Source organism: Streptomyces sp. NPDC038200 (assembly GCF_055600785.1).
Window position 1 is genome coordinate 840113 of sequence record NZ_JBVJYH010000001.1, and the last position, 112298, is coordinate 952410.

The 112298-nt window shown below is 72.1% G+C and carries 98 protein-coding genes, 1 tRNA gene and 4 pseudogenes (2 of these 103 running past the window's edge); 49 read left to right on the forward strand and 54 right to left on the reverse strand.

Features of this window, described 5'->3' with window-relative positions; genetic code table 11:
- A protein-coding gene (locus ACZ7KF_RS03505) for a TetR/AcrR family transcriptional regulator (RefSeq protein ID WP_471069569.1) crosses the window boundary here: on the reverse strand, nt 1-538 show its 5' portion. 122 nt of this gene lie to the left of the window's left edge; the window shows 538 of its 660 coding nt (coding positions 1-538); the start codon lies at nt 536-538; the stop codon falls past the left edge of the window.
- Nucleotides 539-1140: 602 nt separating this feature from the next.
- Nucleotides 1141-2139 (reverse strand): sigma-70 family RNA polymerase sigma factor, encoded by a 999-nt coding sequence (locus ACZ7KF_RS03510; protein WP_471069018.1) that lies wholly within the window; start codon nt 2137-2139, stop codon nt 1141-1143.
- 190 nt (nt 2140-2329) lie between these two features.
- Between ACZ7KF_RS03510 and ACZ7KF_RS03515 the strand changes: the two genes are divergently transcribed.
- Nucleotides 2330-2848 (forward strand): GNAT family N-acetyltransferase, encoded by a 519-nt coding sequence (locus ACZ7KF_RS03515; RefSeq protein WP_471069020.1) that lies wholly within the window; start codon nt 2330-2332, stop codon nt 2846-2848.
- A 1-nt stretch (nt 2849) separates the two neighbouring features.
- On the opposite strand, the gene ACZ7KF_RS03520 is transcribed toward ACZ7KF_RS03515, so the two are convergent.
- Nucleotides 2850-3641 (reverse strand): dioxygenase family protein, encoded by a 792-nt coding sequence (locus ACZ7KF_RS03520; protein WP_471069022.1) that lies wholly within the window; start codon nt 3639-3641, stop codon nt 2850-2852.
- 147 nt (nt 3642-3788) lie between these two features.
- On the opposite strand from ACZ7KF_RS03520, the gene ACZ7KF_RS03525 reads away from it, so the two are divergent.
- Nucleotides 3789-4298 carry a MarR family winged helix-turn-helix transcriptional regulator gene (locus ACZ7KF_RS03525; RefSeq protein ID WP_471069024.1) on the forward strand — a complete coding sequence of 170 codons (510 nt, stop codon included), beginning with the start codon at nt 3789-3791 and terminating at the stop codon, nt 4296-4298.
- Nucleotides 4299-4305: 7 nt separating this feature from the next.
- On the opposite strand, the gene ACZ7KF_RS03530 is transcribed toward ACZ7KF_RS03525, so the two are convergent.
- The gene (locus tag ACZ7KF_RS03530) at nt 4306-5844 is read right to left on the reverse strand and encodes an MFS transporter (protein WP_471069025.1); all 1539 of its coding nucleotides are present in this window, start codon (nt 5842-5844) and stop codon (nt 4306-4308) included.
- A 363-nt stretch (nt 5845-6207) separates the two neighbouring features.
- On the reverse strand, nt 6208-6855 hold the full coding sequence (locus ACZ7KF_RS03535; RefSeq protein ID WP_471069027.1) for a TetR/AcrR family transcriptional regulator: 648 nt from the start codon (nt 6853-6855) through the stop codon (nt 6208-6210).
- Between the two features lie 295 nt (nt 6856-7150).
- Here ACZ7KF_RS03535 and ACZ7KF_RS03540 point away from each other — a divergent pair, with 295 nt between their 5' ends.
- The 4 genes from ACZ7KF_RS03540 to ACZ7KF_RS03555 all read left to right on the forward strand — a co-directional run bounded on the left by ACZ7KF_RS03540 (nt 7151) and on the right by ACZ7KF_RS03555 (nt 12247).
- Complete coding sequence (locus ACZ7KF_RS03540; RefSeq protein ID WP_471069029.1) at nt 7151-8431, forward strand: M6 family metalloprotease domain-containing protein; 1281 nt, start codon at nt 7151-7153, stop codon at nt 8429-8431.
- 424 nt (nt 8432-8855) lie between these two features.
- Nucleotides 8856-10712 (forward strand): IclR family transcriptional regulator domain-containing protein, encoded by a 1857-nt coding sequence (locus tag ACZ7KF_RS03545; protein ID WP_471069030.1) that lies wholly within the window; start codon nt 8856-8858, stop codon nt 10710-10712.
- Nucleotides 10713-10776: 64 nt separating this feature from the next.
- Nucleotides 10777-10849 (forward strand) — tRNA-Arg (locus ACZ7KF_RS03550).
- A gap of 291 nt (nt 10850-11140) precedes the next feature.
- Nucleotides 11141-12247, forward strand: a complete 1107-nt coding sequence (locus ACZ7KF_RS03555) for an IS110 family RNA-guided transposase (RefSeq protein WP_471069032.1) — start codon at nt 11141-11143, stop codon at nt 12245-12247.
- Nucleotides 12248-12718: 471 nt separating this feature from the next.
- Here the strand turns inward: ACZ7KF_RS03555 and ACZ7KF_RS03560 are convergent, their stop codons facing one another.
- Entirely contained in the window at nt 12719-13141 is a 423-nt protein-coding gene (locus tag ACZ7KF_RS03560) for a hypothetical protein (protein WP_471069034.1), read from the reverse strand.
- 225 nt (nt 13142-13366) lie between these two features.
- Entirely contained in the window at nt 13367-14530 is a 1164-nt protein-coding gene (locus ACZ7KF_RS03565; protein WP_471069036.1) for an NAD-dependent formate dehydrogenase, read from the reverse strand.
- Between the two features lie 126 nt (nt 14531-14656).
- Here ACZ7KF_RS03565 and ACZ7KF_RS03570 point away from each other — a divergent pair, with 126 nt between their 5' ends.
- From ACZ7KF_RS03570 to fmdA, 5 genes are all read left to right on the forward strand, one after another.
- Nucleotides 14657-15133, forward strand: a complete 477-nt coding sequence (locus ACZ7KF_RS03570) for a fluoride efflux transporter FluC (protein WP_471069038.1) — start codon at nt 14657-14659, stop codon at nt 15131-15133.
- Nucleotides 15130-15498 (forward strand): fluoride efflux transporter CrcB, encoded by a 369-nt coding sequence (gene crcB, locus ACZ7KF_RS03575; RefSeq protein WP_471069040.1) that lies wholly within the window; start codon nt 15130-15132, stop codon nt 15496-15498. Before ACZ7KF_RS03570 ends, crcB begins: the two co-directional genes overlap by 4 nt.
- 160 nt (nt 15499-15658) lie before the next feature.
- Nucleotides 15659-15931 (forward strand): FmdB family zinc ribbon protein, encoded by a 273-nt coding sequence (locus tag ACZ7KF_RS03580; protein WP_471069042.1) that lies wholly within the window; start codon nt 15659-15661, stop codon nt 15929-15931.
- Between the two features lie 189 nt (nt 15932-16120).
- Entirely contained in the window at nt 16121-16759 is a 639-nt protein-coding gene (locus ACZ7KF_RS03585; protein WP_471069044.1) for an AmiS/UreI family transporter, read from the forward strand.
- 24 nt (nt 16760-16783) lie between these two features.
- Entirely contained in the window at nt 16784-18034 is a 1251-nt protein-coding gene (gene fmdA / locus ACZ7KF_RS03590) for a formamidase (protein ID WP_471069046.1), read from the forward strand.
- A 142-nt stretch (nt 18035-18176) separates the two neighbouring features.
- Here fmdA and ACZ7KF_RS03595 read toward each other — a convergent pair.
- A pseudogene (locus ACZ7KF_RS03595) lies at nt 18177-18406 on the reverse strand (hypothetical protein); the annotation flags it as partial.
- Between the two features lie 991 nt (nt 18407-19397).
- Here ACZ7KF_RS03595 and ACZ7KF_RS03600 point away from each other — a divergent pair.
- Nucleotides 19398-19826: a hypothetical protein gene (locus ACZ7KF_RS03600; protein ID WP_471069048.1), complete on the forward strand. Its 429-nt coding sequence runs from the start codon at nt 19398-19400 to the stop codon at nt 19824-19826.
- Between the two features lie 68 nt (nt 19827-19894).
- On the opposite strand, the gene ACZ7KF_RS03605 is transcribed toward ACZ7KF_RS03600, so the two are convergent.
- Complete coding sequence (locus ACZ7KF_RS03605) at nt 19895-20353, reverse strand: hypothetical protein (RefSeq protein WP_471069050.1); 459 nt, start codon at nt 20351-20353, stop codon at nt 19895-19897.
- A gap of 909 nt (nt 20354-21262) precedes the next feature.
- Between ACZ7KF_RS03605 and ACZ7KF_RS03610 the strand changes: the two genes are divergently transcribed.
- Nucleotides 21263-21940, forward strand: coding sequence for an HNH endonuclease family protein (locus tag ACZ7KF_RS03610; protein WP_471069052.1), 678 nt, complete (start codon nt 21263-21265; stop codon nt 21938-21940).
- Nucleotides 21941-22034: 94 nt separating this feature from the next.
- On the opposite strand, the gene ACZ7KF_RS03615 is transcribed toward ACZ7KF_RS03610, so the two are convergent.
- Nucleotides 22035-22898, reverse strand: coding sequence for an LLM class flavin-dependent oxidoreductase (locus ACZ7KF_RS03615; protein WP_471069054.1), 864 nt, complete (start codon nt 22896-22898; stop codon nt 22035-22037).
- Between the two features lie 533 nt (nt 22899-23431).
- Between ACZ7KF_RS03615 and ACZ7KF_RS03620 the strand changes: the two genes are divergently transcribed.
- A complete protein-coding gene (locus ACZ7KF_RS03620; RefSeq protein ID WP_471069056.1) occupies nt 23432-23968 on the forward strand; it encodes a calcium-binding protein in 537 nt (178 codons plus the stop codon).
- 134 nt (nt 23969-24102) lie between these two features.
- Here ACZ7KF_RS03620 and ACZ7KF_RS03625 read toward each other — a convergent pair whose 3' ends face one another.
- The 5 genes from ACZ7KF_RS03625 to ACZ7KF_RS03645 form a co-directional block, all read right to left on the reverse strand.
- Entirely contained in the window at nt 24103-24573 is a 471-nt protein-coding gene (locus ACZ7KF_RS03625; protein ID WP_471069058.1) for a hypothetical protein, read from the reverse strand.
- Nucleotides 24574-24726: 153 nt separating this feature from the next.
- Nucleotides 24727-25572 carry a hypothetical protein gene (locus tag ACZ7KF_RS03630; RefSeq protein ID WP_471069059.1) on the reverse strand — a complete coding sequence of 282 codons (846 nt, stop codon included), beginning with the start codon at nt 25570-25572 and terminating at the stop codon, nt 24727-24729.
- Nucleotides 25569-27221 carry a polyprenyl synthetase family protein gene (locus tag ACZ7KF_RS03635; RefSeq protein WP_471069061.1) on the reverse strand — a complete coding sequence of 551 codons (1653 nt, stop codon included), beginning with the start codon at nt 27219-27221 and terminating at the stop codon, nt 25569-25571. Before ACZ7KF_RS03635 ends, ACZ7KF_RS03630 begins: the two co-directional genes overlap by 4 nt.
- Nucleotides 27214-28299, reverse strand: coding sequence for a hypothetical protein (locus tag ACZ7KF_RS03640; RefSeq protein WP_471069063.1), 1086 nt, complete (start codon nt 28297-28299; stop codon nt 27214-27216). The genes ACZ7KF_RS03635 and ACZ7KF_RS03640 overlap by 8 nt, the downstream gene beginning before the upstream one ends.
- A 217-nt stretch (nt 28300-28516) precedes the next feature.
- A complete protein-coding gene (locus tag ACZ7KF_RS03645; protein WP_471069065.1) occupies nt 28517-30436 on the reverse strand; it encodes an NHL domain-containing protein in 1920 nt (639 codons plus the stop codon).
- Nucleotides 30437-31194: 758 nt separating this feature from the next.
- Between ACZ7KF_RS03645 and ACZ7KF_RS03650 the strand changes: the two genes are divergently transcribed.
- Entirely contained in the window at nt 31195-31809 is a 615-nt protein-coding gene (locus tag ACZ7KF_RS03650; protein WP_471069067.1) for a hypothetical protein, read from the forward strand.
- 20 nt (nt 31810-31829) lie between these two features.
- The gene (locus ACZ7KF_RS03655) at nt 31830-32693 is read left to right on the forward strand and encodes a choice-of-anchor K domain-containing protein (RefSeq protein WP_471069069.1); all 864 of its coding nucleotides are present in this window, start codon (nt 31830-31832) and stop codon (nt 32691-32693) included.
- Nucleotides 32694-32738: 45 nt separating this feature from the next.
- On the opposite strand, the gene ACZ7KF_RS03660 is transcribed toward ACZ7KF_RS03655, so the two are convergent.
- Nucleotides 32739-34952: a SpoIIE family protein phosphatase gene (locus ACZ7KF_RS03660; protein ID WP_471069071.1), complete on the reverse strand. Its 2214-nt coding sequence runs from the start codon at nt 34950-34952 to the stop codon at nt 32739-32741.
- Nucleotides 34953-35283: 331 nt separating this feature from the next.
- Between ACZ7KF_RS03660 and ACZ7KF_RS03665 the strand changes: the two genes are divergently transcribed.
- Complete coding sequence (locus tag ACZ7KF_RS03665) at nt 35284-36255, forward strand: slipin family protein (RefSeq protein WP_471069073.1); 972 nt, start codon at nt 35284-35286, stop codon at nt 36253-36255.
- Here the strand turns inward: ACZ7KF_RS03665 and ACZ7KF_RS03670 are convergent.
- Nucleotides 36200-37390, reverse strand: a complete 1191-nt coding sequence (locus ACZ7KF_RS03670) for an MFS transporter (RefSeq protein WP_471069075.1) — start codon at nt 37388-37390, stop codon at nt 36200-36202. The genes ACZ7KF_RS03665 and ACZ7KF_RS03670 overlap by 56 nt on opposite strands.
- Nucleotides 37391-37467: 77 nt before the next feature.
- On the opposite strand from ACZ7KF_RS03670, the gene ACZ7KF_RS03675 reads away from it, so the two are divergent.
- The 3 genes from ACZ7KF_RS03675 to ACZ7KF_RS03685 all read left to right on the forward strand — a co-directional run bounded on the left by ACZ7KF_RS03675 (nt 37468) and on the right by ACZ7KF_RS03685 (nt 39959).
- Nucleotides 37468-38481 carry an ArsR/SmtB family transcription factor gene (locus ACZ7KF_RS03675; protein ID WP_471069077.1) on the forward strand — a complete coding sequence of 338 codons (1014 nt, stop codon included), beginning with the start codon at nt 37468-37470 and terminating at the stop codon, nt 38479-38481.
- Nucleotides 38482-38490: 9 nt separating this feature from the next.
- Entirely contained in the window at nt 38491-38997 is a 507-nt protein-coding gene (locus tag ACZ7KF_RS03680; RefSeq protein WP_471069079.1) for a glutathione peroxidase, read from the forward strand.
- 113 nt (nt 38998-39110) lie between these two features.
- The gene (locus ACZ7KF_RS03685; RefSeq protein ID WP_471069570.1) at nt 39111-39959 is read left to right on the forward strand and encodes a MerR family transcriptional regulator; all 849 of its coding nucleotides are present in this window, start codon (nt 39111-39113) and stop codon (nt 39957-39959) included.
- 108 nt (nt 39960-40067) lie between these two features.
- Here ACZ7KF_RS03685 and ACZ7KF_RS03690 read toward each other — a convergent pair whose 3' ends face one another.
- The 3 genes from ACZ7KF_RS03690 to ACZ7KF_RS03700 form a co-directional block, all read right to left on the reverse strand.
- A complete protein-coding gene (locus ACZ7KF_RS03690; RefSeq protein ID WP_225822419.1) occupies nt 40068-40259 on the reverse strand; it encodes a DUF397 domain-containing protein in 192 nt (63 codons plus the stop codon).
- Between the two features lie 189 nt (nt 40260-40448).
- Nucleotides 40449-41306 (reverse strand): helix-turn-helix domain-containing protein, encoded by an 858-nt coding sequence (locus ACZ7KF_RS03695; RefSeq protein ID WP_471069081.1) that lies wholly within the window; start codon nt 41304-41306, stop codon nt 40449-40451.
- Nucleotides 41307-41525: 219 nt separating this feature from the next.
- Nucleotides 41526-42278 (reverse strand): GOLPH3/VPS74 family protein, encoded by a 753-nt coding sequence (locus tag ACZ7KF_RS03700; protein WP_471069083.1) that lies wholly within the window; start codon nt 42276-42278, stop codon nt 41526-41528.
- Nucleotides 42279-42458: 180 nt separating this feature from the next.
- On the opposite strand from ACZ7KF_RS03700, the gene ACZ7KF_RS03705 reads away from it, so the two are divergent.
- The gene (locus tag ACZ7KF_RS03705) at nt 42459-45500 is read left to right on the forward strand and encodes a D-alanyl-D-alanine carboxypeptidase (protein ID WP_471069085.1); all 3042 of its coding nucleotides are present in this window, start codon (nt 42459-42461) and stop codon (nt 45498-45500) included.
- A gap of 198 nt (nt 45501-45698) precedes the next feature.
- Nucleotides 45699-47633, forward strand: a complete 1935-nt coding sequence (locus ACZ7KF_RS03710; RefSeq protein ID WP_471069087.1) for an MFS transporter — start codon at nt 45699-45701, stop codon at nt 47631-47633.
- 23 nt (nt 47634-47656) lie between these two features.
- Here ACZ7KF_RS03710 and ACZ7KF_RS03715 read toward each other — a convergent pair whose 3' ends face one another.
- On the reverse strand, nt 47657-48499 hold the full coding sequence (locus tag ACZ7KF_RS03715) for a hypothetical protein (RefSeq protein ID WP_471069089.1): 843 nt from the start codon (nt 48497-48499) through the stop codon (nt 47657-47659).
- Nucleotides 48500-48589: 90 nt separating this feature from the next.
- Between ACZ7KF_RS03715 and ACZ7KF_RS03720 the strand changes: the two genes are divergently transcribed.
- Nucleotides 48590-49378 (forward strand): SDR family oxidoreductase, encoded by a 789-nt coding sequence (locus ACZ7KF_RS03720; protein WP_471069091.1) that lies wholly within the window; start codon nt 48590-48592, stop codon nt 49376-49378.
- A gap of 159 nt (nt 49379-49537) precedes the next feature.
- Nucleotides 49538-51109, forward strand: coding sequence for a sodium:solute symporter family protein (locus ACZ7KF_RS03725; RefSeq protein WP_471069093.1), 1572 nt, complete (start codon nt 49538-49540; stop codon nt 51107-51109).
- 90 nt (nt 51110-51199) lie between these two features.
- Here the strand turns inward: ACZ7KF_RS03725 and ACZ7KF_RS03730 are convergent, their stop codons facing one another.
- A complete protein-coding gene (locus ACZ7KF_RS03730) occupies nt 51200-52315 on the reverse strand; it encodes an ADP-ribosylglycohydrolase family protein (protein ID WP_471069095.1) in 1116 nt (371 codons plus the stop codon).
- Nucleotides 52316-52465: 150 nt separating this feature from the next.
- Complete coding sequence (locus ACZ7KF_RS03735; RefSeq protein ID WP_471069097.1) at nt 52466-53206, reverse strand: TetR/AcrR family transcriptional regulator; 741 nt, start codon at nt 53204-53206, stop codon at nt 52466-52468.
- A 105-nt stretch (nt 53207-53311) separates the two neighbouring features.
- Here ACZ7KF_RS03735 and ACZ7KF_RS03740 point away from each other — a divergent pair, with 105 nt between their 5' ends.
- Entirely contained in the window at nt 53312-54337 is a 1026-nt protein-coding gene (locus ACZ7KF_RS03740; protein WP_471069099.1) for an alpha/beta fold hydrolase, read from the forward strand.
- A 20-nt stretch (nt 54338-54357) separates the two neighbouring features.
- Here ACZ7KF_RS03740 and ACZ7KF_RS03745 read toward each other — a convergent pair whose 3' ends face one another.
- The 3 genes from ACZ7KF_RS03745 to ACZ7KF_RS03755 form a co-directional block, all read right to left on the reverse strand.
- A complete protein-coding gene (locus ACZ7KF_RS03745; RefSeq protein WP_471069101.1) occupies nt 54358-54618 on the reverse strand; it encodes a hypothetical protein in 261 nt (86 codons plus the stop codon).
- Nucleotides 54615-54962, reverse strand: a complete 348-nt coding sequence (locus ACZ7KF_RS03750; protein ID WP_471069103.1) for a DUF6247 family protein — start codon at nt 54960-54962, stop codon at nt 54615-54617. Before ACZ7KF_RS03750 ends, ACZ7KF_RS03745 begins: the two co-directional genes overlap by 4 nt.
- Before the next feature lie 98 nt (nt 54963-55060).
- Entirely contained in the window at nt 55061-55906 is an 846-nt protein-coding gene (locus tag ACZ7KF_RS03755; RefSeq protein ID WP_471069105.1) for a helix-turn-helix domain-containing protein, read from the reverse strand.
- Between the two features lie 402 nt (nt 55907-56308).
- Between ACZ7KF_RS03755 and ACZ7KF_RS03760 the strand changes: the two are divergent.
- The 4 genes and pseudogenes from ACZ7KF_RS03760 to ACZ7KF_RS03775 all read left to right on the forward strand — a co-directional run bounded on the left by ACZ7KF_RS03760 (nt 56309) and on the right by ACZ7KF_RS03775 (nt 58920).
- Nucleotides 56309-57038, forward strand: a pseudogene (locus ACZ7KF_RS03760) (helix-turn-helix domain-containing protein).
- An 11-nt stretch (nt 57039-57049) separates the two neighbouring features.
- A pseudogene (locus tag ACZ7KF_RS03765) lies at nt 57050-57280 on the forward strand (DUF397 domain-containing protein); the annotation flags it as partial.
- 54 nt (nt 57281-57334) lie between these two features.
- A complete protein-coding gene (locus ACZ7KF_RS03770; RefSeq protein WP_471069107.1) occupies nt 57335-57904 on the forward strand; it encodes a DUF2165 domain-containing protein in 570 nt (189 codons plus the stop codon).
- Nucleotides 57901-58920: a pentapeptide repeat-containing protein gene (locus ACZ7KF_RS03775; RefSeq protein ID WP_471069109.1), complete on the forward strand. Its 1020-nt coding sequence runs from the start codon at nt 57901-57903 to the stop codon at nt 58918-58920. The genes ACZ7KF_RS03770 and ACZ7KF_RS03775 overlap by 4 nt, the downstream gene beginning before the upstream one ends.
- Here the strand turns inward: ACZ7KF_RS03775 and ACZ7KF_RS03780 are convergent.
- The 3 genes from ACZ7KF_RS03780 to ACZ7KF_RS03790 form a co-directional block, all read right to left on the reverse strand.
- On the reverse strand, nt 58913-59482 hold the full coding sequence (locus tag ACZ7KF_RS03780) for a hypothetical protein (protein WP_471069111.1): 570 nt from the start codon (nt 59480-59482) through the stop codon (nt 58913-58915). The two genes, ACZ7KF_RS03775 and ACZ7KF_RS03780, sit on opposite strands and share 8 nt — an antisense overlap.
- A 58-nt stretch (nt 59483-59540) precedes the next feature.
- A complete protein-coding gene (locus ACZ7KF_RS03785) occupies nt 59541-62141 on the reverse strand; it encodes a bifunctional FO biosynthesis protein CofGH (RefSeq protein ID WP_471069113.1) in 2601 nt (866 codons plus the stop codon).
- Between the two features lie 77 nt (nt 62142-62218).
- Complete coding sequence (locus tag ACZ7KF_RS03790; RefSeq protein ID WP_471069115.1) at nt 62219-63079, reverse strand: LLM class F420-dependent oxidoreductase; 861 nt, start codon at nt 63077-63079, stop codon at nt 62219-62221.
- Nucleotides 63080-63187: 108 nt separating this feature from the next.
- Here ACZ7KF_RS03790 and ACZ7KF_RS03795 point away from each other — a divergent pair, with 108 nt between their 5' ends.
- Together ACZ7KF_RS03795 and ACZ7KF_RS03800 are read left to right on the forward strand one after the other, a co-directional pair.
- Nucleotides 63188-64606 (forward strand): CehA/McbA family metallohydrolase, encoded by a 1419-nt coding sequence (locus tag ACZ7KF_RS03795; RefSeq protein WP_471069117.1) that lies wholly within the window; start codon nt 63188-63190, stop codon nt 64604-64606.
- A gap of 97 nt (nt 64607-64703) precedes the next feature.
- The gene (locus tag ACZ7KF_RS03800; protein ID WP_471069119.1) at nt 64704-65099 is read left to right on the forward strand and encodes a nitroreductase/quinone reductase family protein; all 396 of its coding nucleotides are present in this window, start codon (nt 64704-64706) and stop codon (nt 65097-65099) included.
- A gap of 32 nt (nt 65100-65131) precedes the next feature.
- Here the strand turns inward: ACZ7KF_RS03800 and ACZ7KF_RS03805 are convergent, their stop codons facing one another.
- From ACZ7KF_RS03805 to ACZ7KF_RS03830, 6 genes and pseudogenes are all read right to left on the reverse strand, one after another.
- A complete protein-coding gene (locus ACZ7KF_RS03805) occupies nt 65132-66583 on the reverse strand; it encodes an aldehyde dehydrogenase family protein (protein ID WP_471069121.1) in 1452 nt (483 codons plus the stop codon).
- A pseudogene (locus ACZ7KF_RS03810) lies at nt 66580-68322 on the reverse strand (N-acyl-D-amino-acid deacylase family protein); the annotation flags it as partial. The pseudogene ACZ7KF_RS03810 and the gene ACZ7KF_RS03805, both read right to left, overlap by 4 nt.
- 81 nt (nt 68323-68403) lie before the next feature.
- Nucleotides 68404-69522: an LLM class flavin-dependent oxidoreductase gene (locus ACZ7KF_RS03815; RefSeq protein ID WP_471069123.1), complete on the reverse strand. Its 1119-nt coding sequence runs from the start codon at nt 69520-69522 to the stop codon at nt 68404-68406.
- A 99-nt stretch (nt 69523-69621) separates the two neighbouring features.
- Nucleotides 69622-70392 carry an SDR family NAD(P)-dependent oxidoreductase gene (locus ACZ7KF_RS03820; protein WP_471069125.1) on the reverse strand — a complete coding sequence of 257 codons (771 nt, stop codon included), beginning with the start codon at nt 70390-70392 and terminating at the stop codon, nt 69622-69624.
- A 9-nt stretch (nt 70393-70401) separates the two neighbouring features.
- Nucleotides 70402-71319 (reverse strand): TIGR03619 family F420-dependent LLM class oxidoreductase, encoded by a 918-nt coding sequence (locus tag ACZ7KF_RS03825; RefSeq protein WP_471069571.1) that lies wholly within the window; start codon nt 71317-71319, stop codon nt 70402-70404.
- Between the two features lie 5 nt (nt 71320-71324).
- Nucleotides 71325-72548 carry an amidohydrolase family protein gene (locus tag ACZ7KF_RS03830; RefSeq protein ID WP_471069127.1) on the reverse strand — a complete coding sequence of 408 codons (1224 nt, stop codon included), beginning with the start codon at nt 72546-72548 and terminating at the stop codon, nt 71325-71327.
- 189 nt (nt 72549-72737) lie between these two features.
- On the opposite strand from ACZ7KF_RS03830, the gene afsR reads away from it, so the two are divergent.
- Together afsR and ACZ7KF_RS03840 are read left to right on the forward strand one after the other, a co-directional pair.
- Nucleotides 72738-75701: an SARP-family global regulator AfsR gene (afsR, locus tag ACZ7KF_RS03835; RefSeq protein ID WP_471069129.1), complete on the forward strand. Its 2964-nt coding sequence runs from the start codon at nt 72738-72740 to the stop codon at nt 75699-75701.
- A 202-nt stretch (nt 75702-75903) separates the two neighbouring features.
- Nucleotides 75904-76089: a sigma-like protein gene (locus ACZ7KF_RS03840; protein WP_471069131.1), complete on the forward strand. Its 186-nt coding sequence runs from the start codon at nt 75904-75906 to the stop codon at nt 76087-76089.
- Between the two features lie 371 nt (nt 76090-76460).
- On the opposite strand, the gene ACZ7KF_RS03845 is transcribed toward ACZ7KF_RS03840, so the two are convergent.
- A complete protein-coding gene (locus tag ACZ7KF_RS03845) occupies nt 76461-78056 on the reverse strand; it encodes a FadD3 family acyl-CoA ligase (RefSeq protein WP_471069133.1) in 1596 nt (531 codons plus the stop codon).
- Between the two features lie 88 nt (nt 78057-78144).
- Between ACZ7KF_RS03845 and ACZ7KF_RS03850 the strand changes: the two genes are divergently transcribed.
- From ACZ7KF_RS03850 to ACZ7KF_RS03860, 3 genes are read left to right on the forward strand one after another with little or no spacing between them, the layout of a single operon-like run.
- On the forward strand, nt 78145-79299 hold the full coding sequence (locus ACZ7KF_RS03850; protein WP_471069135.1) for a lipid-transfer protein: 1155 nt from the start codon (nt 78145-78147) through the stop codon (nt 79297-79299).
- 4 nt (nt 79300-79303) lie between these two features.
- A complete protein-coding gene (locus ACZ7KF_RS03855; protein WP_471069137.1) occupies nt 79304-79711 on the forward strand; it encodes a Zn-ribbon domain-containing OB-fold protein in 408 nt (135 codons plus the stop codon).
- On the forward strand, nt 79708-80481 hold the full coding sequence (locus ACZ7KF_RS03860; protein WP_471069139.1) for an enoyl-CoA hydratase/isomerase family protein: 774 nt from the start codon (nt 79708-79710) through the stop codon (nt 80479-80481). Before ACZ7KF_RS03855 ends, ACZ7KF_RS03860 begins: the two co-directional genes overlap by 4 nt.
- A gap of 77 nt (nt 80482-80558) precedes the next feature.
- Here the strand turns inward: ACZ7KF_RS03860 and ACZ7KF_RS03865 are convergent, their stop codons facing one another.
- From ACZ7KF_RS03865 to kbpA, 3 genes are all read right to left on the reverse strand, one after another.
- Complete coding sequence (locus tag ACZ7KF_RS03865) at nt 80559-81128, reverse strand: hypothetical protein (RefSeq protein ID WP_471069141.1); 570 nt, start codon at nt 81126-81128, stop codon at nt 80559-80561.
- 120 nt (nt 81129-81248) lie between these two features.
- Complete coding sequence (afsK, locus tag ACZ7KF_RS03870; protein ID WP_471069143.1) at nt 81249-83621, reverse strand: protein serine/threonine kinase AfsK; 2373 nt, start codon at nt 83619-83621, stop codon at nt 81249-81251.
- Nucleotides 83622-83790: 169 nt separating this feature from the next.
- Nucleotides 83791-84525, reverse strand: coding sequence for an AfsK-binding protein KbpA (kbpA, locus tag ACZ7KF_RS03875; protein WP_471069145.1), 735 nt, complete (start codon nt 84523-84525; stop codon nt 83791-83793).
- Nucleotides 84526-84659: 134 nt separating this feature from the next.
- Between kbpA and ACZ7KF_RS03880 the strand changes: the two genes are divergently transcribed.
- Nucleotides 84660-85295, forward strand: a complete 636-nt coding sequence (locus tag ACZ7KF_RS03880) for a TetR family transcriptional regulator (RefSeq protein WP_471069572.1) — start codon at nt 84660-84662, stop codon at nt 85293-85295.
- 101 nt (nt 85296-85396) lie between these two features.
- On the opposite strand, the gene ACZ7KF_RS03885 is transcribed toward ACZ7KF_RS03880, so the two are convergent.
- The gene (locus ACZ7KF_RS03885) at nt 85397-85849 is read right to left on the reverse strand and encodes an Lrp/AsnC family transcriptional regulator (RefSeq protein WP_471069147.1); all 453 of its coding nucleotides are present in this window, start codon (nt 85847-85849) and stop codon (nt 85397-85399) included.
- An 82-nt stretch (nt 85850-85931) separates the two neighbouring features.
- Between ACZ7KF_RS03885 and ACZ7KF_RS03890 the strand changes: the two genes are divergently transcribed.
- Entirely contained in the window at nt 85932-86549 is a 618-nt protein-coding gene (locus ACZ7KF_RS03890; RefSeq protein ID WP_471069149.1) for a LysE family translocator, read from the forward strand.
- Nucleotides 86550-86563: 14 nt separating this feature from the next.
- Here the strand turns inward: ACZ7KF_RS03890 and ACZ7KF_RS03895 are convergent, their stop codons facing one another.
- Together ACZ7KF_RS03895 and ACZ7KF_RS03900 are read right to left on the reverse strand one after the other, a co-directional pair.
- Nucleotides 86564-87046: a nitroreductase/quinone reductase family protein gene (locus ACZ7KF_RS03895; protein WP_471069151.1), complete on the reverse strand. Its 483-nt coding sequence runs from the start codon at nt 87044-87046 to the stop codon at nt 86564-86566.
- Complete coding sequence (locus ACZ7KF_RS03900) at nt 87046-88284, reverse strand: acyl-CoA dehydrogenase family protein (RefSeq protein WP_471069153.1); 1239 nt, start codon at nt 88282-88284, stop codon at nt 87046-87048. Before ACZ7KF_RS03900 ends, ACZ7KF_RS03895 begins: the two co-directional genes overlap by 1 nt.
- Nucleotides 88285-88360: 76 nt before the next feature.
- On the opposite strand from ACZ7KF_RS03900, the gene ACZ7KF_RS03905 reads away from it, so the two are divergent.
- Nucleotides 88361-89533, forward strand: coding sequence for a thiolase C-terminal domain-containing protein (locus ACZ7KF_RS03905; RefSeq protein ID WP_471069155.1), 1173 nt, complete (start codon nt 88361-88363; stop codon nt 89531-89533).
- A gap of 31 nt (nt 89534-89564) precedes the next feature.
- Here ACZ7KF_RS03905 and ACZ7KF_RS03910 read toward each other — a convergent pair whose 3' ends face one another.
- Nucleotides 89565-90854, reverse strand: a complete 1290-nt coding sequence (locus tag ACZ7KF_RS03910; RefSeq protein WP_471069157.1) for an MFS transporter — start codon at nt 90852-90854, stop codon at nt 89565-89567.
- 26 nt (nt 90855-90880) lie between these two features.
- Between ACZ7KF_RS03910 and ACZ7KF_RS03915 the strand changes: the two genes are divergently transcribed.
- From ACZ7KF_RS03915 to ACZ7KF_RS03925, 3 genes are all read left to right on the forward strand, one after another.
- A complete protein-coding gene (locus tag ACZ7KF_RS03915) occupies nt 90881-91414 on the forward strand; it encodes a CGNR zinc finger domain-containing protein (protein WP_471069159.1) in 534 nt (177 codons plus the stop codon).
- A 77-nt stretch (nt 91415-91491) separates the two neighbouring features.
- Entirely contained in the window at nt 91492-92160 is a 669-nt protein-coding gene (locus tag ACZ7KF_RS03920) for a pyridoxine/pyridoxamine 5'-phosphate oxidase (RefSeq protein WP_471069161.1), read from the forward strand.
- A 179-nt stretch (nt 92161-92339) separates the two neighbouring features.
- Nucleotides 92340-92846, forward strand: coding sequence for a carboxymuconolactone decarboxylase family protein (locus ACZ7KF_RS03925; RefSeq protein ID WP_471069163.1), 507 nt, complete (start codon nt 92340-92342; stop codon nt 92844-92846).
- A 38-nt stretch (nt 92847-92884) separates the two neighbouring features.
- On the opposite strand, the gene ACZ7KF_RS03930 is transcribed toward ACZ7KF_RS03925, so the two are convergent.
- Together ACZ7KF_RS03930 and ACZ7KF_RS03935 are read right to left on the reverse strand one after the other, a co-directional pair.
- Entirely contained in the window at nt 92885-93304 is a 420-nt protein-coding gene (locus tag ACZ7KF_RS03930) for a Zn-ribbon domain-containing OB-fold protein (protein WP_471069165.1), read from the reverse strand.
- Nucleotides 93286-93735 (reverse strand): DoxX family membrane protein, encoded by a 450-nt coding sequence (locus ACZ7KF_RS03935; protein WP_471069167.1) that lies wholly within the window; start codon nt 93733-93735, stop codon nt 93286-93288. The genes ACZ7KF_RS03930 and ACZ7KF_RS03935 overlap by 19 nt, the downstream gene beginning before the upstream one ends.
- Before the next feature lie 311 nt (nt 93736-94046).
- Between ACZ7KF_RS03935 and ACZ7KF_RS03940 the strand changes: the two genes are divergently transcribed.
- The 4 genes from ACZ7KF_RS03940 (at nt 94047) to ACZ7KF_RS03955 (ending at nt 98984) form a co-directional block, all read left to right on the forward strand.
- The gene (locus ACZ7KF_RS03940; RefSeq protein ID WP_471069169.1) at nt 94047-95234 is read left to right on the forward strand and encodes a flavin-containing monooxygenase; all 1188 of its coding nucleotides are present in this window, start codon (nt 94047-94049) and stop codon (nt 95232-95234) included.
- A 96-nt stretch (nt 95235-95330) separates the two neighbouring features.
- A complete protein-coding gene (locus tag ACZ7KF_RS03945) occupies nt 95331-97550 on the forward strand; it encodes an acetate--CoA ligase family protein (RefSeq protein WP_471069171.1) in 2220 nt (739 codons plus the stop codon).
- Entirely contained in the window at nt 97547-98335 is a 789-nt protein-coding gene (locus ACZ7KF_RS03950; protein ID WP_471069173.1) for an enoyl-CoA hydratase/isomerase family protein, read from the forward strand. The genes ACZ7KF_RS03945 and ACZ7KF_RS03950 overlap by 4 nt, the downstream gene beginning before the upstream one ends.
- 52 nt (nt 98336-98387) lie before the next feature.
- Nucleotides 98388-98984 carry a flavin reductase family protein gene (locus tag ACZ7KF_RS03955; RefSeq protein WP_471069573.1) on the forward strand — a complete coding sequence of 199 codons (597 nt, stop codon included), beginning with the start codon at nt 98388-98390 and terminating at the stop codon, nt 98982-98984.
- 25 nt (nt 98985-99009) lie between these two features.
- On the opposite strand, the gene ACZ7KF_RS03960 is transcribed toward ACZ7KF_RS03955, so the two are convergent.
- The gene (locus tag ACZ7KF_RS03960) at nt 99010-100317 is read right to left on the reverse strand and encodes an MFS transporter (RefSeq protein ID WP_471069174.1); all 1308 of its coding nucleotides are present in this window, start codon (nt 100315-100317) and stop codon (nt 99010-99012) included.
- A 71-nt stretch (nt 100318-100388) separates the two neighbouring features.
- Here ACZ7KF_RS03960 and ACZ7KF_RS03965 point away from each other — a divergent pair, with 71 nt between their 5' ends.
- Nucleotides 100389-101498 carry a GlxA family transcriptional regulator gene (locus ACZ7KF_RS03965; protein WP_471069176.1) on the forward strand — a complete coding sequence of 370 codons (1110 nt, stop codon included), beginning with the start codon at nt 100389-100391 and terminating at the stop codon, nt 101496-101498.
- Here the strand turns inward: ACZ7KF_RS03965 and ACZ7KF_RS03970 are convergent.
- From ACZ7KF_RS03970 to ACZ7KF_RS03980, 3 genes are all read right to left on the reverse strand, one after another.
- Nucleotides 101420-102469, reverse strand: a complete 1050-nt coding sequence (locus ACZ7KF_RS03970) for a Zn-dependent alcohol dehydrogenase (RefSeq protein ID WP_471069178.1) — start codon at nt 102467-102469, stop codon at nt 101420-101422. The two genes, ACZ7KF_RS03965 and ACZ7KF_RS03970, sit on opposite strands and share 79 nt — an antisense overlap.
- Nucleotides 102469-103617 carry an acyl-CoA dehydrogenase family protein gene (locus tag ACZ7KF_RS03975; protein WP_471069180.1) on the reverse strand — a complete coding sequence of 383 codons (1149 nt, stop codon included), beginning with the start codon at nt 103615-103617 and terminating at the stop codon, nt 102469-102471. Before ACZ7KF_RS03975 ends, ACZ7KF_RS03970 begins: the two co-directional genes overlap by 1 nt.
- Before the next feature lie 143 nt (nt 103618-103760).
- Entirely contained in the window at nt 103761-104672 is a 912-nt protein-coding gene (locus ACZ7KF_RS03980) for an SDR family NAD(P)-dependent oxidoreductase (protein WP_471069182.1), read from the reverse strand.
- An 86-nt stretch (nt 104673-104758) separates the two neighbouring features.
- Between ACZ7KF_RS03980 and ACZ7KF_RS03985 the strand changes: the two genes are divergently transcribed.
- The gene (locus ACZ7KF_RS03985) at nt 104759-105685 is read left to right on the forward strand and encodes a cyclase family protein (protein WP_471069184.1); all 927 of its coding nucleotides are present in this window, start codon (nt 104759-104761) and stop codon (nt 105683-105685) included.
- A gap of 250 nt (nt 105686-105935) precedes the next feature.
- Here ACZ7KF_RS03985 and ACZ7KF_RS03990 read toward each other — a convergent pair whose 3' ends face one another.
- From ACZ7KF_RS03990 to ACZ7KF_RS04005, 4 genes are all read right to left on the reverse strand, one after another.
- Nucleotides 105936-106409 (reverse strand): ATP-binding protein, encoded by a 474-nt coding sequence (locus tag ACZ7KF_RS03990; RefSeq protein WP_471069574.1) that lies wholly within the window; start codon nt 106407-106409, stop codon nt 105936-105938.
- Between the two features lie 552 nt (nt 106410-106961).
- The gene (locus ACZ7KF_RS03995; protein ID WP_471069186.1) at nt 106962-107828 is read right to left on the reverse strand and encodes an acyl-CoA dehydrogenase family protein; all 867 of its coding nucleotides are present in this window, start codon (nt 107826-107828) and stop codon (nt 106962-106964) included.
- A gap of 2 nt (nt 107829-107830) precedes the next feature.
- Nucleotides 107831-108964, reverse strand: a complete 1134-nt coding sequence (locus ACZ7KF_RS04000; RefSeq protein WP_471069575.1) for an acyl-CoA dehydrogenase — start codon at nt 108962-108964, stop codon at nt 107831-107833.
- On the reverse strand, nt 108964-110160 hold the full coding sequence (locus ACZ7KF_RS04005) for an amidohydrolase family protein (RefSeq protein ID WP_471069188.1): 1197 nt from the start codon (nt 110158-110160) through the stop codon (nt 108964-108966). Before ACZ7KF_RS04005 ends, ACZ7KF_RS04000 begins: the two co-directional genes overlap by 1 nt.
- 101 nt (nt 110161-110261) lie before the next feature.
- On the opposite strand from ACZ7KF_RS04005, the gene ACZ7KF_RS04010 reads away from it, so the two are divergent.
- Nucleotides 110262-111758 (forward strand): class I adenylate-forming enzyme family protein, encoded by a 1497-nt coding sequence (locus tag ACZ7KF_RS04010; protein WP_471069190.1) that lies wholly within the window; start codon nt 110262-110264, stop codon nt 111756-111758.
- On the opposite strand, the gene ACZ7KF_RS04015 is transcribed toward ACZ7KF_RS04010, so the two are convergent.
- Nucleotides 111751-112298, reverse strand: the end of a protein-coding gene (locus ACZ7KF_RS04015; RefSeq protein WP_471069192.1) for a caspase family protein. 1060 nt of this gene lie beyond the right edge of the window; only the last 548 of its 1608 coding nucleotides appear in the window; its start codon lies beyond the right edge, outside the window; it ends in the stop codon at nt 111751-111753. The genes ACZ7KF_RS04010 and ACZ7KF_RS04015 overlap by 8 nt on opposite strands.

The window sequence follows — 112298 nt, forward strand, 5'->3', positions numbered from 1 at the left end:
GGACGGCGGCGCCGGCCACGGCCGCGGCGAACCGGAGCTGCGGGGAGAGCCGTACCGCCTCGGCGGCGTCGGACACGGCGGGTGGCACGGCATCACCGCCGCCCGTCTCCCCGTCCCGCGGCCGTGCCGCCGTCCGTGGCGCCATCCGTGCCGCCAGGATCTCCGCCAGCGCCCCCTCGGACGCCTGGCACACCTCTGCCCACACCTTGCGCAGCGCCGGGCTGGTGTCGGCCAGTCGGATCAGGGTGCGCAGCCATTCCCAGGACGCGGCCGAGACGCCGATGCCGGGGGTCAGGGTGTGCTGGACGGCGTGTTCCAGGACCTGCGGGAGGGCGAGGGGGGCCGGGGCGGTGCGGACCGCCTCGATCCAGCGCTGGGCGCCGGCCGCGTAGAGGGGGGCCACCGCCTCTTCCTTGGTGGCGAAGTAGCGGTAGAACGTGCGCGGCGCGATGCCCGCGGCCTGGGCGATGTCCTCGGCCCGGGTCGCCCGCAGGCCCTGCTGGACGAAGAGGGCCGCCGCCGCCCGGGCGATCTCCATCCGGGTCTCGGCTTTCCGGCGCTCGGTGAGGGACATCGGCGCGGAGGCGGAAAACGGCTGGTGGGCGGCGCTGGGGGTGGTGCTCACCTGGGCAGGCTATGCCCGTGTGGCAGAATCTGCCATCCGGCGGTCCACCCCGGGGTTCAGGTACGGGGTGGGCCGCCGCTCCAGCATGCGGGGCCCCCGCGGGAAGAGGCCGGACTCCGGCGCCCGGGGGGGATAGGCGCCGAAGCCCGGCTCGGGAAGTCCCGGCGCCGGGGGGGATTGCGTCGGGACGTGGCTCGCGTGGGCCGGCCCGGGGCCGGCCGTCGGCAAGGGTGCGGTGCGGTGGGGAGTGCGGTTCCTGCGGCCCGCTGCCGGGCCCGGAAGGGTTGTTCCCTCCGGCCCGGCCGTTGAAGCGACGGGACCACGCCATGTTTGCGCCGTCTTTCGCCACCCGGCGTGCGCGCCCGCGCACTGCGCCGTACGGCCTTCACGGCACTCTCGGACGGCCTCCACGGCACTGCCGCACGGCCGCCACGGCATTCTCGTACGGCCTCTACGGCGTTCCCGGGTGCTCCCCGTGTCCGCTCGACACTTCCGGGTGCTCCCCGCGTCCTCCTCTACGCCGCCGCGTCGAAACCGGTCTGGCGGGCCAGCTTCTTCAGTTCGAGCAGGGCGTGCTTCTCGATCTGGCGGATCCGTTCCCGGGTCAGGCCGTGCTCCTTGCCGACCTCGGTCAGGGTGCGCTCGCGGCCGTCCTCGATGCCGTACCGCATCTTGATGATGGAGGCCGTGCGCTGGTCCAGGCGGCCGATCAGGTCGTCCAGTTCCTCGCTGCGCAGGAGGGTGAGGACGGACTGCTCGGGCGAGACCGCCGAGGTGTCCTCCAGCAGGTCGCCGAACTGGGTCTCGCCCTCGTCGTCCACCGACATGTTCAGCGAGACGGGGTCGCGGGCCCAGTCGAGGACGTCGATCACGCGCTCCGGCGTGGAACCCAGTTCCGTGGCGATCTCCGCGGGCTCCGGGTCGCGGCCGTTCTCGCGGTTGAACTCGCGCTGGACGCGGCGGATGCGGCCCAGCTCCTCCACCAGGTGGACGGGGAGCCGGATCGTGCGCGACTGGTCGGCGATGGAGCGGGTGATGGCCTGCCGGATCCACCAGGTGGCGTACGTGGAGAACTTGAAGCCCTTGCGGTAGTCGAACTTCTCGACGGCGCGCACCAGGCCGGCGTTGCCCTCCTGGATCAGGTCCAGAAGCGGCAGGCCGCTGCGCGGGTAGCGCCGGGCGACCGCGACGACCAGGCGGAGGTTGGAGCGGATGAAGACGTCCTTGGCCCGCTCACCGGCGGCGAAGAGCGCCTCCAGCTCCTCGCGGCTGGCGTCCGACGTGCTCTCCTCGAACCCGTCGAGAACCTGCCGCGCGAACACACCCGCCTCGATGGTCTGAGACAGCTCGACCTCCTTGGCGGCGTCGAGCAGCGGCGTGCGCGCGATCTCGTCCAAGTACATGCCGACCAGGTCGCGGTCTGCGATCTCGCCGCCATGAGCGCGAACACTGCTTGCCGAGTCGGCCGTCTCGCCGGTGGCGGACTGACGACGGGCGACGGCACGGGTTGCCATGCGTGCTCCCTTGCGTTGGTGGGCTGGCGGGTGGTCCGGGGCGAACGCTCGACACTGAAGGGGTCTCCGGGACTCTCTCCGGGTGCCCTGCATCCGTGGGAAACAACGACTGGAATCCGGACAGAATTCCCAACCCGCCCCCCAATTTTTCTGATCATGCAGTACCCTGTCGGCCGCGCAGGGAGGCGAGATGCCGTCGGAACGTGCCGAGGTGCAGGTCAGGCCGGGAGTCGAGGGGGATCTCCGCGCCCTCACGGCTCTCTACAACCACTACGTTCGTGAGACGGCCATCACATTCGATACCGCGGCCTTCACTCCGGAAGAGCGCCGCCCTTGGCTGCTCTCCCACCCGGAAGACGGCCCGCACCGGCTGATGGTTGCCACGGCCGGGGACTCACAGCGGATTCTGGGGTACGCCACATCCGGCCCTTACCGGCCGAAGGCGGCGTACCTGACGTCCGTGGAGACCTCGGTGTACGTCGCCCCGGACGCGGGTCGGCGCGGGATCGGCACGCTGCTCTACGGCGCCCTGTTCGCAGCCCTGGCCGCGGAGGACGTGCACCGCGCCTACGCGGGCATCGCCCAGCCCAACGAGGCGTCCACCCGGCTCCACGAGCGCTTCGGCTTCCGCCACGCCGGGACCTTCCGGGAAGTGGGCCGCAAGTTCGGCCGCTACTGGGACGTGGCCTGGTACGAGAAGCGGCTGTAGCTCAGCCGAACTGCACGGACCGCTTCGCCATTCCCAGCCAGAACCCGTCGATCACCGACTCCGGCGCGTCCGGCCCGCCGCCGGCCTCCGCCGCGCCCATGGTGACGAAGAGCGGGGCGAAGTGCTCGGTGCGCGGATGGGCGTAGCGGCCGGCCGGGGCCTTGTTCAGGAAGTCGAGCAGGGCGTCCCAGTCGCGGGCCTCCAGGGCCCGCCGGCCCCAGTCGTCGAACTCGGACGACCAGCTCGGCACGCCCGGGCCGGTGTGGCGCAGGGCGGCGAGGTTGTGGGTGAAGAAGCCGGAGCCGACGATCAGCACGCCCTCGTCGCGCAGGGGGGCGAGCTTGCGGCCGATGTCCATGAGGCGGACCGGGTCGAGGGTGGGCAGGGAGATCTGGAGGACGGGGATGTCGGCGGCCGGGTACATCTCGACGAGGGGGACGTAGGCGCCGTGGTCGAGGCCGCGGTCGGGGATGTCCTGGACGGGGATGCCGGGGGCGCGCAGCAGCTTGCGGACGGAGTCGGCGAGCGCGGGGGCGCCGGGGGCGGCGTAGGTGACCCGGTAGTAGTGCTCGGGGAAGCCCCAGAAGTCGTAGACGAGGGGGACGGTCTCGACCGCGCCGAGGGCGAGCGGGGCCTCCTCCCAGTGGGCGGAGACCATGAGGATCGCCTTGGGGCGGGGCAGCGCGGCGGACCAGGCGGCGAGCTGGCCGGGCCAGACCGGATCGTCGGCGAGCGGCGGGGCGCCGTGGCTGAGGTACAGGGCGGGCATGCGCTCCTGGGCGGTGGCGGTCATCGCGGCGGCTCCGGTGGTTTTCGCATCGATGCGGGCACTGGACCTCAGGGCACGCACCGGCTAGATGCTTTAACTCTCAAGCTCTCGTTCGGGACTCTACCCCTCACTTGTTCAAGTTTCAAGGAGATGCCTCGTACAGTGGGACACATGAACACGGCCCCGGACTCCGCCGCACGGCACCGCTGGCTCACCGACGAGGAACAGCGCGTCTGGCGTGCCTATCTGCACGCCACCACCCTGCTGGAGGACCACCTCGACCGGCAGCTGCAGCGCGACGCGGGCATGCCGCACATCTACTACGGCCTTCTCGTCGGCCTCGCCGAGGCGCCGCGCCGCCGGCTGCGGATGACCGAGCTGGCGATGCAGGCGAAGATCACCCGCTCCCGGCTCTCGCACGCGATCGCCCGGCTGGAGAAGAGCGGCTGGGTGCGCCGCGAGGACTGCCCCTCCGACAAGCGCGGCCAGTTCGCCGTGCTCACCGACGAGGGCTTCGAGGTGCTGCGGCGCACCGCGCCCGGCCATGTGAGCGCCGTACGGCAGGCGCTGTTCGAGCGGCTGAGCCCGGAACAGCAGAAGGCCCTCGGCGAGATCATGGAGATCGTCGCCGAGGGCCTCCAGCCCAACGAAGCGGGTGCGGACCTGCCCTGGCTCCGCTAACGCACGGTCAGTGGGCCACCACCGGCACCGGCACCTCGTCCTCGACACCCTCGCCGGAGGCCACCGTGGTGGAGCCCGGACGGCCGGCGTTGACGAAGGTGAAGGCGATCAGGGCGGCCAGGCCCAGGATGCCGACGGCGAACCAGATCGCCGCGGTGTAGCCGTGCACCAGGCCCTGGAGCTGGACCAGCTTCTGCTGCGGCTTGGCGGTGGCGCCGGCGATGTGGTCCTTGACGTACGAGGTGGTCGCCGAGGAGGCGATGGTGTTCAGCAGGGCGGTGCCGATCGCGCCGCCCACCTGCTGCGAGGTGTTGACCATCGCGGAGGCGACACCGGCGTCCCGGGGCTCGACGCCCTGGGTGGCCAGGGACATCGCCGGCATGAACGCCGTACCCATGCCGAGGCCGAGCAGCAGCATCGCGGGCAGCAGCAGGGCGGCGTACGACGAGTCGATCTCCAGCTGGGTCAGCAGCAGCATGCCGAGACCGGCGACCAGGAAGCCGGGGCCCATCAGCAGCCGGGCCGGGACGCGGGTCATCAGCCGGGTGCCGATCTGGGTGGAGCCGGTGATCATGCCGCCGACCATCGGCAGGAACGCGAAACCGGTCTTGACCGGCGAGTAGCCCTTGACGACCTGGAGGTAGTAGGTCAGGAAGAGGAACAGGCCGAACATGCCGATGATGGCGAGGCCGAGGGAGAGGTAGATGCCACCGCGGTTGCGGTCGGTCACCACGCGCAGCGGCAGCAGCGGGGCCTTGACCCGGGACTCGACCAGCGCGAAGGCGATCAGCAGCACCGCGGACGCGATGAACATCGAGACGGTGACGGTGTCGCCCCAGCCGTCGGACTCGGCGCGGGTGAAGCCGTACACGAGGGCGACCAGACCGAAGGTGGACAGGATCACGCCCGGGATGTCGAGCGCGGAGCGGTTGCGGCCGCCCTCCGGCTCACGGATGACGAAGTAGGCGCCGGCCGCGGCGACCACGGCGAACGGGACGTTCACGAAGAAGGTCCAGCGCCAGTCCAGGTACTCGGTGAGGAAGCCGCCGAGGATCAGGCCGACGGCACCGCCGCCGCCCGCGATGGCGCCGTAGATGCCGAACGCCTTGGCGCGCTCCTTGGCGTCGGTGAACATCACGGCGAGCAGGGACAGCGCGGCCGGGGCGAGCAGCGCGCCGAAGACGCCCTGGAGGGCGCGGGCGCCGAACATCATGGAGCCGGTGGTGGCGGCCCCGCCGAGCGCGGAGGCCGCGGCGAAGCCGGCCAGGCCCAGGACGAAGGCACGCTTGCGGCCCCACAGGTCGGCGATCCGGCCGCCGAAGAGGAGCAGACCGCCGAAGGCGAGGGCGTAGGCCGTGACGACCCACTGCCGGTTTCCGTCGGATATGCCGAGGTCGGTCTGGGCGGAGGGCAGGGCGATGTTCACGATGGTGGCGTCCAGGACGACCATCAGCTGGGCGAGCGCGATGAAGACGAGCGCTTTCCAGCGGTTGGCGTCACCGCTCGGGACGGCGACGCCGGGAGCCTTGAGGGCTGTTTCGGACATGGAGATACCCACTTCGGGACTACGAGGCTTCGTGGCTACGGGCTACGGGCTACGGGCTACGGGCTACGGGCTACGGACCAACGGCACTACGGAACAACGGCACTACGGAACAACGGCACCAAGGGACTTCGAGGCTTCGGGACCTCGAAGCCTCGGGCTTCGTGACGTCGAGGCGTCGACACTTCGGGCTTCGTGACTTCTGGACTTCTGGACTTCGTGACGCGTGACTCGTGACTCGTGACGGAAGACGGTGTCGAAAAATGGCGAGAAAACGGAGTAAGGCGGAAAGGTGAAGCGACGAGGAGCGGCGTTACCGGCTGCCGCACCGTGAGGTGGACTGGACGCGAGGGCTGAACTGATCGGTCAGGAGTCGCGCAGCTCCTTGATACCGACGGCCCGGCCCGGCAGGGCGGAACGGGCGGGGGCCCGCAGACCGTCCAGGAACAGCTGCAGATGGCGATGGATGAAGCGGTCGCCGCGGAGGCAGTCCGTGCCGGCCGGGGGCCGGCTCAGCTGTGCCACGACGATCATCAGGTCGCCGACGCCGACGTCCGGCCGGAGCTGCCCGGCCGCCTTGGCCCGGCCCATGATCTCCTCGATGAGCTGTTCGACGCGCTCGCGGGAGGCCTCCAGGTCGGGGTGGTGCTGGTCGAACGTGCTCGACACCATGGGGCACAGCGCGCTGATCCGCTCGTCGGCGGCGGCGTGCACGAAGTGCTCCAGGGCGGCGAAGGCGTCCCCGGTCTCCGCGAGGGCCAGTTCGGCCGCTTCGGCCGTACGGTCCATGACGGAACAGACGACCTCGCGGACGAGGGCGTCGCGGTCGGGGAAGTTGCGGTACACCGTGGCGTTGCCGACGCCGGCCCGGCGGGCGATCTCGTCGAGCGGCACGTCCGGGCCGTGCTCGACGAACATCTCGCGGGCGGCGGTGACGATCCGCTCCCGGTTGCGCAGGGCGTCGGCGCGCGGCCGGGACACCTTGCGCACGGCGGTGGCGGTCGTGGCGGACACGGCGTGCTCCTTCGGTCGAGCCTGGGTGTGAGGCGATGGGGGCGATCCGGGGAGTCGGTCCCCGTTTCGCTCGGACACAGGGCTAAACGGGGAAACCGTCCCCGGTTATTTCCCGTCGCCCGAAAGAATCCATGTGACCTGGGACACAATCACCGGACGCCGGGATTCACCCCACCGCGTACCGGCTTTCCCACCTTCGGTCTCCTCCAGCGCGCGCCCGCCGACCCCTCGACACAGGGTGAGCGCAAGGGTGCAGCCGGAGACCGGCGGCTGCCCTGGCGCGAAAGGTTCCCGCATGCAGCCGCAGCCGCCGCCCCGCAGTCGCATACGCCGGCGCCGTGTTGCCGCCCAGTCCGTGGTGACCGCACTGACCCTCGCGGTCAGCACCTCGGCCGGGACCGGACACCTGACGGCGCCCACCACCGCCGGGCCCATCAACCTGGCCCGCTCCTCCGCGCTCGTACCCTGCATGATCCATGGCGGCCTGGACGTACAGATGACCGAGGGACTGCCCACCCCGCCCGGCTACTCCCGCGCCACCGGCACGGTCCGCGCCCTCACCCTGATGGTCGACTTCTCCGACGCGCCCGGCCAGGGCAGCGCGATGGACCGCTTCCACGAGTTCTTCCCGCAGACCCAGGAATGGTTCCGCACCGCGTCGTACGGCCGGCTCGACTACCGTCCCGAGACACCCGTCACCGGCTGGCTGCGCATGCCGAAGTCGTTCCGGGCGTACGGCATAGAGCGCGGCGCCCCCTTCGACCCCGGCTACCGCGACCTGGTCCAGGACATCGTGGCCGCCGCCGACCCGAAGGTGGACTTCCGCAGCTACGACCTGCTGAACGTGCTCGTCACCCCGAACGCCGGCCCCTCCGCCCTGGACACCGTGCTGTCCGTGACCTTCGCCGGCAACGACGACGCCCCGGTCGCCGACGGCGTCCGCATAGCGAACGCCTCCTTCGTCTACTCCCGCCAGGACGACGGCTCCGGCTCCTTCTCCCGCACCGGCTACCGGGTGCTGCCCCACGAGAACGGCCACACCTTCGGCCTGCCCGATCTGTACACGCAGGAGGGCGGGGGTGCGGTCGGGCACTGGGACATCATGAGCGAGGACTGGGGCGCCAACAACGATCTGCTCGGCTGGCACAAGTGGAAGCTGGGCTGGCTGGACGGCGGTCAGGTCGGCTGCGCGGCGGCGAAGGGCAGCGTGGAGTACACCTTGTCCCCGCTGTACAAGCCGGACGGCGGAAAGCTGATCCTGATACCGGTCACCGCGCGCACCACCTACGCGATGGAGGTGCGCGCACAGGGCGGCAACGACGAGGCGGTGTGCCGCCCGGGCGTCCTCATATACAAGATCGACGCCACGGTCGACACCGGCCGCGGCCCGGTATCGGTCTTCGACAGCCACCGCGACAGCGGCGGCTGCACCCGCAGCCCCAACGTCCACGCGGAACTCTCCGACGCCCCGTTCACCCCCGGCGAGACCTTCAAGGACCCTCGCCACGGGATCAGGGTGCAGGTGATGAGCACGGACGAGGACGAGAACTACCGGGTGCGGGTGACGAGGGGGTGAGGGGTGGGGGTGACTCCGGGGTGACGGGATGGGGGTGACCCGGGGGTGACGGGGTGGGGGTGACGGGGTGGGGGTGACTCGGGGGTGAGGGGGTGAGGGTGACTCGGGGGTGAGGGGTGAGGTGACTCCGGGGTGACGGAGTGGGGGGTGACTCGGGGGCTGTGGAGGGGCGGGGCGTACGTCAGGGGGCGGGCGGCGGCCTACGTCGGGGGGCTGAGCTGAGCTGTGGGGCGGCTACGTCAGGGGCGGGGTGGAGCCGAGCTGTGGGGCGGCCTAGGTCAGGGCGTGGGGCGGAGCCGAGCTGTGGGGCGGCCTACGTCAGGGGGCGGGGCTGAGCTGAGCCGTGGGGGCGGGCGGCGGATCGGGCGGGCGGCGCTGGCCGGGGTTTACCGTAGGCGTGCCCCGACGCCGTACCGGAGAGACGATGCCCGCCAGGACCGCAGTGGATGCCGAGGCCCGTGCCGGGGCCGGGACGCCGGCGGAGGCGGTCGGACCCCTGCTGCGCGGAGTCGGTGTGCTGCGGCGGCTGGCGGAGGCGGGCGGCACGCTGAGCCCCAGCGCTCTGGAGCGGTCCACCGGGCTCGCCCGCTCGACGGTGGACCGGATCACCGCGACCCTGGCCCGCATGGACTACGTCCGCCTCGACGGCCGGGACGTCGTCCTCACCCCGCGGGTGATGGAGCTGGGCAACGCCTACCTGGCCGCCCTGCGCCTGCCCGCGCTGCTCGGCGCACGCGCCGACGCCCTCGCCGACGAGCTGGACGAGTCGGTGTCGCTCGCGGTCGCCGACCTCGACGGCATCCGCTTCATCCACCAGGCCACCCGCCGCCGCGCGCTGTCCGTCAGCTTCCGCATCGGCGACCTGCTCCCCGCCGAACGGACCGCGCCGGGCTCGCTGTTCGCCACGGAGTGGACGGAGGCCGACTGGACCCACTGGCGGGCGCGCCGGGCCGGAGACCCACAGGACACGGCATTCCCCGCCGTCCCCCCGCGCACCGAACCCACCACCGACTCACCCACCGCACGCACCGAACCCACCGCTGCCGCAGCCACCACCCCCTCCCCCACCACCCCCTCCCCCACCGATCGCTCCACCACCGGCCGCACCGCCGACGCCCCCTCCGCCGACTCCGCCACCCCTGACCTCGCCGCCGACCGCTTCGCCCCCTCCACCCCCACCTCCATCCCCGACCTCTCCACGCCCGACCTCTCCACCCCCGGCCTCGCCACGCCCGACCTCTCCGCCGACGCGGCCTTCGTGGAGCGGGTGGCGGAGGCTCGACGGGACGGCTGGGCGCTGGACGACCAGCTGATCGAGCCGGGCCTGGTCGCGGTGTCCGTACCGGTACGGCACCCGGACACCGGCCGCGTGGCCTGCGTGGCGAGCGTGGTCAGCCACACCAGCCGGCACTCGGCGGCGGAGCTGCGCACCAGCCTGCTGCCCCGCCTCCGTACGGCGGTGGCGGCGATGGAGGCCGACCTGCGCACCGCACCCGCGCCCGAGCGCGGACCCACGCCGGCCGGCCTCGCGACCTGGACGACGGCGTGCAAGCACGAACTGGGCCGGGACTTCGTGGAATCGCTGGCCCGCGGTCTGACGGTGCTGACGGCGTTCGGCGAGGGCCGCGCCGCGCTGTCCCTGACGGAGGTGGCACGGACGACCGGCCTGTCCCGGGCCACGGCGCGCCGGGCGCTGCTCACCCACGAGCACCTCGGCCTGGTGACCGCGCGGCCCGACCGCACCTTCACCCTCGCCCCCCGCGTCCTGGACCTCGGCTTCCCGCCCCTGTCCCGTACGACGCTGCCCCGCCTGGCCGAGCCGCACCTGCGGGCCCTCGCGGACCGGCTGCACGAGCCGACGGCGCTGGCGGTGCTGACGCGGGACGGCGAGGAGATCCAGTACACGGCGGGCGCGGGTACGAGCCGTGTCCTGACCGTGCACATCACCGTGGGCACCCGGCTCCCGGCGGGCACGACCTCACTGGGCCGTGTCCTCCTGGCGGACATCGCCGCCCCGGGCTCCCCCGCGCTCAGGGAGATCCGGACCCAGGGTTACGCGCTGGTCGACGAGGAACTGGAGTCGGGCCTGCGCTCCATCGCCGTACCGGTACGGGACCGGACGGGCCGGGCGGTCGCAGCGCTGAACGTGGCCACGCACGCGGCTCGCCGCACGCTGGAGGAGTGCGTCGAGGACCTGCTGCCCGCCCTCCACGCGACGGCCGACCGCATCCAGCAGGACTTCCACACCGCGTCCCGCTTCACCCACGTCCCCACGTCCTGAACCACAGCCCCGCACCCCACCCCACCCACGCCGTGATCCGGTACCCTGTGGACCGAGCGCCCACGCCTTCGTAGCTCAGGGGATAGAGCACCGCTCTCCTAAAGCGGGTGTCGCAGGTTCGAATCCTGCCGGGGGCACAAGGGAAAAGGCCCCGGACCGGTCATGGTCTGGGGCCTTTGACATCTACTTCTGACTGTGAGGATGTCGGTGGTGCCGCCCGAGGCGGTCTGACCCGCCAACTGACCGACGCGCAGGAGGTCTTGTTGATGAAATGTCGGCCGACTCGGGTGGTGCCGCCCTGCGCGCGGCCGGTCGGGCGTTTGTGACCTCATAGGAGCCCGGCCAAAGGTCCCATCACAATCTTGTCCTCCCGCCCGACCGGCGCGTGCCATCCCTCATGCGCGCACGGAAGGACAGCACTCATCAGCATGGCAGACGAGACAGCGGTGATCGGCGGCGTCGACACCCACACCGACTTCCACCAGGCCGCAGTGATCGACTCCATCGGCCGGCACCTGGCCACCGAGGCATTTCCCACCACCCCCGACGGCTACCGTCGGCTACTGGAGTGGCTTCGCTCGCACGGCGAGGTCATCGGCGTCGGCGTCGGCGTCGGCGTCGGCGTCGGCGTCGGCGTCGGCGTCGGCGTCGAGGGCACCGGAGCCTACGGCTCTGAACTCGCCCGGTTACTGCGGGCGAACCAGGTCACCGTGATCGAGGTGGACCGCCCTGACCGACGAGCCCGCAGGACCAACGGCAAGTCCGACCCCGTAGACGCCTTCGCCGCCGCGACAGCCGTACTCTCCGGCCGGGCCAGCGGGACCCCCAAGACCCACGACGGCATCGTGGAAGCCATCCGCGCCCTGCGAGTGGTCCGCCGCTCGGCCGTCAAGGCCCGCACGCAGATCATCAACCAGATCCGCACCCTCATCATCACCGCACCGGGCGAGGTCCGTGAGCGGCTGCGCACCCTGGCCCCCGCCGAGCTGATCAAGCAGCTGTCACGGTCCCGGCCCGGTACGGACACCCGCAACCCGGCCTGCGCGGTCAGGATCGCCTTGCGGCGTCTGGCCCGCCGCCACCAATACCTCACCGCGGAGATCACCGACGCTGATGCTGAGCTGAAGTCGCTGGTGGACGAAGCAGCACCCTCGCTGGTCGCACTGCCCGGAGCAGGCGTCGAGACCGCCGCTCAGCTGCTGATCACTGCCGGAGACAACCCCGAGCGGCTCGCCCCGGAAGCATCGTTCACGCACCTGTGCGCGGCAGCCCCCATCCAGGCCAGCTCGGGCCGCACCAACCGGCACCGCCTCAACCGCGGCGGCGACCGCCGGGCCAACCACGCACTCCACATGATCGCGCTGGTCCGCATGCGCTACGACCAGCGGAGCCAGAACTACGTCGCCCGCCGCACCGCCGAAGGCATGTCCAAGAAGGACATCCTCCGTTGCCTCAAACGGTTCATCGCCCGCGAGGTCTACAAGCACCTCCCCCATCCCCACCCCATACCGAAACCGCTCACACAGAGCGCTTGACGGTCTATGGGAGCTTCATCAACGCAGGCGGTCAGCCTCGACCGGGGCGCTTGGGTCTGGTGCACGACCGGGCGTCATCTGAGCCGGCTTGCCCTGTGGGGCGGGTGGGAAGGATGTCCGCCACCCGAGCCGCAACCCGCCCCGCAGCCACGGCGCGGCACCCGCTGGATCGCGCCGCGACGTGCCCAGCGGTGGGGTCCAGGTGAGCCGAGTCGGGCTCGTTGTCACCGCCGTGTCGGCCGCACTGCTCGGTACCGCTTGAAATCGCGCTCAGCGACGTGCGAGCGGGGCCTGCGGCGTGGCCGCCCCTGCCGACCGTCGTCTGCGGCGGTGACGGCATCGACCGGCGGATGGCGCCGGATGACGGCGTTGTGGTTGCGGTCAGTCCGGATCACCGCGAGTGGGGTGCCATGAACGTACGTGATCAGACGGTGTCTCGATCCGGCTCGGCCATGGGAGCGCCGGGGCTCGTCAGAGCTTCCCGCCGATCTCGCAGGCCCGGCACGGCGGTCGCCCGCAGGTGCACTGCATGATGGCGTCGAGGACCTGGCGGTCGTGGTAAAGGCACTCGTCCTTGCAGGTGTGGCGCGGGATGAATCCTGCCGGGATCTCGCCGGGCCACGGCTCGTGGCCGTCCCGGCAGCGGGCGAAGCGTTCGGGGTCGGCGGAGTGCAGCTCGTGCATGCTCGACCGGGCCTCGTCCTCCAGCTCACGCACTCGCTCCACCAGAGCCTTGAGCTCAGCGGCGATCCCCGAGTACCGGTCGGCGCCGGTCCTCACGTGCGCGGCCCGCAGTGCCATCACTGCGTTGCCCAGAAACCTGCCGGCGTCCTGAAGGTCGGTAACGTGGTGCATCTGAATGCCGGTCACGCCCCGGACCCACACTGCGTCCATGCTCACTGATCCACCTTCCCGGCGTTCACCTGGTTTTCTTAGGAGAGATTAGGCGCGGCGCCGGAATCTCTACACAACGAAAAACAATATATTTATGGACGCTAAGGGTTTCACCCGGGCTCGTCCAGTAAATTGTGGGTGAATCGGCTCACAGCCGGGTGGTGGATCTTCTATTCAATCTGCTGCTGATTTCTTGCCCGCCGGACGTCACCCCTCCCGTGTCGGTCATCCGGCGACCGTGTAGGAACTCGCTCCCGTCCCGGCGAGCGCACCCCCTTCGACGATCAAGTACTCCGGGCGGATGGGGCGACCGTCGAGCCAGCACTCCAGGATCTCCCGCGTACCGGCCGCGTAGCGCGCCTGCGCCGAGAGGGTCGACCCGGACACGTGCGGCGTCATCGCCTCGTGGGGCATGGTGCGCCAGGGATGGTCGGGCGGTGGCGGCTGCGGGTACCAGACGTCACCGGCGTAACCGGCCAGTTGGCCGCTGTCGAGAGCCCGCACCACGGCGTCCCGGTCGACGATGAGTGCCCGTGCGGTGTTGACGATGTACGAGCCGCGCCTCATGGCCTCGATCAGGTCGTCGTCGAAGAGGTTCTGCGTCAGCGGATGCAGCGGAGTGTGGATCGAGAGCACGTCGACCGAGGAGGCCAGCGAACGGGCGTCGGGATGCCAGGTCAGCTCCAGCTCCTCCTCGACCTCCCTGGCCAGCCGGCGCACGTCGTGGTAGTGCAGTCTGACGTCGAACGGCTTGAGGCGGCGCAGCACCGCCTGGCCGATGCGGCCGGAGCCGAGGACGCCGACGTCCATGCCTTCGAGGTCATAGGCGCGCGAGACGCTGTCGGCGATGTTCCAGCCCTTCTTGGCGGTCACCCACTCGTGGGCCGGCATGTAGTTGTGCACCAGGGTGAGAATCTGCATCACGGCGTGCTCCGACACGCTGATGCTGTTGCTGAACGTCACCTCGGCCACCGTCATGCCGTGGGCGATGGCGCTCGGCAGGTCGACGTGGTCCGACCCGATCCCCGCGGTGATCGCGAGTCTGAGCCGGGGGGACGCGGCGATGCGTTCGGCGGTCAGATAGGCGGGCCAGAACGGCTGCGAGACGACCACGTCGGTGTCGGGAAGCTCGCGGTCCAGGGTGGAGTCCGCCCCTTCCTTGTCGCTCGTGACGACAAGGGTGTGACCCCGGTCCTCCAGGAACCGGCGCAGCCCCAGTTCTCCTGAGACGCAGCCGAGGAGGTGCCCCGGGGTGAAATCGACGGCCTGCGGGGTCGGCGCGGTCTGACCGCCCGGATAGCCGCTGATGGTGGGAATCTCGTCGCGGGCGTAGTCGGGGGGATAACCGCCCACGGGGTCCGGATAGAGCACCGCAAGAATTTTTGCCATGACGTCCTCCATCGGTGGAACACCGATGATCTTGAATTTTAGTCGAGTGTGCGTCGACACTGCAATGCCCTGGGATAATGGGGAGGTGTTCCGGCGGACAGGGATGCGGCTATTTCGATGAGGTCTGTGACGGAAGTTCGGGAGCCGTTCCGCGCACGTCTGCGCAGGGGTGTCCTGGCGGCGGTCGCACTGGGCGGCCTGCTGGGCGGGACGGCCCGTTACGCACTGGTGCTGGCCTTCCCCGCCCCCAGGGCGGCGTTCCCGTGGACGACGTTCGCCGTCAATGTGTCCGGGTCGTTCCTGCTGGCACTGCTGCTCGTGTACGTGTCCGAGATCTGGCCGCCGAGCCGGTACGTGCGGCCGTTCGCCGCCGTCGGCTTCCTCGGCGCCTTCACCACCTTCTCGACCTGGATGGTCGACACCGATCGGCTGTTGGGCCACGACCACTACACGACCGCGGCGCTGAACATCTTCGGGAGCCTCTTCGCCGGCCTGGCCGCCAGCGTTCTGGGCCTGGCCGTCGGCAGGCTGACAGCGGCCCGGCGCAGCCGGCTCGACGCGCGGCGAGGGCGTGCCCGCCGGTACGGGCGGTGGGTACGGTGATCATCCTGCCGGCCGTCGGGGCGGCGGCCGCCGTCGGGGCGGTGGCGCGTTACGTACTCGACCAGTACGTGCAGTACCGGAACCCGGGCGCGTTCCCGCGCGGCACCTGGCTGATCAACGTGACCGGCTCGTTCGTGCTGGGGCTGCTGGTGGGCCTCGGAGCACAGCACGCACTGCCGGAACAGATCGTGGCCATCGGCGGCATCGGTTTCTGCGGCGGCTACACCACGTTCTCCACGTTCAGTTACGAGCTGGTCCACCTGTGCGACAAAGGGCTGGTCGGCAAATCCCTGCTGTACGCCGTTTCGAGTATTGCGGTGGGACTTGCGGCGGCAGCGTCGGCGTTCGCCATCGGGTCGCTGTGAGGTCGCCACGAGAAGGTCCACGCCGGGTCGTCCGGTACTTGACACCGGGATTTGCGAGACGTCTCCTTGAAGGTAGGAAATGTGCTGTGGTGTTCGCCGGTCGGGTGTGCCGAACGGGCACTCGGGTTTCCCGGCGTCCACCGGAATCCGGGGGCTGCTAATGGCAACCTACGAATATCTGTGCAGCCGGTGTGGGCCTTTCGACGTGAGGTTGGCGATCGGGACGGCACCCAGGACATACGGTTGTCCTGACTGTGCGGGCGCCGCGAGACGTGTGTACTCCTCGCCCGGCATCACACAGACCTCGAAAGCGGTCGCCGCCCTCCATGTCCGGGAGGAGCAGGCGCGTGAGGCCCCGGCAGTGGTCTCCCAACTGCCGCCAGGCAGAAAGGTGCAACCGCACCCCGCCCTCTCGCGGCTGCCGCGTCCCTGAAGGCGGTGGTCGGCGAGGCAGAACGTCTCATGCGGGTTCGGCACCGGCACACGACGTCGTTCCCGTAGCGGTGTGCGGATTGCGGAATCACGCGGCGCGAGCCGAGAGGGTCCGTGTCCTCGGCGGCTCAACAGCGGCTCCGGCGCCGCGCGATTCCACTCCCCACGTGGACTGAGGAGGTGTGTCCCCGTGGGAAACGTGGGACTGCTCTTTGTCGGTGCGGTGCTCTTCATGAACGGACTGCTACTGCTCGGGAAGGTCGATACCCGAGCCGGTGCGGTGTTCAACCTTTTCATAGGCGCGCTGCAGGTACTGACGCCGACTTACCTTATCTTCACCGCCAACAACGACCCCTTGAAGATCCTGGCGGCATCCGGCATCTACCTCTTCGGGTTCACCTACCTCTATGTAGGTGTCAGCCTGCTCGCCGATCTCGACAGCACCGGAGTCGGCTACTACTCGCTGTTTGTGGCAATTGCCGCCCTGGGGTATTCGTTCGTCAATTTCCGACTCCTGAAGGATTACCCCTTCGGGGTCATCTGGCTCTACTGGGCCTACCTGTGGTTCCTGTTCTTCCTGCTGCTCGGTCTCAAGAAGGACGGCCTCAAGGTCTATACCGGCTGGGTCACGGCGATCGAAGGCTGGGTCACCGGTGCGATTCCCGCCGGGCTGCTGCTTTCCGGCTACTGGAAGCACCCCACCGAGATCGCCATCGCACTGGCGGCCTTCGGCGTCGTGGTGTTCGCGGGGCTGTGGCCGCGCACCCACAGAACGCCCCGGCCGACCTCATCGGCTCCGCGGGTCGGAGGTGCGGGCGCACCAACGTGACCGGATCAGAATCTAGGAGTTCTCATGCCTGAAATCATCTTCAGCGTGGACCACAGCAAGTCGATGCGTGACCAGGCCGTGCCCGGCCACAACAGGTGGCACCCGGACATCCCCACCGTCGCCATGGTGAAGCCGGGAGCGGAGTTCCGCATGGAGTGCCGCGACTGGACCGACTGCCAGGTCGGCAACAACGACACCGCCAACGACGTACGCGACATCGACCTGACCATCCCCCACATGCTCAGCGGCCCGATAGGCGTGGAGGGCGCCGAACCCGGCGACCTGCTCGTCGTCGACATCCTCGACCTCGGCCCCGTGCCACAGCAGACCGGGGACGCGGCGGGACAGGGCTGGGGCTACACCGGCATCTTCGCCAAGGCCAACGGCGGAGGCTTCCTGACCGACTACTTCCCGGACGCCTACAAAGCGATATGGGACTTCCACGGACAGCAGGCCGTCTCCCGCCACCTTCCCGGGATCCGCTTCACCGGAATCACCCATCCCGGGCTGTTCGGAACCGCCCCGTCCACCGAGATGCTCGCCCGCTGGAACGCTCGCGAGCAGGCGCTGATCGACACCGACCCCAACCGGGTACCGCCCCTGGCCGTACCTCCCGACGCCACCAACGCGCTCGCCGGTACGGCCACCGGTGACCTCGCCAAGCGCATCGCCGCGGAAGGCGCCCGCACGGTGCCGGCCCGCGAGAACGGAGGCAACCACGACATCAAGAACTTCACGCGCGGTTCGCGGGTCTTCTACCCCGTGCACGTCAAGGACGCCAAACTCTCCGGAGGCGACCTGCACTTCAGTCAGGGCGACGGAGAGATCACCTTCTGCGGCGCCATCGAGATGGGCGGATTCATCGACTTCCACGTCGACTTGATCAAGGGCGGCATGGAGACCTATGGCATTTCCACCAACCCCGTGTTCATTCCGGGCAACGTCGAGCCGAGGTACACGGAGTTCCTCACCTTCATCGGAATCTCCGTCGACCACGACACGGACACGAACTACTACCTGGACGCGACGCTGGCCTACCGCCGGGCCTGCCTCAACGCCGTCGAGTACTTCAAGAAGTTCGGCTACAGCGGAGAGCAGGCCTACCTGCTGCTCGGCTCCTCTCCCATAGAGGGACGTATCAGCGGCATCGTCGACATCCCCAACGCCTGCTGCTCGCTGTACGTGCCTACCGCCATGTTCGACTTCGAGGTCCGTCCCAGCGCCGCCGGGCCGACGAAGGCCGACCGAGGCCAGTGCGCGGTGGCCACCGCCTGACCTGATCCCGGCTGCAGCCCCGCGGTCCCGGCCGCGGCTCGGCCCGCATCAGAGCCGTTCGCCGGATCCGAGACGACGGGCAGAGGCGTGGGCGCACGGGTCGGGCTGTCCGCTTGCCGGGCAGCCCGACCCGTGCGCTGCGTATGAAGTGCGCGAGCGCCTGGAGGTCGACGGGCACGACAGCGCCGCGGTGCGGGCTGTCGTAGGAGAGGTACAGGCGGGTTGGGCAATCCATCCGTCGCATCTCCATCCTGGCCAGGGCATAGCGGGTGACCAGGCCGCCCATGCTGAGACCGCCCAGGTCAGCGGTGCGTCGCCCAGTTGCTCGGCGGATGTCCACAGGATGGCGGCCATCGCCGCTTCGGCGTTGTCCGTCGCACATGATCACCGGCCGGACGAGCTCGGCGCTCACGGGGGGGTGGCGAGTGTGAACTCCCCGACGCTCCGCTCGGCCTGCTCTTGCTCGGACAAGGTCGTCTCCTTCCGCGCGCATGGCAAGCAGCCCGCTCCGGAGGCGTACTGAAGGACTCTGAGCGGCGCGAAGACAGACTCGTCGTCAGTGGTGCTGTCGCCGTCCAGCCACGGCAAGCCGGGCTTGCGGCACGGTGCAGGCGTGGAGTGCGGTCCTGGTCCTCCCCTGGGGCGCCGCGCCAGGGGTGAACCGCCCGGCGGCGAGCCGCCGATGGAAACGGCCGGCCGCGCGACCAAGGCCCCATCGACCTCGTCGGCCGCTGCCCCGCGCGCCGTACGGTCGTCTCCGGAACGGATTCAGCACACATGAGGCCGGGAAACCCCGTGAACATGCGAGAACTACGGAGGGGTGTTTTCCCAGGTCAGACGCCACGTAGTCGACGTTTCCGCAGGTCACGGTCCCGCCCAGCAAAAACTCCTAAAGCGGGTGTCGCAGGTTCGAATCCTGCCGGGGGCACAAGGGAAAAGGCCCCGGACCGATATTGGTCCGGGGCCTTTTCCATCTACTTCTGACATCAACGCGGGCGGTCGCGGGCGATCACCGGCGACGGAGGCCCCCCCCCCAGATGGACCAGCTTGTGTGGATCATGTCCTCACACTGCCTGCCGGGGCACCGTGCCCCCTCACAGGAGAGACATAGGAGTGTGCTGTGAAACGTCGACGGCTTCTGGGGCCCTCAGGGGAGACCATGACCGGGGATCTCTGTGACGCAGCTCAGTTGATCAAACGAGGCCAGCGGGTATCGGATCCCGCGCGCCGGAACCAGGCCCTGCGAAAAGAGGAGGACCGTGAACGGCATGTCGGCCCGGTATCGGCTCATCGGCGACTCCGAGGACGGAATCCGCGTCATCGCCTTCTTCCCGGCAGGAAAGAGCTACACACCGTGATCACTGTGCAGTTCACCGTACGGCCCGGCCAGGGTGACGTCAGCGGGCTCGATCTGGGCGACATGGCCGTCAGCGGGGACCTTGGCACAGCCGACTCGGCCGACCACGTCCCCGATCAGGGCATGATGATCCATCTCTCGGTCGTCCAATTGCTGGACGGTCTGGGTGACTTCCTCCGGGGCAACTCCCGCGTGCTCGGCTTCACCGGCGCCGACACCTCCTTCAGTCTTGTCGTGCGACGGACGAAAGACGGCCTGTCGGTCGCATGCAAGGACGGCGTCATCGCTCGGACGACAGTGCCGGAGCTCGCCTCCGCCGTCCTGCGCGCGGCGGAAGACCTGGGTCCCGCCCTCCCTCCGGGAGACCAGGTCGCATCAGACTGGGAAGCTGCCCTCGCCGCATTCCGTCCCCTCGTGCCGAGCAGCAAGGAGTGAGTGCCGGCAGCCGGGGCGACGAACTTGCCGGGGCGCCAGGCAAATGGCCCCGGACTTGCTTTCATCGATCACTTGGACATGCGTACCGTGAAGTTCTCTTTCTTGCCGGAGTTCCACTTGATGTAGTCCTGAACCGACAAGTAGTTCGATTCTCGGGTCAGGAGCAGCTGCTCGTTCGCGTTGTTCCATGCGTACTGGGCGTACTGAGCGCCCGCTACGTACTTGCTGGGATACAGCTTCTTCGCCCGGCCCTTGTCCCAGGGACAGTCCTTCTTCGCATTGTAGTCGCACGTGGAATAGGCCCTGACATAAAGGCCGCAGCTTTCCGAGACATAGACGTCGACGCGGCTCAGCCTGTCATTGCTTGAATGCCACGTACCCGGAAGTTTGCTTGCGCTCAGGCAGGCGGCTGCCTGTTTCGCCGAGGCGAGCATGAACGTGACCGAGAGGGAAAGCGTCAAGGCCGCCGTGAGGAGCAGGACCACGATCCGGGGTAGTGGGATGCGGGCCGAAGCGACGTGTGTCATTGCGAACCTCCGATGGCGGTTGCCAGCATGAGCGTCCCGTGGTCATACGACTCGTCCAGCTGATCTTGCCGCTTGGCGGCAGGCACGACCGGCGCAGCGGCGGGAGAGTTGATGACGACGCGCCGAAGAGCGGGCGGCGATAATCACATCCGACTCTCGCTGGTCATCAAGGTGATTCCAGTCAACTCCGATCACCCATATGCCGCAACTGGAGGGTAACGCAGGGAGATTTCCGCCGGCCTGCTGTTCTGCGCGACGACACGACGGCGTCCGTCGGGTTGGCGCACAGCCGATCTCCATGGGAGCCGATCTCGATGGGGGCCTCGGCGAGAGCCGTCGGTACGCCGGGTGAGCCTCCGGTGATTCCCAGGCTCAGGTCTTGTCGGCCCGCTCAGGGCGACGGCGGTGTGAAGCCGGCGGAAAGATCCAGGTGGAACGGGGAGCCGGGAGCCGTCGGGAGCCAGCCCTCACGAAGAGCGAGCCGGATGGTCCGGGCAACGTGGGAGGGCAGTACGGGCTTGGCCGCGCCTCCGAGCCAGTTGCCCGGGTGCGGCTGGCCGTTCAGCCGAGAGCAGGGCGGGCAGCCGCTCCCCTGACAAGCCGTGCATGAAGGCAGGTGAACGCCCCGGCACGCGGCCCGACATCCCACGGGCACAGGTGATCGGCGTGCACCTGTCCACGCGGTACGGCCATGAGTACGCAGCCGGCGCCGACGCGTCGCGCCTCGGCCGCACGCCCGGTCCCGGCCGTCCTGTACGTACACCTGACTGAGGGTGCGTTGGATATGCCTTCGGAGTTGAGTGGTCCTCCAGGGCCGGCACACCCGTACGGTGAACTCACGCAGCCATATGGCTCATTCATTCGAGTCGAGCCCCTCGAACGAGGTATCCAGCGTCAACTCTGCTTGACGTGATCAGGAACCTCAGGCGGGCCGCCCTCGCGGCCGCACTCCTCGCCGTGCCCTTCATGGCACCCACTCCGGCCCAGGCGCAAAACCGTTCCGCCCCGGCGTACACCCTTCCTGTCGTGGCAGCGGTACAAGCCCTGCCCATTGCGGCGGAGGTACGGGACGGGTACCAGCGCACGAGCTTCAAGCACTGGAACGCGGGCCAGGACCCGACCGACGGCTGCAACACCCGAGCCGAGGTGCTGCTCTCGGAGGCGGTCGAGCCTCCGGAAGTGCTGCCGGGCTGCAAGCTGTCCGGAGGGCGCTGGTGGTCGTACTACGACTCCAAGTGGATCACCACGGCAGCCGCCCTGGACATCGACCACATGGTGCCGCTGGCCGAGGCCTGGGACTCCGGGGCATCGCAGTGGACGGCGGAGCGGCGGGAAGCCTATGCGAACGACCAGGGCGTCCCGACCTCGCTCGTCGCCGTGTCGGCAGCCTCGAACCGCAGCAAGGCCGACCAGGACCCGGCCCAGTGGCTGCCGCCGACAGCCGAAGTCACGTGCCGGTACATCTCGGACTGGGTCGGCACCAAACTCCGCTGGGGACTCACCGCGGACGCCGTGGAACTCGATGCACTGGACCAGCTCGCGGAGGCGTGTCCCGGTACGACCGTGACGTACGAGCCCGCCGTCTAGGGCCGCGGCTCCGCCGCATCGACACGCGATGCCGCCGGACGTTCCGCCCGCCCCGGGAGGCCCCGAGGGGATCCGGGGCCTCCCGGGGGGCTGGTCAGATCACCGGCGGGCCCGCTTCGACACGGCGCAGCACCGGAGGGAGGCGGTCCAGGTCGGGGCCGCTCTGGAGCTGTCGCTCGTCCCACCAGGTGGCGCCGGCGTCGTGCAGGGGACCGATGACGTCCCTGGCCTTCGCCGCGTCCGGGGGCGTGGCACCGCCGAGCACCAACTCGAAGGGGCGCTCGGCCCCGGCCGTGCGGTGTTCGCGCACATAGCCGACCAGCTCGCGTACCTCCGCCACGTCCGGCACGTGACCGTGCCGGGCCGTCTCGAAGAGCGGCACCGCGCCGTCCCACCGCGCTGCCCGCCGCATGGGTGCACGACGCGGCCAGAACCCGCCGATCCACACCGGTGGACCGGGCCGTTGCACGGTGGTGGGCAGCAGCGTCACATCACGGACCTCGTAGTGCCGACCGCGGTGGTTCACCGGCTCGCCGGACCAGAAGCGGCCCAGCAGCTCCAGCCCCTCGTCCAGCCGCTCGGCGAGGAGTCGCGGCTCGGCGGCGTCCCCGAAGCTGCGGTATTCGTCCTCGACCGGGCCGCCCAGACCGGCGGCGAAGACCACCCGGCCCCCGCTGAGCCGGTCCAGGGTGGCCACCTGACGGGCCAGTTGCTGCGGACGGTATCGGGGGACCGGCGTCAGCAGTGTGCCCAGTCGGATCCGTGAAGTGGCCAGCGCGGCCGCGGTCAGCAGCATCCAGGGGTCTCCGAAGGGACGTCCCTGATGCTGTCGGTGCAGTATGTGGTCCCAGACGAAGAGTCCGTCCCAGCCGGCCTGCTCGGCGGCAGCCGCAACGGTCGCGACGTTGCGTGGGTCGGCGAAGTCACCGAAGTTCGGGATGTTGACGGAGAAGCGCATCCCAGCAGGATGCGTAGAGGGTCACGCGGCAGCAACCGCATTCACGCACAGGTGAGTTCGCGGCCGTCAGGCCTTTCGGCGCGTACGGGATCCGGGGCCTGCTGGGTGACGAGCCGGCTGCACTCCGGTGGGAGGTCCGCCTCCCGATCCCGCCGACGCCACCGGGGCCCCAGGCAATGCGTCGGCCTGTGTGTGCACGAGGCTGCATGAGGTGGAAACGGAGACGGACACAGGAGAGCGCCGTCGTCCACAGTCGCCCAGGGCGTCACTGGTTGCGGAAACAATTTCTGCGGGCCGGTCGTCATTATCGCGACGATCCTCCGGATGCAACGCGGTCGCGGCAGTGGGATACTTCTACCACCAGCGGAAGTTGGCATATCGGCATGTCTTTGCCACTACCTTGCAGACCCGATCGACCGGTCTGCCTGCATACGCATTGATCACCAGCCTTTCCAGTGGTGGGTCTCATGCACAGGTTCTTCTCGTGCGCGCAAGTATGTGCGATCGCCGCAGTGACAGCAATCATGCCGAGCGTGGCTGCGCAAGCCCAGGAAGTCACGGGTCTGCCACGTGAAACAAGCGCGCGGTACGAGCTCTTCGGGAACTATCTCGTCATCCGCGCGGCGCCGGGCGTGAACAATGAAATTGTGCTGCACGGAGGCGAGCCGTACGGAGTGGTCAAGGTGTTCGACTTTGCGGACAGCGTCTCGGAGCCCGACACCTTCTCCACCGTAGGCGCAAACGGCGTGAAGCGGATTTCAGTGTACGCCGGAGACGGCAACGACAAGGTCTCCAACCTCACTTACCTCCCCTCCACTCTTCACGGCGGAGCGGGAAGGGACATTCTGAACGGCTCCGGCAGCCACGACTATCTCAATGGCGGGGCCGGTAACGACGCCCTCAATGGCGGCAGTGGAAGTGACGAGCTCATCGGCGGTTCCGGTAACGACAGGCTCCACGGCGATTACGGCGATGACAGCCTCAATGGCGGTATCGGATTCGACTCCGCGCGCGGCGGGGCCGGGACCGACACCTGCAGAGCTTCTGAAATCGTGTCGGAGTGCGAATAACAGGGACAGGCCATCACCACCAGTGGTTTCCCCGAGACGGACGGGGCGCCGGGACGGCGTGCCCGGCGCGGCCGGGGAGGTGGCTCCGGGTTCAGCTCCGGAGCCACCGTTGGAACCGGATCGCGGGGTGAGGGTCAGTCCTCGTCGGGGTCGAGGACGCGGCCCTTGAGCTTGACCGGGGCGGCGGTGCCCACGCGCAGCTCTCCGTCGGTGTAGCGGCCGGGGTTCGCGCCGTCGATGGCGGTGACCTGGGCCGCGTAGCCGAGGCATTCCTGGTTGCCGGACAGGGACGGGTTGTGGGTGAAGGTCAGGGTGCGGCCTCCGTCACCCAGGGTGCCCTGGGTGGTCTTGAGGTTGCCCTTGGCCTGGAGGGTGTTGACGTCGTGGTAGGCCCAGGAGAGCCAGCCGGTGAAGGCGAACCCGGTGGGCGCCTTGAGGGCGAAGGTGACGTCGCCGGGGTTCACCGGGTCGGGAACCGTGTTGAGAATGCCGAAGCTGAGGTGGGCCGGTACGCCTCCCGGCGCGTCCTCGACGATTCCCTGCTGGGTGATCCAGAGCTTCTTCTCGGACCCCTCCTGGACGGGGGTCTGCGTCTGCGTGGCCATGGTGTCCCTTCTGTTGCTGAATGGTGTCCGCGTGCGCGGATCCGCCGGTGGCGGGCTGGGGGGCGGGCTCGGCGGCCCCGTCGGGGTCGACGTCGGGCGCCTTGAGCTCCGGTGGGGGGTGGCGGGGGCGGGTGACGGAGGGCAGGCCGGTGTTCAGCCGGTGCCGGGCGCGGGCGGGGTGGCGGCGGGCGCCTGATCGGCGAGGAGCGGGCCGAGGACGGCGAGGAGGCCGAGGACGATGTCCTCGTAGAGGTAGAAGCCGGCTTCGAGAGGCGGCAGTGCGTCGTCAGCGCTGCCGGTGTCGTCACCGGTGCCGGTGCCAGTGCCAGTGCCGGTATCCATATCCGGGTCGGTGTCCGGGTCCGGGTCCGTATACATATCCGGGTCGGTGCCCATGTCCGTGTCCGGGTCCGTCTCCATATCCGGGTCGGTGTTCGTGTCCGGGTTCGGGTCGGGGTCCGGGGTGGTCGTGTGTGCGGTGGGGTCGTCGCGTCCGTTCCGGGGAGCGGGCGTGCCGAGCAGGTCCGACAGGTCCAGCGCGGCGCCTTGGAGGACGGCGCGGGCGGTGCCGGCCAGCAGGCGTAGGGGGAGGTCCAGGGCGGCGGCGCTGCGCTGGCCGGGAATCCGCTTGGCCGCCGTGGACGGGTCCGTCGTGGCGGCGGTGAGCCACTGGACGGGCAGCGTGCAGGCGGAGACGATCCGTTCGGCGGACATCGGGGGCGGGGGGTCGCCGTCGACCATGAGGTCCTCCCACTCCATGAGGTCGAAGAGGAACTGGCCGCCTTTGTAGAAGGGCCAGGGCCGGACCGTGTCGAGGAGGAGGCGGGCGCGTTCGGGCGCGTCGCGGCGCAGGGCCACACCGTGCCGGGCCAGGGTGCACAGGCACTGGCGCAGACAGCTGTTGACCTGGCCGAGGAGGGCGAACGCCCCGTCGTCGGTGGGGGTCAGGGGGCCGGTGGCGGTGGCATCGCCCGGCGGGGGTGGGGTCGTGGTGGTCACAGTGGCCTTGAGGTGACGTAGTGGGCGATCTGCCGCAGGACGGCCTTGCCTTCGTTCTCGGGGATGATCCGCAGGTCTTCCTCGAAGCGGGCGATGCCCTCGGCGGCGAGCCGGTCGGCGAGATCGGTGGCGTATTCGATGGAGCCGTGCCGCCGCATGGCGGCGAGGAGTTCCTCGGCGTGCTGCTGGGTCTTGTCGGTACGGCGTTGCCGCAGGACGTCGAAGAGGCGGGGCCGCTCGTAGGCGCGGGCGGTACGGAAGAGGTGGATCAGCATCACGGTGCGCTTGCCTTCGAGGAGGTCCCCGAGAGGCTCCTTGCCGTAGAGGGCCTCCTCGCCGACCAGGTTCAGGATGTCGTCCTGGATCTGGAAGGCGATGCCGATCAGACGGAACGCCTCGTCGAACCGGCCCAGTACGGCCGGGTCGGTGACGCCGGCGCAGACGGCGCCGATGCGGCAGGGACTCATGCAGGTGTACCAGCCGGTCTTCTTGGTGCTCATCGTGAAGTAGGCGTCGTCGGCCTCGGGGACCACGTCGTGGCGGATCCAGCCCAGCTCCATCGCCTGGCCCTCGATGGACTCCCGGCACATGTGCACCGCCTCGTGGATGAGGCCGAGGGTGCGCACCAGGCCGAGCGTCTCGAGGTTGGACAGGACGGCGTCGACGGCGAGGAGGTTCAGTCCGTCGCCCACGTTGACGGCCAGGCCCAGTCCGTGTTCCTCGTGCATGGTGGGCAGGCCGCGCCGGTGGGTGGACTCGTCGGCGATGTCGTCGTGGACGAGGAAGCCGTTGTGGAACAGCTCCAGTGCGGCGGCGGCGCGTACGGCGTCGTCGGGGCGCCCGCCGAAGGCGGCACAGGCCGCGATGGTCAGGGTGGGGCGCAGGCCCTTGCCCTGCCGGGCGGGGTAGGAGCGCATGAGGTCGTACAACTCGGCGCGGGGTTCGCGGTCCGGCAGGAGCCGTTCGATCTCCTCGCCGGTGCGGGCCCGGCACCGGCGCATGGTCTCCATCAGGTCCGCGTCGCGGACGGTGTCCTCCAGCGACCAGCTGGTGCTGGTACGGCCGTCCCACAGCAGGCGTGGGGGCCTGACGGTGGTGTCGCCGATCAGCGCGGGCGGTGCGGGCGCGTCCTCGGGCGAGCGCCGGGCGAGGAAGTCCAGCGCCGTCCAGTCGACCGGCTCGGCGGCCGGCGGCCGGCCGCCGGGCGCCGCGCTGCCCCACAGCCGGGGGGCCTGTTCGCGATAGGCGCCCCAGAGTTCCTGCATGCTGCGCAGGCCCGCCGCGCGCTGCGACAGCAGGGTGAAGGCGCGCCAGACGGCGAGGGCGTCCTCCCGGGAGCCGCGGACGTCGAGGCTGTCGGGCAGGACCTGGTCGACGGGCGGGCGTTGGAGGTCGAACAGCAGATTCATGGCCCGGTCGTCGAAGACGACCTCGACGTCCGGGTCGGGGCAGCGGTCCCGGTTCACGACGATACGGCTGTGCCGCGCGGTGAGCGTGGCGTGGCTGTCGTCGTTGAAGTGCAGGCCGAGCCGGATGCCGCGCAGTTGGTCGGCGGCGGCGGCGAGGATGGCCGGTGCCCGGTCGGACAGGGCGGTGACGGTCTCGTCCAGCAGCCGGGCTCCCGTGAACGCGGGCATGGTCTCAGTCATGGGCACCGCCGGCGAACTCCACGATGCCCTCGGTGCTGAAGCCGACCGTGCGTCCGCCGACCCGGCCCTCGACGGTGCACGGGCCGAGCGTCTCGTGCACGCTGAACGGGCGCAGGCTCGTCTCCGACGGGTTGGCGATCCGGCCCGCCGTGTGCGAGCGGAAGTCGAGGACGAGACGGTCGTCGCCGAGCCGGGCGGTGATCAGCAGCCGGCCGGGTACCTCGGCCATCGGCGGTGTGCCGAGCACGTCCGCCAGCGGCGGCACCATGACCACCCGGTCGCGGTCCAGGCTGCCGCTGACCGCGACCCGCAGATTGCGGCGCGGGAAGTGGCGGATCATGCGTCCGTCGCGCCACAGCATCACCGACCCGTTGGCCGCGTCCGCCGGACTCACGGGCTGGATCAGGGTGAAGACCACCGCGAAGGGCGGAGCGGCGCCCGCGGGGCCGGAGGGGTCGTTGACGAACCCGAACACCCAGCCGCCCAGCGTGGTCCAGGACCAGCGGCCGCGTACCCGTTCGTGATAGCCGAGCAGATCCGTCCGCGTGACCGTTCCGTCGGCGTGCCGCAGGGTGCCCTCGCCCAGGACGCCGGGCTCCGACTGCCACCGCAGGTGCTCGTCCTCGCCGAAGGGTGCGCACTGCGAGGTGCACGGTCTGCTGGTCCGGGACAGCCGTACGTCGACCGCCGGTGCCGCCGACCGCGCCGCCATCCGGAACGCACCGGGCGCTCCGTGCGGATGCGGTAACCGGAAAGCGGACCAGGGGAGTTCGGGCTGGTCGGCGTTGAACTGCGTGGCGCTCCAGCCGTGTCCCTCCTCGTGGACCAGGAGGATCGCCATGTGCTGTCCCTCGGCCGCCGTGCCGGTGCCGCTGCGTCGCCCGGTGGCCGGGGCGCCCGGATCCGCGAAGACCGTGCCGCCGGAGGAGCCCAGGACGGACAGGTTGGCGATCAGGGCTTGCCTGCCGGACCGGGACAGGAACGCGTAGTGCAGCCATTTGCGGTCGAGCGGATGAGTCAGCGGGGCGCGCGGGAAGGGGCCCGGGGGCCCGAGCCCAGGAAGGGTCGGCGTGGACACACCTTGAAGCTAACGCACTGTTATCGATCTGTCACATGCAGTGACATTCAGACGAGTGATCGTGGTTCGCAGAAACGTTCACCTCCGTAGGTGAGGTTTGAAACCGCAGGGAGCCGCCTGTGCCGAGCACTCCGTCACCGGCGGCTCGAGGCCGCGCGTCCGCCTTCCGCTGGACCTCCGGTCCTCCGCTCCTCCGGCCCTCCGGCCCTTCGGTTCTCTAGTCCTCGTCGTCCCCGAGGACGTTCGCTTTCAGGCGTACTTCCGGCTGTCCCGCGATCACCGCACGCCCGTCCGTGTACCGGCCCGGCTCGGCATCCGCTCCGGCCCGGACACCGAGGGTGTACACCAGGGCCGCCGCCGGATTGCCGGGAGTGTTCAGACGGGGTACGTCCGTCACGGCCAGCGACCTGCCGCCCTCCCGCACCGCTGCCGTCGGTTCCGGAGCGGCGACGACGGAGCCGTCGACGCGGTAGTACGCGCAGGTCACGCGGCCGTCGAAGAAGAGTCCCGTCGGAGGGGTGAAGCGGTGCTCCACGCGGCCGGGGGCCCAGGCGTCCATGGACGAGACCCGTACGTGGATCAGCTCGCTGCCGCCGCGCGGGATCTCCAGTCCGACTTCCTGACGCACCAGCAGCCGCGCGGCCGTCACCGTACCGGCGTCCTGGTCCGTGGCTTGGTCCGTGTTCCGGTCCGTGTTCCGGTTCGTGTCCCGGTCCGTGGCTTGGTCCGTGGCTTGGTCCGTGGCGTGGTCCGTGGCGTGGTCGACGTCCCGGTTCACGTCCTGGTCCGGATCCCGGTCCGCGACCTGGGCGCTCCCGGCCTCGCCGTCGGGCTCCGGCCTCCCGTCCGGCTCCGGCTTCCCGTCCGGCTCCGGCTCGGTGGACTCGGAGGCGGCGGTGGACTCGGAGGCGGCGGTGGCGAGGGACAGGGCCGCGATCCGGTGGTGGAAGTTGTCCGCCACGAGCAGCCGTCCGGCCGGGTCCACGGCCAGACCGCACGGATAGACCGGCGGAACGCCGACGACGGTGTCGACCGGCACGGCCGCAACCGCCTCCGCCTCAGCCGTCTCCCGCGCTTGCGCCGTCTCCCGCGCGTGTGCCGTCTCCCGCGCGTGTGCCGTCTCCCGCGCGTGTGCCGTCTCCTGCGCTTCAGTCGTCCCCTCCGCCTCCGCCGTCACCACCTCCGTCACCCCCGTCGCCCCGGCGGCCGCACCGGCGCTCGGTCCCGGTTCCGGTCCCGCGACGACGTGGGCCGCTCCATCGGCCAGCCGCCATACGCGGTGTCCGTTCAGGTCGGCCACATAGACGGCCCCCAGCGCGTCGACCGCCACGGCGCACGGGGCGCTCCAGTCGACCGCCGTGCCGTCGGCGCTCCCGTCCGGCGGGCCCGCCAGCACCCGGAGCGTCCCGTCCGTGCCCAGCAGCAGCACCCGGCGGCCCACCGGGTCGGCGATGAACAGCCGCCCCGCCCCGTCGGCCGCCAGCCCCGCGGGCAGGAACGCCTCGCCGGCGTCGGCCGCACCGGAACCCGGGGCCCTTCCGGTCGCCGCCACGACCGTGCTGACGACTCCGTCACGGCCGACCCTGCGCACCCGGGGAGTGCCCGCTTCGCCGACGTAGAGGCATCCGGCGCCGTCCACGGCCAGGGCGCAGGGGGCGTCCAGCCGGGCCCGGCCGCCCGGTCCCCCGTCGCCGTCGCCGTCGCCGTCACCGCCGCGCGAGCCGTCCCCCACCACGGTGTCGATGACGCCCGAAGGGTCGATCCGGCGGACCCGGTGGTTCATCTCGTCGGCGACGAACACACCCCCGTCCGCGTCGACCGCGAGGGCGGCCGGGAAACCCAGGCGGGCGCGCACGGCGTCAGCGCCGTCCCCGGCGAAGCCCCGCAGTCCGTCCCCGGCGACCGTCGTCAGCACACCGGAGGCGTCGATCCGGCGGACCCGGTGGTTGGCGTGGTCGGCGATGAAGACGGCCCCTGGTCCCACGGCCACGTCCGAGGGAAAGGCCAGCTGTGCCTCCGCCGCCGGCCGGCCGTCCCCGGAGAACCCGGCGGTGCCGTTGCCCGCCACGGTGACCAGTGGCGCGTCGCGGTCCGGGGAGACCGGTGTGCGCAGCCGGTCCGCGGCCTTCGCCGTCACGCCGTCACCGCCCGGCAGCGCCGCTGGGGCGCCCGGACGGCACCTGCCACCCCGCACGGCCTCGTCACCCGCATGTCCGTCTCCCTTCCGAGCTGTCGCTGGCATCCCCTGCATACCGGCCGGGCCGGCACCCGCAGGGGCAGCGCACCGAGCGCGCCACCCGCACGAGGGAGGCGCCGCCGGGACTGACGGCCGGGACCGGGCCGGGGCGGGGCGGACGCACAGGGAGCGGCCAGGGCCGACGTCGCGGGTCCGGCCGGAGGCGCACCGCGGGGGTCCGGCGGGAGGCGGACCGCGGGGGGGGGCCAACCGGAGGCGCACCATGGTGGGTCCGACCGGCGGCGCACCACGGTGGGTCCGACCGGAGGCGCACCGCTGTAGGGGAGGGCCGCGGTGGGCGTGGGGCCGGTGTGCTGCTCGTCCTTGCGCCCCCGCGCGCCTCAGCTCCACTCGAACAAGTGATGCAGGATCGATCCTGCATTCCAGATGGGGGAATGGCGGCTTATCGCGGGCTAACGCGGGCTAACGATCGAATCGGATGACGGCCCGGCGCCTTCCGTTCGCCTGCGCGACGCCCCGGTCGAAGCCGTCGGCGGGACTCCGCGTTCGCGGTGCGGACGCCGTTTCCCCCGGTGTCCCGTATGCCGTGAACCGCACGGCATGCGGCACCCCGCACGCCGCTCGCGAGCCGGGGAGATCCATGCCGGGACGTCCCCGCTTCACCGCACGCCTCGATCACAGCCCAGGAGGACTCGGAGATGGCCACTGAAGTGCAGTCCGGGAAGAAGGAAGCCTACAGACGGGGAGAGGAACAGGGACGCGCCGACGCACTCGCCGGACGCCCGTACGCCGACCCGCCGCGGGACGGTTCACGCGGGGAGAAGGACCACTACGCCAACGGCTACGACTGGGGCTACGAACAGGGCCGTGCGCAGAAGCTGGACCTGGTGGTCTGGCAGGAAGGCGGCGTGGAGGACGCCCCCGGCGGCCTCGGCACCATCATCAACGTCTGCGTCCGTACGCCGAACTGGAGCGAGACCGTGGACGCCGGTGAGCGCGAGCACGTCTTCACCGCGCCGACCGGATTCCGCTGGAACGGCATGGTGGGCGCCCAGTACAAGCGCATGGACCAGACCACGGGCGGCGGCCTGCCGCCCGTCCAGGCCAAGGTCGGCGCGGACGGCCGCACGCTGACCTTCACTTTCCACGTGCACCTGAACACGACCGACCAGGACAAGGACTGCATCGTCTACACCTGCGGTCTCGAAGCCGTGGACGGCGCCAAGGTGGGGCGCTACACCGACGGCGTCGCCCAGATCGGCACCGCGCCCCCGGCCAAGCTCAAGGCCGAGGTCATCGAGGACGAGGACTGAGAGAACAGGAGTCAGACACCATGACCACAGTCGTCACCTCCGGCGTCTTCCCCACCACCACCCCGGCCATCTCCCCGGTCAACGGGCTGGGCACCGCGGACCTCAGGTGGGGCAGCAGCGGCTCCCAGAGCGGCTACCAGTTCCGCGGTGCCGCCGCGGACGTCGAACTCGACGGCACCGAGTTCGTCGTCGGCACCTTCGTCCACCGCAACCTCCCGACCAGCGTCAGCCCCTCGCAGTTCAACGTGCAGCTCACCGTCAACGTCATGTTCGAGGACGGCAGCACCACCGACCTGACCTTCGCCTTCCACCACAACGAGACACCGAACAGCACCGGCACCAGTCCGGCGGACGACGATCTGGTCGACCTCCAGGAGTTCATCCACCCGCAGCCCGTCACGATCGACGGCAAGCAGTACAAGGCCGTCCTGAGCGGGTTCAAACGCGGCGGGCAGATCGTCCGGCAGTTCCGCAGCCCCGAAGGCGGAGTCAACTTCGCCGAGATCGTCTGCATGTTCACCTTCGACGAACCGGACGTGATCATCTCCGACCTGCGCTACCTGGGCAACGGCACGGGCCAGCCCGACGAGTACATCGAGATCTTCAACAGGGGCGGCGCGCCCCAGGACCTGACCGGCTGGATCGTGGAGGCCAAGCCCACCGGTCGGAGCTACGCCTTCCCCTCGGGGACCGTCATCCAGCCCGGCCAGCGCTACCGGGTCTACACCGACGAGGTCCGCCAGCAGTTCGGCGGATTCTCCTTCGGTTCCTCCGAGCAGGTCTGGCGTGACGAGGGCGGCATCGGCCGGCTGGTCCACGACGGCTTCGTCGTGGACCAGTACCCGTATCTGGACAAGGGCTTCAACAGGACCCTGACGCCGTAACGGGCCCCGGCCGGCCCTCGGCGACCGGTGAGAGCCGAGCCGGCCTCACCGGTCGTCGGCCACGGTGGCCCCGGCAGCAGCCGCAGCCGGGCCGCACATGCCGTCCGCAGCCGGGCCGCACCTGTCCTGGGGCATCTCCTGCGGGCTGATCAGCAGCAGGGCGACGTCGTCGGTGCGGACCGGGGACTGCCGGGCGCGGGCGATGAGAGTGTCGGCCAGGGCCTCCATGGACTGGTCCCGGGAGCGGGCCAGCTCGTCGGCGAGGGCGCTGATCGCGTCGTCGATGTCGATGCCGGGGGCTTCGACGAGTCCGTCGGTGTACAGGGCGAGCACGGCGCCGGGCGGCAGGGGGACGTCGCTGGTGGGGTAGTCGGCGGCGGGGTCGATCCCGAGCAGGAGCCCGGGGGGCGGCCGGAGGATCTCGGTGTGGCCGTCGGGGTGCCGCAGGATCGGCGGGAGGTGGCCCGCGGTGGCCAGGCGGGCACGGTGGCGGGCGAGGTCGAGAGCGACGTAGAGGCAGCTGGTGAACAGGCCGGCGTCGAGATCGGTGAGCAGGCGGTTGGTGCGGCGCAGGACCTCGCCGGGCGGTGCGCCGGCGCCGGCGTGGACGGCGGTGCGGACCTGGCCCATGAGCGTCGCGGCCTGCACGTTGTGGCCTTGGACGTCCCCGATGGCCGCGGCGGCACCGGTCCCCTCGAGGCGGATGAGGTCGTAGAAGTCGCCGCCGACATCCATGCCGTAACTGGCGGGAAGGTAACGGGCGGCCACGTCCAGGCCGGGGACGCGGGGCAGCGTGCGGGGCAGCAGGCCGGCCTGGAGGTTGTGGGCGAGCTGCTGTGTGGCGTCGTAGAGACGGGCGCGGTCCAGCGCCTGCGCGATCAGCCCCGCCGTCGAGGTGAGCACGGAGCGCTCCCCGGAGGGGAAGGCGCGCGGCCGGTCGTAGGCGAGGACGAGCGAACCGACCGGCCGGCCGGAGGTGATCAGCGGCAGGAACGCCCAGGCGGCCATGTCGTCCTGGTGGGCGGCGGGAGGACAGGCCGGTTCCAGGTCGGCGAAGGTGCCGAAGAAACTCGGCACACCTGTCGTCAGGACGTGCACCGCGGGGGTGTCGGAGGTGAGCGGGACCGCGTCGAAGCGGTCCATGAGCCGCGCGGGGTAACCGTGATGGCCGATGATCCGCAGTCTGCCCTCCTCCGCGACCATCAGCGCGAGCGCCTGCGCGCCGAAGGCGGGCAGGACCTGGCCGGCGACCCTGTCGACCACGTCCTGTACGCCGACCGCGTCGGTGAGCGTGGCGGCGAGGTGCATCAGGTGGTACAGGGCCGTGGCGCGGCCGGGTTCCGCGGCGGGCGCCGGGTACAGCAGGTGCGGCGGGGTCACGTCGTCGGCCGAGGAGGCGGGGACGATGCGCACGCTGATGCCGGACGCGTCCGGGTACAGGTGGAAGCTCAGCCACTGGTCCGGTGGGCGCCGGGCGGTGAAGGACGTCGGCCGGCGGCTGAGGATCGCGGACCGGTAGCGGTCCTCGGCGACCGGGTTGTCCAGCCATGCGAGCGCTTCCCACGGCCGGGCGCCCAGCAGGTCGGGGATGCCGACGCCGAGGAGCCGGGCCGCGCCGGTGGTGAGGAAGGTGATCCTGCCGTCCGGATCGAGGGCGCAACAGCCGCTGGGCAGGCGCTCGGCGAAGTCGACCGCGGCCTCGGCCTCGGCCGGTCCGACGGTGCGGTTGCGGGGGGCCGGCCGGATCCGCGGCTCGGGCCCGGCCAGTACGCGGTGCCCGCTGTCGGCGGCCTGCCGCAGGATGAGTCCCAGCTGATGGCAGGTGCCGGCGACCACCTCACGCTCGTGGGCGCTCAGCGTCGGAGGGTGCGTGCTGGACCAGTGCAGCACCAGGCCGCCCCAGGTCCTGCGTCCGGTGCTGATCGGTGCGGCGGCCACGGCGAAGGGATGCGGCAGGACGAGTGCCAGCTGCGGGTAGCGGCGCGCCAGCTCCTCCTGGCTGCCGAGCCACACCAGGCGGCGCTGCCGCACGGCGTCGCTCACCGGGGTCGCGGCCGGCAGCGGCACCCGCGCCCAGGGCAAGGCGATCCGCCGGGAGATTCCGCTCAGCACCGCGAGCTGGAGGACCTGTCCGTCCGGGGACAGCACGTAGAGGGCGCTGGCGTAGGCGTCGGTCTCCCGCGTGCACCGGTCCAGGACAGGGTCCAGCACGTCCGGGCCGAAGTCCGGACAGCGAGCGTCGGTGGCCGTGTGGGACACGCTTCACCCTTCCGTGCAGACGCCGGCCGGTGGTCTCCCCGCCCGCCCGAAGCGGCGGGCGCCCTACCTGTACGGATACCCGCCACGGCGCCGATCCGCGCCCCGCCGAAACGGGGCGGCACCGGCGGCACCGGCGGCGGGGCGGCTCCGGCAGCGCGACACCGGACCTGCCCCTTACGGACGATACGTCCGCCAGGGGAGGACGGCAGTGCGCTTGCCCGACCGCACCGGCCGTCGTTTCTTTACGTTTCCCTGATGCGTCCGCCGCATCCGCCGGGGCTTCCCGCGGTGTCCTCCCCGTTGTCCGGATCGCGTCGTTGAGGGGAGTGCCATGGAAGGCACCGTCGCGGGAGTGGTGGTTGTCGCCGTTCTCCTGCTGCTCGTACTGAAGAGCGGGATGCGGGTCGTCAACCAGGTGGAGCGCGGGGTCGTGTTCCGGTGGGGGAAGGCGCTGCCCGGTCACCGGCAGCCGGGCATCACCTTCCTGATCCCGTTCGCCGACCGGATGCGCAAGGTGAACGTGCAGGTCGTGACCATGCCGGTGCCCACGCAGGAGGGCATCACCCGGGACAACGTGTCGGTGAAGGTCGACGCCGTCGTCTACTTCCGGGTCACCGACCCGGTGCGCGCGGCCATCGAGGTCCAGGACTACACCTTCGCCGTCGGCCAGGTCGCCCAGTCCTCCCTGCGGTCCATCATCGGCAAGAGCGACCTGGACGACCTGCTGAGCGACCGGGAGCGGCTGCACGAGGGGCTCGCCCTGATGATCGACAGTCCGGCCGCCGGGTGGGGCATCCACATCGACCGGGTGGAGATCAAGGACGTACAGCTCCCGGAGTCGCTGAAGCGGTCCATGTCGCGGCAGGCCGAGGCGGAGCGGGAGCGGCGGGCCCGGGTCATCACCGCGGACGGTGAGTTCCAGGCCGCGCAGCAGCTCGCCAACGCCTCCCGGATCATGTCGGACACGCCCGAGGCGATGCAGCTGCGGCTGCTGCAGACCGTCGTCGAGGTGGCGGCCGAGAAGAACTCCACGCTCGTGATGCCGTTCCCGGTGGAGCTGCTGCGGTACTTCGACCGGGCCGTGCGGAAGATCGACGCGGACCTCGGCACGAAGGCCGGCCGCGACGGGACGACGGGCCCCGGCGAACAGGCCGGCCCCGCCGTGGAGACCGGCCCCGCCGTCGAGGCCGGTCACGCCGTCGAGGCGGGGCACGGTGGTGAGACCGGCCGCGACGGGGTCTCCGGCCTCAGCGAGACGCCGGTGCCGGCGCAACGGCCGCAGGCGAACGCCGAGCGGCCATAGCCAGCGCGCCGGTCACGGCCAGGGAGACCGCCGCCAGCGCCGTCATCGCCCGGGACGGCGAGGTGAGCTGGGCGGCCGTCCCGGCGAGCGTCGCGCTCACCCCCTGGAGGGCGAGCATGCCCGCCGAGTGCAGCCCCAGGGCGTGACCGGCCAGCTCGTCCGGGGTCAGGGCCATCAGCCGTTCCTGCTGGACCAGGCTCGCGCCGAAGCCCACGGAGGCCAGCGTCGCGCACACCGCCGCCACGGGCAGCGGCGGGTGCGCCCAGAAGAGCAGGTACGGCGCGGCCAGCAGCACGAGCAGCGGGGTGGCCAGGTGGGGGCGTACGCCGGCGGGCAGCAGCCGGCCGACCGTCACGTCCCCGGCGAACATGCCGAGCGCCCCGCAGGCGAACAGCAGGCCGGCCGCGTCGGGGGCGTACGGCACGTACAGCGACTCGCAGCCGACGACCAGGCCGTTGGGCACCCACAGGCCCAGATAGGTGAGCCGGCGCGGGCGGGAGGACCACAGCAGGGCGTTGGTGCGCCAGGTCTCCGACGGCGAGGGGCGGCCCGCGGTCCGGGGCGGACGGGCGGTCAGGCCGAGGCGCAGGGTGAGCGCGGCCGTCAGGTACAGGGCCGAGGCGAGGAGCAGACAGGCCCGCGGGGAGAGCGCGGTCAGCAGGGCACCGCCGGTGGCGAACCCGGTGATCTGCACCAGACCGCTCGTCATGTTGAACAGTGAACGGCCGGGCAGATAGCCGTCCTTGCCGAGGATCTCGTTCACCAGCCCCCAGCGGACCCCGCCGCCGAGAGCGGCGACCAGACCCAGCAGCAGGACGACGGTGACCAGCGCGCCGGTCGGCAGGCCGGGCAGCGCCTGGACCGCCGTACCGGCCGCGAAGACCAGCGCGATGGCGGACAGGGCGGTACGCGGGGGCAGCCGGTCGGCGCCGGAGAGCAGGAAGGTCGCGCCGAGCACCTGGGCGAGCGAGGGGCCGAACATGCTCACCGCCGACAGCAGCGGGGAGCCGGTCGCCCGGTACACGAGCGTGCCCAGGGCCAGTCCGCCGAGGGTGCCGGCGGCGTTGTGGGCGGCGGTGCCGAGGAACAGCGGGGTGAACTCCGGGGTGCGGAAGAGGGATCGGTAGCGGGACATGTCCGGAGTCTCGGGCGGGCCGCGGAACACCGGTTATTGTTTCGCCGGCGCGCGAAAGGTCGTACGGGGAGGCGCTCGTGGGGTGGTGGCAGCTCAACGCGGACACCCTCGCCCGCAGCCGGTTCGTCATCTCCCCGCTCGCCGAGACGTTCGCCTGCCTGAAGCTGCTGCACGCGGGTGCGGGCGCCCATCCCGGCGAGCAGGCGTGGCTGCGCGCCCAGCTGCCCGGCTACCGGGCGCGGCTGGCCGCCGACCCGGTGACGGCCCGGCTGGTGCGCGCGGGGCTCGGCCGGAACTGGATCGCCGACTTCCTGACCCCCACGCCCCGCGCCGGGGAGCCGTTCGCCAGGGAGGTCGCCCGCGTCCGGCAGGCCTCCCCCGCCGCCGCCCGTGCCCACCTGCGCACCTCCCTCGCCGGTCCGCTGCCCGCCGCGCTGGACCGGGACGATCTGCCCGAGCGGGCCGCCGTGCTGCTGGCGTGGGTGTGGGAGGAGGCCGTACGGCCGGACTGGGGGCGGCGCCGGCGGGTGCTGGAGGCGGATGTGACGGCGCGGACCGCGCGGGTGAGCCAGGGCGGCTGGGCGAGCGTGCTGGACTCGCTGCGGCCGGGCGGGACGCGCTGGCTCGGGGACAACCGGTTCCAGGTCAACCTGCACGAGTATCCGCCCCGCGAGATCTCGGGCGCCGAGCTGCTGTTCGTGCCGGTCACCCCGCAGCGGCACGGCTGGGTGGCCTGGGAGGAACGGGAGCGGTACGCCGTGGTCTACCCCTGCGCCGGTGCGCTGGCCGGGGACGGCGACCGCGCGGTGCCCGCGGGCCTCGGCGCGCTCCTCGGGACCGCCCGGGCGGAGGTGCTGGTGCTCCTGGGCTCCCCCCTGAGCACGAGCCAGCTGACCGCCGTGACCGGGCAGGGACTGGGCTCGGTGGGCCGACACCTGAAGGTGCTGCGGGAGGCGGGGCTGGTGGCGCGGCGCCGGGCGGGGCGGTCGGTGCTGTACGCGCGGACCGCGGTCGGGGACGTGCTGGTGGAGGCCGGGCACGGGAGCCCGCCGGTGGAGGCCGGGCACGGGGACGTCACCCGGCGGGGCTAGCATCCGCCCATGACGACTACCGACCACAACGGCTCTCCGCTGGACACCGAGATCGGGGCCCTCCAGGGCGGCTCCGCACGGCTGCCGCAGTTCGCGGGCAAGGCCGTGCTCATCGTGAACGTGGCCTCCAAGTGCGGTCTGACCCCGCAGTACTCGGGGCTGGAGAAGCTCCAGGAGCGCTACGCCGAGCAGGGCTTCACCGTGCTGGGCGTGCCCTGCAACCAGTTCCTCGGGCAGGAGCCCGGCAGCGCCGAGGAGATCGCCGAGTTCTGCTCGGCGACGTACGGCGTGACCTTCCCGCTGACGGAGAAGGTCGAGGTCAACGGGGACGGCCGGCACCCGCTGTACGAGCGGCTGGTCGGCTTCGCCGACGCCGAGGGGCACAGCGGCGACATCCGCTGGAACTTCGAGAAGTTCCTGATCGGCCGGGACGGCCGGGTCGTCGCGCGGTTCTCGCCGCAGACCGAGCCGGAGTCCGCCGAGGTCGTCACCGCGATCGAGGCCCAGCTCGGCTGAACCCGGCTTGACCTTGCCCTTGGGACAAGGAGCAGCGTCCTCCTCGCCGGGCGGGACGGAACCGTCCGGTGACGGAGGAACGAGGGAGCCGCGAGGCGGAGGGAGCCGGTGCCGTGGACGAGGAACTGATCGGCATCGGGGCGTTCGCCGCGCGGGCCCGGCTGTCGGCCAAGGCCCTGCGGTTGTACGACCGGCTCGGCCTGCTGACCCCGGCCCATGTCGACGAGGTGAGCGGCTACCGCTACTACCGCGCCGGCCAGGCCGGGCAGGCCCGTCTGGTGGCCATGCTGCGCCAGCTGGACATGCCGCTCGCCCGGATCGCCGAGGTGATCGGGGCCGAGGGCGCCGAGGCCGCCGATCTGCTCGCCGCCTACTGGGCGGACGTGGAGGCCCGGGTGGCCGGGCAGCGGACTCTCGCCGAGTACCTCCGTGGACGACTGTCGGGGAGGAACCTCGAGATGTACGAGAAGTTCGTGGTCGAGACCGTGGACGTGCCGGCGCAGGTGGTGATCACCGAGTCGCGGCACACACTGGCGGACGAACTGCCGACCTGGATCGGCGCGTCGCTGGGGCGGCTGGAGGCCGCCGCGCGGGAGTGCGGGGGCGTCACGGGGGCGCCGTTCGTCGTCTACCACTCCGAGGTGTCGATGGAGAGCGACGGTCCCGCCGAGTCGTGCGTACCGGTCGCCGACGAAGCGGCGGCGCGGGCCTGGGCGCAGCGGCGCGGGCGGGCCTGGGAGACGACGGTACGGGTGGAGCCGGCGGTCCGGCTGGCCTCCACCCGGATCACCAAGGCTCAGGTGGCGCATCCGCAGATCCTGGCCGCGTTCGAGGCGGTGGAGCAGTGGCTGGCCCGGGAGGGGCTGGAGGCCGCGGGGCCCTGCCGCGAGATCTACTTCGCGGACTGGGCGGCGGCGGGGGCCGAGGACCCGGTGTGTGACGTGGCCTTCCCGGTGCGGTGAAGGAAGCCCGGAAAGGGGAGAACCCTCTCGGCAAGGACGGCGACTGGTCGAGAGGGCTCTGCCGGTGGTGCCTGTGCAGTTGTTACGGCCAGGGTCAGGGAGTACCCCTCACGCCTTGACCGAGGTCACGAAGGCGTTCCACGCGTCGGCGGGGAAGGCCAGGATCGGGCCCTCGGAGACCTTGGAGTCACGGACGGCGAGTTCGGCGGCGGTGGGCGACTTGACCTCGACGCAGGCGCCGTTGCCCGCGGAATAGGAAGACTTCATCCACGTCTCCGAAGCGCCCTGAATCAGTGCCATGTCCACTCCTGTTGCGAGTTGCAGTAGTGCGGTTCACGCCAACCGTGTCGTCTGATTGGCGTGATCGACGCTACCGGGCAACTGGTCCTGGTGGAGGATCCGTTCACTCGACCGGATGGCATATTCCAGGTGGGCCTTCCACTGAAGCGGACCGACAGTGTACGATCCGGCGCCCTCTGTGACCCCACCTCAGTCGGCGTACCCTTTCGCCACGTCCGCGATGAATTGCCGGGATGCCTCCACATTGAGGGACTGTGCCCGCAGATGCTCGTACATCACGGCGTACTTCTGCACGTCCTGCGCCTTCTCCAGGTACAGGTCGCTGGTCACGCCCTCCAGATACACCACGCTGGAGTCGGCCGCGTCGGCGAACTCCAGGATCGCGTACTGGCCGTTGAGCCCCGGGTGGGCGCCCACCTCGAAGGGCAGCACCTGCACGGTGACGTGCGGCAGCTGGGACATCTCGATGAGCTGCTCCAGCTGTTCCCGCATCACCAGCCTGCTGCCCACGACCCGCTTGAGCGCGGCCTCGTCCAGCACCACCCACAGCCGGAGGGGGTTGTGCGCGGCGGTGATACGTTCCTGTCGGCGCATCCGGACCTGGACACGCTTCTCGATCTCCGCGGTCGACGTCTCCGGCAACGCGCCCTGCACCAGGGCCTCGGCGTAGGCGCGGGTCTGCAGGAGGCCGGTCACCAACTGGGGTTCGTACACCCGCAGCGACTCGGCGTCCGTCTCCAGCCCGATGTAGACGCTGTACGGGATGTCGCCGAAAGTGTGCCACCAGCCCTGCTGCCGCGAGTCCCGGGCCATCTCCATCAGCGAATCGACGATCCGCTGGTCCTCGACCTCGTAGACCCCGCACAGATCGCGCACATCGCGCTGGCTGATGCTCCTGCGGCCGTTCTCCAGCCGGCTGATCTTCGACTGCGACACGAGCAGCCGCTCCGCCACCTCTTCGGCCGTCATGCCCTTGAGCTCGCGCAGCCTGCGCAGCTCCTGGCCCAGCCGGCGCCGCCTGACGGTGGGATTGACATTGGACGCCACGGGACGCGCACCTCCGGCTGACTGCCTGTTACTTGGCACTTTGCGTATCTGCTGTTGAGCAGACTGCCACCAAGGTGCTTTCTACCGCTGGAGAACGGAGGATATGCGGCGCCCCTCGAACTCCCGGACGCGGTCGAGCGGGGCGGCGAGACACAGGGTCTCGCCGCCCCGCTCGACCAGCGGCTCCCGAACCGGGTCTGTGGGGACCGGGGTTACGGCTCAGTGGGCCACGGCGCGCGCCATGGATCCGTGATGCGGCTGCATCGGAACCCCGCGCGCGGGCTCCGCCGACCTGGCGGCCGACGCGGTCGGCCGGCCGGCCGAGGCCGGGCCGCGGCGCGGCTGGGCGGCCGCACCGTTCTGCACGTCCATGACGGCGTGGGCGACGAGCCCGCCCATGGGGTCGTGCCGGATCAGATCCCGCAGCCGGGAGCGGGACGACCGTCCCTCGTTCCCCGGATACAGGTGCTTGCCGAGCCCGACGGCGTGCGCCAGGGCGGCGAGCGCCGCGGTCCGCGGGTCCGGCGGTACGCCGGTGCGGATCGCGGAGTCCAGCCGGGATCGGATCTCCCGGCTGATGGCGGTGTCCGTCGCCTGGTAACGCGTCGTCGGCAGCACCCCGCACATCTGGCCGGCCACGGCGGCGACCATGCCGCACCGCTCCAGATGCGAGAGATACGTCTGCCTGAGCCCCAGCCGGGGCCCGCCGATCCAATGGACGGCACGCACGGGAGCGCCGCGCCTGCGCAGCAACTCCAACGCACAGTCCAGAGTCGGATCTCCTGTCGGCCGTGGCACCACCACGGCGATACGATCCCCGTCTGGGGCTATCCGTCCGGCCAGCGCCAGCTCCACTAGCTGTGCTCCGGCCAGACCGAGGTCGAGCGACTGCGGCTGTGCAGTGGTACCCGTGGCCGGGTCCAATGCCAGCAACAGAAGCTCCTCCGGAATCGTTCTGCGGCTCCTGCCCATCCATGCCTCCCCGCGTGGATGAATGACAGGGTGACCCCTCTCACATTGGTCTGTCGAGGGCGCGTGACCGGTTCGTGAGGGAACCGGTAGGTATGTCGTTCTCGTCTACCACAGGGGCCAAGCCCTCACACAGGACACTGGTACATGGTTCGGACAGGGCGCACACGTGGCGTGCGACGCATGGAGGAGGCATCGGTGGCGGGCGAGTCCCCCGACAGGTCGAAGCAGCGCGAGTCGTCGGCGGAACCGACGTCGGGGAGCGCGGGTTCGGTTCCCGAGGCGCGCGATCCGCGTCTCGCCGTGGCCCGCGAAAAGGATTCCTCGGACGGCACGGACACGGCGACGAAGATCCTGACGGTACGACCCGAGACCCCGGCCGAGCCGAAGAAGGCGGCCGGCGCGGAGGGTTCCGCCGAGGCCGACGAGGACACCGCCCTGCGCGCGGCGGTGTCGGCGTGGGTTCGCGAGCCTCGAACCGACGCGACTGCAAAGCCGTCCGAGAAGCCCGGGCCGGAAGAGGCCCCGGAGACGAAGGCCAACTCCGAGACCGAAGCGAAGCCTGAGAAGGCGTCCGGCACCAAGACCGGCACCAGGGCCGGGACGGCGTCCACCCCGCGGACCGGGGCCTCGTCCGACGCGGAGCCGCAGGCCGCGACTTCCTCCACCGCGAAGACCGCGGCCGAGGCAGGCCCGCGGACCGAGCCGCCCTCGGCCGACAAGCCGACGGACACGGACGACACCGAGCCGACCGAGACTTCGGCCCCCGCCACGACCACGGCCCCCGAGCCCGAGACGGCCCCGAAGGGCAAGGCGAACGCCAAGACCGACGCGGACGCGAAGAAAAGCGCGAACACCAAGACGAACGCGACCGCGGACAGCAAGACCGACGCGGACGCCGACGGCAAGGCGGACGCCGAGGGCGACGCCGACGACAAGTCCGGCACCGGTTCGAAGGGCAAGGCCGACGCCGACGGCAAGGCGGCCATGGACGCCGACGGCAAGGCCGACGCCGACGCCGAGGACAAGGCCGACGCCAAGACCGGCACCGACGCGAAGGGCACGGCCGCCAAGTCCACCACGGGCGCCGAGGCGGTCGCGGACGCCAAGACCGACGCCAAGGACAAGGCCGCCACCGACGCGGAGGCGGACGCGGACGGCAAGGCCGACGCGAACGCCGAGGGCGACGCCGACGACAAGGCCGGCACCGGTCCGAAGGGCAAGGCCGACGCCGACGACAAGGCCGGCAGCGGTCCGAAGGGCAAGGCCGACTCCAAGACCCGCACCGGCGTGAAGGGCGAGCCCGCCAAGCCCGCCACGGGCGGCGAGGCGGTCGCGGACGCCAAGACCGGTACCGGCGTGAAGGGCACGGCCGACGCGGACGCCGAAGGCGGTGCCGTGGTCCGTGCTGAGGGCGCGTCGGGTGATGGCGTAGCCGAGGGGGAAGGGGCCGGGGACGGACCGGAGGCCGCCGACGGCGGGGACGCCCCGCAGGGGCCACCCGCGGACGACGACGAGAGCCGCACGGGTGGTGCGGGTGGGATGACGGACGCCGAGGGCGGAGCCGAGGCGGGTGTCGACCAGCCGACCACCGTCTTCAAGGCCGTACAGCCCAAGAAGCCCGCCGTGGACCAGCCGACGACCATGCTCAAGCTCGGCGGCAACCTCAAGGCCCCCAAGTCCGGGCCCGAGTCCGAATCCGGGTCCGGGTCCAAGTCCGGAGCCAAGCCCGGAGCCAAGCCCGGAGCCAAGTCCGGAGCCAAGTCCGGAGCCGGAGCCGAGTCCGGAGCCGAGTCCGAGTCCGAGCGCACCAGCAAGTTCATCGCGCTGAAGGACGACATGCGCCCGGCCGGCAAGGCGAAGGCACCGGCCCCCGCCCCCACCCCCGACGCCACCACCCCCGTCCCCCAGGTCGGCCCGGAGCGCACCACCCAGCAGCCGCTCCCGCCCAAGCCCCCGCTGGACCTGCTGGCGGAGCTGACGAACACGCCCCCGCCCCCGGAGACCCCGGTCCGCACGCTCGTGCGCCGGGTCAAGATCTGGACCCCCCTGGTCCTGCTCCTGGCGGTCGTCTTCGCGGTCGTGCAGGCGATGCGCCCGCTGCCGTCCACCGCTCTCGCGCTCACCGCGAAGGACGGCTACACCTTCGAGGGCGGCAGGACGAGCCTGCCGTGGCCCGGCGAGGGCCAGGGCTGGATCGACGCCGACGGCGTCGGCACGATGGGCAGCTTCGGCAAGCAGAACCCCGTGGCCATCGGCTCGGTCGCCAAGACCATGACCGCGTACATCATCCTCCGTGAGCACCCGCTGAAGCCGGGGCAGGACGGCCCGAAGATCGAGGTCGACGCGACGGCGGAGAAGGAGGGTGGTTACAACAAGGTCGGCGAGTCCACGCTCAACACCGTCAAGGCCGGTAGCCACCTCACGGAGAAGGAGGCCCTGTCGGCCGTCCTGATCCCCTCCGCCAACAACATCGCGCGGCTCCTCGCGCGCTGGGACTCGGGTTCGGAGGCGGAGTTCGTCAAGAAGATGAACGCCACCGCCAAGGAACTGGGCATGACCCGCACGACGTACACCGACCCCTCGGGGCTGAAGGAGACCACCGTCTCCACCGCCGAGGACCAGGTGAAGCTCGGCCGCGCGTTCGTCAAGGTGCCGGCCCTGGTCTCGATCAGCAGCGCGGCCAGCTGGACCGACCCGTCCGGGAAGTTCTGGCCCAACTACAACGAGCTGCCGTACCTGATCGGCGCGATCGGCATCAAGACCGGCAGCACCACCAAGGCCGGCGGCAACCTGCTCTTCGCCTCCCGCAAGAAGGTCGACGGGCACACGGTCACCCTGGTCGGCGCGATCCTCGGCCAGCACCAGCCGGAGATCCTCAAGACGGTCAACAGGGTCAGCAAGACCGCGCTGCTCGCCGCTCAGGACGCGCTGACCTCGGCGAAGGTCCTGAAGAAGGGCGACGTGGTCGGCTATGTGGACGACCAGCTCGGCGGCCACACCCCGATCGTGGTCACCAAGGACGTCACCACCGCCGGCTGGGCCGGTCTCAAGGTGACGCTGTCCTTCACCTCCGGGACCGTGCCGCACACCGCGAAGGCGGGTACCGTGGTCGGCTCGCTCACCGTGGGTGACGGTACGGCCGGTGCGGTGAAGGTTCCGGTGGCCCTGGAGAAGGATCTGACGGAGCCCGGCTTCGCCGCCAAGCTGACGCGTCTGGGCTGACCGCCGCGTCCGAAGGGCCCGCCCGCACCCCGTCGCGGAGCCCCCCACCCGGGGGCCCCGCGGCGGGGTGCGTGCTAGCGTCACGAATCGGGGCAGGTCGCCGGTCACGGGACAGGGCCGCGAACTGGACGGAAAGCGGCCGGGAACACCGAGGGAAACGGCCGAGAACAGAAGACGGGACACGGGGAGTGCCTTCAGGTGGCCACAGCGGAGCCGACACGCGCCGACGACGCAGATCCGGGCCCGGGATCCGGCCCGCGAATACGCCTGTCCGCAAGGGACACCGCGGCGGGCCGGGCGACCGGCGCGACGACCGCGGCGAACGCCGACGCGTCGGCGGGTAGCGCGGAGAACAGACCGGCCGGTGACACGGCCGGCACGCAGAGTGGTGACGGCGCGGACAGGACCGGCGGACCGGCCACCCGCCGGCCGGCCCCCGTCGAGGCTCTCCGGCAGCGGTTGCTCCGGCATCCCGCACTGTCCATGACCGCGCTCTCCGGCGTACTGCACATCATCTGGGTCTTCACCTTCGCGAACAGCGGCGGCGATCTCGCGGCCCAGGACGCCTGGGCGGAGTTCGTCGGCCGGCACCCGGACTCGGCGTACAACCTCGCCTGGTACGGGGGCATGCACCCGGTGTCGTACAGCGTGGTGTCGCCGTATCTGATGTCGGTCCTCGGCGTCCGCACGACGATGATGATCGCCGGCACGCTGTCGGCGGGCCTGCTGACCATGGTGCTGATCCGCAGCCGGGCCGTGAAGAACCCCCTGTGGGCCTCGCTCGCCGGGATTTTCGCGTTTCTGTGCAACGCGATCTCCGGCCGGGTCACCTTCGGGCTCGGCACGATGTTCGCGCTCGGTTCGGTCGCGGCGGTGTTCTGCTGGCCGCACCGGTGGCGGTACAAACGCTGGGCGAAGGCGCTGGTCGCCGCCCCGCTGGCCGCGCTCGCCACGATGGCCTCGCCGGTCGCCGGGCTGTTCGTGGGCCTGGTCGCGGTCGCGCTGTTCCTGCAGAAGCGGCGGCCGGGCGCCTGGGCGCTGGGGATCGCCCCCACGGTGGTGGTCGCCGTCTCGGCCTGGCTGTTCCCGTTCTCGGGCACCCAGCCGATGATCTTCGGATCGGTGATCATGCCTCTGCTGTACGGCCTGCTGTGCCTGTTCCTGGTGCCCAAGGAGTGGATCACCGTACGGCTGACGGCCGCCGTCTACAGCGTCGCCGTCGTCCTGGTGTGGCTGATCAGCTCGCAGATCGGATCCAACATCTCGCGCCTGCCGATGCTGTTCGCGGGCGCGACCCTGATCGCGGCCCTGCCGTACACCGTGCCGAAGTCCCGCAAGTGGTATCTGACCGTGCTGGCCTTCCTCGGCTTCGTCGGCTGGATCGGCTACAAGTCGGTGGACGACATCATCCACACCACCCCGGAAGCCTCCTGGGCGCGGGAGATCGCCCCGCTCGTGCACGAGCTCCAGAAGGAAGGCGCCCAGAAGGGCCGCGTCGAGGTGGTCCCGGCCCGCTCCCACCGCGAGGCCTCCGCGCTCGCGCCGTACGTCAACCTGGCCCGCGGCTGGAACCGGCAGGCCGACATGGAGCGCAACCCGCTCTTCTACGACGACACGCTGAACTCGGCGAACTACCACGAGTGGCTCCAGCGGTGGGCCGTGCACTTCGTGGTGCTGCCGAAGGACAACCCGGACGGGGACGGCGGCGTGCGGGAGCGGCAGCTGCTGCGGCGCGGGATGCCGTATCTCCAGCAGATCTGGGGCGACGCCAACTGGCAGCTGTTCAAGGTGACCGATCCGGCGCCGCTCGCCGAGCCGAACGCGGTGGTGGACCGCGCCGACCAGGTCGAGATGACGCTGCGGGTGCGCAAGGCCGGGCGGGTCCTGGTGCGGATCCCGTACTCGCCGTGGCTGAGCGTCGTCGACGAGCACGGCAAGAAGGTGAAGCCGCCCCAGGCGTCCTCCGGCACGCCGAAGACGTACCGGAACGTCAACGGGTGCCTGAGGGAGACGTCGGAGGACGCGAACGGCGACAAGTGGACCATGCTGCTGGCGCCGCGGGCCGGGACGTACCGGCTGGCCTCGCCCTACGAGCTGCCGCGCGGCACGCCGTGCCCCGACGAGCTGAAGTGAGCCGGCCCGTCCGCCCGGCCCGGTCAGCCGCGTAGTTCCGACACGTACCTGTCCGTGCCCGGGACCGTGGGGAGGAACGGCGCCACCAGTTCCACCCTGCCCAGCCCGGACTCGGCGACCTGCTCGTCCAGCCCGCGGAAGTGCTCCTCCCAAGCCTCCCGCGGGTCCCGTTCCAGGAACCACAGCAGTGTCAGCCGGGTGTCGACGCCCTCCACCTGCTTGACGTAGGTCATCCGGTCGCCCGGCAGCGGTGTCGGACGGAACACGGTGACCAGGGCGGAGGGGGAGCCGGTGAGGCGGCGCGGCAGGTGCCGGGCGCGCAGCCACTCCAGCAGTCCGGCCCGCCGCTCCGGCGACTCGGCGTCGATCACCTCCAGTACCAGTCCCGCGTAGGGATGGTCGAGGGCGTGGACGTCCCGCGGTCCGGCCGCGCCGTCCCGGTACACCGTCGTCTCGTGGTCCTGGAAGGCCGTGAAGACATGGGTGCGGGCGTGGTGGACGCGGGCGTCCCGGTTGAGGCGCTTGTTGATGGCGACGGTCCACTTCATGTGGTCGTCGTAGCGGCCGGCGGTGATCCAGTAGGTGGAGAGGTAGCAGCCGGCGGTGACCGGCCGGGCGATCGCCGACTTCTCCGGGTAGCGCAGGAGCTGGAGCTCCCGGGTCGCGACCCAGCGGCGGCCCGCGTACATCCAGGGCATGGCCATCGCGCCGGCGTAGTAGTGGTCGTCCTCGTACCAGCGGTTGTAGGCGTACTCGTGGCCGGGGTGCGGTTCGACCATGGTGATCAGGGCGTGGCCGGGGCGGACGCCGTACGGTCCTACGGCGGCCAGCTCGGCGTACTGCTCGCTGCGGGTGTCCTCGCTCATGCGCTTCCCCCTCCGTCCCCTTCCGTCCTCCTGCCGACGGCCATACTCTGACGCCCCGTCAGACAAAGCGCCAGAGCCGGGAGGCAGCCCATGTCACTGCTCGCGGGCAGGACCGTCGTCGTGTCGGGGGTCGGGGCCGGGCTCGGCCACCAGGTCGCGGCGGCCGTCGTACGGGACGGCGGGAACGCGGTGCTGGGGGCGCGCACCGAGGCGAACCTCGCCAAGAGTGCGGCCGGGATCGATCCGGACGGCGGGCGCACGGCGTACCGGGCGACCGACATCACCGACGAGGGGCAGTGCGAGGCGCTGGCGGCGCTGGCGCGGGAGCGGTTCGGCGGGATCGACGCGGTGGTCCACGTGGCGGCCTGGGACTCGTACTTCGGCGGGCTGGAGGACGCCGACTTCGCGACCTGGCAGTCGGTCGTGGACGTGAATCTGCTGGGGACGCTGCGGATGACCCGGGCGTGTCTGCCGGCACTGAAGGCGGGCGGGGGCGGTTCGGTGGTGTTCATCGGCACGCAGTCGGCCGTGGCCGCGCCCTCGCAGGTGAGGCAGGCCGCGTACGCCGCCTCGAAGGGGGCGCTGACCAGCGCGATGTACTCGCTGGCGCGGGAGCTGGGGGTGTACCGGATCCGGGTCAACACCGTGCTGCCGGGCTGGATGTGGGGACCGCCGGTGCAGGCGTACGTCCGGTTCACCGCGCAGACGGAGGGGGTGCCGGAGGAGGAGGTGCTGTCCCGGCTGGCCGGGCGGATGGCGCTGCCGGAACTGGCCACCGACGGGGACGTGGCCGACGCGGCGGTGTTCCTCGCCTCGGACCGGGCGCGGTCCATCACGGGGCAGTCGCTGCTGGTCAACGCGGGGGAGCTGATGCACTGAGGTGATCCGAGCACAACCCAGGCGTTCATATTGGTGAACACAAGTCATCAAGCCGAACAATTTTACGGTCTCTTGACCGAACGCTTCCTTGCCGCGCGTCCATGTTCGAAACCAGAGTTCACATGCCTGACCTTGGCTGCGAACCCTGGAAGGGGACACATGAACGGTCTCGACTGGGCCGTGCTCATCGGCTACTTCGGTGTGATGGTCGCGATCGGCGTCTGGTCGCACAAGCGCGTGGACAATGTCTCCGACTTCTTCACGGCCGGCGGCAAGATGCCCTGGTGGCTCTCCGGCATCTCGCACCACATGTCGGGCTACAGCGCCGTGATGTTCACCGGGTACGCGGGCATCGCCTACACCTACGGCGTCACCTCCTTCATCACCTGGTCCTTCCCCATCGCGCTCGGCATCGCCATCGGCTCGAAGCTGTTCGCGCCGCGCATCAACCGGCTGCGCTCCCGGCTCCATGTGGCCTCCCCCCTGGAGTACCTGAAGAACCGCTACAACCTGCGCACCCAGCAGGCGCTCGCCTGGTCCGGCATGCTGCTGAAGATCGTGGACGTGGGCGCCAAGTGGGCGGCGATCGCGACCCTGCTGTCGGTGTTCACGGGTGTGTCCCTGAACCAGGGCATCCTCATCACCGGCGCGATCACCGCGGTCTACTGCACGATCGGCGGCCTGTGGGCGGACGCGCTGACCGAACTCGGCCAGTTCGTCATCCAGTTGCTGGCCGGAATCTCCATGTTCGTCGCGGTCGTGATGAAGCTGAACGACAAGGACATCGGGTTCCTCGGCGCCTGGGACGAGCCCGCGCTGCACGGCCACGGCAAACCGCTGGTCGGCCCGTACGGCACGGTGTTCCTGCTGGCGTTCCTGTTCATCAAGCTCTTCGAGTACAACGGCGGCATGCTGAACCAGGCCCAGCGCTACATGGCCACGGGCAGCGCCCACGAGGCCGAGCGCTCGGCCCGGCTGTCGGCGATCCTCTGGCTGGTCTGGCCGGTGGTCCTGTTCTTCCCGATGTGGATGTCCCCGCTGCTGGTCCAGGCGCAGAAGCCGGACGGCTCCGACTCCTACGCCCTGATGACCGAACAGCTGCTGCCGCACGGCCTGCTGGGTCTGGTCATCGTCGGATTCTTCTCCCACACCATGGCCATGTGCTCCTCCGACGCGAACGCGATCGCGGCGGTGTTCACCCGGGACGTGGCGCCCGTGCTCTCCTCCCGGGCACGGGGGTGGGGCGAGCGTGCGGGTCTCATCGCGGCCCGGGTCACGACGGTCGTCTTCCTCGGCCTGTCCATGGCGGTCGCCACCCAGGTCAACTCCCCCGCCTTCAAGGACATCATCACGGTCGTCATCAAGTGGGTGGCCGGTCTGATGGGCCCCATCGCGATCCCGATGATGCTCGGCCTGCTGCGCACGTTCCGCCGTTCCGGCCCCACCGCGGCGCTCACCAGCTGGGCGGCGGGCCTTCTGGCCTTCTGGCTGGTCAACTACCCCCTCAACTGGAGCGTCGACGGCGGTGTCCCGCTCCAGTACCAGGTCTCGGTGCCGCTCGCGGTCTCGCTGGTCCTCTACATCCTGATCGGCTACCTGAAGCCGGAGGACACCCCGGAACGGCTGGCGATCATCGAGAAGGTCAACACGGACGGCGACGGGGCCGCCGCGGCGGCCGTGCCGGTGCCGGCGAGTGCGGGGGCCGGGGACGACGCGGCGGGAGCGCCGTAGGGGGTGCCGCCGGGGACCGCAGTGCGGGCGCGTGGGGGCTGATCACGGTTCCCCGCGCCCCCGGGGCGGGTTGCGGGCGAGCGTGCTCCGTCACGCCCGCGGATAGCGCGCCAGCCACCCCGGGGACGAACCCGCGGGGCCGTGCAGGGCCGGGCCCTGGGTCATCTCCATCGCGAAGTCGTCGGCGAGTTCCAGGATCGTGGGGCGGCCCTCCAGCTCGGCCAGCCAGGCCGGCGGCAGGGCCGTCTCGCCGTGCAGGGCGCCCAGGAGGCCGCCCGTCAGCGCCCCCGCCGCCGCCGACGGCCCGCTCTGGTTCACCGCCAGGCACAGTCCGTGCCGTACGTCCTCCCCGACCAGCGCGCAGTACACGGACGCGGCCAGCAGGCCGTCCGCCGTGCCGTCGCCGGCCAGCTCCTCCACCCGGGCGGGCGTGGGCATCCCCTGCCGTACGGCGCCGAGGGCGTGCTGGAGGGCGTCGGAGACCGGCTGGTGGCCGGGGCGGGCGGCGAGCAGGGCGAGGGCCCGCTGCACGGCGCCGTCCAGGCTGTCGCCCCGGGCCAGCGCGTGCACGATCACCGCGTACGCGCCGGCCGACAGGTAGGCGATGGGGTGCCCGTGGGTCTGGGCCGCGCACTCCACGGCCAGCTGGACGACGAGCTGCGGCTCCCAGCCGACGAGCAGCCCGAAGGGCGCCGACCGGGCGACCGCCTCCGGCCCCAGCTCCCCCGGGTTCTTCGGGGTCTCCAGCGTGCCCAGGGTCTCGTCGCCGAACCCGATGAGCAGGGCGCGGCTCGGATCCCGGCGGGCGTACAGCCACTCCTGCCGGGCCAGCCACCCGTCGTCCTTGCGGCGCTCGTCGGGCCCCCAGTCCCGCTGGGTGGCCGCCCAGCGCAGATAGGCCCGGTGCAGATCGGTGGGCGGATGCCAGGCGCCGGTGTCGCGGCGCACCTGCGCGCGTATCAGCCCGTCGACGGTGAACAGGGTGAGCTGGGTGTGGTGGGTGACTGTGCCGCGGCGGCCGTGCCCGAAGGCCAGGTCCAGCAGCCCCTCGCCGCCGTACGCGTCCCGGATCTCCTCCAGGGACAGGGGATCGGCGGGACCGCCCAGCGCGTCGCCCACCGCGGCACCGAGCAGCGTGCCGCGCACCCGGCTGCGGAAGTCCTGCTGTTCGGCGCGGCCCCAGACGGCACCGGACGTCCCACTCACCCGACCTCCCCACGGCGTCCGTCTGTACGACGCCCAGCACTGTAATCGACCGGGAACGGTCCGTTCAGTGGGGCAAAACCGCCCCGACGGGTCATTCCCGCCCAGCTCTCACCCACGTCTCGGGCATCGTTCCCGCCGGGGTGACGCGTCTCATGCGCCGGCGGCGACCAGCGCTTCGACGCCGTCCAGGATCCGGTCGAGCCCGAACCGGAGCGGATCGATGCCGTCCGGGTCGAAGGCTCCCTCGGCGACGGCCCTGGCGAGGGCGGGGAAGCGGGCGGCGTGCCGGGTGAGGAGCTCGCCGGTGAGCCGGTCCCACTCCCGCTCCTGCTCCTCCTCGCGTTCGCTCTGCTGCTGGGCGAGGTTGCGGACGAGACCGATCAGCAGCAGGAAGACGCGGTGGCGCTGGGCGCCGCCGAGTCCGGTGGGCTCCAGGGCGGCGAGGGCCGCGTCCAGCCAGCGCAGCTGGCAGGGGCCGAGGAGCTGCCGGCGCATCGCGGTGGCGGTGAGCAGCCAGGGGTGGGCGGCGTAGACGCGGGCGCACTGCCGCGTCCACTCCGTCACGGCGGCCCGCCAGTCCCCGGCCGGCACCCCGGACAGGTCCGGCCCCTCGGCCAGCACGGACTCCACCATCAGCTCGACGAGTTCGGTCTTGCCGGGGACGTACCGGTACAGCGCCATGGCCGAGACGCCGAACCCGGCGGCGACCCGGCTCATGGACACGGCGTCCAGCCCCTCGGCGTCGGCGAGCCCGGCGGCGGCCTCGGCGATGCGCCGCGGGGTCAGCTTGGGCTTGGGGCCGCGGGTGGGCTGTTCCTGTTCACCCCACAGCAGCGCGAGGCCCGCCCGCAGGTCGCGGACCTTGTCCTGCTCCTTGTTCCGTCCGGCCATGCGGCCCCTCCCGGTCCGTTCCGGCGCAGCCCGTTGACTCCGCCCGACAACTGTATATACCGTAAACACAACTGCTGATGGCATAAACAGTTTAGGGGGAACACCATGCTCTTCATCTACCGCGCCCTCAAGCGCCGCTCCCACACCCGGAAGCTGCGCATCACCACCCCGCACGGCATCGACACCGCCTCGTACGTCCGCATCGGCGGCATCGACCAGTGGATCTCGATCCGCGGCGAGGACCTGGCGAACCCGGTGATCCTGGAGATCCACGGCGGCCCCGGCGCCTCCAACCTCGTCTTCGCCCCGCGCACCCGCGCCTGGGAGCGGCACTTCACGATCGTCCGCTGGGACATGCGCGGCGCCGGCCGGACCTTCGCGGCGGGCGGCCCCGAGGGACAGGGTGAGATGACCCTCGACCGGCTCTACGCGGACGCCCTGGAGGTGACGGCCCACGTCCGTGCCCGCCTCGGTGTCGCCGAGGTGCTGCTGGTCGCCAACAGCTTCGGCACGGTCACCGGCCTCCGCCTCGCCCGCAACCACCCCGAGCTGTACTCGGCGTACGTCGGCACCGACCAGAACATCGTCGACGGCGGCCGGGACACGTCGGTCTACGAAGCCCTGCTGGCGCGGCTGGCGGCGGCCGGCCGGAAGAAGGAGCTGGCGAGGACGGCGGCCCTGGGCTCGGACCGGACCGCCTGGACGGCACAGGAGTGGTCGCAGTTCGCGAAGACGGCGACCACGACCGACCCGCTGACCTACGACACCATGAAGACGGTCGTCATCCGCTCCCTGTGGTTCTCCCCCCTGCACACCCTGCGCGACCTGCGGACGTACCTGAAGGGCATGACCTTCTCCGAACAGTTGGGCCCGCAGGCGACGACCGTCGACGAGCGGGCCGAGGGCACCGCCTTCCGTCTCCCCTTCTTCCTCTTCCAGGGCGACAGCGACGTCCTCACCCCGCCGGAACCGGCGCGCCGCTTCTACGAGGAGGTCACCGCCCCGGTGAAGGACTTCGCCCTCATCCGCGGCGCCTCCCACTTCGCCTCGTTCCGGGAGCCGGACCAGTTCCTGGACCTGATGCTGACGAAGGTCCGGCCGGTGGTGACGGGGGAAGCGGCGGGACACTGAGACCGGAGGACAGGTCGAGGTCAGCTGTACCAGGTGACGTTGCAGACGTAGACGCACTCATGGCGCGGTACGGCGAGAAAGCTGATGAAACCGCGGCCGCCGAGGATGTCGAACTCGCGGAGTCCGCCTTCCCGGTCGAACGGGCGTCCCACCTTGACGCAGTCGTGGCCGAGGGAAGCCAGTTCGGCCGCGAGGCGCTCCACCTCCGCCACCACTCCCGGCGGCAGCCCTCCCGCGACATACTCAGCACTCGGGTTGTAGTCCCAAGCCCAGTCGGTCACAACCCGGCCTCCGCCTCGGCTGCCTCACGGATCGCGCGGATCTCCACGATGGCCGCGGTGGGATCCTGCTCCCCCGAATCCACGATCCTCTCCAGTTCCCGCAGCCGGGCTGCCCGTTCCGGGTATCGCTCGACGGCCACGAAGACGGCCCATGAGTGCACGAAGGCGCGCAACGGCGCGAGGCTCTGCGTCTGCTGGGCGTTGGTCGTGGCCTCGAAGAGGTGCTGTGTGAGAGCGGGGACACGACTCGGAGCGATACGCGCCACCGCTGCCCGCAGGGCATCCGGCGTCAGCTCGGGCATGGGGATCAGCGGTCCGTACGGGCCGTCGGTCTGGGCGCTCACGGTGACCTCCGATGCGAGTGGCTCGGTCCTCGTACGGTACCGGTGGAATCGGCGGCATGACGGGGACGTGCCGCTCGGCGTCGGGCCGGCGTCGAGGCTCATGCTGCCGCCGAGGCCGTACGGCAGTCACGGCATCGCCCGGGTCGGGGAGCGCGGAAGGCGCGGTCGCAGCCGTCGCAGGTCTGGAGGGGTGGCGGGGCGAGCGGCGGGCGGGCCGGGGCGGGGCCCGGGGGCGGGGCGGGCAGCGGCGGGGGCAGCCGGGCGGACAGACGGTGGGCCAGAAAGGCGGCCGGGTGCTTGATCGGGTCCTGGGGCAGGCCGGTCGTCAGGGTGCGGACCACGGCGGTGGGCGGCACACCCCGTTCCAGCCATTCGGTGACGGCCGGGGCCAGCCGGTACACGTCCCGTTCGGTGAGGAGCAGCCGGGAGTCATGGGTGCGTAACCCGGCGAGCAGATCTGCGGCCCCTCGGAGTGATGCGGGAACCTCCGGTCGAGGAGCACGGTCCGGCTCCGGCACCGGAGCGGCCGGGGCCGGTTCCAGAGCCGGGGCTGGGGCTGGGGCTGGGGCTGAGGGTGCTGCCGCGGCCGGCGCGCGCCTCGGCTTGTTGTACGAGATCGTCCGGGTCGTCACTTGTCCCGATTGAAGACGCTCCCTGGGGCGTGAGAGGTATCCGTGTTCCTCCAGCTCACGCAGGGCCGCGGCGATCCGGATCTCGCCCTCGGGGAACTTCGCCGCCAGCGCCTTGATGCCGATCGGCGCCCCCTCCGGCAGCGACTGGATGTGCAGCGCCAGGCCGATGGCCACGAGGGACAGCTCGGAGTGCTGGGCCAAGTCGTTGCCGACAACGGTGAAGTTGTCGAGATGGGGCTCATTCACGTGGGTGACACCGGAGGAAAGCCGGGTCCTGGGCCGCGTGGGGGCGTTACGCTTCTTGTCAGTCATCGGGAAGTTGTTGCCTTCCTCGGTGATCAGGCCCTCGCACTGGGATGGCAGTCCCGGCGGGGGCCGATGCATGTCTGGGGTGGTCGTCGCCGACACTGCCCGACAGCTCCCCCGCCGCGCCAGTTTCGCCCGGCATATTCACTCCGGCGAGTGAGCAGCGGGGGCGGCGGGGGTGGGTTCGGTTCTTTCCCCGGTTCTTTGGTCTTTGGGGTCGCGAGCCACCGGGTCGTGGCCCACCGCGTTCCGGTACGGCCCATACCGCCAAGTGCGCTGATCAACAGGGCTGTTCGCCGGGTCGCGGGCAGGCGGGATCCGGTCGGCCGCCGGCTTTCCCGCTGACGTCACCGGCACGGTCGGCCGCCTCTACGCTCCTTCGTGACGACCCCGACACGGAGGGTGAACATGAAGGACGAGGAGGCCGAGGCCGTACTCAGGGCGGTCGGGCGGCAGATCAAGCTGTGGCGGGAGTCCGCCGGGCTGAAGCAAGGCGAGTTGGGGGCGCGGATCGGGTACAGCGAGGATCTGGTCTCGGCCGTGGAACGGGCAGTACGGGTCCCGCAGCCCGAGTTCCTGGAGGCGGCCGACGAAGTGCTGGGCGCCGGAGGGAAGTTGTCCGCGATGAAGGAGGACGTGGAGAGGGCTCGGTACCCGAAGCAGGTCCGAGACCTCAAGAAGCTGGAAGACGAGTCGGTGGAAATGGGCGCCTACGCCGCTCTGCACATCCAGGGACTCCTCCAGACCCCGGAATACGCCCAGGCTCTCTATGCCATTCGCAGGCCCGCCTACACGGAGGAGGAGATCGATAGTCATGTGGCCGCTCGCATGGCCCGCAAGGCGGTGTTCGAGCGCGTCCCCCGCCCCCTGCTCACCTTCGTGCAGGAAGAGGCGACGCTACGGCGCCCCATCGGGGGCGGTGAGGTGTTACGGCGGCAGCTTGAACACCTCCTGACGATCAGCATGTTGCGGCATGTCGAGATCCAGGTGATGCCGACAGACCGGGAGGACCACGCGGGCATGGGTGGGCAGTTCCGGGTTCTGAAGCTGCGGAACGGATGGAATGATCCGAACGCAGGCACTCTCGCCTCGCGAGTCCCGGGCCTTCATCGAGAAAGTGTTGGGAGAAGAGACGTGACCTCCACACTCCGGTGGTTCAAGAGCAGCCACAGCGGCAACGACGATTCCGACTGCGTAGAGATCGCGCTGGACTGGTTCAAGAGCCGCTACAGCAGCAACGAGGGTCCCGACTGCGTCGAAGTGGCCATAACCCCCGCCGTCATCCACATCCGCGACTCCAAGAATCCCGAGCGTGCCCAGCTCGCCGTCGGCGGTGCCACCTGGACGGAATTTCTCGGGTTCGCCCGGCACTTGGGGTAACTCTGGCTCAATGATCGCGAGCCAAGCCGGTGTTCGGCGGGGGAGAATCCAGCCATGACCACCACCCCCACACGCCACACCGGCCTCAGCCTGGCCGCCGGTGTGCTCACCGGCATACTCGCCCTCTACATCGCCCTGGTCGCCCTCGGGAACATCACCGACTTCGGGACCAACCAGCAGTTCGTACGGCATGTGCTGGCGATGGACACGACGTTCAAGGACGACGACCTGATGTGGCGGGCGGTCACCAGTACCGCGCTGCAGGACACCGCCTACGTCCTGATCATCGCGTGGGAGACGGCGGCGGCGCTCGTACTGGTCTGGGGGACCTGGCTGTGGGCGCGGCGGGACCACGACCGCGCGCGGCGGTTCTCCACCTACGGCCTGCTGATGCTGTCGCTGCTCTTCGGCGCCGGGTTCATCGCGATCGGCGGTGAGTGGTTCGCGATGTGGCAGTCGAAGAACTGGAACGGTCTGGACGCGGCGACCCGGGTGTTCCTGCTCAGCGGCGTCGCTCTGATCGTCAACCAGCTGCCCTCCGGACAGGGCGTACAGCGCGGGCAGGGCGGACGGGGCGAAGCGGGCGAGCAGGGCCGGGAGGCCGGGCGGGCCGAGGCCGCATGACCCGTGGCACACCACGAGCGGGGGCCCGCGGCGCACAGCTCCGGCGGATCGCGCGGCGCCGGGCGCGGACCGGGCAGCCGGCCGGGCAGCGCCCCCGGGCCCCGCTGGGCGCCCGCCGCCCGGGACACCGTGACCGGGCACCGGAGCGCAACGGCAACGGCACCGCCGCCGCGCCGGGGCCGGAGTCCGGTCCCCCCGCCGGGACGGACACCTGGGCACACTGGGCGGGGCTGGTGGCGACGATGCTGCCCGGGCTCGCGGCGGTCGCCACCCTGGTCTTCACCTGGGTGTCCGTGCGGCAGGTGTCGCAGGAACTGACCATCTCGGAGCAGGGCCAGATCGCGGACCGGTACGACAAGGCGATCGAGCGGCTGGACGACGCCTCCGCCAACATCCGCCGAGGCGCGATCTTCTCCTTGCAGGGCATCATGGAGGACTCGCCGCGGCAGCAGCCGAAGGTGATCTACGACCTGTCCCAGTACATCCGCACGCGCGCGGGCAAGAAGCCGTCCTCGGCCGAGAAGGCACCCGACATCCAGGCGGCGCTCTCCGTGCTCGGCCAGCGTGACCCCGCGCACGACGGTGAGCGGGCCATCGATCTCCGCGGCGTCCGGCTGGCCGATGTCGATCTCAAGGGGGCCGACCTGAGCGGGGCGAAGCTCGCCGGAGCGGTTCTGCCCCACGGCAGCCTGGCGGACACGGACCTGTCCGGCGCCGACCTGCGGGGTGTCTCGTTGAGGGGGGCCGACCTGACCGGCGCCGACCTCGCCGACGCCTACCTCTACAAGGCCGACCTGCGGGAGGCGGACCTCACGGGGGCCGACCTGGGCGGGGCGAATCTGAGTGCGGCGGACCTCGCGGGGGCCGAGGTGGAGACGGTGCGGGTGACCGACACCACGAACTTCGCCGGTATGCACCGCCCGGAGGGGGACCTGCCGACGGCGGGCCCGAGCCCCGCCCCCGGCTCCCCGTCCCCGGGCGCGCCGCGGAACGGGACGGCCGGACCGGCTACTTGACGACGGCCACCTTGGTGCCCTGGTCGCCGAAGGACCACAGCGCGGCGCCGTCCTCCTTGTGGAGGCGGATACCGCCCCGCTTCTGGCCGTTCGCGGGCGGCGGCGAGGCGCCGTCGAGGGCGTTGGAGAAGGCTATGGACACACCCTCCACCTTGGTGAAGTACATGATGTGCTCGACCTCGACGCCGTCCGAGCCCTTGAGGGACTGGGTGCGCAGGGTGATCGAGTAGCGGCCGGGCTGCGGGCTCACCGTGCCCGGCCACACCGTGAAGGTGCGGCTCGCCCTGCCGGTCGCGTCGACCATCCAGACCCGCTTCTCGCCGAGCGAGTAGACGATCCGGCGGCCCTCGCCGGACGCGTCCGGCAGGGCGGGCGCCTCCGGCGTCCTCGGCGTCAGGGAGGCGTGGGGACGGGCCGACGCCGACGCCGACGAGCCGGGTGTGGTCACGGCGGCCGTGGGATGCGGCCCGTGGTCCGCCTGTACGGCGAGGGCGACGACGACCGCGGTCGCCCCCGCCGTGAGACCGGTGACCCAGGCCCACGAGGGCAGTAGGGCAGCCACGGGACGCATCTCCTCCGCTACGGGGCCCCGTCCAGGATCGGGGGTCGGATCATCGTACTCAGTCCAGGACCGGCAGCAGATCCGGCAGGTGCCCGTCGGACGCCTCGGCCGCCCGCTGCCGCTCCTCGGAGACCTCGCCGTAGAGCGTGGTGCGCGGCTTCGCGGGGCGGCCGGCCGCCTCCGCCACCGCGATCAGGTCGCGGATCGACTTGTACGAGCCGTAGGAGGAGCCCGCCATGCGGGAGATCGTCTCCTCCATCAGCGTCCCGCCGAGGTCGTTCGCGCCGGAACGGAGCATCTCCGCCGCCCCCTCGGTGCCCAGTTTGACCCAGCTTGTCTGAATGTTGGGGATCCAGGGGTGCAGCAGGAGACGGGCCATCGCCGTCACCGCCCGGTTGTCCCGCAGGGTCGGGCCGGGGCGCGCGATGCCGGCCAGGTACACCGGAGCGTTCGTGTGGATGAACGGCAGCGTCACGAACTCGGTGAAGCCGCCGGTCTCCCGCTGGATCCCGGCCAGCGTGCGCAGATGGCCGAGCCAGTGGCGGGGCTGGTCCACGTGGCCGTACATCATCGTGGAGGACGACCGGATGCCCAGCTCGTGCGCGGTCCTGATCACCTCGATCCAGGTGGCCGCGGGCAGCTTGCCCTTGGTCAGCACCCAGCGGACCTCGTCGTCCAGGATCTCCGCCGCCGTGCCGGGGACGGAGTCCAGGCCGGCCTCCTTCGCCGCGGTCAGCCACTCGCGGACGGACAGGCCGGTGCGGGTCGCGCCGTTCACCACCTCCATCGGGGAGAAGGCGTGCACGTGCATGCCCGGGACGCGCTCCTTCACCGCCTTCGCGATGTCGAAGTACGCGGTGCCCGGCAGGTCCGGGTGGATGCCGCCCTGCATGCACACCTCGACCGCGCCCACGTCCCACGCCTGCTGGGCGCGGTCCGCCACCTGCTCCAGCGAGAGCGTGTACGCGTCCGCGTCCGTGCGGCGCTGGGCGAAGGCGCAGAAGCGGCAGCCGGTGTAGCAGACGTTGGTGAAGTTGATGTTGCGGGTGACGATGTAGGTGACCTCGTCGCCGACCGCGGACCTGCGGACGTCGTCGGCCACCCGGCACAGCGCGTCCAGCGCCGGACCGTCGGCGTGCAGGAGGGCCAGCGCCTCGGCGTCGGTCAGCTTCTCCGGGTCGTCGGCCGCCGTGCGCAGGGCCTGCCGTACGTCCGCGTCGATGCGCTCCGGGGCCATGCCGGGGGCCGCCGCCTCGCGCAGGGCCTCCCAGTCGCCGTACACCTCGTCGAAGTCGGCGCGCCGGTCGGCGCCGCGGCCCTCGGTGTCGATGGCGGTGTGCAGGTCCGTGCGGCCGGTGGCGGTGAAGACCTCCTCCGGCTCCTGCCAGGGCCGGCCCTGGACCGTCGCGTCCGGCAGGGCCAGGCCCGTCCCGGGGTCGGCGAGGGCGGCCACGTGCGGGCGCAGCCGCGGGTCCAGCCAGGGCTCGCCGCGGCGCACGAACTCCGGGTAGACGCAGAGCCGTTCGCGCAGCTCGAAGCCGGCGGCCCGGGAGCGCTCGGTGAGTTCCTCGATCTGCGGCCAGGGGCGTTCGGGGTTGACGTGGTCGATGGTCAGGGGCGACACGCCGCCCCAGTCGTCGATGCCGGCGCCGATCAGCCGCTCGTACTCGGCGTCGACGAGGTTCGGGGGTGCCTGGAGGCAGGCGCTCGGGCCCATGATGTGCCGGGCGACGGCCACCGTGGCGACCAGCTCGTCCAGTTCGGCGTCCGGCATGCCGCGCATCGCCGTGTCCGGCTTGGCGCGGAAGTTCTGGATGATCAGTTCCTGGATGCCGTGGTAGGCACGGGCGACCCGGCGGAGCGCGAACAGCGAATCCGCGCGCTCCTCGTACGTCTCGCCGATGCCGATGAGCAGGCCGGAGGTGAACGGCACGGAGGACCGGCCGGCGTCCTCCAGGACACGCAGCCGGACGGCGGGTTCCTTGTCCGGGGAGCCGTGGTGCGGGCCGCCGGGCTCGGACCACAGCCGGGTCGCGGTCGTCTCCAGCATCATGCCCATGGACGGCGCCACCGGCTTCAGCCGCTGGAAGTCCGTCCACGTCATGACGCCCGGGTTCAGATGGGGCAGCAGGCCCGTCTCCTCCAGGATGCGGATGGAGACGGCGCGGACATAGGCGATGGTGTCGTCGTAGCCGTGCGCGTCGAGCCACTCGCGCGCCTCCGGCCAGCGGTCCTCCGGCTTGTCGCCGAGGGTGATCAGGGCTTCCTTGCAGCCGAGGGCGGCGCCCTTGCGGGCGATGTCCAGCACCTCGTCGGGCGACATGAACATCCCGTGCCCGGCGCGGCGGAGCTTGCCCGGCACGGTGACGAACGTGCAGTAGTGGCATTTGTCCCGGCAGAGCCGGGTGAGGGGGATGAAGACGCTCTTCGAGTACGTGATGACGCCGGGCCTGCCCGCCGCCTCCAGGCCCGCGTCCCGCACCCGGGCGGCGGAGGCGGCGAGATCGGTCAGGTGCTCGCCGCGTGCCTGCAGGAGCACCGCCGCCTCGGCGGCGTCGAGGGCGACGCCGTCCCGGGCGCGTTTGAGGGCGCGACGCAGGGAGTTCTCGGTCGGGCCGGTTCCGGTGGGGCCGGTTCCGGAGGTCGCGGAAGTCGTCATCTGTCGAGCATACGGTTGGGCTCCGCCGGTTCAGCGAGGTCAGGGGGGTGGACGGGACGCGCCTGCGCGCCTCTTCGTCAGGCGCCGTCCGCCCGGAGGAGGCTCCCGTACCCGTCCAGCGCCCGCAGCACCTCGGTCTCGCCGGCGGGCGGCAGTTGCACCACGACCTCCTCGATGCCGAGGTCGGCGTAGTGGGCGAGCTTCCCGGGGGTGGGCTGGACGGCGTACGGGACGATGTGGAGGGCGGCCGGGTCGCGGCCCGCGTCCGCCCACACCGAGCGCAGCACCGGCAGCGACTCGGTGAGCCCGCGCCCGCCGATCGGCAGCCAGCCGTCGGCGTATTCGGCGATGTGCGCGAACAGCTTGGGGCCGGCGGCTCCGCCGACGAGCGTGCGGGGGCCCACGACCGGGCCGCGCGGCTCCTGCACGGGCTTGGGGTGGGCGAGGCTGGCCCGTACGCTGCCGAACTCGCCGTCGTACGCGGTCGGCTTCTCGGACCACAGCGCCTGCATCAGCCGCATCCGGTCCCGGACCAGGTCGCGGCGGGTGCGCCAGGAGACGCCGTGGTCGGCGGCCTCCTCCACGTTCCAGCCGTAGCCGAGGCCGAGGGTGAAGCGACCGCCGGACAGGTGGTCCAGCGTGGCGGCCTGCTTGGCGAGGTCGATCGGGTCGTGCTGGGCGACCAGGGTGATGCCGGTGCCGAGACCGAGCCGCTCGGTGACGGCGGCGGCCTGGCCGAGGGCGACGAAGGGGTCGAGGGTCCGGCCGTACTCGCGCGGCAGGTCGCCGCCGGCGGGGTACGGGCTCGTTCGCTCCACCGGGATGTGGGTGTGTTCGGGGAGGTAGAGACCGGCGAAGCCACGCTGTTCGAGTTCGCGGGCGAGGCGGACGGGGGTGACGGTCTCGTCCGTGAGGAAGATCGTGACGGCGATACGCATGGGCTATCTGTACCGGGTACCGGCTCCGCTGTCCATACCGACCGGTCGGTGTCGGCGGTCCGCGCCGGGGCACTGTCCCGCGCCCCTCGGTGCGCCTACCTTGGACGAGTGACGACCTTGCGCGGCACTCTCGCTCCGGGTTCCCCGGACTACGTCTACCTTCCCTTCGAAGTCCCCCGGGGAACAACCGAGTTGAAGGTCTCGTACACCTACGGCAAACCCTCCGTCCCGCCCGGCACCCCCGGCAACGCCCTCGACATCGGGCTCTTCGACGCACGCGGGACCGAGCTGGGCGGCCGGGGTTTCCGGGGCTGGTCGGGGGGCGCTCGTACGGAGTTCTTCGTGCGGGCGGACGAGGCGACCCCGGGCTATCTGCCCGGCCCCCTGCACCCCGGCACCTGGTACATCGTCCTCGGCCCCTACACCGTCGCGCCCCAGGGACTGCCGTACGAGGTGACGGTCACGTCGGCGCGAGGGGAGCCCCGCGAGACCCCGCCGCCCCGGTATCCGCCGCCGCGGGCCCGGGGGCGCGGCCGGGACTGGTACCGGGGCGACTGCCATCTGCACTCCTGGCACTCCGACGGCCGCCGCACCCCCGCCGAGATCGCGGACCTGGCCCGCGCGGCCGGCCTGGACTTCCTCAACAGCTCCGACCACAACACGAACGCCGCGCACCCCCACTGGGCCGACGCGGCCGGCGACGACCTGCTGGTCCTGCTGGGCGAGGAGGTCACCACCAGGAACGGGCACGTCCTGGCGCTCGGCACCGACCCCGGCACCTTCGTCGACTGGCGCTACCGGGCCCGGGACGGCCGCTGGGCGCACTTCGCGCGGGCGATCCGCCGGGCCGGCGGCCTGGTCGTGCCGGCCCATCCGCACGCCGACTGCGTGGGCTGCGGCTGGCGGTTCGGGTTCGCCGAGGCGGACGCCGTGGAGGTGTGGAACGGGCCCTGGACACCCGACGACGAGATGACCCTGGCCGCCTGGGACGCGCGGCTGGTGGCGTCGGCGCGCGGCGGACGGGCCTGGCTGCCGGCGATGGGCGACAGCGACGCCCACCGCGACCCGGACGTGGTCGGCATGCCCCAGACGGTCGTCCTCGCCGACGAGCTGACCCGGGAGGCGATCCTGGAGGGACTGCGGGCGGGCCGGTCGTACGTGGCCGAGTCACGGCATGTCGCGCTCGCCTTCACCGCGACCGCCGAGGGAGGCGAACGGGCCGGGATCGGCGAACGGCTGGCGGTGGCGGCGGACACCCCGGTGACCGTCCGGCTGGAGGTGTCCGGCGCGCCCCGCTGCTCGGTCCGGCTCGTCACCGACCAGGGCGTGCTGTTCACCGGCGGACCGCTGCCGGTGTCCGGCACGGGCGCGGTGGAGTGGCGGACGACACCGGCCCGCGCGGCCTACGTACGGGCCGAGTTGCGGCACGAGACGGCGCTGGGCCCGCTGCCGGGGGCGATGGCCGCGTTCACCAACCCGGTCTTCCTCGGACGGGCCGGCGACGCGCGGACCGGCGCTGCGCGATGATCGGGGCGACCACGTCCAGCCGGCGCCCCGCACGGGGCGTCACACCGTCCCCGCCGGGCGCCCGCCCGGATCCGGGAGGAGCAGGAGAGCCGGAGCCATGTCAGTCCGCGCAGACCGCAAACACCGCCTCGTGACCCGCTTCCAGCGGTACGTCGCCAACCCCCTCAACCGGCGCCTGCCGTTCCAGACCCTGCTGGAGACCACCGGCCGCACCTCGGGCCTGCCCCGGCGCACCCCGGTGGGCGGGCGCCGGGTCGCGGACTCCTTCTGGCTGGTCTCCGAGTTCGGCCTGAAGTCGCAGTACGTGCGCAACATCCAGGCCGACCCCGTGGTCCGGGTCCGGATCGCCGGCCGCTGGCACCACGGCACCGCCCATCTCCTGCCCGACGACGACGCGGTGGCCCGGCTGCGCACCCTGCCCCGCTTCAACAGCGCGGCGGTACGGGCGTTCGGCACGGACCTGCTGACGGTGCGGGTGGACCTGGTGGACTGAGCGCCGCGTCGGCCGTGCGCCCGGGTGACGGTTCAGCCCGGCCACACGAGGGACTGCACCTCGCTGTACGCGTGCAGGGCGTACACGCCCACGTCGCGGCCGACCCCGCTCTTCCTGAAGCCGCCGAACGGGGCCTCCATGTTGCGGCCGACCGTGTTGATGCCCACGCCCCCGGCCCGCAGCCGCCGCGCCACCCGGAACGCCCGGGCCACGTCACCGGACCAGACGTAGTCGACGAGCCCGTAGTCGGAGTCGTCGGCGAGAGCCACCCCCTCGTCCTCGTCGTCGAACGGGATCACCACGACCACCGGCCCGAAGATCTCCTCGCGTGCCACCCGCATGTCGTTCGTGCAGTCGGCGAGCAGGGTGGGCGCGACGTAGAACCCCTTCTCCCGGGCGGGCCGTTCGCCGCCGGCCACGACGACCGCGCCCTCCTTGCGTCCGAGGTCGACGTACGACTCCACGCGCGCCCGGTGCTCGGCGGAGATCAGCGGCCCGACCACCGTGTCCGGCTCCCGGGGGTCGCCCACCTTCAACCGGCCCGCGTAGCCGGCGAGCCGCTCGACCAGCCGCTCGTACACCCCTCGCTGGGCCAGCACCCGGGTCGGTGCCGTGCAGATCTGCCCGCTGTAGAAGGAGAAGGTGGTGCCGATGCCGGCGACGGCGGAGGCCAGGTCGGCGTCGTCGAAGACGAGCGCGGCGCCCTTCCCGCCCAGCTCCATCAGCTGCCGTTTCATGTCCCGCCCGCACACCTCGGCGATGCGCCGCCCGACGGCCGTGGAGCCGGTGAAGCTCACCATGTCGACGTCGTCGGACGCCACCACGGCCTCGCCCACGGCGACGTCCCGCCCGGAGACGACGTTCACCACGCCGGGCGGCACCCCGGCCGCCGCCAGCGCCTCGGCCATCCGGTACACGGACAGCGGGTCCTGCGGGGCGGGCTTCACCACCACCGTGTTGCCCATCGCCAGCGCGGGGGCGATCTTCCCCGCGGGGTTCGCCCAGGGGTTGTTGTACGAGGTGACGCAGGTGACGACCCCCACGGGCTGGCGCACCGCGAGCGCCCCCAGCACACCGGCCTGCCCCAACGGCCCGGCCTCGTTGACCTGCGGGACGAGGGCCCACTCGGCCGGCTCCACGCGCGCGTACCGCCGGAAGCGGGCGGCGGCCACCCCGACCTGCATCGCGCGGGCGGTCCCGGTGGTCGCCCCCGTCTCGGCCCGGGCCAGATCGGCGTACGGCACCAGCCGGTCCCGGACGATCTCCGCCGCCCGCCCCAGGATCGCCGCCCGCTCCTCCGGCCGGGTCCGCGACCACGCCCCGAACGCCTCCCGGGCCGCGGCACAGGCGGCCCGCGCCTGCTCCGGCGTGGCCTCCGGCGCCCGGCCCACCGTCTCCTCGGTGGCCGGGTCGGTCACCGGGTAGTACCCGCCCTCCGGCGTCACCCACTCCCCGCCGACGAACAGCGGCTGCTCCCCGCTCACCGGGTGCTCACCGTCCGTGTGTCCCGCCCGGACCGCAGCACCCGGCCCGGTACGGCCCCGGTCACCACGTCGTCCCGGATCGCCGCCACCCCGTTGACCCACACGGCCCGCACCCCGAGCGCCCGGGAGTCCAGCCGGGGGCTGCCGCCCGGCAGGTCGTGCACCAGCCGGGCCCGGCCGGCGTCGATCCGCTCCGGGTCGAACAGCACCAGGTCGGCGTGCCAGCCCTCCCGCACCCGCCCCCGCCCGCGCAGCCCGAAGAGCCGCGCCGGGTCGTCGGTCAGCATCTTCACCGCCTGCTCCAGACCGACCAGCTTCCGGCCGCGCAGACAGTCCCCGAGGAACCGGGTGGTGTACGGCGCCCCGCACATCCGGTCCAGGTGGGCGCCCGCGTCCGAGCCGCCGAGCAGGACGTCCTCGTGCTGCCAGGTCTCGGCGCGCAGCGCCCAGGAGTCCGGGTCGTTGTCGCTCGGCATGGGCCACAGGACCGTACGCAGCCCGTCCTCGGCGCAGATCTCCACCAGGCAGGCGAACGGGTCCTGTCCGCGCTCCGCGGCGATGTCCCGCACCACCCGGCCGGTCAGCCCCCGGTTGGCCTCGCTGTAAGTGTCGCCGATGACGTACCGCCCGAAGTCCGCGAGCCGCCGGAACACCCCGGCCTCCTTCGACCGGGCCCGCCGCAGCAGCTCCGCCCGGACGTCCGGGTCGCGGAGCCGGGCGATGCGCTCGGGCACCGGCAGCCCCAGGACCGGCCCCCACCCGGGTATGAGGTTGAGGGCGCAGAACGTGCCCAGGGACATGTTCATCGGGGTGAGGATCGGCATGGTCAGGGCCACCACCCGGCCGCCCGCCTTCCGGGCCCGCTCGCTCGCGCCGAGCTGGCGGGGCACACGCTCCGGGACGGCCGCGTCGACGGTGAGCACGTTCCAGTTCAGGGGCCGCCCGGCGACGGCGCTCAGCTCGACCAGCAGCTCGATCTCGGCATCGCTGAACTGGTCGAGGCAGCCGGCGACGATCGCCTCGATCTGCGTGCCCTCGTGCTCCCCGACGGCCCGTGCCAGCGCCACCAGTTCCTCCGGCCGCGCGTGCCGGGAGGCGACCGGCTGCCCGTCCCCGTCCGAGTGCGTAGCGGACTGGGTGGTGGACAGCCCCCAGGCACCGGCCTCCATGGCCTCGTGCAGCAGCCGGAGCATGGCCCCGAGCTGGGCGTCCGTGGGCTGCCCGCCGACGGCCTCCGGACCCATCACGTACCGCCGCAGCGCACAGTGCCCCACCATGAACCCGGCGTTCACCGCGATCCGCCCCTCCAGGGCGTCCAGGTACTCCCCGAAGGAATGCCAGCTCCACGGCGCCCCTCGCTCCAGCGCCACCAGGGACATGCCCTCCACCTTGGACATCATCCGCCGGGTGTAGTCGGCGTCCTCGGGACGGGCGGGGTGCAGGGGCGCGAGGGTGAACCCGCAGTTGCCGCCGACGACGGTGGTCACGCCGTGGTTGAGCGACGGCGTGGCGTACGGGTCCCAGAAGAGCTGGGCGTCGTAGTGGGTGTGGGGGTCGACGAAGCCGGGGGCGAGGACGAGACCGGTGGCGTCCTCGGTGGTGCGGGCCGCCTCGCCGATCTCGCCGATGGCGGCGATACGGCCGTCGCGGATGCCGACGTCGGCGGTACGGGCGGGGGCGCCGGTGCCGTCGACGACCGTCGCGCCCTTGATGACGTGATCCAACATGAGGTCCCTTTCAACTCCGGCGCGAGATCCGTCCCGACGGGGCGCGGGGAACCGTGCGACGAGCCACCACGCGCCCGCACCCCGCGACGACGCTCACACGGCGGCCCGGAACCGGGACGTCCGGTGCACCGGATCCGTGTCGATCTTCGGGATCACGTGCTCCCCGATGAGCCGGATCGTCTGCAGGGTCTCCTCCTTCGGCACCCCCACCGGCAGCCCGAAGCTGAGCTGGTCCGCGCCGGCCTGCTCCCACCGCTTGCACTGGCGCAGCACCTCGTCCGGGTCCCCGCAGATCAGCAGCTCCTCCTCGATGAGCAGCTCCACGAACTCCGGCGTGTACGGGGGCAGCGTCTCGGGCCACACCGGGAAGCCCTCGGGCCGCGGGAAGGTGTCGTGGTACCGGAAGACCAGCGAGGGCAGGTAGTGCAGCCCGCCGGCGACGGCGATCTCGATCGCCTCCGCGTGCGTCGGCGCGCAGATCGCGGTCGTCGTCACCATGACGTTGTCGTTGACGAAGTCCCCGACCGGTTCGGCGTTCACGACCGCCGTCTTGTACTGCTCCAGCACCCATTCCATGTCGGAGACCTTCTGGATGCTGAAGCCGAGCACCCCGAGCCCCTTCCGCGCCGCCATGGCGTACGACGGCGGGGACCCGGCCGCGTACCACATCGCCGGATGCGACGTCCCGTACGGCTTCGGCAGGACCTTCCGCGGCGGGAGCCGCCAGTGCTTGCCCTGGAAGCCCTCGTACTCGTCCTGGAGCCACATCTTCGGGAACTCGGCGATGGTCTCCTCCCAGATCTCCTTCGTGTGGTTCATGTCGGTGATGCCGGGCAGGAAGCCGAGGATCTCGTGCGACCCGGCCCCGCGCCCGCTGCCGAACTCGAACCGCCCCTCGCTGAGGTGGTCCAGCATGGCGACCTTCTCGGCGACCTTGACGGGGTGGTTGACCTGGGCGAGGGGGTTGAAGATCCCGGAGCCGAGGTGGATGCGCTCGGTCGCGTGCGCCAGGTAGCCCAGGAAGACGTCGTTGGCCGACAGGTGCGAGTACTCCTCCAGGAAGTGGTGCTCGGACGCCCAGGCGTACTTGAAGCCGGACTTGTCCGCCTGGATGACGTACTCGGTCTCCTCCATCAGCGCCTTGTGCTCGGCCAGCGGGTCGGTCTCGGCGCGCTTGCCCACGTACCCCTGTACAAAGAGCCCGAATTCCACGGCGGTTCACCGTCCTCAGTGTTTTTCTGACGTACCGTCAGATCGCCTGTCGGCCGACTGTCGCACCGGCCGCCGTGACCGTCAATACCTGACGGCTCGTCAGACAATGCCGACGCCCGCCAGCCATCCCCCGTCGATCACGAACGGCTGCCCGGTGATGTACGAGGAGTCGTCCGAGGTCAGGAAGAGGGCGAGCCGGGCGACCTCCTCCGGCTGCCCGATGCGGCCGAGCGGCACGAGCTTGCGGTACAGCTCGCCCAGCGCCCGGCTCGTCTCCTCCGGGTCGGCGTCCGGGTCCAGCCGGGCCGGGTTCGACATCGCGGTGTCGACGGCTCCCGGACAGATGGCGTTGACCCGGATCCCGCGGCCCGCCAGCTCCAGCGCGGCCACCCGGGTCAGCCCGAGCACGGCGTGCTTGGTGGCGGCGTACGTCCCCACGGCCGCCATGCCGGTCAGGGCCGTGTAGGAGGCGGTGTTCACGATCGTGCCGCCGTCGGCCAGCTCCGGCGCCACCGCCTTCATCCCCAGGAAGCACCCCACCTGGTTGACCCGCACGACCTCCATGAACTCGTCCAGCGGGGTGTCCACGAGGGCGTTGAAGCGCAGGATGCCCGCGTTGTTGACCAGCCCGTCGATCCGCCCGTACGCCCGCTTGGCGGCCTCCACGGCCTCCCGCCACCCGTCCTCGGTGCCCACGTCCAGATGGACGTAGAGCGCCCCGATCTCCTTCGCCAGCGCCTCCCCCCGGTCGTCCAGCACATCGGCGACCACGACCCGCGCGCCCTCCGCCCGGAACAGCCGCGCCTCCTGCTCGCCCTGCCCGCGCGCCGCCCCGGTGACGACGACGACCCGCCCGTCCAGCTTGCCCATACCGTCTCCTCAGTCCAGCCGGGGCGCGACCTCCGCCCCGAACACGCCGATCTGCTCGATCAGTTCGGCCCGGCTCCGGCTGCGGAACCGCACCTGGATCTGGTCCACGCCCATCGCCCGGTACGCGCGCAGCGACTCGGCCACCTCCTCCGGCGCCCCGCCGAGGGTGCGCCGCCCCACGTCCCAGCCGGGCCGGCCGACGTACAGCGGCTCGGCGATCGCGCCGACGGTGAACGCCCCGTCGAGGCCGGCCTCCTCGCGCAGGCGCCGGATCCGGGCGATCCGCTCCGGCAGCCGGTCCCGCGGGTCGCCCTGCGGCAGCCAGCCGTCGCCCTGCAGCGCGGCCCGGCGGACGGCGGCGGGCGAGGAGCCGCCGACCCACAGAGGGACGTGCGGCTGCGCGGGGCGGGGCCGCTGCCCGAGTCCGGCGAAGTCGTAGCGCTTGCCGTGGTGCTCGGGGTACTCCTCGGGTCCCAGGGCGGCCCGCAGCGCGTCCATCACCTCGTCGAGGACGGCCCCGCGCCGCTCGAAGTCCACGCCGAGCGCCTCGAACTCCTCCCGCACGTGCCCGGCCCCGACCCCGAGGACCAGCCGGCCGCCGGAGAGATGGTCGAGCGTGGCGTACTGCTTGGCGGTGAGGAGCGGATGCCGCAGCCCCACGACGGCCACATGGGCGAGCAGCCGCACCCGCTCGGTGACGGCGGCGAGATGGGCGAGAGTGGCCACGGGGTCGTACCAGACCGTGCTCATGGCCGGGGCCAGCCGGCGCGGGATCGCGACGTGGTCGCAGCAGGCGACGTACGCGAACCCCGCCGCGTCGGCCGCCCGCGCGACCGCCGTCAGGTCCTCGGGCCCGGCCCCGGCCTCCCAGGGTTCGGTGTAGAGGGTGCTCTGCGACTGCACCGGCAGCTGGATGCCGTACGCCAGGGCACTCACCGCCACAGCCCTTCCGGTGTGAGCCCCAGCAGCTCGATGGCGTTGCCCCGCACGATCCGCTCCACCACGTCGCCCGGCAGATGCCCCATCTGCGCCTCGCCGACCTCGCGGGACTTGGGCCAGGTGGAGTCCGAGTGCGGGTAGTCCGTCTCGTACAGGACGTTGCCGACGCCGATGGCGTCGAGGTTCCTCAGCCCGAAGGCGTCGTCGAAGAAGCAGCCGTAGACGTGCTCGGCGAACAGCTCGGACGGCGGCCGGCGCACCTTGTCGGCGACCCCGCCCCACCCCCGGTTCTCCTCCCACACCACGTCCGCACGCTCGAGGATGTACGGGATCCACCCGATCTGCCCCTCCGCGTACATGACCTTCAGGTTCGGGAAACGCTCGAACTTCCCGCTCATCAGCCAGTCGACCATCGAGAAACAGCAGTTGGCGAAGGTGATGGTGGAACCGACGGCGGGCGGGGCGTCGGCGGAGGTGGAGGGCATCCGGCTGCTGGAGCCGATGTGCATGGCGACGACCGTGCCGGTCTCGTCGCAGGCCGCGAGGAACGGGTCCCAGTCGTCGGTGTGCACGGACGGCAGCCCGAGGTGCGGGGGTATCTCGGAGAAGGCGACGGCCCGGACCCCGCGCTCGGCGTTGCGCCGCACCTCGGCCGCCGCCAGCCCGGCGTCCCACAGAGGTATGAGCGTGAGCGGTATCAGCCGCCCCCGCGCCCGCGGCCCGCACCACTCCTCCACCATCCAGTCGTTGTAGGCGCGGACGCAGAGCAGGGCCAGCTCCCTGTCGGCGGCCTCCGTGAACGTCTGTCCGCAGAAACGGGGGAAGGTCGGGAAGCACAGGGCCGACTGGACGTGGTTGACGTCCATGTCGGCGAGCCGGGCGGTCACGTCGTACGACCCGGGCCGCATCTGCTCGTACGTGATCACTTCGAGCCTGACCTCGTCCCGGGCGCAGCCGACGGCGGTGTCGAGGCGGGTGAGCGGCCGGTGCAGGTCCTCGTACACCCACCAGTCGCCGAGGGGGCCCTCGGTCACGCCCGGCTCGCCCATCACGGGCTTGAAGCGGCCGCCCAGGAAGGTCATCTCCTTCAGCGGGGCGCGCACGATCCTGGGGCCGGCGTCCCGGAACCTGCTCGGCAGCCGGTCCTGCCACACGCCGGCGGGCTCGACGGTGTGGTCGTCGACGGAGATGATCAGCGGGAACTCTGTGGTCTCCATGCCGTTCACGGTAGCGCCGATCTGACGGTCCGTCAGCTCCGTGGCGCGGGCGACCGGGATGCGAAGACCGTGTGAGGGCCTTGTGGACCGCGACCCCCGCCCTGTGACAGGCGTCTCCCACGGCTGACGCAACCGCCCCGAACAAGGCAAACTGACGGGGTTGTTCGTGATGCCGAGGGGGACGAACGCATGGACGGTGGGCCGCGAGTACCCGAGCAGCGGCGCGCCGGCTCCGTGGCCATCACGGAGACCGGCTCGCTGCGCTTCGGCGTGCTCGGTCCGGTACGGGCCTGGCGCGGCGAGGAGACCCTCAGCACGGGCTCCCCCCAGCAGCGCGCCCTGCTGGCCGCCCTGCTGCTGCGGGAAGGCCGTACCGCCACGGCGGCGGAACTGATCGACGCGCTGTGGGGGTCCGAGCCACCGTCCCAGGCGCTGGCGGCGGTCCGCACGTACGCGTCCCGGCTGCGCAAGATCCTGGATCCCGGGATCCTGGTCAGCGAGTCCGGCGGCTACGCGGTGCGCTCACCGGGCGAGGGCGCGCTGGACCTCGCGGTCGCGCAGGACCTCGCGGCGGAGGCGGAGAAGGCCCGGGGGGCCGGTGACCTGAGCCGGGCACGGGCACTGCTGAACCAGGCCCTCGACCTGTGGGACGGCGAACCCCTGGCCGGCGTCCCCGGCCCCTACGCCGAGGCCCAGCGGGCCCGCCTCGACGAATGGCGCCTCGTCCTCCTCGAATCCCGTCTGGACCTCGACCTGGAACAGGGCTGCCACTCCGAGGCCGTCTCGGAACTGACGGCCCTGACGGCGGCCCACCCCCTGCGCGAGCGCCTGCGCGAACTCCTCATGCTGGCCCTGTACCGCAGCGGACGCCAGGCGGAGGCACTGGCCGTCTACGCCGACACCCGGCGCCTGCTCGCGGAAGAGCTGGGCGTCGACCCCCGCCCCGGCCTGAGCGACCTCCAGCAGCGCATCCTCCAGGCGGACCCGGCCCTCGCGGAACCCTCCGCCCCCGCGACGGAGTCGCCCTCGACCCCCGTCCGCCCGGCCCAGCTGCCCGCCTCCGTCCCCGACTTCACCGGCCGCACCACCTTCGTCTCCGAACTGAGCGACGTCCTGTCCTCCGCCTCCGAGACCGAGGGCCGGGTGATGGCGGTCTCGGCCCTGGCCGGGATCGGCGGCGTGGGCAAGACGACCCTGGCGGTCCACGTCGCCCACCGGGCCCGCACCGCCTTCCCCGACGGCCAGCTGTACGTCGACCTCCAGGGCGCCGGCCCCCGCCCCGCCGAACCGGAGACGGTCCTGGGCTCCTTCCTGCGCGCCCTGGGCACGGCGGACTCGGCGATCCCGGACTCCCTGGAGGAACGGGCGGCGCTCTACCGCTCCGTCCTGGACGACCGCCGCGTCCTGGTCCTCCTCGACAACGCCAAGGACGCGGCCCAGGTACGCCCGCTCCTGCCCGGCACGGAAGGCTGCGCCGCCCTGGTCACCTCCCGGGTCCGCATGCTCGACCTGGCCGGCGCCCACCTCGTCGACCTGGACGTCATGTCCCCCGAGGAAGCCCTCGCCCTGTTCACGAGGATCGTGGGCGAGGAGCGGGTGGCATCGGAACGCAAGGCGGCGCTGGACGTGGTGGCGGCCTGCGGCTTCCTGCCGCTGGCGATCCGCATCGCGGCGTCCCGGCTCGCCGCCCGGCGCACCTGGACGGTGTCGGTGCTGGCGGCGAAGCTCGCCGACGAACGCCGCCGCCTGGACGAACTGCAGGCCGGCGACCTGGCGGTGAAGGCCACGTTCGAACTGGGCTACGGCCAGCTCGAACCGCCCCAGGCCCGGGCGTTCCGCCTGCTGGGCCTGGCCGACGGCCCCGACATCTCCCTGGCCGCCGCGGCCGCGGTCCTCGACCTCCCACCGGACGCCACCGAGGACCTCCTGGAGTCCCTGGTGGACACGTCCCTGCTGGAGTCGGCGGCACCCGGCCGGTACCGGTTCCACGACCTCGTCCGGCTGTACGCGCGGGCATGCGCGGAGAGGGACGAGGAGCCGGTCCGGGAGCGGGAGGCCGCGATGTCGCGGTTGCTGGACTTCTATCTGGCCACGGCGGCACGGGTGTACGCGATAGAGCGGCCGGGCGACCGGACGGTTGACCATTTGACGCCGACGTCCTACAAGGGCCTTCTCTTCACCGCACGGTCCGAGGCGCTTGACTGGCTTTTCGCAGAGGCGCAGTGCCTGTTGGCCTGTGCCAGCCAGCAGAGCTTCGGAAGCGGGCTCAGCAGGGCCGTCGACCTGTTGTGGGCTGCCAAGGACCTGGCGGAATCGGGAGCGAACGCCAAGCAGTACGAGACAGCAGCGACGACTCTGAGGGACGCCGCGCAGAAGGACGCCGACGTCCGTGCCGAGAGCCGAGCCAGAACGGCCCTTTCCAATGTCCACCTGGCAGCCGGACGGTACTCCGAGGCTGACGAGGAAGCTCGGCGCGCCGTCGCCCTCGCCTCCGCTGCAGGTGATGCCGCCCCCATCAGCTGGGCTTCCACCGACCGAGGAATCATCGCTCTCAGCCAGGGCCGCTACGAAGAGGCCGAGGAGTTTTTCACCACCGCCAAGAACGGTTACCGAGCCGACGGCAACCGGCCCGGCGAGGCCAACTCGCTCTGCAATTTGTCCCGGCTCTACGAGCGTATGAACCGCGCCTCCGAAGCTGTGAATCTGGCCCAGCACGGCGTCGATATCTTCCAGCAGCTCGGTATGACCCTGCGCCTTGCCAACGGCCGTTATGCGCTGGGTGTCGCGCTGATCCGGGCCGGCCGGCATGCCGAGGGACTGGAACAACTGTCGGAAGCGCTGGTCATGTTCGGCACCAACAGGCAGCGGCTGTGGGAAGGAACGACGCACTTCCGTATCGCACAGTTGCATCTGACGGCCGACCGCCCGGCTCAGGCGGCGCAGCATGCCGAACAGGCCCTGGCCATCGGCTTCATCGGCGGGGATCTTATTCGTGGCGGCGTCTTGAGCACGCTCGGCAAGAGCCTCCACGCTCTGGGCCAGTCGGACAGGGCACGGACCTGCTGGCAGGAGGCTTTCCTCCTGCTGGAACAATCGGGAGCGCCCGAAGCCGCCGAGGTACGAGCACTGCTGGCACCGTTGGAGGCGCCCTGAGTCAGCCGTCGTCGACGTTCATCGAACGTTTATGACCACCTGGCACTGTCGAAGCAACGGCCCGTCGCGTCGGGGGACGTCCGGGTCGTACCGAGCCCACGGGGGGGCTCCGGCCATGTGCCTCTGGCCGGCGATACTCGGGGGAATCGCCGGTCAGAGGCGCCTGACTCACTTGATCACCACTCCCAGGGGGAGCCTGAACATGAGCAACACCGAGAAGCAGACGACGGACGTCACCACGATGGAGAACCACGCTCCCGTTCCGCCGGCTCTCCAGGAGAACCCGGCGCCGAGCGCCCAGAAGCCCGAACCGTCGACCGACGAGCAGATCACCACCCTGGAGAATCACGCGCCCGTCCCGCCGGCCCTGGACCTGGGCAACAAGTAGCCACCACCCCGGCGGGGGATCGGCCGCGGCGGCGCGGAGGGGGAGCCGTCGCGGCCGAGGTGTGTTCGGGGCAAGATCCAGCCGTTCGACGGCGGGAACCGTTCGAATCTATCGAACAACTTCCGCCTCAGAATCAACGTCAAGCCCGCCGCTGTCGATTCGACAACGGGAGGACGCTGTGACGCTCACCAAGAAGATCGTCGCCACCGCCGCCCTGATCCTCGGAGCCACCGCCGCTGCTGCGAGCCCGGCTCTCGCGGACAACCACATGCCGTGACACGGCAGTGTGTCTCCAGCCCATCTCCGGGCCGTCCACCTCCGCGTACCGCAGCTCGTGGCGGCCCCACGGTCACCTCACGGCGCCGGTCGCATCAACCCTGCTTCCTCAGCTCCTCCTTCAACACCTTCCCGCTTGCGTTGCGCGGGAGTGAGTGGACGAACTCCACCGATCTCGGGACCTTGTAGTTCGCCATCTCGCGGCGGGACCAGGTGATCAGGTCGTCGGCCGTGAGCGTCGAGCCCGGGTGGCGGACGACGAATGCCTTGCCGACCTCGCCCAGGCGGGGGTCCGGTATACCGATCACCGCCACGTCGGCCACGTCCGGGTGGGTGCCGAGGAGTTGCTCCATCTCCGCCGGGTACGCGTTGAAGCCGCCGACGATGAACATGTCCTTGATGCGGTCCGTGATGCGCAGGTTGCCGGAGGTGTCCAGGACGCCGACGTCGCCGGTGCGCAGCCAGCCGTCCGGGGAGACCGCCTCGGCGGTGGCCGGTGCGTCCTCGTAGTAGCCGCGCATGACGGTGAAGCCGCGGACCAGGACCTCGCCGGCGGTGCCGGGTGGCACCGGCGCGCCCGTGGCGTCGGCCACCCTCACCTCGGTACCCGGTATCGCCCGGCCGGACGTGGCGGCGATCACCGACGGGTCGTCGCCGCGGCGGCACATCGTGACGATGCCGCTCGCCTCCGAGAGGCCGTACGCCGTGAGGACCGTGTCGATGCCGAGTTCGCCGCGCAGGCGTTCCACCAGGCGGAGGGGGACCACGGCCGCGCCCGTCACCACCAGCCGCAGGGCCGACAGGTCGTGGGCGTCGCGGGCGGGGTGGTCCAGGAGTTGCTGGTGGAGGGTGGGCGGGCCCGGCAGGACGGATACGCGTTCGCGCGCGATGTTCGCCAGTGCCGTTTCCACGTCGAACACCGGCTGCGGGATCATCGTCGCCCCGCGCATGAGGCAGGCGATCACCCCGGCCTTGTAGCCGAAGGTGTGGAAGAAGGGGTTGATGACGAGGTAGCGGTCCCGGGGGCGCAGGCCCGCCAGGTCCGCCCAGATGTCGTAGGCGCGGAGGGTCTGGCCGTGGGTGATCATCACGCCCTTGGGGCGGCCCGTCGTGCCCGAGGTGTAGGTGATGTCCGAGAGGGACGTGGCGGACAGCCGGCGCGTGCGGTGCAGGACCGATGTGCGCGGCACGTCGTCCCCTGCCGCCAGGAACTCCTTCCAGGTGCGGAAGTCCGGTGGTGCGTCCCGCGACAGGACCACCACCTCCGCCAGTTCCGGCAGGCCGGGCAGCGGGCGTCCCCGGGCGGGGCCCGTCCCGGCCGCCCTGCGCAGGGACGCCACGTACGAGGCGCCCAGGAAGGTCCCGGTCACGAAGAGCAGCCGGGCCCCGCTGCGGCGCAGCACGTCCGCCGCCTCCGCGCCCTTGAAGCGGGTGTTCAGCGGGACCAGGACCGCGCCCGCCGTCACCGCGCCGAGGGCCGCGACGATCCAGTCGAGGGAGTTGGGGGCCCAGACGGCGACCCGGTCGCCGGGCCGTGTCCCGTGGGCGAGGCAGGCCGCGGCGGCGCGTTCGACGCGGGCGCCCAGTTCGGCGTAGGTGATCCGGGTGCGGCCGTCGACCACGGCCTCGGTGTCCGCGTACCGCTCGGCCGCGGACCGCACCAGTTCCGGGATGGTTTCCCACGACGTCACGGCGGCCTCCCCGCACGGCGGAACCACTTGCTGACTGCCCGTCAGATTAGCTGTAACCTGACGGCCTGTCAGGAGAGGGGGCCGCCATATGGCAGGACCAGGGCTCAAGGACGCCACCGCCGTCGTCGGGATCGGGCAGACCGCCTTCGCCAGGCAGCTGGCCGAGGACGAGAAGACGCTCGCCTGCCGGGCCGTGCTGGCCGCGCTCGACGACGCGGGCATCGCGCCCGGCGAGGTCGACGCCGTCGCCTCCTACACCATGGAGGAGACCGACGAGGTGGAGCTGGCGAAGGCCGTCGGATTCGGGGATCTCACGTTCTTCAGCAAGGTGGGGTACGGGGGCGGCGGCTCCTGTGCCACCGTCGCGCATCTCGCCGCCGCCATCGCCGCCGGGCAGGCCACCGTGGGGGTCGCCTGGCGGTCGCGGAAGCGGGGCAGCGGCCCCCGGCCGTGGACCAACACCGCCGTGCAGCTGCCCACGCCCGCCCAGTGGACGCGGCCCTTCGGGCTGCTGCGGCCGGCCGACGAGATAGCCATGCTGGCCCGGCGGTACATGCACGAGTACGGCGTCACCCGCGATCACCTGTTCAACGTCGCGCTGGCCTGCCGGAACCGCGCCAACCAGAACCCCGCCGCCGTGATGTACGAGCGGCCGCTGACCCGCGAGATGTACATGACCTCCCGCTGGATCAGCGAGCCGCTGTGCCTCTACGACAACTGTCTGGAGACGGACGGGGCGCTGGCCTGCGTGGTGGTCTCCAGGGAGCGGGCGCGGGACTGCCCGCAGAAGCCCGTGTACGTCCACGCCGCCGCGCAGGGGCTGCCCGCCCAGCACCACGGCATGGTCAACTACTGGAACGACGACCCCCTCACCGGCCCCGCCTGGACGGCCGCCCGGCACCTGTGGAAACACGCCGACTGCACGCCGGAGGACGTCGACGTGGCGCAGATCTACGACGCCTTCACCGCCCTGGTCCCGCTGTCCCTGGAGGGGTACGGCTTCTGCGCGAGAGGGGAGGGCGGGGCCTTCACCGAGCAGGGCGCCCTGGAGATCGGCGGACGGCTGCCGGTCAACACCGGCGGGGGCGGGCTCAGCGAGGCCTACGTGCACGGATTCAACCTGGTCAACGAGGGCGTCAAGCAGTTGCGCGGGACCAGTACCGCCCAGGTTCCCGGCGCCGCCACCTGTCTGGTCACGGCCGGCGAGGGTGTGCCCACCTCGGCCCTTCTGCTCAGGAGTTGAGATCATGCTGACACCCGTCACCGACACCGACGGCGGCCCCTTCTGGGAGTACGCGGCCCGCGGCGAGCTGCGGGTCCAGGCGTGCGGCGCGTGCGGGGAACTGCGCTTCCCGCCCCGGCCCTGCTGCCCGCACTGCCGGTCCTTCGTGAGCGAGTGGCGGCCGGTGTCGGGGCGCGGGCGGGTCTGGTCGTACGTCGTGCCGCATCCGCCGCTGCTGCCCGGCTACGCGGAGCAGGCCCCGTACAACGTGGTCGTCGTGGAGCTGGCGGAGGCTCCGCGGATCCGGCTGGTGGGGAACGTGGTCGATCACGCCGGGGCTCCGCTGGGCTCCGTCGATCCGGCGCGGCTGCGGATCGGTGCGCGGGTGCAGGCGGTGTTCTCCGGCGGGCTGCCGCAGTGGGTGCTCGCGTGAACACCGTCCGCCTCGCCGTCGACACGGACACCGGTGTCGCCGTCGTCACCCTGGACCGGCCCGAGCGGCTGAACGCCGTCGATCTGGAGATGGTGCGGGAACTCGGCGAGGTGTGGCGTGGGGTGCGGTTCGACGACGCGGTGCGGGCCGTCGTGCTCACCGGGGCCGGGGAGCGGGCGTTCTGCACGGGCATCGACCGGGACGCCGTGGTGCCGCAGCCCTCGTCGCCGTACATGCAGGACGATCCGCTGCTGGGCATCGGGCCGAAGGCGAACGGCCTGTGGAAACCGGTCGTGGCCGCCGTGCGCGGGATGGCCTGCGGCGGGGCCTTCTACCTGCTGGGCGAGAGCGAGTTCGTCGTCGCCGACCCGACGGCCGTCTTCTTCGATCCGCACACGACGTACGGCATGGTGAGCGCTTACGAGTCCGTGCTGATGGCGCAGCGGATGCCGTACGGGGAGGTGGCGCGGATGATGCTGATGGGGACGGCGGAGCGGATCTCCGCGCGGCGGGCGCACGAGGTGGGGCTGGTCTCCGAGATCACGGAGGAGGGCGGCGCGTTGGCGGGGGCGGTGCGTTGTGCGACCGTCATCGCCGCGTGTCCGCCGGAGGCTGTGCAGGGGACCGTGCGGGCGCTGTGGGCGGCCGGGGAGGCGGCGCGTGCGCAGGCGTTCGCGCAGGCGCCGCACCTCGTCGCGCTGGGCAATCTGCCGGCCGGGCGGCAGGCGGAGCTGTTCGCCGGGCGGCGGCGGGAGTTCCGGGTGCGGTAGCGGTGCCGGGCGGCGGCGGGAGTTCCGGGTGCGGTGGCGGTTCCGGGCGGCGGGGCGGTTCCGGGGGGCGGCGCGGCTCAGTTCGCGAGAGGGGCCTTCTCGTCCACCTGGCAGTGGTCGAGCAGGTCGAGGTGGGCCTTCCGCGTGAACGGCACACGGACCGTCTTCGTGCCCCGCGCGGGTACGGAGACCTCCTCGCGGCCCGAGTCGATGGCGGGCGGGCTGTCCGGCAGGAAGAGCACCTCGACGGTGAAGGTGGCCTTGCGGTCGTTGGGGTTGGTGACCTCGACCGTGGCGTAGGGCGTCGCGGCGGTCGCGCAGGCGATCAGCTTCGCGGTCCCGTCCCTGAGCGGGGTGCGGCTGCCGCTGCCCGACGGGGTGGGGGTGGGGCGGTGGGTGCGCCGGTAGGTGCTGCCGCCGTGGTCGTCGTACGCGTCGTACGAGGAGCCGCCCGAGGAGCCGTGACCGCCGCCCGAGGTGGACGTCGAACTGTCGTGGTCCTGGTGCGAGCTGCTGCAGCCGCCGCCGCTGCCCGAGCCTCCCCGGTGGCCGTGGTGCCGGCCGGTCGAGAAGCCGGTCAGGCCGAGCGTCACCAGGGTCAGTACGGCCGTGAACTTGAGCGTGCGCGTCCGTCTATGCATGGGCATGCCATGACCCTACCGACGGACGGCACCCCATGGCGCCCGGGGTGCAGCCGAGGTAGCGTCAGCCCTGGACGGCCGCCGTCCGCAGCCCTTCCGTGTAACCGGTACGACGGCCGTCACGCACTACGCGGTCCGCGCGGTCCCCGTGCCCTTCTCCGCGTCCAGCGCGTACACGCACCGGTCCTTGCTGCACGCGTACACCACACCGTCCTTGACCACCGGGGAGCCGGTGATCTCGCCGCCCGTGGCGAGCTTCCAGCGCAGCCGGCCGTCGTCGGCCTTCAGGGTGTAGAGGAGATGGTCGGTGGAGCCGAAGTGGATACGGCCCTCCGCCACGGCCGGTGCGCCCACGACGTCGCCGCCCGCCTGGAAGCGCCACTTGGGGGTGCCGGTGACCGCGTCCAGGGTGTAGAGGCCCTTGCCGCTGCCGACGTGGACGTGCCCGGCGGCGACCAGCACGGGATCGATCGAGGAGCGGGCCTCGGTGGCGATCCGCCAGCGGTCGCGGCCGTCGGCGGCGTCGAGGGCGTAGACGGTGCCGAGGTAGTCGGCGAGGTAGATGCCGCCGCCGGTGACGGCCGGGCCCGGGGCGTAGGCGGGCGGGCTCAGGAAGACGGCCGGGGCCTCGAAGTGCCAGCGCACCCTGCCGCTCCCGGCCTCGACGGCGAGGACGCGGGTGCCGGCGGAGATGTAGACACAGCCGTCGGCGGCCGGGACCAGGCGGACCGGGACGCCGCCGCAGGAGGCCGCGTCGCCGATGGGGTACGACCAGCGCTCCTCGCCGGTGCGGGCCTCCAGGGCGCGCAGCCGGGCGTCCTGCCAGACGTAGACGGTGCCGTCGTGCACGACCGGGCCCGCCTCCGGGGACTCGAAGTCGGTCTGGCAGCCGGTGATCTCCCACAGCTTCTGCCCGCCCGCGGCCTCCCATGCCTGGACGCCGCCGCCGCGGGTGCCGGTGACGACCGTGCCGCGGTCGGCCTTGAGGGAGTACACCCAGGCGTCCGTGGACAGCCGCCACAGGTCGGTGCCCTCGCGGGCGTCCAGGGCGAACAGGGTGGGGCCGTCGGAGGCGTGGATACGGCCGTCCGCCACCGCCATGGACCAGGCGACGTCCCGGGTCTTGAAACGGCGGCGGCCGGTGCCCACGTCCAGGGCGTGCACCTCGAAGGAGGTGACGTAGACCAGGTCGCCGTCCACGGACGGGGTGCCCCACACGTCGTTGGACATGCGGAACCGCCAGGGGCGCCAGCCCGCCGCCTCGGGGGGTGCGGGCGGCACGGGCGGTACGGCGGGGTCGGCGCCGGCCACGCCGGGGCGGGGCCGGGACCAGCTGGCCACCAGGCCGGCCTCGGGCGGGGGCGCCTTGACGGCGGCGGCGCGGGCGTCGGCGACCCGGGGGCCGGGGCCGATCGCGACCTGGGCGCCGGCCAGCCGGACCGGGCCGGTGTCGGGGGCGCCGACGGGCACGGACGCGGAGGCCGGGACGGGGAAGGGCGCCGAGCCGGGGACCGGCGGGTCGTACGGCGGCGGCGGGGGTACCGCCTGCCGGCCGCCGCTGCGCGGGCCGCCGGTGGTGGCCGGGGCGGGCTTGGCGGCGGGGCGTCCGCCGCGGCGGGACTCGATGAGGCCGACGGCCTTCTCCGGCAGCCAGGCGGAGGCGGTGCCGCTGTCGTCGGAGCCGGAGCCGAACAGGTGCGGGGCGAGCTGGGCCTGGAGGTCGGCGGGGTTGGGCCGGCCGGTGGCCTCCATCTGCATGCAGGACTCGATCAGCGGGCGCAGCTCGTCCGGCAGGCCGGTGAGGTCCGGGCCCTCGCGCAGCAGCATGAAGACGGTCTCGACGGGGTTGGCGCCGTGGAAGGGCGGGTGGCCGGTGGCGGCGAAGACCAGCATCGAGCCGAGCGAGAAGACGTCGCTGGCGCCGGTGACGCTGCGGGAGTCCTTGGCCTGCTCGGGGGACATGTAGGCGGGGGTGCCGACGGCGACGTTCGTCATCGTCAAACGGGTGTTCGAGACGCCGGAGGCGATACCGAAGTCGATCACCCGGGGGCCGTCCTCGACCACGAGCACGTTGGACGGCTTGAGGTCACGGTGGACCAGGCCCGCGCCGTGGATGGACTGCAGGGCCTCCGCCACGCCCGCCGCGAGCCAGCGCACGGCCTGCGCCGGGAGCGGCCCGCACTCGTTCACTATCTCTTCCAGCGAGGGCGCGGGGACGTAGGCGGTGGCCAGCCACGGCACGGCGGCGCGCGGGTCGGCGTCGACCACGGCCGCGGTGTAGAAGCCGGAGACCGCGCGGGCCGCCTCCACCTCGCGGGTGAAGCGGACGCGGAAGAGCTGGTCCTCGGCCAGTTCGGTGCGCACCGTCTTGATCGCCACGCGCCGGCCGGACGCCGAGCGCGCGAGATAGACCAGCCCCATGCCGCCGGCCCCCAGCCGGCCCAGCACCTCGAACGGCCCGATCCGCCGCGGATCGTGCTGCGTCAGCTGATCCACCACTTGCCTGCCACCTCCCCGTACGAGCCGCGCCATCCACATATGTACGCGACCGAAGTGCAGCGTCTCACCACCGCACCGCCATGGCGGCACGCACCCCGATTCTTCCTGGCCGGGCGGCTGGTTGCGAACCCGGTGACAAATCGGGGTGTCTCATGCCAAAGCGGTCGTATCAGCGTCGCAGCAGCGCGAACGACGCCCCTTGATTGTCGGTGACGACGGCCACTCGTCCGTACGACGTCTCAAAAGGCGGCGCCTGCACCCGCCCGCCGAGCCGCTGCACGGTCCCGACGGCGTCGTCCACGTCGGTGACCCGGAAGTGGGTGAGGAAGTGCGGGGGCATCTCGGCCGGGAACACCTCGGTGACGTCCGCGCGGCCGAAGTCGGGCACGGCGCGCGAGCCGAACAGGGCGTCGTGGAAGAGGCCGCCGTAGAAGACGTTGGCCGCGGCGGTGTCCCGGGTGTAGAGCTGGGCCCAGGCGAAGGTGTTCGGCTGGTGCCGGCGTCCGAAGCCGCGGTGGGTGCCGGGCTGCCACAGACCGAAGACCGCGCCCTCGGGGTCGGTGGCCAGGGCGGCGGTGCCGAGGTCGCCGACCGGGAACGGGGCCATGACCACCCGCCCGCCGGCCGCCGTGATCCGCCGGCCGAGGGCCTCGGCGTCCGAGGTCGCGAAGGAGACCGTCCAGACGGTGGGCATACGGCCGTCCGTCTTGGGGGCCAGTGAGGCGACCAGGTCGCCGTCCAGCCGGGCCCACACCGAGGAGCCGTACGCCTCCTCGAAGGTCCACCCGAAAAGCTCACCGTAGAACCGCTTGCCCGCCTCGACGTCGGGCAGCTGGGCGTCCACCCAGCAGGGGACGCCCTCCCCGTATGTCTCTTCGTTCGCGGATGCCCTGTTTTCGGCCATGCCGTCAAAGTAACCGGGGCGCGCGCACCCCGCAGACCAGGCACACCACCCCCGATACCCCCGTGCACCCCATTTGCAGTCGGCCGAATCGCGCTCCCATCACCCCTCGGTAAGCTGACGGCATGACAGGACAAGTGCGTACCGTCGACGGCCGCGTGGCCGGCCGGCGTGGGCAGGCGACCCGGCAGAAGCTGCTCGACTGCCTCAGCGAGATGCTCAGCTCCTCTCCCTACCGGGACGTCAAGGTCATCGATGTCGCCCGGAAGGCGGGAACGTCGCCCGCGACCTTCTATCAGTACTTCCCGGACGTCGAAGGCGCCGTCCTGGAGATCGCCGAGCAGATGGCGGCCGAGGGCGCGGGACTGACCGAACTCCTCGAAGGACGCACCTGGGCCGGCAAGTCGGGCTGGCAGACGGCGCAGGAACTCGTGGACGGATTCCTGGAGTTCTGGCGCAGGAACGATGCGATCCTGCGCGTGGTCGACCTGGGCGCGGCCGAGGGGGACAAACGGTTCTACAAGATCCGTATGAAGATCCTGAACTCGGTCAACAACTCCCTCGCGGACTCCATCACGGAGTTGCAGTCCAAGGGCCGGGTCGACAAGGACGTGAACCCGGCGGCGGTGGCCGGTGCGCTGGTCGCGATGCTCGCGGCGGTGGCGTCCCACCAGAAGGGCTTCTCCTCCTGGGGTGTGAAGCAGGCCGAACTCAAGCCGAACCTGGCGCTGTTGGTGCACCTGGGCGTGACCGGCAGGAAGCCGTCGAAGTAGGCGCGCCCGCCCCCCTTTTTTCCGGCCCCTCTCCCGGTCCCTCTCACGCCAAGTCCTGTCTGTCGGGCGGTGGCTCACAACGGTGAGCCACCGCCTGCCGTCTATGCGGGCAGGGGCCGGTCCCGCACCACGTGTTTCATCACCAGCGTCGACGTCAGCCGCTGCACTCCCGGCAGCGTCGCCAGCCGCTCGTCGTAGAGCCGCTGGAAGGCGGCCAGGTCCGCGGTGGCGACCCGGAGCAGATAGTCCGGCTCGCCGAACAGCCGCTGCGCGTCCAGCACATGATCCAGCTCGCCGACCGCCCGCTCGAACTCGGCGACCGTGTCCCGGTCCTCCTGGCGCATGGAGACGAACACCAGCGCCTCGAAGTTCAGGCCGAGCGAGGCCGGATCCACCACCGCGCGGTAGCCCTGGATGGCGCCGGACCGCTCCAGCTCGCGCAGCCGCCGGTGGCAGGGCGAGACGCTGAGCCGCACCCGGGCGGCCAGCTCGGTCACGGTCAGCCGCCCGTCCTGTTGCAGCTCGGCAAGGATTTTCCGGTCCACGTCGTCCATGAAGAAGATATTTGCTCAGAACATAGGATCATGGGCAAATTACAGGAACACTTTCGGGCCATTCACGCCTAATGTCCCCAGCATGGACTCGGGACTGCTCTTCTCCTTCCTCGTCGTGGACCTGCTGCTGGTGTGCGTGCCGGGCGCCGACTGGGCGTACGTGATCGCGACCGCCCTGCGCGGCAACTCGGCGGCGCGCGCGGTGGCGGGCCTGGTCTGCGGCTACGCCCTGCACACGGCCCTGGCGACGGCGGGCCTGGCGGTGCTGGTGGCGGGCTCGCCCCGGCTGCTGACGGCCCTCACGGTGGCGGGCTCGGGCTATCTGCTCCGGCTGGGCTGGGGCGTCCTGCGCCGCCCGGCGGTCCCGGAGGCGGACGACCGCACGGCGGCCGACGGCCGGCTCTTCCTGCGGGGCGCCACGATCAGCGGCCTCAACCCCAAGGGTCTGCTCCTCTACCTGTCCGTACTGCCCCAGTTCCTCACCCTCCGCGGCGCCCATCTGCCGGTACCCGTGCAGACGGCGACGCTGGGCCTGCTGCACATGGCGTGTTGCGCGGCCGTCTACCTCACCGTGGGCGTCCTCGCCCGCGCCCTGCTCGCGGCGAGGCCCGCGGCGGCCCGGGCGGTGACGCGCACATCGGGGGCGGCGATGCTGGGGATCGGCGCGCTCCTGCTGGTGGAACGGCTGGCGACGCTGTAGCCCCGCGCCCCGCCTCAGGGCGCGGCGGTGAGCCGGAAGAGCCGGATCTCCCGCTCCACCCGGGCCTGGTACGCGGCGTACGGCGGCCAGAACGCGAGGGCCGCCCGCCACGCCCGTGCCCGCTCCTCCCCCGTGAGCAGCCGGGCCGTGACCGGGATCTCCCGCCCCTGCCAGCTCACCGAGGCGCGCGGGCGGGCGAGCAGATTGTGGGTCCAGGCGGGATGGCCGGGCCGGCCGAAGTTGGAGCCGACCAGGATCCAGCTGCGGCCGCCCTCCTCCGGCATGCAGGCCAGCGGGGTCCGGCGGGCGAGGCCGCTGCGCGCCCCGGTCGAGGTGAGGATCACACCGGGCAGCATCCGGGCGCTGAGCAGCACCTTTCCCCGGGTGAGCCGGTGCACGCCCCGGTCGAGGGCGGGGATCACATGCGGGGCGATCCTCGCGAACGCCCGGGTCGAGGACACCTTCCGCACGAACCGCACGCCCAGGGCCGCGCCCATCAGACCGCCACCTCCCCGCCCGCGAACAGCCCCGCCGTCTCGGCGGCCCGTCCCCGCAGCCGGTGCACGGGCCCGAACAGCAGCTCGTCCCCGGCCGCCCGCTTGAAGGCCAGATGGGCGTCGTGTTCCCAGGTGAACCCGATCCCGCCGTGCAGCTGGATCCCCTCACCGGCGGCACACCGCAGCGCCTCCAGCCCCTGGGCGAGCGCGAGCCCGCCGACCCCCTCGCCCGTCCTGTGCCACCGCCCTTCCGGCGAGGCGCCGCGCGCGGTGCCCTCCGGTTCCCGGCCGGTGGCCCAGGCGGCGTAGTACGCGGCCGACCGTGCCGCCTGCACGGCCACGTACGCGTCCGCCAGCCGGTGCTTCACCGCCTGGAAGGACCCGATGGGCCGCCCGAACTGCACCCGCTGCGCGGCGTACTCCACCGTCCGCTCCAGTGCCCGGTCGGCGGCTCCCACGGCCTCGGCGGCGAGCACCGCGGCGACGGCGTCCCCGGCCTCGGCGAGGGCGGGCAGCACGTCCGTCTCCTCGGCGCCCAGCAGCTCGGCCCGTACGTCCCTGAGTTCCAGGCGTCCTTGGGGCCGGGTGGCGTCCAGTGCGGTCTGCCGGACCCGGACGAGTCCCGGCGCGTCCCCCGCCACCAGGAAGAGCAGCGTCCGCGACCGGGCGAACCCGCCGGTGTGCGCGGCGACGAGCAGCATCCCCGCGCTGTGCCCGTCCAGCACCTGCCCCACCTCCCCGTACAGCCGCCAGCCGCCCTCCGCCCGCCGCGCCTGCACCCCGCCGGCCCGTCCGCCGCCGGCGCTGTACGCCTCGTTCCCGCCGGTCAGGGCGAGGGCGGTGGCGAGCGCGGGGCCGCAGACGGCGAGGGCGGCGGTGAGGGTCCCGGCGGCGATGCGCGGCAGCAGTCCGGCGCGCTGGGCCTCCGTGCCGAGGGCGAGGATCAGCGGGGCGGTGAGGACGGAGGTGGCGAGCAGCGGGGAGGGGGCGAGGGAGCGGCCCGTCTCCTCGCAGGCGAGGGCGAGTTCGGTGACCGAGCAGCCGACCCCGCCGTACGCCTCCGGGAGCGCGAGGCCCGGCAGACCGAGGCGGTCGGCGAGGGCCGACCACAGGAGGGGGTCGTGTCCGGCCGGTGTGTCGACGGCGGCCCGCACCTCGCCCGGTCCGCAGCGTTTGCGCAGCAGTTCGCGCAGGGTCCGGCGGATCTCGTCCTGCTCGGCGGTGAGGCGGGTGTCCATGGCTCTTCCCTCCGCATCTGACGGGCCGTCATATTAGGAGGGCCGGAACGAGATGCACAGGGGGAGGAGCCCTCTCATGACTCGCGGGAGCAGGAAGGCCGCCGTGGTCGGCGTGGCCCTCTCCGACTGCGGACGCGTGGCCGACACCACGCCCTACGCCCTGCACGCCCAGGCGGCCCGCCGTGCCCTGGCCGACGCCGGCCTGGACCGCGCCCGGGTGGACGGCTTCGCCTCGGCGGGCCTCGGCACGCTGGCCCCGGTGGAGGTCGCCGAGTACCTGGGCCTGCGCCCCACCTGGGTGGACTCCACCTCGGTCGGCGGCTCGACCTGGGAGGTCATGGCGGCGCACGCGGTGGACGCGATCGCGGCGGGCCACGCCGACGCCGTGCTGCTGGTGTACGGCTCGACGGCCCGCGCCGACATCAAGGCGGGCCGCCGTACCGGCACCCTGTCCTTCGGCGCGCGCGGCCCCCTCCAGTTCGAGGTGCCGTACGGCCACACGCTGATCGCGAAGTACGCGATGGCGGCCCGCCGGCACATGATCGAGTACGGCACGACGATCGAGCAGCTGGCCCAGGTGGCGGTCCAGGCGAGGGCGAACGCGGCCCTGAACCCGGAGGCGATGTTCCGCGAGCCGGTCACCGTCGACGACGTGCTGTCCGGCCCGATGATCGCCGACCCCTTCACCAAGCTGCACTGCTGCCTGCGCTCGGACGGCGGCGCGGCGGTGCTGCTGGCGGCCGAGGAGTACGCGCGGGACTGCCGTACGGCCCCCGTGTGGGTCCTCGGCACCGGCGAGCACGTCTCGCACGCCGCCCTGTCCGAGTGGTCCGACTTCACGGTCTCCCCGGCGGCGGTGAGCGGCCGGCTGGCCTTCGAGCGGGCCGGGGTGACGCCGTCCGACATCGACTTCGCGGAGATCTACGACGCCTTCACCTACATGACCCTGGTGACCCTGGAGGACCTGGGTTTCTGCGCCAAGGGCGAGGGCGGCGCGTTCGTGGAGAAGGGCCGGCTGCTGGTGCGGGGCGGGGAGCTGCCGGTGAACACGGACGGGGGCGGCCTGTCGGCCCAGCACCCCGGGATGCGGGGGCTGTTCCTGCTGGTGGAGGCGGTACGGCAACTGCGGGGCGAGGCCGGGGAGCGGCAGGTGCGACGGCGGGACGGCGCCTTGCCCCGGCTGGGGGTGGCGTCCGGGACCGGGGGGTGGTTCTGCTCCTCGGGGACGGTGGTGCTGGGGCGGGACTGAGGAGGGGCGGCGGGGGGGGGCGGGCCGGCGCTCACGGCGCGGTCCTGGTGCGGTCGCCGCGGGCGGTGACCGCCGCTGCCGCCGCCGTGACCAGGGCGAGGACCGCCCAGGCCGGGGTGAAGCTGTGGGTGGTGTCGCGCAGGAGCCCGAGGGCGGGCGGGACCAGGACGACGGCGAGCTGGTTGACGGCCATGACCAGGCCGAGGACGAATCCGGTCCTGCCGGGCGGGGCCGCCTCGGCGAGGTGGGCGATCCACGGGCCGTACCAGCCGATCCCGAAGAAGCCGAGCCAGACGAAGAGGACGGCCGCCGCGACCGGGGAGTGGCCGAGCGGTGTCGTCAGAGCCGCCAGCCCGGCCACCGCCGCGACCATGGCGACCAGGACGGGCCGGTAGCGCCCCGAGCGGCTGCGGTCGCTCCAGGCCGCGAGCACGATCCGGCCCAGCATGCCCGCCACTTGGGCCGCCACCAGGACAGCGGCCGTGGGACCGGCCGCCAGGCGCGTCTCGTCGTGCAGAAAGAGCGCGCCGAGGACACCGACGCCGCCGTGCACCGCGACCATGCTCGTGCCGGAGAGCAGGGCCTTCACCAGGGACGGCGCACGGAGCATCCGCAGCCGGGCCGCGAGCGGTGCGGACGGGGTGTCGGCCGGGCGGGCGGCCGGGGAGCGGTCGGGGGCGGTGGGAGCGGGTGGCCGCCGGTACAGCGCCGTGAAGAGCCCGGCGCCCACGAGCGCGACCAGCCCGCCCGTCACCAGCGCCGCCCGCCAGCCGTACGAGGTGGCGAGCACCGGCAGGACGGCCGCGGCGAGCGCTCCGCCCAGCGGCAGACCGGCCTGGCGGATCCCCATGGCGAGCCCCCGCCGGGACGGATCGAACCAGGCGGCCACCGACTTGCTGCCGCCGGGCTGGGCCGTGCTGTACCCGGCGCCGACGACCAGCAGAACCAGGAGCAGGGACGTGTACCCCTGCGCCAGGCTCCCGCCGAGCAGGCCCAGGGCGACCACACCGGCGCCGATGCCGACGACCCAGCGCTCGTTGTAGCGGTCCAGCAGCTCACCGGCGACCAGCAGGCCGACCAGAGGCACGAGTTGGGAGGCGGACAGCAGCAGTCCGAGCTGGGCCGTGCCGAGGTCCAGCGAGTGTCGCAGGGGGACGGCCATCGCCCCGATGCCCTGCACGAAGAAGCAGGACGCGGCCTGGGTGAAGGTGGCGATCCCGAGGACCACCCAGCGGTACGGGAGCGGGTCGGGGGCGATCGGGGAGACGGGGACGCGGGGGGTGGAGCCATGGCTCACGGCCGTGCCGGTGTGGTGACTCATGACGGCCAGCCTGATGTAATGGTCTTATGCATCTCAACCCTTACGGCGAGGACGCCGTCGCCCTCGCCGCCGAGCTGGCCAACCGGCGTCCGGTGAGCGCCGAGGAGCTGCTGGACCGCTGTCGCGCGGCCGGGCTGCTCGTCGACGGGCCGGTGGGACCGGCGGACCTGGCGCGCACGCACGCGCTGCTGGACGCCTGGGAGGGGGTGGTCGACGCGGCGGACGAACGGGAGCGGGCCGAGCGGCTCAACCGGATGCTGGCCGCGGACTCCGCCCATCCCCGGCTGACCGACCACGCGGGCACCGGCTGGCATCTGCACTTCCGCGACGACCACCGGTCGCTCGGCGCCCTGCTGTGCGCGCTGGTCTCCGTCGGGACCGCGCTGCACCTGGTCGGGCGCGGTATGCACCGGCTCGGGCGGTGTGCCGTCGCGGACTGCGCCACGATCTTCGCCGACACCACGCGGACCGGGCGCCGGCGCTACTGCTCCCAGCGCTGCGCCAACCGGGACGCGGTCCGCCGGCACCGCGCGAACCACCCGTCGTCCGGCGCGGCCTGAGCCCGGCCAGGGCCCCCGCGACCGCCGCCCGGCCCCCGGACCGCGGTGCGCCGCCGGGCGGGGGTGATACTCGCCCCATGGCACAGCACGATCTTCACGAGCTGCTCCGGTCGTTGCGGGTCTGGGACCCCGAGGCCACGGAGCTGCGCCCCTTCGATCCGGAGACGGCGCCTCCCACCCCGCTGACCCTGTTCACGAGCTGGTTCGCGGAGGCGGTGGCAGCGGGGCAGCCGGAACCGCACACCATGTCGCTGGCGACCGTGGACGCGGAGGGGAGGCCGGACGTACGGATCGTGATGCTGCACGGCGCCGACCCGGACGGCTGGTCCTTCGCGACGCACGCCACGAGCCGCAAGGGCCGCGCGCTGAGCGCCCGGCCGTACGCGGCCCTCGCCTTCTACTGGCCGGTGCTGGGGCGCCAGGTGCGGGTACGCGGTCCGGTCACGTCGGCGCCGGCCGAGGAGAGCCAGGCCGATCTGCACGCGCGCTCCACCGGCGCGCTGGCCGCCGCGCTGACCGGCCGGCAGAGCGAGGAACTGCCCTCGGTGGCGGAGCTGCGGCGGGAGTCGCAGGCGGCCTGGGAGCGGGCCCGGGAGAACCCCGGGGAGCCGTCGCCGACCTGGACCCTGTACCGGCTGCACCCGGAGAGCGTGGAGTTCTTCCAGGGGGACGCGGAGCGGCGGCACGTGCGGCTGGAGTACCGCAGCACGGGGTTCGGCTGGAGCAGGCAGTTGCTGTGGCCCTGAGGAGTCCTCCTCCGGCCGGTCACCCTTCTCCGTCGCCGTAGTCCTCCTCCGGCCGGTCACACTTCTCCGTCGCCGTAGTCCTCCTCCGGCCGGTCACACTTCTCCGTCGCCGTCCGTCAGTGCGGTGACAGTGACACACGAGCGCCGAAGAGCGCTCGAGGAACACCGAGGAGACGGCGATGGAGAAGCGTTCGGTCACGGCGGAGATCCCGATGGCCCCGCGGATGCCCGAGGACCCCGCGGAGCTGGTCCCCGAGCTGGCGGAGGTGTCGGCCGCGCTGTTCCGGGTGACCGGCAACGGTTCGGTGCCGCGCTCCACGATCGGACTGGTGCAGCTGCGGGCCGGTCAGATCGTCGGCAGCACCTATCTGACCGTGCTGCACACGGGGTTCCTGCGCAAGGCCGGGCAGTCGGAGGAGCGGATCACCTCGGTGGCGTCCTGGCAGGACTCGCCGTACTTCACGGCCGCCGAGCGGGCCGCGCTGGCGCTCGTGGAGGCCGTGCTGCAGCCGTGCACGGCCGGTGAGCGGGTCTCCGACGAGCTGTACGCGCGGGTGGCCGAGCACTACGCGGGCAAGGCGCTGGCCACCCTGATGTTCGCGATCGGCCAGGTCAACTTCTTCGTCCCGGTCGCGCTCGTCGCCAAGCCGGTGCCCGGCCGGTCCTTCACCGCCCCGTGGAAGTGACGGGGCGGGGGGGCGGCCACTGAACCGGGGAGCGCGGCTCAGGCGGGGCGCCGCGGGGCGAACACCGGCCTTCCCTCCCGGAACCTCACCTCGAGCGGCATTCCGGCCACCAGTTCCGTCTCCGCGCAGTCCACGACCTCGGTCATCATCCTCGGCCCCTCCGCCAGGTCGACGACGGCCGCCGTGTAGGGGGTGCGCCCGCGGAACGGCGGGAGGTCGTTGTGGTGGACGGTGGACCAGGTGTAGAGCGTGGCCAGGCCGCCGGCCTCCTCCCAGGTCACCTGCTCGCTCCAGCAGTGCGGGCAGAACTCCCGGGGGTAGTGGTGGGCCCGGCCGCAGGCCCCGCAGCGGCGGATCAGCAGACGGCCCCGGGCCGCCGCCTCCCAGTAGGTGCGGGTGAAGGCGTCGGGCTCGGGGAGGTCGTGGCGTGCCGTGTCCGTCAGAACCACCCCAGCCACGCGTCCAGCGACCACGTCTGCCAGGCCATGCCGAAGAGGCCGACCAGCGAGATCAGCGCCATCATCGAGTTCTGGCCCTGCTCCGCCCAGTCGTGGATCATGAGGACGAGGTAGACGGCGTTCAGCAGCAGGCCGCCCACCAGCGCGACCGGGGTCAGGAAGCCGAGGATCAGGCCGAGGCCCAGGGACAGCTCGGCGTAGGCGACGACGTACGCCATCAGTTTCGGGCGGGGTGTGACCACCGTGTCGAAGCCCGACCGCACCGCCGTCCAGCGGTGTCCCGCCGCCACGTCCGCCGCCCAGGCGATGCCGCTCCCGCGCTCGAACCAGGCCTTCTTGTCCTTGTGCCGCCAGCTCTCCAGCCACCACAGGCCGAGGCCGATGCGCAGCACCGCGAGCCACTGAGCGCCGTCCAGCCATATCGCGTCCATGAATCTGACGGTACGTCAGATCGGTCGCCTTGCCGAGGGGGACGGCGAGGGTTTCCCGTGCGGCGCCGCGGGCCACCCGTGCGTCCGCCGCGTGTCGTGGACGGTTTCGCCGGCACTCCCTCGCGTTCGCGGTCGCCACCCACAGGCCCCGCCCGCCGCCCGTCCCGCACCGGTGGGCCCCTGCGCGCCCGGGTCCGGCGGCGCGGTTCTTCACGGCCGGGACACCGTTCCCGAACACCCGTGATCAATCCGCAACCAATTCCGGTCTTGACCGAGACCCATCAACCGGGCATGTGATTACGCTCCCGCTCATGGCCGTCTCCCGTCCCACCCCCGTACACCTCTCGCCCACCCCCGCCGACCGTCCGGTGTATGTGATCGGCGCCGGTCCGGGCGGCCTCGCCGCCGCCCACGCCCTGCGGGCGCGGGGCATACGGGCCGTGATCCTGGAGAAGTCCGACCACGTGGGCGCCTCCTGGCGGCGGCACTACGACCGGCTGCACCTGCACACCACCCGCCGGCTGTCCGCGCTGCCGGGCCTCGCCATACCCCGCAGGTTCGGCCGCTGGGTGTCCCGGGACAACGTGGTGCGCTATCTGGAGAAGTACGCCGAGCACCACGAGCTGGAGATCGTCACCGGCGTGGAGGTGCACCGCGTCGACCGGACCGAGGACGGCACCGGGTGGCTGCTGCACGCCTCCGGCGGCCGCGAGCTGACCGGCAGCGCGGTGGTCGTCGCCACCGGTTTCAACCACACCCCGCTGCTGCCCGACTGGCCGGGCCGGGAGGGGTACGCCGGCGAGCTGCTGCACGCCGGCGGCTATCGCAACGCCGAGCCGTACCAGGGCCGTGACGTGCTGGTCGTCGGGATCGGCAACACGGGTGCGGAGATCGCCGTGGACCTGGTGGAGGGCGGGGCCGCGCGGGTGCGGCTGGCGGTGCGCACGGCACCGCACATCCTGCGCCGGTCGACCCTGGGCTGGGCCGCCCAGTACACGGGCGTGCTGGTGCGGCGGCTGCCGGTGCGGCTCGTGGACCGGCTCGCCGGGCCGGTGGGGCGGCTCAGCACCCCGGACCTGTCCGCGCACGGGCTGCCGCGACCGGACACCGGGCTGTACAGCAGGGTGCGGCAGGGCGCGATCCCGGTCCAGGACGTCGGCCTGACCGACGCCGTGCGCACGGGCAAGGTGGAGATCGTGGCCGCCGTGGAGGCGTTCGAGGACGGCAAGGTGGTCCTCGCCGACGGCAGCCGGATCTCGCCCGACGCGGTGGTCGCGGCGACCGGGTACGTCCGCGCGCTGGAGGGACTCGTCGGGCACCTCGGGGTGCTGGACGGGCGCGGCAGACCGGTGGCGCACGGCGGCCGTACGCCCGCACAGGCACCCGGCCTGTACTTCACCGGCTTCACCAACCCCATCAGCGGCATGTTCCGGGAGCTGGCGATCGACGCGGGGAAGATCGCCCGCTCCGTGGCCAGGGGATTTCGCACCCAGCGGTAACTTTGTCCTTCCGACCCGTTCCTGACACTCCGTCAGTTAAGTAATCTGACTGAGCGTCAGTTGCAGGTGACTGTCTCCCGGGAGGCGGGCGGAACGATGCTTGGATCGACCCACGGCACCCTCACCACCGACGCCCGCCGGGCTCGGGTCGTCGCCTGCGGCGAGCAGCGGCCCGGCCCCGTCGTGCACGATCAGGTGGACGACCTCGACGTCGGCGGGCGCCCGCTCTACGCGGACGTCCCCGACCTGACCCGGTTCTTCCGGCCCCGGTCCGTCGCCGTGATCGGCGCCTCCGACACGGAGGGACGGCCGAACACCGGGATCACCCGGCAGCTGCTGGACTGGGCCGGCCGGGTCGGGGCGCGGGTGCATCCGGTGCACCCCACCCGCCCCTCCGTGTTCGGCCTGCCCTGCGCGGCCCGTGTCGGCGAGCTGCCCGAGCAGGTCGACCTCGCCGTCCTGCTGGTGGCCGACCCGCTTCCGCTGATCGAGGAACTCGGCGAGGCGAAGGTGCAGTTCGCGGTCGCCTTCGCCTCCGGGTTCGCCGAGACCGGGGAGGCGGGCGCCGAGGCCCAGGAGCGGCTCGCCGAGGCCGTGCGGCGCTCGGGGCTGCGCCTGCTGGGCCCGAACACCAACCTCAACGCCTTCGAGCGGTTCCGCGAGGACCTGTCCGGCCCGGCCATCGCGCTGATCACCCAGTCCGGACACCAGGGGCGGCCCGTCTTCGCCCTCCAGGACCTGGGCATCCGGCTCTCGCACTGGGCGCCCACCGGCAACGAGGCCGACCTGGAGACCGCCGACTTCCTGTCCTGGTTCGCCGAACAGCCCGAGGTCGGCGCCATCGCCGCCTACGTGGAGGGGCTCAAGGACGGCCGCGCCTTCCTGCTGGCCGCCGACCGCGCCGCCCGCCGCAAGGTGCCGGTGGTCGCCGTGAAGGTGGGCCGGACCGAGGCCGGTGCCCGGACGGCGGCCTCGCACACCGGCAAGCTCACCGGCGCCGACGACGTCGTGGACGCGGCCATGCGGCAGTACGGCGTGATCCGCGTCGACGCCCTGGACGAACTCCAGGACACGGCGGCGCTGCTGGCGCGGGCGCGGGCCCCCCTGGCCGACGGTGTGGTCGTCTACTCCATCTCGGGCGGCACGGGCGCGCACGTCGCCGACCTGGCCGCCGGGGCGGGGCTCCGGCTGCCGAGGCTGTCCCCGGAGAAGCAGGCCGAGCTGCACCAGTGGATACCGGAGTACCTGGACGTGGCCAACCCGGTGGACAACGGCGGCCACCCGGTCGGCGACGAACGCGGCCGGAGGATCATCGACGCCCTGCTGGCCGACCCCGGCGTCGGGGTGCTGATCTGCCCGGTGACCGGCCCCTTCCCGCCCCTCAGCGACCGGCTCGTACGCGATCTGGTGGCCGCCGCCGAGGAGACGGACAAGCTGGTGTGCGTGGTGTGGGGGTCGCCGGACGGCACCGAGCCGGCGTACCGGGAGGTGCTGCTCGGCTCCTCCCGCGTGGCCACCTTCCGCACGGTCGGCAACTGCCTGACCGCCGTCCGCGCCTGGCTCGGCCACCACCGCTTCGTGACCGGCTACCGCTCCCCCTTCGACGAGGCCCCACGCACCCCCTCCCCCTCCTTCCGCAAGGCCGAGGCGCTGATGCAGCCCGGCCGACAGCTCAGCGAGCACGCGGCCAAGCAGCTGCTGCGGGCGTACGGCGTCCGGGTGCCGCGCGAGCAGCTGGTGACCAGCGCCGCGGCGGCCGTACGGGCGGCCGGGCAGGTGGGCTACCCGGTGGTGATGAAGGCGTCCGGCGCGCAGCTCGCGCACAAGACCGAGCTGGGCCTGGTGAAGATCGGCCTGACCTCGGCGAGCCAGGTCCGCGACGCCTACCGGGAGCTGACCGACATCGCCCGCTACGAGGGCGTCGGGCTGGACGGCGTCCTGGTGTGCCAGATGGTCGAGCAGGGCGTGGAGATGATGGTCGGCGTCACCCACGACGACCTGTTCGGGCCGACGGTGACGGTGGGGCTCGGCGGGATCCTGGTGGAGGTGCTGCACGACGCGGCGGTCCGGGTGCCGCCCTTCGGCGAGGACCAGGCCCGCGCCATGCTCACCGAACTGCGCGGCCGGGCCCTGCTGGACGGGGTCCGGGGGCGTCCGCCGGCCGATGTGGACGCGCTGGTGGAGGTGGTCCTGCGGGTGGAGCGCATGGCCCTGGAGCTGGGCTCGCACCTGTCGGAGCTGGACATCAACCCGCTGATGGTGCTGCCCCGGGGCCAGGGCGCGGTGGCGCTGGACGCGCTGGTGGTGTGCCGATGACGGAGATCCGGCACGACGTTCGCGACGGGGTCTGCCACCTCACCCTGGACCGCCCCGAGACGCTGAACGCCCTCACCCCGGCCATGCGGGACCGCCTCGTCGGCCTGCTGGCGGAGGCGTCCGCCGACCCGGAGGTCCGGGCGGTGGTCCTCACCGGCACCGGACGCGGCTTCTGCGCGGGCGCGGACCTGCGCGCCGCGGCCGGCGCCCCCGGCCGGCGCGTCGCCGGGGACGTGGCCCGCACCCTGCGCGTCGGCGCGCAGCGGCTGATCGCCGCCGTCCTGGACTGCGAGAAGCCGGTCCTGGCCGCCGTGAACGGCACGGCGGCCGGGCTGGGCGCGCATCTGGCCTTCGCCTGCGACCTGGTCCTGGCCGCCGACTCGGCCCGCTTCCTGGAGGTGTTCGTCCGCCGCGGCCTGGTCCCGGACGCCGGCGGCGCCTATCTCCTGCCCCGGCTGATCGGCCCGCGGCGCGCGAAGGAACTGATGTTCTTCGGCGACGCGCTGCCGGCCCCGGACGCGGAACGCCTGGGCCTGGTCAACCGGGTCGTCCCGGCAGCCGAGCTGGAGCAGACCTCCCGCGCGTGGGCGAGCCGTCTGGCCGCCGCGCCGACGAGGTCCCTCGCCCTGACCAAGCACCTGGTGAACGCCTCCCTCGACACCGACCGCGCCACCGCCTTCGCCGCCGAATCCTGGGCCCAGGAGATCAACATGACGACCGAGGACGCCCGGGAGGGTCTGCGGGCCTTCGCGGAACGCAGGGAAGCGGAGTTCCGGGGGCGGTGAGCCCTGCCCACCCCTTCCTATCTGACACATCGTCAGTTTCAATGGGACGATGATGGGACACGCAGGAGCGGCGGCTTTCGCGCTTCGATATCTGGGGGCCGGGCCCGAGGAGGCCCTGCCGCGGCCCGAGTTGCGGTGCGTGCGGGAGGACGAGCGGGCGCCGGTGGGACAGGCGGAGTTCCGGCGCGTCCTGGGCGGCTTCGCCAGCGGGGTCACCGTGATCACGGCGCCCGCGGCCGACGGCGAGCCGGGCCCCGCCGGATTCGCCTGCCAGTCCTTCTCCTCCCTCTCCCTCGAACCGCCCCTGGTGTGCTTCATGGTGGGCCGCACCTCCACGACCTGGCCGCGCATCGCCCGCGCCGGCGTCTTCTGCGTCAACGTGCTCGGCGCCGCCCAGGACGAGCTGTGCCGGGCCTTCGCGGTGAGCGGCGCGGACAAGTTCGCCGGGGTGGCGTACGACCCCGCGCCCGTCTCGGGTTCACCGCGGCTGGCCGGCGTCGCCGCCTGGATCGACTGCACCGTCCACGCCGTGCACACCGGGGGCGACCACCTCATCGTCGTGGGCCGGGTGGACGCCCTCGGCGCGGACGGCCCCGGCGATCCCCTGCTCTTCCACCGGGGGCGGTTCGCCCGGCTCGCCGACGGCTGAGCCCCAGGGGCCGGCCGCGGGGCGTTCAGGACACGGCGGGGCTGAGGGCGGTCGTCGTGGGGCGCCGTATGACCAGGGACATCAGGGCCGCCGCCGCGCACAGCGTGCCGGCGGCGTACCAGACGACGTCGTAGGAGCCGAAGACGTCCCGGGCGACCCCGCCGAGGTAGGCGACGAGGGCCGCGCCGATCTGGTGGGAGGCGAGCACCCAGCCGAAGACGATGGCGCTGCTCTCGCCGAACTGCTCCCGGCACAGGGCCAGGGTGGGCGGGACGGTGGCGACCCAGTCGAGGCCGTAGAAGACGATGAAGAAGATCATCGGCGGATGGACGGAGGGGCCCAGCAGCATCGGCAGGAAGAGCAGGGACAGGCCGCGCAGGGCGTAGTAGACGGCGAGCAGGCGGCGCGGTGCGAAGCGGTCGGTGAACCAGCCGGAGGCGATGGTGCCGACGACGTCGAACACGCCGATGACCGCGAGCAGCGAGGCCGCCGTCGTCACGGGCATGCCGTGGTCGTGCTCGGCGGGCACGAAGTGGGTCTGCACCAGGCCGTTGGTGGAGGCTCCGCAGATCGCGAAGGTGCCGGCGAGCAGCCAGAAGGTGCCGGTGCGCACGGAGGAGGACAGGACGGCGAGGGTACGGCGGGCGGCGCCGGTCACCGGGGGCGGCTTGGGCACGAACTCCTCGGCGCCGTAGGGCGTCTCGCCCACGTCGGCCGGGTGGTCGTGCAGCAGCAGCCAGACGAAGGGGACGACGGCCAGCGCGGCCAGCGCGACCGTGACCGCGGCGGGACGCCAGTCGTGCCGCTCGACGATCCAGGACAGCAGCGGCAGGAAGACCAGCTGTCCGGAGGCGGAGGCCGCGGTGAGGATGCCGCTGACCAGGCCGCGCCGCTCGGTGAACCAGCGGTTGGTGACCGTCGCCGCGAAGGCCAGCGCCATGGATCCGGTGCCGAGCCCCACCAGCAGACCCCAGCACAGCAGCAGCTGCCAGGCCGCCGTCATCCACACGGTCAGGCCGGAGCCGAACGCGATCACGATGAGCGCGACGGCCACCACGCGGCGGATGCCGAAACGGTCCATCAGCGCGGCGGCGAAGGGCGCGGTGAGGCCGTAGAGCGCGAGGTTGACGGAGACGGCCGCGCCGATCGTGCCGCGCGACCAGCCGAAGTCCTGGTGCAGCGGGTCGATGAGCAGACCGGGCAGGGAACGGAAGGCCGCCGCGCCGGTGATGGTGACGAACGTGACGGCGGCGACGAACCAGGCGCGGTGTACGCGGCGGCGCCGGGCGGGCGGGGCCTGGACGGGGGCTGCGGCGGGGCTTGTCTGAGTCACGACGCACAGCCTGCGTTCCGCGCGCCCGCCCATCGAGTGGCCCGAAGGACAGCCTTCGCTAGGATCGGGCCATGACGGACTCAGGGGAATTCCGGCCGCACCGGATCGCCGTCCTCGCCCTGGACGGCCTGCTGCCCTTCGAACTGGGCATTCCGCACCGGATCTTCGGCCGTCCGCGGGACGCCCGGGGACGGCACCTGTACGAGGTGGTGACCTGCTCCGTCCGGCCGCCCGGCCCGGTCGAGACGGACGCCGACTTCGCCGTGCACGTCGCGCACGGACCGGAGGCGCTCGCGACGGCCGACACCGTGATCGTCCCGGCGTCGTACGAACTCGGCCCGGTCTACGAGGAGGGCCGGCTCACCGAAGAGCTGGCCGTCGCCCTCGGCCGGGTCCGTCCCGGCACCCGCCTCGCCTCCATCTGCACCGGCGGTTACGTCCTCGGCGCGGCGGGCGTGCTGGACGGCCGCCCGGCGACCACGCACTGGGCCGACGCCGAGCGCTTCCAGCGGCTGTTCCCGAAGATCAAGGTGGACCCGGGCGTGCTCTTCGTCGACGACGGGGACGTGCTGACCTCGGCCGGTGTGGCCGCCGGGATCGACCTGTGCCTGCACATGGTCCGCCGTGACTTCGGCACGGCCGTCGCCAACGAGGTCGCCCGGCTCACGGTCGTACCGCCCCATCGCGACGGCGGCCAGGCCCAGTACATCCACCGCCCGGTCCCCGACCCGCAGCTGGCCACGACGACCGCCTCCCGTGCCTGGGCGCTCGGCCGGCTGCACGAGCCGATCCAGCTGCGGGACATGGCCGAGCAGGAGGCGATGTCGGTGCGCACCTTCACCCGCCGCTTCCGTGAGGAGACCGGCATCAGCCCCGGCCAGTGGCTCGCCCAGCAGCGCGTGGAGCGCGCCCGGCACCTGCTGGAGTCCACCGACTGGTCGATGGACCAGGTGGCCCGGGAGTCCGGCTTCGGCACGGCCCAGTCGATGCGCCAGCACCTGCAGGCCGCGCTCGGGGTCACGCCCACCGCCTACCGGCGCACCTTCCGCACCGGTGGCGGTGCCGACCGGAGCGACGGCGCCGGCACCCCGCCGGCGTCCGCTCAGAACGTGAGCACCGCTCGCGCCACCCGGCCCGCCTCCGCGTCCGCCCGGGCCTTCTCGAAGTCCTCCACCGGATAGACGGCCGTCACCAGTTCGTCCAGCAGCAGTCGTCCTCGGCGGTACAGCTCGGCGTAGAGGGGGATGTCCCGCTGGGGGCGCGAGGAGCCGTAGCGGCAGCCGAGGATCGATTTGTCCAGGAAGAGCGAGGAGACCAGGAAGGACGCCTCGGCCGTGGCCGGGGGCACGCCGAGCAGGATCGCCTGGCCGCCGCGGTCGAGCAGGTCGACGGCCTGGCGGATCAGCTCCACCCGCCCCACGCACTCGAACACGTGGTCGGCGCCGGTCGGCAGGATGTCCCGCACGCCCTCGGCCGACGTCAGGAAGTCGGTCGCGCCGAACCGCCGGGCCACCGCCTCCTTGGCCGGATCGGCGTCCACGGCCACGATGCCGTGGGCGCCCGCGAGCCGCGCGCCCTGGAGGACGTTCAGCCCGATCCCGCCCGCGCCGATGACGACCACACTGTCCCCGTGGTCCACCCGCGCCCGGTTCAGGACCGCGCCGAGCCCGGTGAGCACCCCGCAGCCGATCAGTGCGGCGGAGGTCAGCGGGATGTCCTCGGGGATCCGTACCGCCTGCACGGCCTTGACGACCGTGCGTTCCGCGAAGGCCGAGTCGGCCGCGAACTGGTACACCGGTTCCGTGCCCCGGGTGAACGGCTTCCCGGGACGCCCGATCGCCCGCCGGCACATGGTCGGCCGCCCCCGGTCGCACTCCGCGCAGGTCCCGCAACTGGCGAGGGTGGACAGGGCCACATGGTCACCGGGGGCGACATGGGTGACGCCCGCGCCCACCGCCGCCACGACGCCGGCCCCCTCATGGCCGAGCACCACCGGGACGGGGAACGGGATGGTGCCGTCCAGCACCGACAGATCGCTGTGGCACAGTCCGGCCGCCGCGATCGCCACCAGCACCTCGCCCGGTCCCGGCTCCCGGACCGTCAGGTCGTCGACGACCCGGACCCGCCTGCCGTCGAACACCACACCACGCATCACACGGCCCCCTTCGGTTCTCCCGGCAGTCCGAGCACGCGCTCGGCGATGATCGTGCGCTGGATCTGGTCCGAGCCGCCGTAGACGGTGTCGGCCCGGGTGAACAGGAACAGATGCTGGGCGGCGTCGATCCGGTACGGCGAGGAGGCCGACCAGTCCGCGGGTCCCACGGCCGCCCGCGCGCCCCTGACCTCGACGGCCAGCTCGCCCAGCCGCTGGTGCCAGTTCGCCCACAGCAGCTTGGCCACGCTGGGTGCGCCCGGGTCGCTCGTGCCGCCGAGGGTGCGCAGGGCGTTCCAGCGCATGGCGCGCAGCTCGGCCCACTGCCGGACGAGCCGGGCGCGCAGGACGGGATCGGCCGCGGCGCCGGTCCGGACGGCCGTCTCGACGACCGCTGTCAGCTCCGCGGCGAACCCGATCTGCTGGGCCAGCGTGGAGACCCCGCGTTCGAACCCCAGCAGGCTCATCGCCACCCGCCAGCCCTGCCCCTCGCCCCCGACGACATGCTCCACGCGCGCGCGTGCGCCGTCGAAGAAGACCTCGTTGAAGTCGCTGGTGCCGGTCAGCTGGCGGATGGGGCGCACCTCGATCCGGCCGGGCTGGTCCATGGGCACGAGCAGGAAGCTCAGGCCGTGGTGGCGCCGGGAGCCGGGGTCGGTGCGGGCCAGGACGAAGCACCAGTCGGCCTCGTGGGCGAGCGAGGTCCAGATCTTCCGCCCGCTGATCCGGTAGGACGCCCCCTCCCGCACCGCCGCCGTGCGCACGGACGCCAGGTCCGACCCGGCGTCCGGTTCGCTGTATCCCTGGCACCACAGTTCCTCACCGGCCGCGACGGGCGGCAGGAAGCGGCTCTTCTGGGCGTCGTCGCCGTGGGCGATGAGGGTGGGGGCCAGGAGGTTCTCCCCGATGTGCCCGGAGCGCGGGGGTGCCCCGGAGCGGGCGTACTCCTCGGCCCAGACGACCTGCTGGGTGAGGGTGGCGGTGCGGTTGCCGTGTCCCGGCTCCGGCCAGCCGAGGCCGATCCAGCCGGCTTCGCCCAGCGTGCGTTCCCAGGTACGCCGGTCCGTGCCGGGGTCGGCGTGCGCGGCCAGCCAGGTCCGGGCCTCGTCCCGGAACGCCTCGTCCTCTTCGGTGAACCCGAACTCCATGTGAACCACCTCGTGTCAGGCCGCGGCCGAGTGGCGCCCCCGAAGGGCGCGGGGAACTGCGCGACGCACCACGGCACACCCCTGGCCGCCGGCGGACCAGCACCTCCCGGCCCCCGGCCCCCGGCGCACCGCGGCCTCCACCCCTAGGCGTTGGGGCGTTCCCCGCCCCGCGCCGCCTCTTCCATCGCCGCCAGCCGGGACAGCATCGGCATCGGGTCCACCCCGACCGATCCCGGCAGGAACGCGGCGATCTTCTCCGGTGTCCAGCCGCCGTCGGCGTACGCGGCGCGCAGTTCCCTCGGCTGGGCCCACACGGCGATCTTCGGGCCGGCGACCGTGTACACCTGCCCGGTGACGTCCTGGGCGGCGGCCTGTTCGGACAGCAGATACACCACCAGCGCGGCCACGTCCTCCGGCTCCCCGATCTCCGCGAGCCGTGAGGGGACGTTGGCCGACATCCGGGTGCGGGCCACCGGCGCCACCGCGTTCGCGGTCACCCCGTACTTGTGCAGGCCGAGCGCGGCGCTGCGCACGAGCGAGATGATCCCGCCCTTGGCGGCGCTGTAGTTGGCCTGGGAGACGGAACCCTGGTGGTTGCCGCTGGTGAAGCCGATGAGAGTGCCCGACCGCTGCCTGCGCATGACGGCGGAGGCGGCGCGGAACACGGTGAACGTGCCCTTGAGATGGGTGGCGAGGACCGGGTCCCACTCGTCCTCGGTCATGTTGAACAACATCCGCTCCCGCAGGATGCCGGCCACGCACACGACCCCGTCGACACGGCCGTACGACTCCACGGCGGCGTCCACCACCCGCTGCCCGCCCGCCATGGTGGAGATGTCGTCGGCGACGGCGACGGCCTCGCCGCCCGCCGCCTCGATCTCCTTGACGACGGCCTCGGCGACCTCGCTCGTGGGCGAGCCGCCGTCCACCGCCACACCGTGGTCGTTGACGACGACCTTCGCGCCCTCGGCCGCCGCCGCCCGTGCGACCGCCCGTCCGATCCCGCGCCCGGCACCCGTCACGGCGACGACCTTGCCTGCCAAGAAGTTCCCCACGCCCGGCCCCTTCCCGCGGTTTCTGACGGTCCGTTAGATTTTATGGCCCGTCGGACGGGCGGACACAAGCCCCGGGGAGGCACCGGATGGCACTGCCGGAGGAGTTCCACGAGATCGCCGAGCGCGTGAACAACTGGGGGCGCTGGGGGGCCGACGACGAGATCGGCACCCTGAACCTGATCACCGACGGCGTGGTGCGCGAGGCGGCGGCCGAGGTGCGCTCCGGGCACCGCGTCCCCCTCGCCCTCCCCCTGCGACAGGACGGGGTGCAGACGGGGATGATCCCGGGCCGGGTCAACCCGTTGCACGCGATGGTGCAGATCAACCAGGAGCTGTTCGGTCCGGGGACGGTGGCGTGCAGCGACGACACGGTGACGATGGGCCTGCAGTGCGCCACCCACTGGGACGCGCTGACCCATGTCTCGCACTCCGGCAGGCTCTACAACGGCCGCCCGGCGCACACGGTCACCGCGCACGGCGGCGCCGAGTTCAGCGGCATCGACAAGGTGCCGCACCTGGTCTCGCGCGGGGTGCTGCTGGACGTGGCACGCGCCCGGGGCGTGGACCGGCTGGCGGGCGGGCACGCCGTCACACCGCAGGACCTGGCGGAGGCCGAGGAGTTCGGCCGGGTCCGGGTGCGGGCCGGCGACATCGTGCTGGTGCGGACCGGGCAGGTGCGGGCGTATCTGGCCGGGGACCGGCAGGGGTACGGCCATCCGTCGGCCGGGCTCTCGGTGCGCTGCCCGGAGTGGTTCCACGCGCGTGACGTCGCGGCGGTCGCGAACGACACGCTCACTTTTGAGATCTTCCCGCCCGAGATCGAGAATCTCTGGCTGCCCGTGCACGCGCTGCATCTCGTGGAGATGGGGATGCTGCAGGGCCAGAACTGGGATCTCGAAAAGTTGTCCACAGCCTGTGGAGAAACGGGACGGTACGCGTTCCTGCTGTCGGCGATGCCCGAGCCGTTCGTCGGCGCGACGGGAACACCGGTGGCACCGGTGGCGATCCTCTGAACGGCGGTGACCGGGTCGCGGCTGGCGGCGCGCCTCCCCCCACCGTCACGCGCGCCGCCATCCGATGCGACCCGCACTCGACGAGGACGGCCGGAGACCGGGCCCTCGCCGTCCCCTCGCGGCGAATCGACGCCCACCAGCCTGAACAGGCGCCCAGGCGACGTCAACGCCGGTGCGGGGAGGTGTGGCGACACGGCGTCCGCGGGGTCCGCGCACGGTTGCACCCCCGGCGCATCACCGCTCCCGGCGGCTACACCGCTTCGTAGGCGAGATCCTCGTACGCGGACAGTCCGCCCCCGTACGCCATCGCCGCGCTCTCCCGGGGCTGTGAACAGCGGTCCAGTTCGCACCAGATGCTCTTCCCGGCGCCTTCGGCGCTCCAGCCCCAGCGGTCGGCGAGACAGTCCACGAGGGCCAGGCCCCGGCCGCCGGTGGCGTCCCGGCCGGCGCAGCGGGGCACGGGCGCGCGGGAGCAGGTGTCGGCCACCTCCACCCGCACCGTGGCCGACGGGCAGTTCTCCGCCGCCGGGCCCGGCAGGCAGAGCCGCAGCACCGCCGGACGGCCGGTGTGCACCACGGCGTTGGTCACCAGCTCGGAGACGAGCAGGATCAGGTTCTCGGCCAACGGCTCGTCGGCCGCTATCCCCGAACCGGCGAGCCGCGAGCGGGCCCATCTTCTGGCCCGCCCCACCTCCGCGGGGTCGGGCCGGATCTCCAGCTGCACTTGAAGCACCTGCACCGCTCACACCATCCGAACCGGCGGACACATGGTCCCGCACCGTCCGCGCGCCACGGCGTCAGCCGCGGCGACGATCACGACGAGGGCCACGATCGTAGCCATTTTCTGCATGGCCAGAACAACGGCCAGAGCAAGGGTCACGGAACGTGATTCCCTTGCGAGACAGCATGGTTGACGTACAGTCACCCCAACAAGCGCTTCGGGCATATTCCCGCGCGAAGGAGTACGCGTGCGGCATACTGTGCGACGCACGTGCCGGGGAGTCGAACAGGCGAGGGCAACGGCCCTGACCGCCCCGCGAGCTGCGGCGCGCACCGCGCGACCCGGCACCGCCCCAGGGGCACCGCCGGCCCGGCTCGTCCGCGCAGCCACTCGCATCCCACACAAGGTACCCGAGGACACCGCCGACTCCGGGCCGTGACGAGTCCCGCGAAGGACACAACCCGGTATCGACGCTCCGTGATTCCGTCCCGCCACGATCCGCGACATCGTGGGCCAAAGCTTTTGGTCCACGCTCCCCGGGGCACCCCCGTAGGTTCAGTCCAGCAGCGCGGCGGCGAGCAGTTCCTCACTCTGCGTGCTCCCCCCGCCGCGCCGGGCGCGCACCCAGGCGCGTTTGAGGTGCAGATGCACGTCGGCCTCCCAGGTGAAGCCCATGCCGCCGTGCACCTGGAGGCAGTCGCGGGCCCCGCGCACGGCGGCCTCGTCGGCGAGCAGCCGCGCGGCGGCGATGTCGGCGGGGTCGGCCGTGACGGCGGCGGCGTACACGGCGGCGCGGGCCGTCTCGGCCCGCACCAGCAGGTCCGCGCACAGCTGCTGGACGGCCTGGAAGGCGCCGATCGGCCGCCCGAACTGTTCGCGGGTCCGGGCGTGTTGCACGGCCAGCTCGCACACCCGTCCGGCCGTGCCCAGCTGCTCGGCCGCGGTGAGGAGCACGGCCTCCGGCTCCGGTTCGCCGGCGCCGGGCACCCGGTGCAGCGGCGTCAGCGGGTCCACCGACCGCAGCGGGACGGCACCGGAGACGTCCCCGCGCACCACGTCCGCCGCGGCCAGCCACTCCACCAGCTCCCCGTCGACGCCCGCGACGACCGTCTCCCCGCGCGCCGCGCCGGGCACGACGCCGGCCGCCAGATGCGTGGCCGCCAGCGGGCCCGGCAGCAGGGCCCGCCCGGCCTCCTCGAAGACCAGCACCGCCTCGGGCAGCCCCAGTCCGACCCCGCCGTCCGCCTCGGGCAGCCGCAGGGCGAAGAACCCCGCCTCCCCGAGGGTGCGCCACAGCGCACGGTCGAGCCGGCCCGGCGCGGCGACGGCCGCGCGCAGCGCCTCCCGCCCGAAGCAGCGCTCCAGCAGCTCCCGTACGCCGTCGCGCAGCGCCCGCTGGTCGTCGTCGAGTCGGAACCGCACGCTCATCTCCCCCTGGGCAGGCCGAGGATCCGCTCGGCCACGATGGTGCGCTGGATCTGCGAGGTGCCGGCGGCGATGGTGTACGACAGCGAGGACAGCCGGTCGAGCGTCCAGGGGCGGTCCAGATCGAGGCTGTCGGGCCCCAGCACCTCGGCGGCGGCGTCGTACAGCTCCTGCCGGGCGTGCGAGTAACGGAGTTTGAAGACCGAGCCGCCGACACCGGGCACCGAGCCGTTCGCCTCCGCCTCGCTGACGTTCCACTGGGTCAGCCGCCACAGCGCCCGGAACTCCGCGTCGAGCCGGCCGAGCCGCCGGCGCAGCACGGGATCGTCCCAGCGCCCGTTCTTCCGGGCGGCACGGGCGAGTTGGCCGAGGACCCGGCGGCAGGCGACGACCTCGCCGACGAAGGCGGTGCCGCGTTCGAAGGAGAGGGTGACCAGGGTGACGCGCCAGCCGTCGTTCTCCGCCCCCACCCGGTTGGCGACGGGCACCCGCACCTCGTCGAGGAACACCTCGGCGAACTCCGCCGACCCGGCGAGGGTGCGCAGCGGCCGTACGGTGACGCCGTCGGCGTCCATCGGCAGGGCGAGCCAGGTGATGCCCCGGTGCCTGGGGGCGTCCGGGTCGGTGCGGACCAGCAGTTCGCACCAGTCGGCGACCTCGGCGTGCGAGGTCCAGATCTTGGACCCGGTGACCACGTACGTGTCGCCGTCCCGCCGGGCGCGGGTGCGCAGCGACGCGAGGTCGGAGCCGGCGTCCGGTTCGCTGAACCCCTGGCACCAGACCTGCTCGCCGCGCAGGATCGGGGGCAGCCAGCGCGCCCGCTGCCCGGCGCTGCCCTCGGCGGCGATCGTCGGCCCGGCGTGCAGCAGTCCGACGAAGTTGGCGCCCACATAGGGCGCGCCCGCCATCTCGGTCTCCTCCAGGAAGATCAGCCGCAGGGTCGGGGAGGCGTCCCAGTGGACGTCGGCGTACCCGGCGTCGTACAGCATCCGCTGCCAGCCGAGGTCGTAGGCGCGGCGGCCGGGCCAGTCGTCGGGCGACGGCTTGTCCGGCAGGGTGGGCAGCACCGCGGCGAGCCACTCCCGCAGCCGGGCCCGGTACTCCTCCTCCTCGGGCGTGCAGGAGAGGTCCATCACGTGTCCAGGTCCAGGCCCAGCATGCGGATGGCGTTGCCCCGCATCAGCTTGTGGACGGTCTCGTCGTCCAGGCCCTTCACATGGTCGAGGGCGACCTCCTTGGTGTGCGGGAAGGTCGAGTCGACGTGCGGATAGTCGGTCTCGAAGGTGGCGTTGTCGCGGCCGACGACGTCCAGGGACGCGATCCCGTGCTTGTCGCGGAAGAAGCAGCAGAAGATCTGCCGGTAGTAGTACGTCGACGGCGGTTCGGGGATCAGGTCCCTGACCCCGCCCCAGGCGCGGTGCTCCCGCCAGACGTCGTCGGCGCGTTCCAGGGCGTACGGGATCCAGCCCATCTGGCCCTCGGAGTAGGCGAGGGTGAGGCGGGGGAACCGCACCAGGACCCCGCTGAAGAGGTAGTCCATCATCGAGGCCATCGCGTTGTTGAAGCTGAGCGCGGCCTGCACGGCGGGCGGCGCGTCCGGGGAGGCGGCCGGCATCTGGGAGCTGCTGCCGATGTGCATGTTGACCACCGTCCCGGTGTCCTGGCAGGCGGCGAAGAAGGGGTCCCAGTAGCCGGAGTGGATGGAGGGCAGCCCGAGGTGGGTGGGGATCTCGGAGAAGGTCACCGCCCGTACCCCGCGCGCGGCGTTGCGCCGGATCTCCGCGACGGCCAGGGAGACGTCCCACAGCGGGATCAGGCACAGCGGGACGAGCCGGCCGCCGCTGTCCCCGCACCACTCCTCCACCATCCAGTCGTTGTAGGCGCGCACGCAGGCGAGGGCGACCTCCTTGTCGTGGGCCTCGGCGAAGGTCTGCCCGCAGAAGCGGGGGAAGGTCGGGAAGCAGAGGCTGGCCTCGACGTGGTTGAGGTCCATGTCCTTCAGGCGCTCGGCGGGGTCCCAGCATCCCGGGCGCATCTGCTCCCTGGTGATGCCCTCCAGCGTCATCTCGTCCCGGTCGAAGCCGACGGCGGCGATGTTGCGCTTGTACGGGAACTTCAGGTCCTCGTAGATCCACCAGTCGGTGGGCTGGCCCTGCGGGTCCATGGTGATCTGGTACTTCCCGCCGACGTAGGCCAGTTCCCCGATGCCGGCGGTCAGCGGCTTCGGGCCGCGCTCCCGGTACTTGGCCGGCAGCCAGGTCTCGAAGAGGTGGGCGGGCTCGATCACGTGGTCGTCGACGCTGATGATGCGGGGCAGTTCGGTCGCCATGGGTCCCCTCCGCCGGACGGTGCTCGACTGGGCCCTGCTTATCTGATGGCCCGTCAGATAGCATGTCACCTGACGAGTCGTCAGCCAAGCAGGGGGCATCCGTGAACGAGACCCCGCACGCTCTGAGTTCCGCCCGCACACTGTGGGAGCTGGTCGCCCGCCGCGCCGCCGCCACCCCCGACCGTCCCGTCCTCCTCCAGGCCGGCCGCAGGCTGACCTTCGGCGAACTGCGCACGCGCGCCGAGCGGGTCGCGGCAGGCCTGTACGACATGGGTGTGCGTCCCGGCACGGTGGTCGCCTGGCAGCTGCCCACCCGCATCGAGACCGCCCTGCTGTCCTTCGCCCTGGCCCGCCTGGGCGCCGTGCAGTCCCCGGTCATCCCCTTCTACCGGGACCGGGAGGTCGGCTTCGCGCTGCGCGAGGCCAAGGCGGAGTTCTTCGCCGTACCGGGCGTCTGGCGCGGCCACGACCACACGGAGATGGCCCGCCGGCTGGGCGCCAAGGGGATCTTCGAGGCGTACGACGCCCTCCCCGACGGCGACCCCTCCGTCCTGCCCCCGCCACCCGCCGAGGGCACCTCGGTGCGCTGGATCTACTGGACCTCGGGCACCACGTCCGACCCCAAGGGCGTGCTGCACACCGACCGTTCCCTGCTGGCGGGCGGCTCCTGCCTGGCGCACGCGCTGCGGCTGTCGGCGGACGACGTCGGTTCGATGGCCTTCCCGTACGCCCACATAGCGGGCCCCGACTACACGGTGATGCTCCTCCTCTACGGCTTCCCGGCGGTGATGTTCGAGCACTTCGCGCTGCCGGAGGCGCTGGCGGAGTACCGGCGGCACGGGGTGACGGTGGCCGGCGGCTCCACCGCCTTCTACTCGATGTTCCTGGCCGAGCAGCGCAGGCGGCCGGAGGAGAAGGTGATCCCGACCCTGCGCCTGCTCGCCGGCGGCGGCGCCCCCAAGCCGCCCGGGCTGTACCACGACGTGGTCCGCGAGATGGGCGTCCAGCTCACCCACGGCTACGGCATGACCGAGGTCCCGATGATCACCATGGGCGACCCTGAGGACACCCCGCGGAACCTGGCCACGACCGAGGGGCGGCCCCCGGAGGGCATGGAGGTCCGGATCGTCGACGGCGAGGTACGGCTGCGGGGCGAGGCCGTCTGCCAGGGCTATCTGGACCCCGCCCAGACGGCGGCGGCCTTCGACGCCGACGGCTTCCTGCGCACCGGGGATCTGGGCCGGGTGACCGGCTCCGGCCATCTGGTCCTCACCGGCCGCCTGAAGGACGTGATCATCCGCAAGGGCGAGAACATCTCCGCCAAGGAGATCGAGGATCTGCTGGCCGCCCACCCCTCGGTGGCCGACGCGGCGGTGATCGGCCTGCCGGACGCGGAGCGGGGCGAGCTGGTGTGCGCGGTGGTGGAGCAGCCGCCGGGGGCGGCCGTCCTGACCCTGCCGGAGATCGTCTCCTTCCTCCGCGCGGCAGGGCTGTCCGTGCACAAGCTGCCGGAGCGGCTGGAGGTGCTGGACGCCCTGCCGCGCAACGAGACACTGCGGAAGGTGCTGAAGTACAAGCTGCGGGAGCGGTTCAGGTGAGGGTCGACACCTCGAAGGCGACGGTGCCGTTGGGGGAGTCGGACTTGTCGGTGATCAGCGCCTTGACCACCCGCCCCTTGTCGGTGACCACACACATGGTCGCGCCCTCGAGGACACCGGCCTGGGTGTCGTCCCACCCCATGGTGACGTTCTCCAGTCCACCGGCGTACGCCTCGTGCTGACAGGACTCCTTCGTCACGGGCTTCCCCTTGGCGATGACGCCCGCGTGGCTCCCTCTCATGGTGACCAGTGACCCGGGAGTGCAGGAGGACAGCACCATGTCCACCGTGTCCGGCCGGTCGGCGACCTCGGGGGCGTCCTTGTCGAGGCGCTGCGCGAACGGGTAGGCGTCGAAGTCGATCCAGGTGACGTCGTCACAGGCCCACATGAATTTCAACGGCAGCGGCTCACCGGGATGCGGGCGCCCGGCCCCGGCGGCGGAGGCGTCCGCGGACGGTGACCCCGAAGGGCTGGGTGCCGGGGCCCCGCCCTGTTCGCCGCCCGCCGTCCCGGTCGGCGCGGTGGACGGCGCACGACCGG

Excerpts from the sequence above, each read along its gene's own strand:
- ACZ7KF_RS03510 (WP_471069018.1), bottom strand. The coding sequence starts at position 2,139 with ATGGCAACCCGTGCCGTCGCCCGTCGTCAGTCCGCCACCGGCGAGACG.
- ACZ7KF_RS03515 (WP_471069020.1), top strand. The coding sequence starts at position 2,330 with ATGCCGTCGGAACGTGCCGAGGTGCAGGTCAGGCCGGGAGTCGAGGGG.
- ACZ7KF_RS03520 (WP_471069022.1), bottom strand. The coding sequence starts at position 3,641 with ATGACCGCCACCGCCCAGGAGCGCATGCCCGCCCTGTACCTCAGCCAC.
- ACZ7KF_RS03525 (WP_471069024.1), top strand. The coding sequence starts at position 3,789 with ATGAACACGGCCCCGGACTCCGCCGCACGGCACCGCTGGCTCACCGAC.
- ACZ7KF_RS03530 (WP_471069025.1), bottom strand. The coding sequence starts at position 5,844 with ATGTCCGAAACAGCCCTCAAGGCTCCCGGCGTCGCCGTCCCGAGCGGT.
- ACZ7KF_RS03540 (WP_471069029.1), top strand. The coding sequence starts at position 7,151 with ATGCAGCCGCAGCCGCCGCCCCGCAGTCGCATACGCCGGCGCCGTGTT.
- ACZ7KF_RS03545 (WP_471069030.1), top strand. The coding sequence starts at position 8,856 with ATGCCCGCCAGGACCGCAGTGGATGCCGAGGCCCGTGCCGGGGCCGGG.
- ACZ7KF_RS03555 (WP_471069032.1), top strand. The coding sequence starts at position 11,141 with ATGGCAGACGAGACAGCGGTGATCGGCGGCGTCGACACCCACACCGAC.
- ACZ7KF_RS03560 (WP_471069034.1), bottom strand. The coding sequence starts at position 13,141 with ATGGACGCAGTGTGGGTCCGGGGCGTGACCGGCATTCAGATGCACCAC.
- ACZ7KF_RS03565 (WP_471069036.1), bottom strand. The coding sequence starts at position 14,530 with ATGGCAAAAATTCTTGCGGTGCTCTATCCGGACCCCGTGGGCGGTTAT.
- ACZ7KF_RS03580 (WP_471069042.1), top strand. The coding sequence starts at position 15,659 with ATGGCAACCTACGAATATCTGTGCAGCCGGTGTGGGCCTTTCGACGTG.
- fmdA (WP_471069046.1), top strand. The coding sequence starts at position 16,784 with ATGCCTGAAATCATCTTCAGCGTGGACCACAGCAAGTCGATGCGTGAC.
- ACZ7KF_RS03605 (WP_471069050.1), bottom strand. The coding sequence starts at position 20,353 with ATGACACACGTCGCTTCGGCCCGCATCCCACTACCCCGGATCGTGGTC.
- ACZ7KF_RS03615 (WP_471069054.1), bottom strand. The coding sequence starts at position 22,898 with ATGCGCTTCTCCGTCAACATCCCGAACTTCGGTGACTTCGCCGACCCA.
- ACZ7KF_RS03625 (WP_471069058.1), bottom strand. The coding sequence starts at position 24,573 with ATGGCCACGCAGACGCAGACCCCCGTCCAGGAGGGGTCCGAGAAGAAG.
- ACZ7KF_RS03635 (WP_471069061.1), bottom strand. The coding sequence starts at position 27,221 with ATGACTGAGACCATGCCCGCGTTCACGGGAGCCCGGCTGCTGGACGAG.
- ACZ7KF_RS03650 (WP_471069067.1), top strand. The coding sequence starts at position 31,195 with ATGGCCACTGAAGTGCAGTCCGGGAAGAAGGAAGCCTACAGACGGGGA.
- ACZ7KF_RS03655 (WP_471069069.1), top strand. The coding sequence starts at position 31,830 with ATGACCACAGTCGTCACCTCCGGCGTCTTCCCCACCACCACCCCGGCC.
- ACZ7KF_RS03665 (WP_471069073.1), top strand. The coding sequence starts at position 35,284 with ATGGAAGGCACCGTCGCGGGAGTGGTGGTTGTCGCCGTTCTCCTGCTG.
- ACZ7KF_RS03670 (WP_471069075.1), bottom strand. The coding sequence starts at position 37,390 with ATGTCCCGCTACCGATCCCTCTTCCGCACCCCGGAGTTCACCCCGCTG.
- ACZ7KF_RS03680 (WP_471069079.1), top strand. The coding sequence starts at position 38,491 with ATGACGACTACCGACCACAACGGCTCTCCGCTGGACACCGAGATCGGG.
- ACZ7KF_RS03690 (WP_225822419.1), bottom strand. The coding sequence starts at position 40,259 with ATGGCACTGATTCAGGGCGCTTCGGAGACGTGGATGAAGTCTTCCTAT.
- ACZ7KF_RS03700 (WP_471069083.1), bottom strand. The coding sequence starts at position 42,278 with ATGGGCAGGAGCCGCAGAACGATTCCGGAGGAGCTTCTGTTGCTGGCA.
- ACZ7KF_RS03705 (WP_471069085.1), top strand. The coding sequence starts at position 42,459 with ATGGAGGAGGCATCGGTGGCGGGCGAGTCCCCCGACAGGTCGAAGCAG.
- ACZ7KF_RS03715 (WP_471069089.1), bottom strand. The coding sequence starts at position 48,499 with ATGAGCGAGGACACCCGCAGCGAGCAGTACGCCGAGCTGGCCGCCGTA.
- ACZ7KF_RS03720 (WP_471069091.1), top strand. The coding sequence starts at position 48,590 with ATGTCACTGCTCGCGGGCAGGACCGTCGTCGTGTCGGGGGTCGGGGCC.
- ACZ7KF_RS03725 (WP_471069093.1), top strand. The coding sequence starts at position 49,538 with ATGAACGGTCTCGACTGGGCCGTGCTCATCGGCTACTTCGGTGTGATG.
- ACZ7KF_RS03735 (WP_471069097.1), bottom strand. The coding sequence starts at position 53,206 with ATGGCCGGACGGAACAAGGAGCAGGACAAGGTCCGCGACCTGCGGGCG.
- ACZ7KF_RS03740 (WP_471069099.1), top strand. The coding sequence starts at position 53,312 with ATGCTCTTCATCTACCGCGCCCTCAAGCGCCGCTCCCACACCCGGAAG.
- ACZ7KF_RS03755 (WP_471069105.1), bottom strand. The coding sequence starts at position 55,906 with ATGACTGACAAGAAGCGTAACGCCCCCACGCGGCCCAGGACCCGGCTT.
- ACZ7KF_RS03770 (WP_471069107.1), top strand. The coding sequence starts at position 57,335 with ATGACCACCACCCCCACACGCCACACCGGCCTCAGCCTGGCCGCCGGT.
- ACZ7KF_RS03775 (WP_471069109.1), top strand. The coding sequence starts at position 57,901 with ATGACCCGTGGCACACCACGAGCGGGGGCCCGCGGCGCACAGCTCCGG.
- ACZ7KF_RS03785 (WP_471069113.1), bottom strand. The coding sequence starts at position 62,141 with ATGACGACTTCCGCGACCTCCGGAACCGGCCCCACCGGAACCGGCCCG.
- ACZ7KF_RS03790 (WP_471069115.1), bottom strand. The coding sequence starts at position 63,079 with ATGCGTATCGCCGTCACGATCTTCCTCACGGACGAGACCGTCACCCCC.
- ACZ7KF_RS03800 (WP_471069119.1), top strand. The coding sequence starts at position 64,704 with ATGTCAGTCCGCGCAGACCGCAAACACCGCCTCGTGACCCGCTTCCAG.
- ACZ7KF_RS03820 (WP_471069125.1), bottom strand. The coding sequence starts at position 70,392 with ATGGGCAAGCTGGACGGGCGGGTCGTCGTCGTCACCGGGGCGGCGCGC.
- ACZ7KF_RS03830 (WP_471069127.1), bottom strand. The coding sequence starts at position 72,548 with ATGGAGACCACAGAGTTCCCGCTGATCATCTCCGTCGACGACCACACC.
- afsR (WP_471069129.1), top strand. The coding sequence starts at position 72,738 with ATGGACGGTGGGCCGCGAGTACCCGAGCAGCGGCGCGCCGGCTCCGTG.
- ACZ7KF_RS03840 (WP_471069131.1), top strand. The coding sequence starts at position 75,904 with ATGAGCAACACCGAGAAGCAGACGACGGACGTCACCACGATGGAGAAC.
- ACZ7KF_RS03850 (WP_471069135.1), top strand. The coding sequence starts at position 78,145 with ATGGCAGGACCAGGGCTCAAGGACGCCACCGCCGTCGTCGGGATCGGG.
- ACZ7KF_RS03855 (WP_471069137.1), top strand. The coding sequence starts at position 79,304 with ATGCTGACACCCGTCACCGACACCGACGGCGGCCCCTTCTGGGAGTAC.
- ACZ7KF_RS03865 (WP_471069141.1), bottom strand. The coding sequence starts at position 81,128 with ATGCCCATGCATAGACGGACGCGCACGCTCAAGTTCACGGCCGTACTG.
- kbpA (WP_471069145.1), bottom strand. The coding sequence starts at position 84,525 with ATGGCCGAAAACAGGGCATCCGCGAACGAAGAGACATACGGGGAGGGC.
- ACZ7KF_RS03885 (WP_471069147.1), bottom strand. The coding sequence starts at position 85,849 with ATGGACGACGTGGACCGGAAAATCCTTGCCGAGCTGCAACAGGACGGG.
- ACZ7KF_RS03890 (WP_471069149.1), top strand. The coding sequence starts at position 85,932 with ATGGACTCGGGACTGCTCTTCTCCTTCCTCGTCGTGGACCTGCTGCTG.
- ACZ7KF_RS03895 (WP_471069151.1), bottom strand. The coding sequence starts at position 87,046 with ATGGGCGCGGCCCTGGGCGTGCGGTTCGTGCGGAAGGTGTCCTCGACC.
- ACZ7KF_RS03900 (WP_471069153.1), bottom strand. The coding sequence starts at position 88,284 with ATGGACACCCGCCTCACCGCCGAGCAGGACGAGATCCGCCGGACCCTG.
- ACZ7KF_RS03905 (WP_471069155.1), top strand. The coding sequence starts at position 88,361 with ATGACTCGCGGGAGCAGGAAGGCCGCCGTGGTCGGCGTGGCCCTCTCC.
- ACZ7KF_RS03910 (WP_471069157.1), bottom strand. The coding sequence starts at position 90,854 with ATGAGTCACCACACCGGCACGGCCGTGAGCCATGGCTCCACCCCCCGC.
- ACZ7KF_RS03915 (WP_471069159.1), top strand. The coding sequence starts at position 90,881 with ATGCATCTCAACCCTTACGGCGAGGACGCCGTCGCCCTCGCCGCCGAG.
- ACZ7KF_RS03920 (WP_471069161.1), top strand. The coding sequence starts at position 91,492 with ATGGCACAGCACGATCTTCACGAGCTGCTCCGGTCGTTGCGGGTCTGG.
- ACZ7KF_RS03925 (WP_471069163.1), top strand. The coding sequence starts at position 92,340 with ATGGAGAAGCGTTCGGTCACGGCGGAGATCCCGATGGCCCCGCGGATG.
- ACZ7KF_RS03935 (WP_471069167.1), bottom strand. The coding sequence starts at position 93,735 with ATGGACGCGATATGGCTGGACGGCGCTCAGTGGCTCGCGGTGCTGCGC.
- ACZ7KF_RS03940 (WP_471069169.1), top strand. The coding sequence starts at position 94,047 with ATGGCCGTCTCCCGTCCCACCCCCGTACACCTCTCGCCCACCCCCGCC.
- ACZ7KF_RS03945 (WP_471069171.1), top strand. The coding sequence starts at position 95,331 with ATGCTTGGATCGACCCACGGCACCCTCACCACCGACGCCCGCCGGGCT.
- ACZ7KF_RS03950 (WP_471069173.1), top strand. The coding sequence starts at position 97,547 with ATGACGGAGATCCGGCACGACGTTCGCGACGGGGTCTGCCACCTCACC.
- ACZ7KF_RS03955 (WP_471069573.1), top strand. The coding sequence starts at position 98,388 with ATGGGACACGCAGGAGCGGCGGCTTTCGCGCTTCGATATCTGGGGGCC.
- ACZ7KF_RS03965 (WP_471069176.1), top strand. The coding sequence starts at position 100,389 with ATGACGGACTCAGGGGAATTCCGGCCGCACCGGATCGCCGTCCTCGCC.
- ACZ7KF_RS03970 (WP_471069178.1), bottom strand. The coding sequence starts at position 102,469 with ATGCGTGGTGTGGTGTTCGACGGCAGGCGGGTCCGGGTCGTCGACGAC.
- ACZ7KF_RS03975 (WP_471069180.1), bottom strand. The coding sequence starts at position 103,617 with ATGGAGTTCGGGTTCACCGAAGAGGACGAGGCGTTCCGGGACGAGGCC.
- ACZ7KF_RS03985 (WP_471069184.1), top strand. The coding sequence starts at position 104,759 with ATGGCACTGCCGGAGGAGTTCCACGAGATCGCCGAGCGCGTGAACAAC.
- ACZ7KF_RS04000 (WP_471069575.1), bottom strand. The coding sequence starts at position 108,964 with ATGGACCTCTCCTGCACGCCCGAGGAGGAGGAGTACCGGGCCCGGCTG.
- ACZ7KF_RS04005 (WP_471069188.1), bottom strand. The coding sequence starts at position 110,160 with ATGGCGACCGAACTGCCCCGCATCATCAGCGTCGACGACCACGTGATC.